The organism is Nocardiopsis sp. NRRL B-16309, assembly GCF_001279585.1.
GTDB lineage: Bacteria > Actinomycetota > Actinomycetes > Streptosporangiales > Streptosporangiaceae > Nocardiopsis.
The window spans coordinates 1-102056 of sequence record NZ_LGEC01000068.1 but is presented as its reverse complement, the minus strand read 5'-3'; the positions used below and the strand labels follow the sequence as shown (position 1 = coordinate 102056).

Annotated in this window: 102 protein-coding genes and 2 pseudogenes; 45 read left to right on the top strand and 59 right to left on the bottom strand. The window is 72.9% G+C overall.

Annotation, left to right across the window (positions count from 1 at the left end):
- Positions 1-346 precede the first annotated feature (346 nt).
- Together ADL05_RS12770 and ADL05_RS12765 are read right to left on the bottom strand one after the other, a co-directional pair.
- Positions 347-1204, bottom strand: coding sequence for an SDR family oxidoreductase (locus ADL05_RS12770; protein WP_053617141.1), 858 nt, complete (start codon positions 1202-1204; stop codon positions 347-349).
- A gap of 278 nt (positions 1205-1482) precedes the next feature.
- Positions 1483-2265 (bottom strand): thioesterase family protein, encoded by a 783-nt coding sequence (locus tag ADL05_RS12765; protein ID WP_053617140.1) that lies wholly within the window; start codon positions 2263-2265, stop codon positions 1483-1485.
- Between the two features lie 227 nt (positions 2266-2492).
- Between ADL05_RS12765 and ADL05_RS12760 the strand changes: the two genes are divergently transcribed.
- Complete coding sequence (locus tag ADL05_RS12760; RefSeq protein ID WP_053617139.1) at positions 2493-2879, top strand: SgcJ/EcaC family oxidoreductase; 387 nt, start codon at positions 2493-2495, stop codon at positions 2877-2879.
- 143 nt (positions 2880-3022) lie between these two features.
- Entirely contained in the window at positions 3023-3430 is a 408-nt protein-coding gene (locus ADL05_RS12755) for a helix-turn-helix domain-containing protein (protein ID WP_053617138.1), read from the top strand.
- 93 nt (positions 3431-3523) lie between these two features.
- On the opposite strand, the gene ADL05_RS12750 is transcribed toward ADL05_RS12755, so the two are convergent.
- On the bottom strand, positions 3524-4672 hold the full coding sequence (locus ADL05_RS12750) for a CPBP family intramembrane glutamic endopeptidase (RefSeq protein ID WP_082376350.1): 1149 nt from the start codon (positions 4670-4672) through the stop codon (positions 3524-3526).
- Between the two features lie 878 nt (positions 4673-5550).
- On the opposite strand from ADL05_RS12750, the gene ADL05_RS12740 reads away from it, so the two are divergent.
- Genes ADL05_RS12740 through ADL05_RS12720 form a run of 5 tightly spaced genes read left to right on the top strand, consistent with a single transcriptional unit; the run spans position 5551 to position 10036 of the window.
- Complete coding sequence (locus tag ADL05_RS12740) at positions 5551-6729, top strand: ABC transporter substrate-binding protein (RefSeq protein WP_053617136.1); 1179 nt, start codon at positions 5551-5553, stop codon at positions 6727-6729.
- A 1-nt stretch (position 6730) separates the two neighbouring features.
- A complete protein-coding gene (locus tag ADL05_RS12735; RefSeq protein WP_053617135.1) occupies positions 6731-7504 on the top strand; it encodes an ABC transporter ATP-binding protein in 774 nt (257 codons plus the stop codon).
- Positions 7501-8163: an ABC transporter ATP-binding protein gene (locus ADL05_RS12730; protein WP_053617134.1), complete on the top strand. Its 663-nt coding sequence runs from the start codon at positions 7501-7503 to the stop codon at positions 8161-8163. Before ADL05_RS12735 ends, ADL05_RS12730 begins: the two co-directional genes overlap by 4 nt.
- On the top strand, positions 8160-9023 hold the full coding sequence (locus ADL05_RS12725; protein ID WP_053617133.1) for a branched-chain amino acid ABC transporter permease: 864 nt from the start codon (positions 8160-8162) through the stop codon (positions 9021-9023). Before ADL05_RS12730 ends, ADL05_RS12725 begins: the two co-directional genes overlap by 4 nt.
- A complete protein-coding gene (locus tag ADL05_RS12720) occupies positions 9020-10036 on the top strand; it encodes a branched-chain amino acid ABC transporter permease (RefSeq protein WP_053617132.1) in 1017 nt (338 codons plus the stop codon). The genes ADL05_RS12725 and ADL05_RS12720 overlap by 4 nt, the downstream gene beginning before the upstream one ends.
- Positions 10037-10201: 165 nt before the next feature.
- Here ADL05_RS12720 and ADL05_RS12715 read toward each other — a convergent pair whose 3' ends face one another.
- Positions 10202-11074, bottom strand: coding sequence for a PaaX family transcriptional regulator C-terminal domain-containing protein (locus ADL05_RS12715; RefSeq protein WP_082376349.1), 873 nt, complete (start codon positions 11072-11074; stop codon positions 10202-10204).
- 150 nt (positions 11075-11224) lie between these two features.
- Between ADL05_RS12715 and ADL05_RS12710 the strand changes: the two genes are divergently transcribed.
- The 5 genes from ADL05_RS12710 to ADL05_RS12690 all read left to right on the top strand — a co-directional run bounded on the left by ADL05_RS12710 (position 11225) and on the right by ADL05_RS12690 (position 16435).
- Positions 11225-12166, top strand: a complete 942-nt coding sequence (locus ADL05_RS12710) for an SDR family NAD(P)-dependent oxidoreductase (RefSeq protein WP_053617131.1) — start codon at positions 11225-11227, stop codon at positions 12164-12166.
- A complete protein-coding gene (locus tag ADL05_RS12705; RefSeq protein WP_197285782.1) occupies positions 12166-13065 on the top strand; it encodes an amidohydrolase family protein in 900 nt (299 codons plus the stop codon). Before ADL05_RS12710 ends, ADL05_RS12705 begins: the two co-directional genes overlap by 1 nt.
- 2 nt (positions 13066-13067) lie before the next feature.
- On the top strand, positions 13068-14711 hold the full coding sequence (locus ADL05_RS12700) for a long-chain fatty acid--CoA ligase (protein WP_053617130.1): 1644 nt from the start codon (positions 13068-13070) through the stop codon (positions 14709-14711).
- 20 nt (positions 14712-14731) lie between these two features.
- Complete coding sequence (locus ADL05_RS12695) at positions 14732-15187, top strand: MaoC family dehydratase (protein ID WP_053617129.1); 456 nt, start codon at positions 14732-14734, stop codon at positions 15185-15187.
- 237 nt (positions 15188-15424) lie between these two features.
- Positions 15425-16435, top strand: a complete 1011-nt coding sequence (locus ADL05_RS12690; RefSeq protein WP_053617128.1) for a DUF1109 domain-containing protein — start codon at positions 15425-15427, stop codon at positions 16433-16435.
- Between the two features lie 117 nt (positions 16436-16552).
- Here ADL05_RS12690 and ADL05_RS12685 read toward each other — a convergent pair whose 3' ends face one another.
- The 8 genes and pseudogenes from ADL05_RS12685 to ADL05_RS12665 all read right to left on the bottom strand — a co-directional run bounded on the left by ADL05_RS12685 (position 16553) and on the right by ADL05_RS12665 (position 22018).
- Entirely contained in the window at positions 16553-17107 is a 555-nt protein-coding gene (locus ADL05_RS12685; RefSeq protein ID WP_053617127.1) for a S26 family signal peptidase, read from the bottom strand.
- Positions 17107-17655, bottom strand: a complete 549-nt coding sequence (locus tag ADL05_RS31760; RefSeq protein ID WP_231640723.1) for an ATP-binding cassette domain-containing protein — start codon at positions 17653-17655, stop codon at positions 17107-17109. Before ADL05_RS31760 ends, ADL05_RS12685 begins: the two co-directional genes overlap by 1 nt.
- Before the next feature lies 1 nt (position 17656).
- Positions 17657-19021 carry an ABC transporter ATP-binding protein gene (locus ADL05_RS12680; protein WP_231640722.1) on the bottom strand — a complete coding sequence of 455 codons (1365 nt, stop codon included), beginning with the start codon at positions 19019-19021 and terminating at the stop codon, positions 17657-17659.
- Positions 19014-19568, bottom strand: a complete 555-nt coding sequence (locus ADL05_RS12675) for a redoxin family protein (protein WP_053617126.1) — start codon at positions 19566-19568, stop codon at positions 19014-19016. Before ADL05_RS12675 ends, ADL05_RS12680 begins: the two co-directional genes overlap by 8 nt.
- A 157-nt stretch (positions 19569-19725) precedes the next feature.
- A pseudogene (locus ADL05_RS32435) lies at positions 19726-20121 on the bottom strand (MauE/DoxX family redox-associated membrane protein); the annotation flags it as partial.
- A 51-nt stretch (positions 20122-20172) separates the two neighbouring features.
- A complete protein-coding gene (locus ADL05_RS30530; RefSeq protein WP_156365829.1) occupies positions 20173-20349 on the bottom strand; it encodes a hypothetical protein in 177 nt (58 codons plus the stop codon).
- 213 nt (positions 20350-20562) lie between these two features.
- On the bottom strand, positions 20563-20733 hold the full coding sequence (locus ADL05_RS30525; RefSeq protein ID WP_156365828.1) for a hypothetical protein: 171 nt from the start codon (positions 20731-20733) through the stop codon (positions 20563-20565).
- A 253-nt stretch (positions 20734-20986) separates the two neighbouring features.
- On the bottom strand, positions 20987-22018 hold the full coding sequence (locus tag ADL05_RS12665) for a LacI family DNA-binding transcriptional regulator (protein ID WP_053617124.1): 1032 nt from the start codon (positions 22016-22018) through the stop codon (positions 20987-20989).
- A gap of 189 nt (positions 22019-22207) precedes the next feature.
- On the opposite strand from ADL05_RS12665, the gene ADL05_RS12660 reads away from it, so the two are divergent.
- The 5 genes from ADL05_RS12660 to ADL05_RS12640 all read left to right on the top strand — a co-directional run bounded on the left by ADL05_RS12660 (position 22208) and on the right by ADL05_RS12640 (position 27475).
- Positions 22208-22990: a TIM barrel protein gene (locus ADL05_RS12660; RefSeq protein WP_053617123.1), complete on the top strand. Its 783-nt coding sequence runs from the start codon at positions 22208-22210 to the stop codon at positions 22988-22990.
- A gap of 55 nt (positions 22991-23045) precedes the next feature.
- Positions 23046-24107, top strand: coding sequence for a Gfo/Idh/MocA family oxidoreductase (locus tag ADL05_RS12655; protein ID WP_053617122.1), 1062 nt, complete (start codon positions 23046-23048; stop codon positions 24105-24107).
- A 150-nt stretch (positions 24108-24257) separates the two neighbouring features.
- On the top strand, positions 24258-24920 hold the full coding sequence (locus ADL05_RS12650; RefSeq protein ID WP_053617121.1) for an AIM24 family protein: 663 nt from the start codon (positions 24258-24260) through the stop codon (positions 24918-24920).
- Between the two features lie 129 nt (positions 24921-25049).
- Positions 25050-25994: a universal stress protein gene (locus ADL05_RS12645; protein WP_053617120.1), complete on the top strand. Its 945-nt coding sequence runs from the start codon at positions 25050-25052 to the stop codon at positions 25992-25994.
- Positions 25995-26209: 215 nt separating this feature from the next.
- Positions 26210-27475, top strand: a complete 1266-nt coding sequence (locus tag ADL05_RS12640) for a hemolysin family protein (RefSeq protein WP_053617119.1) — start codon at positions 26210-26212, stop codon at positions 27473-27475.
- 256 nt (positions 27476-27731) lie between these two features.
- On the opposite strand, the gene ADL05_RS12635 is transcribed toward ADL05_RS12640, so the two are convergent.
- Positions 27732-28616: a bile acid:sodium symporter family protein gene (locus ADL05_RS12635; RefSeq protein WP_053617152.1), complete on the bottom strand. Its 885-nt coding sequence runs from the start codon at positions 28614-28616 to the stop codon at positions 27732-27734.
- Between the two features lie 494 nt (positions 28617-29110).
- Positions 29111-30304, bottom strand: a complete 1194-nt coding sequence (locus ADL05_RS12630; protein WP_053617118.1) for a CdaR family transcriptional regulator — start codon at positions 30302-30304, stop codon at positions 29111-29113.
- A gap of 178 nt (positions 30305-30482) precedes the next feature.
- On the opposite strand from ADL05_RS12630, the gene ADL05_RS12625 reads away from it, so the two are divergent.
- On the top strand, positions 30483-31970 hold the full coding sequence (locus ADL05_RS12625; RefSeq protein WP_053617117.1) for a long-chain fatty acid--CoA ligase: 1488 nt from the start codon (positions 30483-30485) through the stop codon (positions 31968-31970).
- 134 nt (positions 31971-32104) lie between these two features.
- Entirely contained in the window at positions 32105-33364 is a 1260-nt protein-coding gene (locus ADL05_RS12620; RefSeq protein ID WP_053617116.1) for a DUF2716 domain-containing protein, read from the top strand.
- 146 nt (positions 33365-33510) lie between these two features.
- On the opposite strand, the gene ADL05_RS30520 is transcribed toward ADL05_RS12620, so the two are convergent.
- Positions 33511-33654 carry a hypothetical protein gene (locus ADL05_RS30520; protein ID WP_156365827.1) on the bottom strand — a complete coding sequence of 48 codons (144 nt, stop codon included), beginning with the start codon at positions 33652-33654 and terminating at the stop codon, positions 33511-33513.
- A gap of 138 nt (positions 33655-33792) precedes the next feature.
- Positions 33793-34368, bottom strand: coding sequence for an ABATE domain-containing protein (locus ADL05_RS12615; RefSeq protein ID WP_053617115.1), 576 nt, complete (start codon positions 34366-34368; stop codon positions 33793-33795).
- Positions 34369-34470: 102 nt separating this feature from the next.
- On the opposite strand from ADL05_RS12615, the gene ADL05_RS12610 reads away from it, so the two are divergent.
- Together ADL05_RS12610 and ADL05_RS12605 are read left to right on the top strand one after the other, a co-directional pair.
- Entirely contained in the window at positions 34471-35637 is a 1167-nt protein-coding gene (locus ADL05_RS12610) for an epoxide hydrolase family protein (RefSeq protein WP_053617114.1), read from the top strand.
- A 212-nt stretch (positions 35638-35849) separates the two neighbouring features.
- The gene (locus tag ADL05_RS12605; RefSeq protein ID WP_082376346.1) at positions 35850-37124 is read left to right on the top strand and encodes a DUF3500 domain-containing protein; all 1275 of its coding nucleotides are present in this window, start codon (positions 35850-35852) and stop codon (positions 37122-37124) included.
- Between the two features lie 207 nt (positions 37125-37331).
- Here the strand turns inward: ADL05_RS12605 and ADL05_RS12600 are convergent, their stop codons facing one another.
- The gene (locus tag ADL05_RS12600) at positions 37332-38801 is read right to left on the bottom strand and encodes a glycoside hydrolase family 43 protein (RefSeq protein ID WP_053617113.1); all 1470 of its coding nucleotides are present in this window, start codon (positions 38799-38801) and stop codon (positions 37332-37334) included.
- Between the two features lie 151 nt (positions 38802-38952).
- Here ADL05_RS12600 and ADL05_RS12595 point away from each other — a divergent pair, with 151 nt between their 5' ends.
- Positions 38953-40083 carry a hypothetical protein gene (locus tag ADL05_RS12595; protein WP_053617112.1) on the top strand — a complete coding sequence of 377 codons (1131 nt, stop codon included), beginning with the start codon at positions 38953-38955 and terminating at the stop codon, positions 40081-40083.
- A 13-nt stretch (positions 40084-40096) separates the two neighbouring features.
- On the opposite strand, the gene ADL05_RS12590 is transcribed toward ADL05_RS12595, so the two are convergent.
- Both ADL05_RS12590 and ADL05_RS12585 read right to left on the bottom strand, forming a co-directional pair.
- Positions 40097-40261, bottom strand: a complete 165-nt coding sequence (locus tag ADL05_RS12590) for a hypothetical protein (protein WP_197285779.1) — start codon at positions 40259-40261, stop codon at positions 40097-40099.
- A 281-nt stretch (positions 40262-40542) separates the two neighbouring features.
- On the bottom strand, positions 40543-41304 hold the full coding sequence (locus ADL05_RS12585; protein WP_053617111.1) for a MerR family transcriptional regulator: 762 nt from the start codon (positions 41302-41304) through the stop codon (positions 40543-40545).
- A 214-nt stretch (positions 41305-41518) separates the two neighbouring features.
- Between ADL05_RS12585 and ADL05_RS12580 the strand changes: the two genes are divergently transcribed.
- The 4 genes from ADL05_RS12580 (at position 41519) to ADL05_RS31120 (ending at position 44714) form a co-directional block, all read left to right on the top strand.
- A complete protein-coding gene (locus ADL05_RS12580) occupies positions 41519-42172 on the top strand; it encodes a hypothetical protein (protein WP_053617110.1) in 654 nt (217 codons plus the stop codon).
- A gap of 41 nt (positions 42173-42213) precedes the next feature.
- Positions 42214-42831, top strand: a complete 618-nt coding sequence (locus ADL05_RS12575) for a stage II sporulation protein M (protein ID WP_053617150.1) — start codon at positions 42214-42216, stop codon at positions 42829-42831.
- Positions 42832-43086: 255 nt separating this feature from the next.
- Positions 43087-44559, top strand: coding sequence for a PEP/pyruvate-binding domain-containing protein (locus ADL05_RS12570; RefSeq protein ID WP_053617109.1), 1473 nt, complete (start codon positions 43087-43089; stop codon positions 44557-44559).
- The gene (locus ADL05_RS31120; RefSeq protein ID WP_231640721.1) at positions 44556-44714 is read left to right on the top strand and encodes a PEP-utilizing enzyme; all 159 of its coding nucleotides are present in this window, start codon (positions 44556-44558) and stop codon (positions 44712-44714) included. Before ADL05_RS12570 ends, ADL05_RS31120 begins: the two co-directional genes overlap by 4 nt.
- 142 nt (positions 44715-44856) lie before the next feature.
- Here the strand turns inward: ADL05_RS31120 and ADL05_RS12565 are convergent, their stop codons facing one another.
- Complete coding sequence (locus ADL05_RS12565; protein WP_053617149.1) at positions 44857-45474, bottom strand: TetR/AcrR family transcriptional regulator; 618 nt, start codon at positions 45472-45474, stop codon at positions 44857-44859.
- Between the two features lie 81 nt (positions 45475-45555).
- Between ADL05_RS12565 and ADL05_RS12560 the strand changes: the two genes are divergently transcribed.
- The 4 genes from ADL05_RS12560 (at position 45556) to ADL05_RS12545 (ending at position 48395) form a co-directional block, all read left to right on the top strand.
- Entirely contained in the window at positions 45556-46305 is a 750-nt protein-coding gene (locus ADL05_RS12560) for an SDR family NAD(P)-dependent oxidoreductase (RefSeq protein WP_053617148.1), read from the top strand.
- Between the two features lie 328 nt (positions 46306-46633).
- Entirely contained in the window at positions 46634-46846 is a 213-nt protein-coding gene (locus tag ADL05_RS12555; protein WP_053617108.1) for a hypothetical protein, read from the top strand.
- 92 nt (positions 46847-46938) lie between these two features.
- Positions 46939-47505, top strand: coding sequence for a MauE/DoxX family redox-associated membrane protein (locus ADL05_RS12550; protein WP_053617107.1), 567 nt, complete (start codon positions 46939-46941; stop codon positions 47503-47505).
- 275 nt (positions 47506-47780) lie between these two features.
- Positions 47781-48395 carry a hypothetical protein gene (locus tag ADL05_RS12545; protein WP_053617106.1) on the top strand — a complete coding sequence of 205 codons (615 nt, stop codon included), beginning with the start codon at positions 47781-47783 and terminating at the stop codon, positions 48393-48395.
- Here the strand turns inward: ADL05_RS12545 and ADL05_RS12540 are convergent.
- The 8 genes from ADL05_RS12540 to ADL05_RS12510 form a co-directional block, all read right to left on the bottom strand.
- Positions 48392-48886 (bottom strand): S26 family signal peptidase, encoded by a 495-nt coding sequence (locus ADL05_RS12540; RefSeq protein ID WP_197285777.1) that lies wholly within the window; start codon positions 48884-48886, stop codon positions 48392-48394. The two genes, ADL05_RS12545 and ADL05_RS12540, sit on opposite strands and share 4 nt — an antisense overlap.
- A gap of 2 nt (positions 48887-48888) precedes the next feature.
- On the bottom strand, positions 48889-49434 hold the full coding sequence (locus ADL05_RS31755; RefSeq protein WP_231640720.1) for an ATP-binding cassette domain-containing protein: 546 nt from the start codon (positions 49432-49434) through the stop codon (positions 48889-48891).
- A gap of 1 nt (position 49435) precedes the next feature.
- The gene (locus tag ADL05_RS12535; protein ID WP_231640719.1) at positions 49436-50803 is read right to left on the bottom strand and encodes an ABC transporter ATP-binding protein; all 1368 of its coding nucleotides are present in this window, start codon (positions 50801-50803) and stop codon (positions 49436-49438) included.
- Positions 50796-51341 (bottom strand): redoxin family protein, encoded by a 546-nt coding sequence (locus ADL05_RS12530; RefSeq protein ID WP_053617104.1) that lies wholly within the window; start codon positions 51339-51341, stop codon positions 50796-50798. Before ADL05_RS12530 ends, ADL05_RS12535 begins: the two co-directional genes overlap by 8 nt.
- Positions 51342-51749: 408 nt before the next feature.
- The gene (locus ADL05_RS12525; protein ID WP_231640718.1) at positions 51750-52565 is read right to left on the bottom strand and encodes a SigB/SigF/SigG family RNA polymerase sigma factor; all 816 of its coding nucleotides are present in this window, start codon (positions 52563-52565) and stop codon (positions 51750-51752) included.
- Positions 52566-53009: 444 nt separating this feature from the next.
- On the bottom strand, positions 53010-53537 hold the full coding sequence (locus ADL05_RS12520) for a hypothetical protein (RefSeq protein WP_053617102.1): 528 nt from the start codon (positions 53535-53537) through the stop codon (positions 53010-53012).
- A gap of 65 nt (positions 53538-53602) precedes the next feature.
- Positions 53603-53884, bottom strand: coding sequence for a hypothetical protein (locus tag ADL05_RS12515; protein WP_053617101.1), 282 nt, complete (start codon positions 53882-53884; stop codon positions 53603-53605).
- 35 nt (positions 53885-53919) lie between these two features.
- Positions 53920-54699 carry a cupin domain-containing protein gene (locus ADL05_RS12510; RefSeq protein WP_197285776.1) on the bottom strand — a complete coding sequence of 260 codons (780 nt, stop codon included), beginning with the start codon at positions 54697-54699 and terminating at the stop codon, positions 53920-53922.
- A gap of 204 nt (positions 54700-54903) precedes the next feature.
- On the opposite strand from ADL05_RS12510, the gene ADL05_RS12505 reads away from it, so the two are divergent.
- The 3 genes from ADL05_RS12505 (at position 54904) to ADL05_RS12495 (ending at position 57279) form a co-directional block, all read left to right on the top strand.
- Entirely contained in the window at positions 54904-56253 is a 1350-nt protein-coding gene (locus ADL05_RS12505) for an FAD-dependent oxidoreductase (RefSeq protein ID WP_053617099.1), read from the top strand.
- A 28-nt stretch (positions 56254-56281) separates the two neighbouring features.
- Positions 56282-56503 carry a hypothetical protein gene (locus ADL05_RS12500; protein WP_053617098.1) on the top strand — a complete coding sequence of 74 codons (222 nt, stop codon included), beginning with the start codon at positions 56282-56284 and terminating at the stop codon, positions 56501-56503.
- A gap of 227 nt (positions 56504-56730) precedes the next feature.
- A complete protein-coding gene (locus ADL05_RS12495; protein WP_156365826.1) occupies positions 56731-57279 on the top strand; it encodes a hypothetical protein in 549 nt (182 codons plus the stop codon).
- 201 nt (positions 57280-57480) lie between these two features.
- Here ADL05_RS12495 and ADL05_RS12490 read toward each other — a convergent pair whose 3' ends face one another.
- Complete coding sequence (locus ADL05_RS12490) at positions 57481-58329, bottom strand: SDR family NAD(P)-dependent oxidoreductase (protein WP_053617096.1); 849 nt, start codon at positions 58327-58329, stop codon at positions 57481-57483.
- 259 nt (positions 58330-58588) lie between these two features.
- Between ADL05_RS12490 and ADL05_RS32130 the strand changes: the two are divergent.
- Positions 58589-58771, top strand: a pseudogene (locus ADL05_RS32130) (helix-turn-helix domain-containing protein); the annotation flags it as partial.
- Positions 58772-59294: 523 nt separating this feature from the next.
- Here ADL05_RS32130 and ADL05_RS12480 read toward each other — a convergent pair.
- From ADL05_RS12480 to ADL05_RS12455, 6 genes are all read right to left on the bottom strand, one after another.
- Entirely contained in the window at positions 59295-60026 is a 732-nt protein-coding gene (locus ADL05_RS12480) for a GntR family transcriptional regulator (protein WP_053617094.1), read from the bottom strand.
- A gap of 77 nt (positions 60027-60103) precedes the next feature.
- A complete protein-coding gene (locus ADL05_RS12475) occupies positions 60104-61498 on the bottom strand; it encodes an MFS transporter (RefSeq protein ID WP_053617093.1) in 1395 nt (464 codons plus the stop codon).
- Between the two features lie 22 nt (positions 61499-61520).
- The gene (locus ADL05_RS12470) at positions 61521-62192 is read right to left on the bottom strand and encodes an RraA family protein (RefSeq protein WP_156365825.1); all 672 of its coding nucleotides are present in this window, start codon (positions 62190-62192) and stop codon (positions 61521-61523) included.
- 62 nt (positions 62193-62254) lie between these two features.
- On the bottom strand, positions 62255-62596 hold the full coding sequence (locus ADL05_RS12465; RefSeq protein ID WP_053617091.1) for a DUF4387 domain-containing protein: 342 nt from the start codon (positions 62594-62596) through the stop codon (positions 62255-62257).
- Complete coding sequence (locus ADL05_RS12460; protein ID WP_197285775.1) at positions 62589-63965, bottom strand: acyclic terpene utilization AtuA family protein; 1377 nt, start codon at positions 63963-63965, stop codon at positions 62589-62591. The genes ADL05_RS12465 and ADL05_RS12460 overlap by 8 nt, the downstream gene beginning before the upstream one ends.
- A 133-nt stretch (positions 63966-64098) precedes the next feature.
- Entirely contained in the window at positions 64099-65394 is a 1296-nt protein-coding gene (locus ADL05_RS12455; RefSeq protein ID WP_053617090.1) for an MFS transporter, read from the bottom strand.
- A 1192-nt stretch (positions 65395-66586) separates the two neighbouring features.
- On the opposite strand from ADL05_RS12455, the gene ADL05_RS12450 reads away from it, so the two are divergent.
- On the top strand, positions 66587-67810 hold the full coding sequence (locus ADL05_RS12450; RefSeq protein ID WP_053617089.1) for an acyltransferase: 1224 nt from the start codon (positions 66587-66589) through the stop codon (positions 67808-67810).
- Positions 67811-67818: 8 nt separating this feature from the next.
- Here the strand turns inward: ADL05_RS12450 and ADL05_RS12445 are convergent, their stop codons facing one another.
- The 3 genes from ADL05_RS12445 to ADL05_RS12435 are packed head-to-tail and all read right to left on the bottom strand — an operon-like array spanning position 67819 to position 70378.
- Positions 67819-68295 (bottom strand): hypothetical protein, encoded by a 477-nt coding sequence (locus ADL05_RS12445; protein WP_053617088.1) that lies wholly within the window; start codon positions 68293-68295, stop codon positions 67819-67821.
- A complete protein-coding gene (locus ADL05_RS12440) occupies positions 68292-69707 on the bottom strand; it encodes a HAMP domain-containing sensor histidine kinase (protein ID WP_053617087.1) in 1416 nt (471 codons plus the stop codon). Before ADL05_RS12440 ends, ADL05_RS12445 begins: the two co-directional genes overlap by 4 nt.
- A complete protein-coding gene (locus ADL05_RS12435; RefSeq protein WP_053617086.1) occupies positions 69704-70378 on the bottom strand; it encodes a response regulator transcription factor in 675 nt (224 codons plus the stop codon). Before ADL05_RS12435 ends, ADL05_RS12440 begins: the two co-directional genes overlap by 4 nt.
- Before the next feature lie 112 nt (positions 70379-70490).
- On the opposite strand from ADL05_RS12435, the gene ADL05_RS12430 reads away from it, so the two are divergent.
- Positions 70491-71258, top strand: a complete 768-nt coding sequence (locus ADL05_RS12430; protein WP_156365824.1) for an SGNH/GDSL hydrolase family protein — start codon at positions 70491-70493, stop codon at positions 71256-71258.
- 181 nt (positions 71259-71439) lie between these two features.
- On the top strand, positions 71440-73770 hold the full coding sequence (locus ADL05_RS12425; protein ID WP_053617084.1) for an excinuclease ABC subunit UvrA: 2331 nt from the start codon (positions 71440-71442) through the stop codon (positions 73768-73770).
- 93 nt (positions 73771-73863) lie between these two features.
- On the opposite strand, the gene ADL05_RS12420 is transcribed toward ADL05_RS12425, so the two are convergent.
- Positions 73864-75171, bottom strand: coding sequence for a DUF4041 domain-containing protein (locus ADL05_RS12420; protein WP_231640717.1), 1308 nt, complete (start codon positions 75169-75171; stop codon positions 73864-73866).
- A gap of 622 nt (positions 75172-75793) precedes the next feature.
- Here ADL05_RS12420 and ADL05_RS12415 point away from each other — a divergent pair.
- Together ADL05_RS12415 and ADL05_RS30515 are read left to right on the top strand one after the other, a co-directional pair.
- Positions 75794-76468: a pentapeptide repeat-containing protein gene (locus tag ADL05_RS12415; protein ID WP_053617083.1), complete on the top strand. Its 675-nt coding sequence runs from the start codon at positions 75794-75796 to the stop codon at positions 76466-76468.
- A gap of 202 nt (positions 76469-76670) precedes the next feature.
- On the top strand, positions 76671-76841 hold the full coding sequence (locus tag ADL05_RS30515; protein WP_156365823.1) for a hypothetical protein: 171 nt from the start codon (positions 76671-76673) through the stop codon (positions 76839-76841).
- A gap of 154 nt (positions 76842-76995) precedes the next feature.
- On the opposite strand, the gene ADL05_RS12410 is transcribed toward ADL05_RS30515, so the two are convergent.
- The 3 genes from ADL05_RS12410 to ADL05_RS12400 form a co-directional block, all read right to left on the bottom strand.
- Complete coding sequence (locus ADL05_RS12410) at positions 76996-77349, bottom strand: hypothetical protein (RefSeq protein ID WP_053617082.1); 354 nt, start codon at positions 77347-77349, stop codon at positions 76996-76998.
- A 149-nt stretch (positions 77350-77498) separates the two neighbouring features.
- Entirely contained in the window at positions 77499-78005 is a 507-nt protein-coding gene (locus ADL05_RS12405; RefSeq protein ID WP_053617081.1) for a hypothetical protein, read from the bottom strand.
- 278 nt (positions 78006-78283) lie between these two features.
- Complete coding sequence (locus ADL05_RS12400) at positions 78284-79357, bottom strand: alkene reductase (protein WP_053617080.1); 1074 nt, start codon at positions 79355-79357, stop codon at positions 78284-78286.
- 127 nt (positions 79358-79484) lie between these two features.
- On the opposite strand from ADL05_RS12400, the gene ADL05_RS12395 reads away from it, so the two are divergent.
- Positions 79485-79862, top strand: a complete 378-nt coding sequence (locus tag ADL05_RS12395; RefSeq protein WP_053617079.1) for a MerR family transcriptional regulator — start codon at positions 79485-79487, stop codon at positions 79860-79862.
- A 76-nt stretch (positions 79863-79938) separates the two neighbouring features.
- Here ADL05_RS12395 and ADL05_RS12390 read toward each other — a convergent pair whose 3' ends face one another.
- The 4 genes from ADL05_RS12390 to ADL05_RS12375 form a co-directional block, all read right to left on the bottom strand.
- Entirely contained in the window at positions 79939-80301 is a 363-nt protein-coding gene (locus tag ADL05_RS12390; RefSeq protein WP_053617078.1) for a hypothetical protein, read from the bottom strand.
- A gap of 113 nt (positions 80302-80414) precedes the next feature.
- On the bottom strand, positions 80415-81059 hold the full coding sequence (locus ADL05_RS12385; protein WP_053617077.1) for a vitamin K epoxide reductase family protein: 645 nt from the start codon (positions 81057-81059) through the stop codon (positions 80415-80417).
- Positions 81056-81760, bottom strand: coding sequence for a thioredoxin domain-containing protein (locus ADL05_RS12380; RefSeq protein WP_053617076.1), 705 nt, complete (start codon positions 81758-81760; stop codon positions 81056-81058). The genes ADL05_RS12385 and ADL05_RS12380 overlap by 4 nt, the downstream gene beginning before the upstream one ends.
- 132 nt (positions 81761-81892) lie before the next feature.
- Entirely contained in the window at positions 81893-82366 is a 474-nt protein-coding gene (locus ADL05_RS12375) for a hypothetical protein (RefSeq protein ID WP_053617075.1), read from the bottom strand.
- A gap of 200 nt (positions 82367-82566) precedes the next feature.
- Here ADL05_RS12375 and ADL05_RS12370 point away from each other — a divergent pair, with 200 nt between their 5' ends.
- On the top strand, positions 82567-82989 hold the full coding sequence (locus tag ADL05_RS12370) for a hypothetical protein (protein ID WP_156365822.1): 423 nt from the start codon (positions 82567-82569) through the stop codon (positions 82987-82989).
- Between the two features lie 333 nt (positions 82990-83322).
- Positions 83323-84600 carry an Ig-like domain-containing protein gene (locus tag ADL05_RS12365; protein ID WP_053617073.1) on the top strand — a complete coding sequence of 426 codons (1278 nt, stop codon included), beginning with the start codon at positions 83323-83325 and terminating at the stop codon, positions 84598-84600.
- Positions 84601-84667: 67 nt separating this feature from the next.
- On the opposite strand, the gene ADL05_RS12360 is transcribed toward ADL05_RS12365, so the two are convergent.
- Positions 84668-85771: a trans-acting enoyl reductase family protein gene (locus tag ADL05_RS12360; RefSeq protein ID WP_053617072.1), complete on the bottom strand. Its 1104-nt coding sequence runs from the start codon at positions 85769-85771 to the stop codon at positions 84668-84670.
- A gap of 173 nt (positions 85772-85944) precedes the next feature.
- Positions 85945-86616 carry a triacylglycerol lipase gene (locus ADL05_RS12355; protein ID WP_053617071.1) on the bottom strand — a complete coding sequence of 224 codons (672 nt, stop codon included), beginning with the start codon at positions 86614-86616 and terminating at the stop codon, positions 85945-85947.
- A 114-nt stretch (positions 86617-86730) separates the two neighbouring features.
- On the opposite strand from ADL05_RS12355, the gene ADL05_RS12350 reads away from it, so the two are divergent.
- Positions 86731-89517: an AAA family ATPase gene (locus ADL05_RS12350; RefSeq protein WP_053617070.1), complete on the top strand. Its 2787-nt coding sequence runs from the start codon at positions 86731-86733 to the stop codon at positions 89515-89517.
- A gap of 117 nt (positions 89518-89634) precedes the next feature.
- Here the strand turns inward: ADL05_RS12350 and ADL05_RS12345 are convergent, their stop codons facing one another.
- The 9 genes from ADL05_RS12345 to ADL05_RS12305 all read right to left on the bottom strand — a co-directional run bounded on the left by ADL05_RS12345 (position 89635) and on the right by ADL05_RS12305 (position 98387).
- Complete coding sequence (locus ADL05_RS12345) at positions 89635-90510, bottom strand: class I SAM-dependent methyltransferase (RefSeq protein ID WP_197285774.1); 876 nt, start codon at positions 90508-90510, stop codon at positions 89635-89637.
- Positions 90511-90820: 310 nt separating this feature from the next.
- On the bottom strand, positions 90821-91504 hold the full coding sequence (gene ligK, locus ADL05_RS12340) for a 4-carboxy-4-hydroxy-2-oxoadipate aldolase/oxaloacetate decarboxylase (protein ID WP_053617069.1): 684 nt from the start codon (positions 91502-91504) through the stop codon (positions 90821-90823).
- Positions 91505-91544: 40 nt separating this feature from the next.
- Positions 91545-92561, bottom strand: coding sequence for an amidohydrolase family protein (locus tag ADL05_RS12335; protein WP_053617068.1), 1017 nt, complete (start codon positions 92559-92561; stop codon positions 91545-91547).
- The gene (locus ADL05_RS12330; protein WP_053617067.1) at positions 92558-93742 is read right to left on the bottom strand and encodes a 4-oxalomesaconate tautomerase; all 1185 of its coding nucleotides are present in this window, start codon (positions 93740-93742) and stop codon (positions 92558-92560) included. The genes ADL05_RS12335 and ADL05_RS12330 overlap by 4 nt, the downstream gene beginning before the upstream one ends.
- 33 nt (positions 93743-93775) lie before the next feature.
- Positions 93776-94801, bottom strand: a complete 1026-nt coding sequence (locus tag ADL05_RS12325) for an ABC transporter substrate-binding protein (RefSeq protein ID WP_082376342.1) — start codon at positions 94799-94801, stop codon at positions 93776-93778.
- 172 nt (positions 94802-94973) lie between these two features.
- Positions 94974-95828: an ABC transporter permease gene (locus ADL05_RS12320; protein WP_082376340.1), complete on the bottom strand. Its 855-nt coding sequence runs from the start codon at positions 95826-95828 to the stop codon at positions 94974-94976.
- A complete protein-coding gene (locus ADL05_RS12315; protein ID WP_053617066.1) occupies positions 95828-96592 on the bottom strand; it encodes an ABC transporter ATP-binding protein in 765 nt (254 codons plus the stop codon). The genes ADL05_RS12320 and ADL05_RS12315 overlap by 1 nt, the downstream gene beginning before the upstream one ends.
- Entirely contained in the window at positions 96589-97557 is a 969-nt protein-coding gene (locus tag ADL05_RS12310; protein ID WP_053617065.1) for a DUF6282 family protein, read from the bottom strand. The genes ADL05_RS12315 and ADL05_RS12310 overlap by 4 nt, the downstream gene beginning before the upstream one ends.
- A 134-nt stretch (positions 97558-97691) precedes the next feature.
- Positions 97692-98387 carry a GntR family transcriptional regulator gene (locus tag ADL05_RS12305; RefSeq protein ID WP_231640715.1) on the bottom strand — a complete coding sequence of 232 codons (696 nt, stop codon included), beginning with the start codon at positions 98385-98387 and terminating at the stop codon, positions 97692-97694.
- 64 nt (positions 98388-98451) lie between these two features.
- Here ADL05_RS12305 and ADL05_RS12300 point away from each other — a divergent pair, with 64 nt between their 5' ends.
- The gene (locus tag ADL05_RS12300; RefSeq protein ID WP_053617064.1) at positions 98452-99216 is read left to right on the top strand and encodes an NAD(P)-dependent oxidoreductase; all 765 of its coding nucleotides are present in this window, start codon (positions 98452-98454) and stop codon (positions 99214-99216) included.
- A gap of 96 nt (positions 99217-99312) precedes the next feature.
- Here the strand turns inward: ADL05_RS12300 and ADL05_RS12295 are convergent, their stop codons facing one another.
- Complete coding sequence (locus tag ADL05_RS12295; RefSeq protein WP_053617063.1) at positions 99313-100497, bottom strand: NAD(P)/FAD-dependent oxidoreductase; 1185 nt, start codon at positions 100495-100497, stop codon at positions 99313-99315.
- Positions 100494-100811, bottom strand: a complete 318-nt coding sequence (locus ADL05_RS12290; RefSeq protein ID WP_053617062.1) for a bifunctional 3-phenylpropionate/cinnamic acid dioxygenase ferredoxin subunit — start codon at positions 100809-100811, stop codon at positions 100494-100496. The genes ADL05_RS12295 and ADL05_RS12290 overlap by 4 nt, the downstream gene beginning before the upstream one ends.
- Before the next feature lie 133 nt (positions 100812-100944).
- On the opposite strand from ADL05_RS12290, the gene ADL05_RS12285 reads away from it, so the two are divergent.
- Entirely contained in the window at positions 100945-101730 is a 786-nt protein-coding gene (locus tag ADL05_RS12285; RefSeq protein WP_053617061.1) for an IclR family transcriptional regulator, read from the top strand.
- Positions 101731-102056 lie beyond the last annotated feature (326 nt).

Below are 102056 nucleotides of genomic sequence, written 5' to 3'. Positions count from 1 at the left end.
AAGACCGGAAGACCGGAAGACCGGAAGACCGGAAGACCGGAAGACCGGAAGACCGGAAGACCGGAAGACCGGAAGACCGGAAGACCGGAAGACCGGAAGGCCGACAGGACCGGAAGGCCCAAAGGACGGGAAGGCCCACCCGACCAGAGGGCCGACGGTGAGCCCGCAGCACCGACCTGCTCGCGGAGGGCTCACAAGACCGGCGGGCGAGCCCGCAGCGCCGTCCGACTCACACGACCGCCCGGCCCACACGACCGCCCGGCTCGCGGAACCGTCCGGCTCACCTGAGCCGTCGTCGTCGGTGGCGGGACGGGTCCGGCTCCACCGCGGAGCCGGACCCGGCGGATCACACCAGGGTCCTGAGCGTCTCGACCAAGGGGGTCGTCGGGCGCCCGATGAGGCGGGAGAGCTCACCGGTGGTCGCGGCCAGCTCGCCTTCGCGCGTGCCGGTGTCCAGGCCGACGACGAAGCGCGCGGTGCCCTCGTCCAGCCCCACGCCGGTGAGGACGGCCTCGTGCTCCTCGGGGGTCACGTTGGTGACGGTGACCGCGCGGCCCAGGGCCTCGCCCATCGCGGCGGCGAGCTCGCCGAAGTCCCACGCGGTGTCACCGGACAGCTCGTGGACCGCGTTGGCGTGCGCGGCGGGGTCGCGCAGCACCGCGGCGGCGGCCGCCGCGTAGTCGGATCGCGAGGCGCTGGCCACCCGCCCCGCTCCGGCGCTGGTGAGGACGGTGCCGGTCTCGCGCGCCTGGTGCAGTTGCTGCTCGTAGTTCTCGCTGTACCAGCCGTTGCGCAGGAACGTGTAGGTCAGGCCGGAGCCGAGGATGATCTCCTCCGTGGCCTTGTGCTCCGGCGCCAGGATCAGGGTGGTCTCGGCGGCGTTGAGCACGCTGGTGTAGACGATGTGGCCCACGCCGGCGTCCTTGGCCGCCTCGACGGCGTTGCGGTGCTGGTCCACGCGCTGACCGACCTCGCTGCCCGAGACCAGGAGGACGGTGTCGGCGCCCTCGAAGGCGGCCTTGAGCGAGGCGGGGTCCCCGAAGTCGGCACGCGCCGTCGAGACGCCCTTGGCGGACAGGTCGGCCAGCTTGGCGGTGTCGCGCCCGGTGGCGGTGATCTGGTCGGCGGGCAGCCCGCCGGCCAGGAGGTCCTCGACGACGAGGCGGCCCAGGTGGCCGGTGGCACCGGTGATGACGACGGACATGCGCGGGTCCTTTCGGTGTGGGCCGGGGCGTTCCCGGCCGCTGTGTGGTGCCAACCTGACCGCTCATCCGCACATTCCAAAGTTCTTGTACCCACTTTTTTGTTAGTACCCCCCCGGCGCGGCGAACGCCGGGCGCGGGCGCGCCGAGCACAGCCGTGGGTTCGACGCGTGCGACGCGGAGAACGCGGGAGACCCGGGCAACGCCGGGGTCATGTTCGGGCAGGAGGCATGGAAGGCGCGGTCGCCGCAGGAGAGCGCGCGGGCGACGGCCGCGGGGATCAGCGCCGACGCACGAGCAGGGGCTGGGCGACGTCGCCGAGGCGGCCCCCGGCGTCGGACAGGGTCGCCCGGGTGAGCCCGAGACCGTCGTCGGACAGCTCGGTGCCGCAGTCCATGTAGGTCCAGTCGCCCTCGGGGTGACGCAGCAGGGTGGCGGACATGGTGGGCGGGATGGACAGCCACTCGTCCATCGGCAGGACCGCCGACAGTCCGTTGGCGGAGTCGGCGACGATCAGCGCGCGGTCCACTCCGGTGAGCTTCTCCCCCGCCACCAGGGGGATGCGCACTCGCGTCCACACCTGGGCGGCGCCGGAGTCGGTGAAGCCGCCCCGCACGAAGCGCCACTCGATGGCCTGGCCGTACCCCCAGTCCGCGCGTCCGGCGAAGAGATCCGTCCCGGCGGGCGCGGGCAGGGGCGGCGGCGCGACCGGCTCACCGCGCACCGGCGGCATGGGCCCGGTGGCGATGTGCCAGGCACGGGCGGTCACCGCGGTGCGCCCGTCGATGACCATGTCGGCCTGGGTGAGGTGGACCTGGCGGCCGGGCCGCAGCGTGGTGAGCTCCACCCGCGCGGGCAGGCGCGGGATGGGCGCGAGGAAGTCCACGGAGATCCGCCCGAGGCGCAGGCCGGGTCCGACGGCCTGGTCGATCACGTGGCCGAGCAGGGCCGAGGGCGGGCCGCCGTGCTGGGCACGGCTGTCCCACGGGCTCTCGGTGGCCGCGGTGGGTTCGTAGGTGTGGTCGTCGAGGGGCAGGTAGAACGCTTCGGGCCCGGTTCCCATGCTGCGGCCTCCTTGGGAGACGAGTGCGCCAGGTGCCCCGCGCCCGGGCCCGGCGGACTCGTGTCTATGACAGTCGTTATAAGCCGAGGGCCACGCTATCCCACCACCCGCCGCGCTCACGCTCCGGGCCTCGCCACGCCGACGAGGACGCCCCACCGCGTGCCCGTGCGGGCGGTCACACGACCGGGACTTGACCTCAATCTTGCTTGAGGTACCAGAGTGGCCCCATGGACACCGCGGACATCAAGGCCATCGAAGAGGTCGTCGCCACCGTCGAGCGCACCCAGCGCGCCAGGGACGCCGAGGGGTTCCTCGCGCTCTTCCACCCCGATTCCCTCTGGACGACCGCCCACGGAAGGGTGCTGATCGGCTTCGACGCGATCGCCGAGTTCACCCGCGCGGTGCTGCCGACGGCGCGATGGGAGGGCGAGGTGACCTACGAGGCGGTGCACACGCGGTTCCTGCGGCCCGACGTGGCGGCCGTCAAGGTCCGGCAGGTCTACCACTCGCCGGAGGGAGACTCCGAGGGTTCCCCGCTCTACGTCATGACGAAGCAGAAGGACGGCCGGTGGCTGCTGCACGCCTGCCAGAACACCGAGGTGCGGACCGACTAGCCTGTGGCCCCATGAGCGGCCCCGTGCGGCGACCGCCAGCGCACATCCGACGGCGTCGCTTTGCGCGGGGTCGATGCCGTCCGTGGGCGATCACGTGGTTTCACGGGCAGAAGTCTCTTGATCAGGACAGGTATCGTCGAGGGATGACGACACCGTCCTCCTCGACGCCGTTCGACTCCTCCGAGCTCCTGACCGTCGGCGGACAGGTCCTGTCCGAGAACTGCCCGTCCCGGCGCCTGCTGGGCGACATCACCAGCAAGTGGGGCGTCCTCGTCCTGGTCTCCCTCTCCGAGGGCCCCCGGCGCTGGAGCGAACTCCTGCGCGGCATCGGCGGCATCAGCGAGAAGATGCTCGCCCAGACCCTGCGCACCCTGGAGGCCGACCGCCTCGTGCTGCGCGACGCCCGGCCCGTGGTGCCGCCATACGTGGTCTACAGCCTCACCGACAGCGGCGAGCAGGTCACCCAGCTCCTGCTGCCGCTGCTGGACTGGGCGCAGACCCACGCCATCGCCGAGGTCAGCGCCTCGGCCGACACCGCGTCCACCCGCTGAGCCCGGTCCCCGACGCCGCGGGCGAGCCCGCCCCGCCCCACTGAGGAACGCGGCGGGCCCCTGCGCGGCACCTCTCGTTCCGGGCGTCCGATGTCACCGGGCTTCCTGCTCCTGGTGGGGACCGGTCCCGTGCGGCCCGGCGGGGGTGAGGGCCGGGCCGCTCTCGCGAGTGCGCCACCACACGACGGCCGTGACCGCGATGAGGAGGGCGCACGGGACCAGCATGAGCGCCGATCCGACGCCGACCGACCGGTCGATCCAGGCCGCCGGGTCCGAGCGCAGGAGGACGACGGTGAGGAAGGCGATCGTGTTGTTCACCGCGTGGATCACGACCGCGGTCTCCAGCCCGCCGGTACGCCACGTGATGAGGGCCAGGGTGACACCGAACGTGAAGTAGTAGACGTTGAGCCACGGGTCGGCCGCGAAGTGGATCACCATGAAGAGCAGGCTCGACACCACGACGCCGACGACCAGTGCCGCGCGCGGGCCGCGTCCCCAGCTCGCGGCGACCCGGAAGGCGAGACCGCGCAGCCCGTACTCCTCACCGGCCGACTGCAGCGGCACCACGACGAGGATGACCACGAACATGGCGAGCAGGTCGGCGACCCGCCAGGACACCTCCTCGACCGGGGTGAAGGCGGTGAAGGCGGTCATGTAGACGGCCCAGACCGGGAAGATCAGCAGGAACGCCCGACCGAACACCTCGGGCCGGAAGAGCGACCTCACCGAATGCAGCGAGGCCGCCCGCACGCCGTAGAGCCACCGCTGGATGAGCATGCTCCAGGGGAGCAGCAGAGCGAGCGCGATGAGGTTCAGGCCCATGGCCACGGGGGTGAGCTCGGTGCCGCCCGTCAGCAGGCTGTCCCTGCCGAGCAGCGTGTCGATGACCGCGGCGAGGAGGGTCAGGACGATGCTGAACAGGAACATCCCGCCCACCAGGAGCGCGAGCGCGGCGATCCCGCGCCAGATCCGGCGCTTCTCGTCGGCGAGCACCAGGTGGTAGGGCACACCCGGCGGAACCGGGCGCGGGCCGCGACGTCGCGGCGGCGGGGCCGTGGCCCCGGGCGGCACGTACTGGCCGGACGGCGCGGGCGGCGGGTACGGGCCGACCTGCTCGGACCGTCCGGCCGGTCCCTGCGGCGCGCCCGCGGGCACCGCGCCGGGGCCGGGGGCCGCGGGAGGCGGCCCGTCGGTCGGAGGTGGGGTCGGCCTCGGTGGGCGGTTCTCGTCGTAGGGGTTCATGTCCTCAACGCTAGCCAGACCCGCGGCCCCGCAGGAGTGCCGGTTCACACGGGTTCGCACTGCGGTCCTCACGCCCCGGAGATGACAGATGTCATGCACCGACGGGCCTCCGGGAGTCCCCACCTCGCCCGGCGCGGACGGCGGCCGTGCCCCCTGCGCTGATCGGCGACCCCGCTACGACGAGGCCGGGCGCACCACACGGTGGCGGAGGTAGACGACCCCGGAGCCGAAGGCGCGGTTCTCGACCAGTTCGAGGTCCACCCTCGGCCCGTTCCGGGCAAAGAACGGAACGCCGCCGCCCAGCAGGACCGGGTGGACCTGGCCCGGTACTCGTCGATCAGGTCCGAGGCGGCCGCCGCCGCGGCGAGGGTCGCGCCGCCGATCGCGATGTCGCCCTCCCCCGGCTCGGCGCGCAGGCGCTCGATCTCCTCCGCCAGGCCCCGGAGGCCAGGCGGGCACGGCCCCGCACCGTCGACAGCGTGGTGGAGAACACCACCTTCGGGAGCGCCCTCCAGAGCGCGGCGAATTCGAGGGTCGGGTAGTCGAGCGACGGGTTCCGGTGCTCGGCCGACCGGGGCTCGTTCAGGTCGGTGGGGACGCTACCACCCGGGCCGCCCCGATCGGCGCGGGCGCCGGTCACGGCGGTCCTCCGCTCGTCCGGGTCCGGCACGCTGCGTACTGCTCCTATCACATGGCGCCGCACGATCCAAGTTGTGCAACTTGTTGACTGACGTCATGGATCTGCATAAGTTGGGGCCCCTGGTGATCTTCGTCACCGCAAGTTCGGCCCGGGGCGCCATCCGTCCCACGACCGATCCCCCGCGCCTCCATCCCTATAGGCGCATCTCCACACCCCCCAATTCACAGGAGCACCCCCCGTGCGCAGGTTTCTCTCATTAATCACCATCCTCGCCGTCTCGGCCACCGCGTGCGGTGGCGGCGGTGGCGACGACACCGACGAGGCCGTACGCGTCGGCTACATCACGCCCCTGACCGGCGGCTACTCGGCCTTGGGCACCGACAACGAACTGGCCGTCGAACTCGCGGTCGCCCAGGTCAACGCCGACGGCGGTGTCCTGGGACGGCAGATCGAGCTCATCACCCGCGACGACCAGAGCGAACCCGACCAGGCGGTCCTGGCCTTCAACGACATCCAGTCCCAGGATCCGGTCGCCGTGATCGGCTCGGCCGTCTCCGACAGCGCCATGGCCACCATCCCCGCCGTCGAGCGCGCCGGGGTCCCCTACATCTCCCCCACCCCCGCCGACGAACAGCTCGACCCGCTGCGCGACGAGGTCTTCGTCGTCCCTGCCACCGCCGCCGCCTACGCCGAGCGCGCGATGCAGTACTTCCAGGCGGAGGGGCTGACCGAGGTGTCCGTGGCCTACTCGGCCACCACCTACGCCGTCGCCGGCTTCCTGGCGACCGAGGAACTCGCCGACGAGTACGGCATCGACATCGTGGCGGTCAACGAGTACCAGCAGGACACCACCGACTTCGGCCACGTGTTCAGCGAAGTCGACTCCGTCGACCCCCAGGCCCTGCTGTTCTGGGGCACCGGCCCGCCCGCGGTGACCTTCGCCCAGCAGTACGAGTCCGTGGAGGCCGACGTCCCCCTGGTCATGACCGGCGCCCAGGCCAGCCACCTGTGGCTGGAGCCCGCCGGTGACGCCGCCGAGGGCGTCACCGTGCTCAGCTCCATCGGCGTGGTCGGCGACCACCTGCCCGAGGGCGAGCAGAAGCAGGTCATCGACGAGGTGTCGGCCGCCTTCTCCGAGGAGCACGGCTACGCCCCGCCCCAGTTCGCCCTGGACGGCTACAGCGCCGTGCAGCTGCTGGTCGCGGCGATCGAGAACGCCGGCTCCACCGAGCACGCCGACATCCTGGCGGCCCTGGAGGAGCTCACGCTGGTCACCCCCAACGGCACCTACGCCTACTCCGACTCCGACCACGCCGGGATCACCACCGAGGCGATCTCGGTCAACACCGTCGAGGACGGCGCATTCGTACCCGTGCCCTGGGCGGTCGAGCAGCTCGACGCCGCGTACGGGGGCTGAGGTGGCCGAACTCCAGATCACCGGGCTCAGCCGCTCCTTCGGCGGGGTGCACGCCGTCCAGGACGTCGACCTCACCGTCGCCGACGGCGAGACCCGCGGCATCATCGGCCCCAACGGGGCGGGCAAGTCCACCCTGTTCAACCTCATCAGCGGGCACCTGCGCCCGGACCGGGGCGGCGTCAGCCTGGACGGGCGCCCCCTGGACCGGCTCCCGGCCCACCGGCGGGCCCGGCGCGGCGTGGCGATCGTCTTCCAGGCCGCCCGGATCTTCCCCGGGATGACCGTGCTGGAGAACGTCATGGTCGGGGCGCACCTGCGCGCGAGCGCCGGGTTCACCGCCGCCGTGCTGCGCCTGCCCGCCCACCGGGCCGCCGAACGGCGGATCCGGGAGCTGGCCCTGGACTCGCTGGACCGCGTGGGCCTGTCCGACCGCGCCGAGGATCCAGCGGCGTCCCTGCCCATCGGCCTGCAGCGCGCCATGCAGCTCGCCCGCGCCCTGTGCGCGGATCCCGCGCTGCTGCTGCTGGACGAACCGGCCTCCGGGCTGCGCGCCCCCGAGCGCGAACGGCTGGCGTCGATCGTGGAGGAGCTGCACGAGGACGGCCAGACGACCCTGCTCATCGAGCACGACGTCGCGTTCGTCTCCAGGCTGTCCGACCGCGTCACCGTGCTGGACCTGGGCCGGGTCATCGCCGAGGGCACGCCGGAGCAGGTGCGCGACGACCCGGCGGTGGTCTCGGCCTACCTCGGCACGGGGGAAGGGGCCGCCGCGTGATCACCGTGGAGGAGCTGGTCGTGCGCTACGGCTCGGCCACCGCCCTGGACGGGGTCGACCTGGAGGTCGGCGCCGGGGAGATGGTCGCACTGGTCGGGCCGAACGGCGCGGGCAAGTCCACCCTCGTCGACACGCTGTCGGGGGTGGTGCGCCCCGCCTCGGGGCGGGTGTCCACCGAGGGCCGGTTCGCGCACGTGCCCGAGGGGCGGCAGCTGTTCGGCGACCTGTCGGTCGAGGACAACCTGCGCCTGGGCGCGTGGAAGGTGCGCGACCGCGACCCCCGGCACGTCTACGGGGTGCTGCCGGACCTGGAGGGGCTGCGCGGGCGCCGCGCGGGCGCCCTCTCCGGCGGCCAGCAGCAGATGGTGGCCGTCGGCCGGGCACTGATGGCCCGGCCGGACGTGCTCGCCGTGGACGAGTTGTCCCTGGGCCTGGCGCCCAAGATCGTCGACGACCTGGTGCGCCACCTGGTCCGTCTGAACCGTGAGGAGGGGATGGCCGTGCTGCTCATCGAGCAGAACGCCCGGTTGGCGTTCGAGGTGTGCTCGCGGGCCTACGTCCTGGAGGCCGGCCGGGTCGTCACCGCCGGAGCGTGCGACGAGCTGGCCCGCGGGTCCGCGGTGGCCCGCGCCTACCTGGGCGGCGGGGTGGCGCCATGATCGCGCTGCTCGCGCACATCGTCAGCGGACTGGCCATCGGGTGCGGGTTCGCGCTGGTGGGCAGCGGTCTGGTGGCCGTGTACCGGGTGACCGGGGTGGTCAACTTCGCCCAGGGCATGTTCGCGGTGGTCGGCGGGCTCTGCGCGTCGGCGTTCCTGGGCGCCGGGATCTGGCACGGCGCCGCCGAACTGCTGGCGGTGGCCGTCGCGGCCGCGGTGGGGGCGGTGACCGGGCTGTTGGCGCTGGGCCGGCCCGGCACCGCGCCGATGACCGCCCTGATCGTGACGCTGGCGGTCGGGTTCCTGGCCTACGCCGTCCTCGTGGCGGTGTTCGGCGACACCCCGCGCTCCACGCCGGGGCTGCCGGGGATGACGTCGCTGCTGGGCGTGCCGGTGCGCCGCCACCATCTGCTGGTCATCGGGGTCACCGCGGTGGTGTTCCTGGCGCTGTGGCTGTTCCTGACCCGCACCTACCTGGGCAAGGCGCTCACCGCGTGCGCGTCCAACCCCTACGCGGCCCGGGTGACGGGGATCCCGGTGGCGCGGATGGCCCAGTTCGCGTTCGTGCTGGCGGGTGTGCTGGGCGGTGTCGCCGGGGTCCTGGTGGCGCCGTTGCGGCCGATGTCGTTCGACTCCGACGTGACGCTGATCGTGCACGGGTTCGCCGCGGCGGTGCTGGGCGGGCTGACCCGGCCGATGGTCGCGCTGGCCGGGGGCGTGCTGCTCGGGGTGGTGGAGGCGCTGGTGGCCGGGTACGGCAACGCGGCCTACCAGACCACGGTCGCCCTCGTGGTGATGCTCGCGGTGATGATCTGGCACGCGGCACGCCGGCCCTCGCTCCACCAGGAGGTGACGGTATGAGGTCCGCGGGTGTGTGGGCGGTCCTGGCCGTGGCCGCGGCCACGCTGGCGCTGCCCCTGGTGCTGGACAGCGGCGGCCTGGCCGTCTACGTGCAGGTGGCGGTGTCGGCGAGCGTGGTGGTGGGGATCTCCCTGCTGATGGGCTACGCCGGGCAGGTGTCGCTGGGCCAGGCGGTGTTCTTCGCCACGGGCGGGTACACGGCGGCGCTGGTGTCGCAGGCGGGCCTGCCCACCCTGGCGGGGCTGCTGGCCGCGCCGGTGGTGGCGGCGCTGTGCGCCCTGGTGCTGGGGCTGCCGCTGCTGCGGCTGCGCGGCCACCACCTGGCCTTCGCCACGATCGCCGTGCACCTGATCTTCCTGGCCGTGGTGGCCCAGACGGACGCGCTGGGCGGCAGTACCGGGCTCCAGGGGATCCCGCTGCTGTCCCTGGGGCCGGTGGAGGTGTCCACGAACCAGGGCTACGCGTACGTGGCCTGGGCCGTGCTGGCGGTGGTGGTGGTCGTGGCCCGCAACATCGTGCGCTCGCGGCCGGGCCGCGCGCTGCGGGCGCTGGCCACGAGCGAGACCGCGGCGGCCTCCTCGGGGATCCCGGTGGGCCGGTACAAGCTCACGGTGTTCGCGGTCTCGGCGGCCTTCGCGGGGGCCGCGGGCGGGGTGTTCGCGTTCTACATCGGCTTCCTGTCGCCGGGGATGTTCCCGGTGTCGATGTCGATCACCTACGTGGTGATGGCGGTGGTCGGCGGTCTGGGCTCGGTGTGGGGCGCGGTGGCCGGCACCGCGCTGGTGACGGTCCTGGTGCACTACCTGGGCGTGCTCGGCACGCTGGGCGGCATGCCGGACTACGCGCCCTCGGTGCTCACCTACGCGGTCTACGGACTGGTGCTGGTGCTGACGGTGCTGTTCCTGCCGCACGGGGTGCTGCCGTCGCTGGCCGACTGGTGGCGGCGGCGGTCGGGCGCCCGCGAGGGGCGGGACCGTGCCGGGGAGGAGGAGCGCGAGGCCGCACCGGCCTGAGGCGGGGGAGGCGGGGCCCGGCACCGCTCCCGTGCCGATCGCGTGCTGGGCCCGTCCCCCGTCGTCGGGGCACGTGCCGGCGCCGATCGGGTGCGGGTCGTGTTCGCGGGCCCGGATCCTGGGCCCGCTCCGGCGCCGGTTCCGGACCGGCACCGGAGCGGTTCCTCAGTCGGCCGGGAGGGTGTCCACGACCTCCTCGACGATCCGGGTCGCGGCCTCCCCGTAGCGCCGGTGCAGGTCGAAGACCAGCTCCTGCGCGGGTACCGCGGGCCAGGGGTCGGGCAGGTAGGCCAGCGGCAGGCGCGGGTCGGTGCGGATCAGCCGCATCCACTCCGAGGTGAGCAGCAGCAGCCGGGCCAGGTCGTCGGGCGCCTCGGGGGCGGGGTCGTCGGTGTCCCAGCGGTCCAGGAAGCGCCGGTACCCCTCGGCCAGGTCGTCGACGTCGTAGGCCTCGTTGACGAGCTGGGCGGCCTGGGTGGGCGCGCCCAGGCGGGCGTGGAAGACGTGGACGTGGTCGGTGAGGCCGAGTTCGTCGACGAAGGCGGTGGTGTCCACGACCGTCGGCGCGATCCACAGTCCGCTGCGCAGGGGGCCGAAACCGGCCCAGGACAGGCGTGTGCGCAGGTCGTGCCGCTGGCGCTGCCAGGACTCCGGCAGTGAGAAGGACAGCAGCGTCCACATGCCGTCCTCGTCGAGGTTGACCACCCCGGCGTCCCAGATGCGCTGGTCGCCGTCGGTGAGCACGTCGACGGCGCGGGGCGTGAGGCCGAAGTAGACGCGCCTCCCGCTGCGCCTGCGGTCGAGCATGCCCCGCTGGGCCATCCGGCTCAGGGTGGAGCGCACGGCCTGTTCGGACACCCCAAGGCGGGCGAAGACGTCGATGAAGGACCCGGAGAAGACCCGCAGGTCCCGGCCCAGGACGAAGCGGCCGAGGAAGGCGAGCATGAGCGACTGCGGCCGTGGCCGTACCGCGCCCGCCGTCCCGGTGTCCGCCGCCTCCTCGGCCTCGGGTTCCCGCTCGACGATGTGTCCTGTCATCCCGCCCCCTCGCTGATCAGCGTAACGGGCGCCGGAGTGCGCCCACCGCACACATTCATCTTATGCATTTTCTTGACCGCCGTCATCATTTCGCATAACTTCGTGGCACTCGCCCAGAGCGGCGCACCCCCTGGAGAACGGAGACAACCGATGGACCTCAGCGGACAGTCGGCCCTGGTGACCGGGGCGGGCCGCGGCCTCGGCCGCGCCTACGCCCTCGAACTCGCCCGCCGCGGCGCCTCCGTCGTCGTCAACGACGCGGACGCCGACGCCGCCACCGCCGTGGCCGAGGAGATCACCGGGGCCGGCGGTACCGCCGTCGCGCACGCCGCCCCCGTGGGCCCCGCCGAGACCGCGCGGGCGCTGGTGGACACGGCCGTGCAGCGGTTCGGCCGCCTCGACGTGCTCGTCGCCAACGCCGGCGTCCTGCGCGACTGCGTGCTGTGGAAGATGTCGGACGAGGACTTCGACACCGTGATCGACGTCCACCTGCGCGGCGCCTTCACCTGCGCCCGCGCCGCCGTCACGCACATGCGCGAGCGCGGGGAGGGCGGGCGGCTCATCATGGTCGCCTCCCCCGCCGGTCAGCGCGGCAACTTCGGCCAGACCAACTACGCCGCCGCCAAGGCGGGCATCGCCGCGATGGTGCGCACCTGGTCGATGGAGTGCGCCCGGGCCGGGATCACCGTCAACGCCGTCGTCCCGGTGGCCGCCACCGCGATGACCGCGACCATCCCCGCGTTCGCCGAGCACGTGGCCGCCGCCCAGGACGAGGGCGTCCCGCTGCCCGGGTGGATGCGCCAGGCCGAGGGCTTCGGCACGCCCGAGGACTGCGCCGGGCTGGTCGCCTACCTCGCCTCCGCCGAGTCCGCGCACGTCACCGGGCAGTGCGTGGGCGTGGGCGGCGACAGGCTGTCCCTGTGGGCGCACCCGCAGGAGGTGTCCGTGGCCTACCGCGACGGCGGCTGGAGCGCGGAGGACATCGGCGCCGTGTGGGCCACGACGCTGGGCCGCGACGAGCAGAGCGTGGGCATCCCGGCTCCCGCCGCGCCCGCCGGGTCCGCGCCGGCCGCGCCCGGGAAGGACGCCTGATGGGCGGCGCGAGCGGCATCGACCTGGACCGCGTCACCGCGATCGACGTGCACACCCACGCCGAGGTCTCCGCCAGGGGCGGCGACGCGATCGGCGAGGACCTGCACGCGGCCTCCGGCGACTACTTCAAGATCGAGGGCGAGCGCCGGCCCACGCTCGACCAGATCGCCGCGCACTACCGCGAGCGCGGTATGGCGTGCGTGGTCTTCCCCGTGGACACCGAGTCCGCGACCGGGCTGCCCGCGGTCCCCAACGAGGAGGTCGCCGAGGCCGCCCTGGCCCACCCGGACGTCCTCATCCCCTTCGCCAGCGTCGACCCGGCCAAGGGCGCCCTGGGCGCCCGACAGGTCCGGCGCCTGGTGGAGGAGTACGGGGTCAAGGGGTTCAAGTTCCACCCCTCGCTGCAGGAGTTCTTCCCCAACGACCGCTCCGCCTACCGGGTCTACGAGGCGATCCGCGAGAGCGGGGCCATCGCGCTGTTCCACACCGGCCAGACCGGGATCGGCGCGGGCGTCCCCGGTGGCGGCGGCATCCGGCTGAAGTACTCCAACCCCCTGCACGTGGACGACGTGGCCGCGGACTTCCCCGGCATGCCGATCATCCTCGCCCACCCCTCCTTCCCCTGGCAGGAGGAGGCCCTGTCCGTCGCGGTCCACAAACCCGAGGTGCACATCGACCTGTCGGGGTGGTCACCGAAGTACTTCCCGCCGATCCTGGTGCAGTACGCCAACACCCTGCTCCAGGACAAGGTCCTCTTCGGCTCCGACTACCCGGTCATCTCGCCCGACCGGTGGCTGGCGTCCTTCGACAAGCTCGACATCAAGCCCGAGGTCAGGCCCAAGATCCTCAAGGACAACGCCGCACGCCTGCTCGGGCTCACCCCCCACCCCGAGGAGTAGCCATGCTCAACGAAGGCCTGGGATCGTGGTCCGCCCGCCGGGCGCGCACCTCGCCCGAACGCGTGGCCGTCGTCCACGAGGGCGCCGCCCTCACCTACGCCGCGCTCCACGCACGTGTGCTGCGCCTGGCCTGGGCGCTGCGGGACCTGGGCGTACGGACCGGCGACCGGGTCGCCTACCTGGGCGGGAACCACCCCGCTCTGCTGGAGGCCCTGCTGGCCTGCGGCACGGTGGGAGCGGTCTTCGTGCCCCTGAACACCCGCCTGGCCACCCCCGAACTGGACGCGATCGTGCGGGACTGCGCCCCCGTGCTGCTGGTCCACGGCGGCGACCACGCCGGGCCCGCGGCCGAACTGCACGCGGCGGGCGCCGTCCCGCACCTGGTCGCCGTCCCGGGCGGCGGGCAGGGTGGCGGGCAGGCAGCCGGGAAGGATCGCGGGAGGCCCGGCGGGGGCGGGAACGGCTCCGCGGGATCCGGCGGCGGCCGCGGCGAGGCGGCCTCCGCGGTCGCGCCGACCCCGACGGCGTCCGCGGCCTCAACCTCGGCCTACGAGGAGCTGATCGCCGCCCACGAGCCCGAGCCCCTCGACGCCCCCGTGGGACTCGACGACGTCTGCATGATCATGTACACGTCCGGGACCACCGGGCGGCCCAAGGGCGCGATGCTCACCCACGGCAACATCACGTGGAACTGCGTCAACGTGCTCCTGGACGTGGACATCACCGCCGACGAGGTCACCCTGGTCACGGCACCGATGTTCCACACCGCCGCGCTGAACATGACCTGCCTGCCCACCCTGCTCAAGGGCGCGCGCGTGGTCATCGCGCCCCGGTTCGACCCGGACCTGACCTTCGACCTCATCGAGTCCGAGCGTGTGACCTGGATGTTCGGCGTCCCGGCCATGTTCAACGCCCTCTCCTCCGCGCCCCGGTGGGCCGAGGCCGACCTGTCCTCGATCCGCATCCTCGAAGCGGGCGGGGCGCCGGTCCCGGACACCACCATCGCCACCTACCAGAAGCGCGGGCTGACGTTCCTCCAGGGCTACGGCATGACCGAGACCTCGCCGGGCGTACTGTTCCTGGGCGCGGCCGACGCCGTGCGCAAGGCCGGTTCGGCGGGCCGGCCCAGCTTCTTCACCGACGCGCGGGTCGTGCGCCCCGACCTGACGCCCGCCGACCCGCACGAAGCCGGGGAGATCGTCGTCCGCGGCCCCAACGTCATGCTCGGCTACTGGGGGCGCGGTGCCGGCACCCCCTCCTCGCACACCACCGACGGCTGGTTCCGCACCGGCGACGTCGCGGTCACCGACGAGGACGGCTACGTCCGGATCGTCGACCGGGTCAAGGACATGTACATCTCCGGCGGGGAGAACGTGTACCCGGCCGAGGTCGAGAACGTCCTGCACGAGCATCCGGACGTCGCCGACTGCGCCGTGATCGGCGTCCCCGACGACCGGTGGGGCGAGGTCGGCCACGCCGTCGTCGTCCTGGCGGAACGGGCCGAGGCCACCGCCGACGACCTCGCCGAGCACTGCCGTCACCACCTGGCGGGCTACAAGGCCCCCAAGTCCTTCGCCTTCACCGAGGCGCTGCCCCGCAACGCCTCCGGCAAGCTCCTCAAGCAGCGCCTGCGCCCCACCCTCTGAACCGAACGGGAGTACCACCCATGCCCATCACCGTGAACGGACTCGACGAACTGCGCGCCGCCGCCGGCCGGGACCTCGGCCACAGTTCGTGGCTGGACATCGACCAGAAGCGCGTCAACCTCTTCGCCGACGCCACCGACGACCACCAGTGGATCCACGTCGATCCCGAGCGGGCGGAGGACGGGCCCTTCGGCGGCCCCATCGCCCACGGCTACCTCACCCTGTCGCTGGTGATCCCGCTGTTCAGCGAGCTGCTCGTGATGGAGGGCATCTCCGTCTCGATCAACTACGGCCTCAACAAGGTGCGCTTCATCTCGCCCGTCCCGGTCGGCTCGCGCATCCGCATGGCCGCCACCCTGGCCGAGGTCACCGACGTGCGCGGGGGCGTCCAGTGCGTCGTCGACGCCACGGTCGAGATCGAGGGCCGGGACAAGCCCGCCGTCGTGGGCCAGGCCGTGTTCCGCTACCTCGCCTGACGCCTGTTCCGAGCCGCGGCCGTGCGACGGCCGCGGCTCCCCCCATGCCCCCGCCCCCGCCGACGACGAGCAGCGATGCGACGGAGGCGGGTCCGGCCGCGGTGGCGCCGGAGGCGGCCGCCCGCTGTGACACGGCCGCCGCCCGTCGTGTCGGCCCGGCAGGCGATGGCGGCGCCGGGCCGGTCGTGGTTGGGTGGAACGCGTTCCACGCCGCCCCCACCGAAAGGCTCCGGGCCCATGAGCTCCCTCGCCCCCGAACCACCCGCGCCACCGTCCCGGGCCGTTCACCTGCTCTGGCTGGTCCTGCTCGGCGTGCCCTGCGCCCTGTCCGCCTGTGGCGTTCTGCTCTTCCTCGGCGTGGACTCCCTGCCGACGCAGGCCCTGGGGCTGCCGCGACCGCTCTGGGTGCTCGCGGCGGCGTTGGTGTGGTCGGCGTCAGGGGCCGCGCTGCTCTGGGTGCTGTCCCAGTGCGAGGCGCCCCGGCCCAGCGCCTCGCTCGCCGTCCTGACCCTGGCGGGGGCGGTGGGCGGGCTCCTGCCCGCCATGATGGTGTCGAGCGGGACGCCGCCGGGCATGCTCTGGCCGGCCGGCGCCCTGGTGTGGGTACTGATCATCTCGGGGTGCGCGGCGGTCACGCTGGCCGCCTCGCCCGTGAGCGGGCCGTGGTGGGTGGTGGGGCTGGTCAGCGCCCTGTTCCTGGGCGGCGCGAGCATCGTGAGCCCGGCGGATCCGGAGGGCGGGCCCGTGACCGTGAGCGCGATCGAGGCGGACTACGCGGCCTACCCGCACGACGTCGTCGTGATCGGCGACACCGACGACTGGCGTCCGTTCGAGGCGCAGGTGTACTCGGGCGAGTTCACCGTCACCTATGACGGACCGGTGCACGTCGTCGTGCGGAGCGGTCCCGACACGGCCACCATGGGCGGCGGGCCCGACCCCCTGCGGTCGCCGTGCAACGACATCGACTCCTTGTGCGAGGAATCGGCCGACGGCGCCTACGTGCTGCCCGTGAACGGCCCGTCGCCGTACGCGTACGGCTCCCTGCCCACGGACCGGATCCGCACGGAGGTGGCCCCCGGCCTCCTCGTGGAGGTGATCCTCGGACGCACCAGCGAGATCCGCCCCGACCCGGAGGAACTCGTCGAAGAGGTGAAGGACCTGGACCTGCGGGTGGCCGAACCGGAGGACCTGAACGCCATCGCCCGGGGCGTGTACGAATGGAACCGGCCCGAGCCCCTGTCCGACTGACGGGCACGACTGACCGGCTGGGCGGGGCGACCGCGTCGCGGCGGCCGCCCGCTGTGACGCGGCCGGACTCGAAAGGCCTCCCGGTGCGCGCCCCCTGCCCACCCGCGGCCCGATCCGTCAGGAACCCGCCCCCGGGTGACCGGCCGGCCCGGCCCCACGGCCCTGGCCGTCGTCCGCCGCCGCGGGGGCCGCGGGCGCCGCGCGCGAGACGGACATCCGCCTGAGGACGGTCCCCAGCACACGGTCGTCCGGAACGGGACCCCACACCCGCGAGTCCGTGCTGTGGCCGGTGTTGTCCCCCAGGACCACCAGCCGTCCGGGCGGCACCGTGCGACCGCTTCCGTCCTCCCCTGCGCTCCCCCCGGGCACGGCGTCGGGAACCCGGTCCCCGGGCAGGGCCGCCACACGCTTGACCACCCAGGGCGGCACCGTGCCCATCAACAGGAGGAGGTCCGGCAGGGCGTCGGTGTCCGGCTGGCCGAGCACGACGACGTCGCCCACGCGCAGCCGCGCGGCGGGGACCCGGCGCACGAGCAGGCGGTCGCCGTGCCGGAACGTGGGCTCCATGCTGTGTCCGACCACCTCCACCGCCACCCGGGTGCGGTTGAGCCACAGCAGCACGCAGGCCGGGACCGCCACCGCGATTCCGGCGGCCACGAGGACCGGCGCCATCACGACCGCGCCACCTCCTCGACCGCCTCGGCCCGGGGCTGGTACCCCCGGGCCTGGAGCCCGAACAGGCGGGCGTAGACGCCCTCAGCGGCGATGAGTTCGTCGTGGGTCCCGGTCTCCACCACCGCGCCCTCGTCCAGGACCGCGATGCGTTCGGCCTCGCGTACCGTGCCGAGCCGGTGGGAGATGAGCAGGCTGGTCCGGCCGCGCCGGTGGGCGCGCAGCCCCGTGTGGATCTCGTGCTCGGCCTCGGCGTCCAGCCCCGAGCTGGGCTCGTCCAGGATGAGCAGGTCCCGCCGTCCGCGCAGGTAGGCGCGGGCCAGCGCCAGGCGCTGCCACTGCCCGCCGGACAGGGGCACACCGCTCTGGTCGCCCCCGTCTCCGTCCTTGTCGCCGCCGGGCATGTCGAAGAACATCCGGGACAGCAGGGTGTCGTAGCCGCGCGGCAGGTCCGCGATGACCGGGTGCGCACCGGCGCGTTCGGCGGCGGCGCGGACGAGTTCCCGCCGGTCCTCGTCGTCGGTGCCGGCGCCGGTGAGGACGTCCACGTCACCGAGCGAGCCCGATGTTCTCGGCCGCCGTCAGGTCGTACTCCATGTAGTCCTGGAACACCGCGCCGATCCGGCGGCGCAGCTCGGCCGGATCCATGTCCCTCAGATCCACCCCGTCCCACAGCACGGCCCCGCGCTCGGGGTCATACATCCGGCACAGCAGCTTCACCAGCGTGCTCTTGCCCGCCCCGTTGCGCCCCACCAGCCCCAGCGAGCCGCCGTGCGGGATCACCAGGTTCACGTCGCGCAGCGTCCACGGGTGCTCGGGCGAGTAGCGGAACCACACCCCCCGGAACTCGATGCCCCGGCGCAGCGCGGGGACGTCACGGGGGCGCTCGGGAACCGTGAGGTCGGCCTCCGAGCCCACGACCTTGAGGTAGTGGTCGAACATCAGCAGCTGGTGGTGGGCCATGGCCACCTCCCGCACCAGTTGGACGAGCGCGTTCTGCACGCCGGAGACCGCGGCGACGAACAGCGTCAGGTCGCCGGGGGTGAGCCGCCCCTGGACCGCGGCCAGGACCGCCCAGACGAGCCCGCCGCCGGCGATCGTGGCGGAGAGGATGCCCAGGAGCGTCTGGGAGGTGAGTTCCCGCTGGTCCATGCGGCGCCGCTGGGCGTTGGACTCGACGCGTTCCCGGTACATCCGGTCGCGCAGGTAGGGACCGACGCCGAAGAGCCGCAGCTCCTTGGCGGCCTGCACGTTGGACAGCAGGTCCCGGAAGAAGAACTCGCGCCGCTCCACCGGGCCGATCCGCCACATCATCGCCGCGCGGGCGCGGGACAGCCGCAGTTCCACGGCCAGGGCGGGCACGGCCGCGGCCAGCACGAACAGGGCCATCCAGGGGCTGATCACCAGCAGCGACCCGAGGAATCCGACGATCGTGACGACCCCGCCGGCGAGTGAGAAGACCGCCGCCACGACCTGGCTCGGGCTGTCGCCGCCCGACTGCTGGGCCAGCCGCAGCCGGTCCAGGAACGCGGGGTTCTCGAAGCGGGACAGCCCGGCGAAGCGCTCGGCCGCGGCGAACAGGCGGTCCTGGGAGAGCAGCCCGACCCGGCGGGCGGTCTCGGCGGTGATGTACTGGACCGCGAAGGGGGCCAGTGCCGCGACGACTCCGGCGGCGGCCAGCCCCAGTCCCAGTGACAGCAGCGTTCCGGTGGAGTCCCCGGTCACCAGCAGGTCCAGGATCAGCTTGGTCTGCCAGGCGATGACCACCGGGACCGCGGCCTGGATCAGCACCAGCAGACCGTGGGTGACGGGCAGGTACCACCCGGTCTGCCAGGCCAGGGCCAGCGCGGCGCCCGCCCCGCGGACGGTCGTGCGCACGCCTCCGGACGCCCGTTCGGCCGTCGGCTCAGACACCGGCCAGGACCTCCACGTCCGAGACGCTGTATCCGCTCGCCAGGACGCGTCCGGCCGCGTCGATCCGGGCCAGGGCGGGGAAGCCGTTCACGCCCAGCGCCGCGGACGCGTCGCCGCCGTGCGCCTCCTGGACCACGCGTGCGACGGGGGTGAGCGCGGCGACCTCCTCCGCCGACTCCTCGGCGTCGCCCACGACGACGGCGAGCACGCGGTCCCGTCCGCCGGGGAAGGACGCGGCCAACTCGGTGAACAGCGGCATCTGCTCGGCGCAGGCGGAGCAGCCCGGGGAGAAGACGCCGACGAGGGTCTCCCCTCCCAGCGTTCCACGGCTCACCGCGGCGCCGTCGGTCGTCCGGGCGGAGAAGTCGCCGACCTCCTCACCGGCCGGAAGCATGATCTGGACTGGTGCGCCGGAGGCCGAGGAACGCAGCTCCCCGATGAGTGCGGTGTGCTCCTTCAGCCGCCGGATCACGCCGACGGTGAGCAGGAGGTTGAGCAGGCACAGCGCTCCGACGAGGACGGACAGTACGGCGACGAAGACGGTCATGGGGGGTGGCACTCCTCGGGACGAGAGGGGAGAACAGGAGCACGATGTCGTCGGTCAGGACGACGAGGAGCCCGCCGAAGGCGCCGACCGCGGCGGAGGCCGCGACGGCACCGGGTTCGGGGAGCGGAACGGACGCGAGGGCGGGCACGAGCCCGGCCACGGCGGTGGCGAGCAGGACGAGGTTGCGGACCAGGTGCACCGGGCGCAGCGGAACGTCGGAGGCCCCGAAGCACCGGCAGGCGACGCGCTCGTCGGCGCGCAGGACCCTGGCCACGGCGGCGCTGAACGCCGCGAGCAGCAGGGCCGCGCTGGCGAGCCCCGCCCAGGACCACCCGGGAACGAGGAGCAGAGGCACCGTTCCGGCCTCCGCCACCACCAGCGCGGCGGCGAGCCGCCGGGATGCGGGAGCGCTCCCAAGCGCCCACCGGGGGGCCAGCCGGCGCACAGCGGTCACGAAACCGTCGAACGCCGCGCGTCCGCGGACCTTGCTGACCGCGGACACGCAGAACACGAGGGCCAGCAGGACCTGGCACGAGATCTGGACGTGGGACATCGGTGGCACCCCGGTGGGACGGGCCCCGGGCAGGGGCTGTTCAGCTACGGGTCAGCAGGGCCGGAAGTACGTGCAGGAGATCGGGGTGCTGCCGGGCGGGTCGCAGCAGTAGCGACGGATGCAGGGGGAAGTGATGGGGGCGTACTCGTACCAGCAGTACGGATTGGCGGTGGCCCTGGCCTTGGGGACGACGGCGGCGAGAAGCCGGTCGCCTAGTGAGCCGAACATGGGGGGTTCCCTTCCGATCAGGGGAGGCCGTGGCCGACCGGGACGATCCGACGGCCCATGGCACTCCGTGTCCGGTCCGCGCCGGTGGTGGCGGACCCGGCCGCCGGTGACTCCCGGCGGCCGTCGGCCACGCTAGGGAGGGCGGCTACATGTGGGATACATGCGCGATACACGCGCAGGTCGTGACGGGTGTTCCCACGGGGTCGAGATCGGTCAGCAGTAGTGCACCGACCAGTTGCCGCACGAGTAGGTGGTGTTGACGCAGCAGGTCCGGCAGACCAGGCGGCCGTCGTGGTTGGCGCGCTCCTTGTAGCAGAAGCCGGCGCTCGCCTCGGTCTTGGGGACGACGAGGGAGAGCAGGCGGTCGCTGAGCGATCCGAGCATGGCGGGTTCCTTGTCTCTCTGCGTGAGCGGAGCGGTGCTCCGAGCCGTCCACCGCGTGTGGCGGCTGCCCGCCACGCTAGGAGGCACGCCTACACAGGGGATACAGGACCGATACACACGCTGCTCACCGCCGTGGGACCGCCCGGTCCGGGCGTTCATCGGGAACCGCGCCGGTCAGTCCAGGAACGCCAGGGCGTTCTCCAGGCGCCCCGACAGGTCACGCTCCGCCCCGCGGAGCCGCGCTCGTCGACCGTCAGGAGCCGTCGCGCGGCGGGGCCGTGGTCCCGCGGACGACGAGGCGGGGCGCGACGACCGTCTCGCCCGGTGTCTCCTCCCCCTCCAGGCGGGCGATGGCCCGGCCGACCGCCAGGTCCGCCAGGCGCGCCGCGTCCTGGGCGACCGTCGTGAGGTCGATGTGGGCCAGCCGGGCCAGGCGGCTGTCGTCGAAGCCGACGACCGAGACCTCGTCCGGCACCCGCACGCCGGCCCGGAGGAGGACGTCCAGGATCCCCGAGGCGCAGTCGTCGTTGAAGGCGAGGACGGCGGTGGGCGGCGGGCCGTCGGCGAGGAGCCCGCGAGCCGCGCGGGCCCCGTCCTCCTCCCCCGTGCCGGCCGCCACGACGCGGGCACGCTCGGCCAGCCCGTGGCGGCGCAGGGCCGTGCGGTAGCCGCGCCGCCGGTCCGCGGCGCCGGGCGCCCGACCGCCGTCGACGTGGACGATGTCGCGGTGGCCCAGACCGACCAGGTGGTCCACCGCCCGGCGCGCCCCCTCGTCGTCGGCCGTGCGCACAACCTCCACCCCCGCCACGGCCGGCCTCAGCCTCCGGGCGACGGACACCACGGGCAGCCCCGCCGAAAGCTCGGCCAGGCGGGCGGCCGGGGCCTGCGGGCCGAGCAGGATCAGGGCCTCGCAGCGGTCGTCGAGCAGCGACTGCGCCGCGCGTTCCTCGCCCCGTCCGGCGGCCACCGCGCTCAGCGCGAGCTGGTATCCGGCCGGCTCGGCGACGGCGTACAGGCCCTCGACCAGGTCGGCGTGGAAGGGCTGCTGGAGGCCGAACTGCACGCCGAGCAGGCGGGACCGGTGGCTGCGCAGGAGCCGGGCCCGCGTGTCCGGACGGTAGCCGATCTCCCGGGCGGCCCGCAGGACCCGCTCGCGTGTGGCCTCCCCCGCGCCCTTGGCCCCGCGCATGACGATGGACACCAGGGCCGTGGACACCTCGGCGCGCGCCGCGACGTCGGCGAGGGTCGGGCGCCTCCCGCGGGGGCCCGGCGTCGTCGGTGGCACGGCTGGCCCTCCTCGTCGGCGTCGACTGCTGCTGCTGCTGCTGCCCGATGATCGTAGGCCACTCCCGGCGGAGGCCCGTCACTCGACTATAACGTTCTAGTTTTGCCCGGGAACCCCTTGACGCCCGCGGGCGGCTGCCGGTCTACTGACGCCAGGTAACTAGAACGTTCTAGCGCAAAGGCGGAAGAGATGCGCACACTGGCGGCCTGCGCCGAGATGCTGTTTTTGGACCGGCCGGTCCAGGACCGCGCACGGCGCATCCACAACCTCGGCTTCGAGGTGGAGATCTGGGACTGGACGCGGCACGACCTGGACGCGCTGGCGCGCACCGGAGCCGTGTTCTCCTCGATGACCGGCTACATCCGGGGCACCCTGACCGATCCGGACGGCGCGGCCGAACTGCTGCTCACCGCCGAGGATTCCGTCCGGGCCGCCGAACGCCTGGGCTGCCCCCGGCTGAACCTGCACGGCACCGGCCTGGACGACCGGGGCCTGCCGGTGCGCCCGGTCGACGGGGCGGCGACCGGCCCCATGTGGATCGCCGCCCACCGCACGCTCACCCGGCTCGCCGAACTCGGCGCGCGGGCGGGGGTCACCTTCACCCTGGAGAACCTCAACACCGCCGTGGACCACCCCGGCGTGCCCTTCGCCAGGGCCGAGGACACGCTGTCGCTGGTCGCGGCGGTCGACCACCCGGGGCTGCGGATGAACCTCGACCTCTACCACGCGCAGATCGGCGGGGGGAACCTCATCGAACTCCTGCGCCGGGCGCACGGCCAGGGCCTGATCGGCGAGGTCCAGGTCGCCGACGTCCCCGGCCGCCAGGAGCCCGGAACGGGGGAGATCGCCTATCCGGCCATCGCCCGCGCACTCGCCGACCTCGGCTACGAGGGCACGGTCGCCCTGGAGGCCTGGGCCTCGACCGACGGAGAGCTCGCACTGGAACGCTTCCGGGCCGCCTTCACCCCGTGACCACGGACCCGCGGCCGCACTGACACCACCATCACCACGACACACGGAGAACGCCATGAGTCCCCACGACACCGGCCACGGCGCGGTCGCGTCCACCACCGCGCCTCCCCTGGCCGTCGGCCTCGTGGGCGCCGGACGGATGGGCGCCTTCCACGCCCGCACGCTCGCCCAGCGCCTGCCCGGGGTCCGGCTCGCCGCCGTCGCCGACCCCACTCCGGGGACGGCCCGCGCCCTGGCCGACGATCTCGGCTGCCCCACGGCCCTGACCGACATCGACCGGCTCCTCGCCGACCCGGGCATCGACGCGGTCGTGATCGCCTCCCCCGCGCGAACCCACGCCGACCTGGTCGTGGCCGCCGCCCGCGCGGGCACACCGGTCTACTGCGAGAAGCCGATGGCGCTCACCCTCGCCGACGCGGACCGCGCCATCGGTGCCGCCCGGGAGGCGGGTGTGCAGCTCCAGGTCGGCTTCAACCGGCGCTTCGACGCGGGCTTTCGCGCGGCCCGCGACCGGATCGACGCAGGGGCGGTCGGCACGCCGCAGATCCTGCGCTCGCTCACCCGGGACCCGCGGCTGGCCGACCCGGCCCGGATCCCGCCGTGGACGATCTTCCTGGAGACGCTCATCCACGACTTCGACACCCTGCGCTTCCTCAATCCGGGGGCCGAGCCGGTCGAGGTCTCCGCCATGGCCGACGCGCTGGTCCGCCCGGACTTCCGGGACCGCGGACTGCTCGACACCGCGGTGGTCACCATCCGGTTCGACAACGGGGCCCTGGCGACCGCCGAGGCCAGCTTCCAGGCCGTCTACGGCTACGACGTCCGCGGCGAGGTCTTCGGCTCGGGCGGCATGGTGACGATGGGCGACGCGCGCCGCACCCATCTGACCTCCTACGGCCCCGACGGGATCCGCGCCGACTGCGTCACCTACGACCAGGACCTCTTCCACGACGCCTACGTGGCCGAGCTGAGGGACTTCACCGACAGCGTTCGCGCCGGCCGGGCCGCGGCCGTCGGCGGCGCGGACGCGCGCGCCGCCCTGGCCGTCGCCCTCGCCGCCGTCCGTTCGGTCACGACCGCACGCCCGGTCCGGCTCGACGAGCTCGAAGGCCCGTGACCGGAGCGGGAACCGGCGGCACGCGGCGGGTCGGGCCCCGGAGCCCCGGCCCGCCGTGCGGGCGGCAGGGCGACCGGATTGGAAGCCTATCGCCTGACTTGTCCGGCGAGTCGCGTGCCACCGACCACCCGGAAACGGCAGGATCGGTGCATGCGCAGCGAACTCTTCGACCGGGCCCGCGAGAACAGCCGGCCCGGCATGACCCTCCAGAACGACAAGATGCTCCGCGTGGGCCTCGACGGCGAGGTGCTCGCCCGCCAGGGATCGATGGTCGCCTACCAGGGCGAGATCGACTTCTCCTACGAGGGCGCGGGCGGCATCGGCCGGTTCCTCAAGAAGTCCTTCAGCGGCGAGGGCCTGCCGCTGATGCGCGTCACCGGCCGCGGCGACGTGTTCCTGGCCAAGGACGCCTGGGACATCCACCTGATCGACCTGGAGGAGGACGCCCTCACCGTCAACGGCGCCAACGTGCTCGCCTTCGAGACCGGTCTGACCTGGGACATCCGGCGGGTCGAAGGCGCCGGGATGATGTCGGGAGGCCTGTTCAACACGGTCTTCAGCGGGCGGGGACGCGTGGCGGTCGCCTGCCACGGTTCGCCGGTGCTGCTCAACGTCGACCAGCCGACCTTCGTCGACACCGACGCCGCGGTCGCCTGGTCCGGCTCACTGCGCGCCGGTGTGCGGCGGACCATGAAGGCCGGGGCGCTCGTCGGCCGCGGCAGTGGCGAGGCGGTCCAGCTCTCCTTCGAGGGCCAGGGCTTCGTCCTCGTGCAGGCCTCCGAAGGCGCCCCCGCGCCCGCCCCGCAGGGCTGAGCCGCCCCCGGGCCCACGGCCTTCTCGGGCCGGCCGTGAGCCGCCTGGTCGCCGCGTACCGGGTTTAGCCCGGCGGCTACACGGAAGACCAGGAGTAAGGCACAGGATTCAGCGCCCCGAGGAGCCGCGATGGGCGAGGACGCGCCCGACCCGCCGAAGGTGCTGGTGGGGGTCGACGGGTCATCCACAGCACACGAGGCGCTGGTCTGGGCAGCGGCGGAGGCCGACCGGCGCGCCGTGCCCCTGGTCGTGGTGTACGCGCTGTCCGTGCCGCTGGCGCGAGCGGGCGACACCGAGGTCCTGCGCCTGGCCCCGTCCGACGCGGCGGTCGCGCACGGCGAGCTGGTGCTCGCCGACGCGGCCGAACACGTGCGTACGCATCGGCTGACCGATCAGGTCGAGACGAGCCTGGCCTTGGAGAAACCCGCGGTCGCGCTGATGCGCAGGTCCGGACCGGCGGACGTGATCGTCGTCGGTTCGCGCGGGCTGGGCGCCCTGGGCTCCGCCTTCCTCGGATCGACGAGCGTGCGACTGGCCGCTCGGGCCGCCTGCCCGGTGGTCGTGGTCCACGGCACGTCCGACGCCGGTGCCCGCGCCGAGCCGCGGCGGATCGTGGTGGGCGTGGACGGCTCCGAGTGCTCCCAGCGGGCACTGGCGTTCGCCCTGGAACAGGCCTCCGGAGGCGCGGGCGCCTCGCTGGTGGTGGTGAACAGCATGGAGACGCCCACTCCCTTCGCCTCGCAGTCCCTGGTCACCATGAGCGGACAGGCACCGGACCGGTGGCCGGAACACCTGTCGAAGGGCCTGGTCACGGACATGATCGAGCAGGTCGGAGCGGACACCGCCGACAACGTCGACGTCAGCGTCGTCTGTACACGGCAGCACCCGGCCGACGCACTGCTGACCGAGGGCGCCGAAGCCGACCTGGTGGTGCTCGGCTCCCGTGGCCGGGGCGGCCTGCGCGGCCTCTTCCTCGGATCGGTGAGCCAGAGCGTGCTCCACCGGGCCCGCGTCCCCGTCGCCGTCATTCCGCACCACAGCGTCCGCGAGGCGGACTCCGCCGACCAGGAATGACCACCGGAGCGGGGCCGGCCGCGACAGGCACGGAGGTCCACGCGCCGGACCGGCCGCACGGCCTCCCCTGAGCCCGGAGCCCGCGCCACGAGGCGCGCCCGGCGCCGTCGGGCACCCGTGAACGCCACCTGGGGCGGGACTGTGGGAGGCTCTGGTGTCACGGCCCGCACCGGGGTCGCCCACGACCACTCCAGCATCGAAAGACGGCAGCAGTTATGGAAAGCTACGGGGTTCAGCTCGGCCTCGTCTTCGTCCTCGTTCTCGTCAACGCCCTGTTCGCGGGCAGCGAGATCGCCCTGATCACTCTCAGGGAAGGGCAGATCAAGCAGCTCGCCGCACGCGGACCGGGCGGTCGGGCGGTGGCTCGTCTGGCGCAGGACCCCAACCGCTTCCTGGCCACCATCCAGATCGGGATCACCCTCGCGGGCTTCCTCGCCTCAGCCACCGCCGCCGTCTCCCTGGCCCAACCGCTCGTCGGACCGATGAGCTTCCTCGGCTCCGCCGCCGCCCCCGTGTCGATCGTCCTGGTCACCGTGGTCCTGACCTTCGTCACACTGGTCTTCGGCGAGTTGGCGCCCAAGCGCATCGCCATGCAGCGGGCCGAGACCTGGGCGGTGATGGTCTCCCGGCCGCTGAACCTGCTCGCGACGCTCTCCCGCCCCGTGGTGTGGCTGCTGAGCATCTCGACCAACCTGGTGGTGCGCCTGACGGGCGGCGACCCCTCCGCGGCCAAGGAGGAGATCAGCGAGGAGGAGCTGCGCGACATGCTCGCCACCCAGCGGGGCATGACCCGCGAGCAGCGCACCATCATCTCCGGAGCCTTCGAGATCGACGACCGGCGCCTGCGCCAGGTCGTCGTCCCCCGCGGCGAGGTCTTCACCATCCCCTCCCGCACACCCGCGGACCAGGCGGCGCAGATGCTCGCCGAGCAGGGCCACTCGCGGGCGCCGGTGGTGGACGACGACGACCTCGACGACGTGCTCGGCGTCGTGCACTGGTCCGATCTGGTCCGTGGTGAGGGCAGCACCCGGGAACTCGCCCGCGAACCGCTGCTCCTGCCCGACTCCCTGGTCGTGTCGCTCGCGCTGCGCCGCATGATCGCCGAACACCAGCAGCTGGGCGTGGTCGTCAACGAGATGGGCGGGGTCGACGGGATCGTGAGCCTGGAGGACCTGCTGGAGGAGATCGTCGGCGAGATCTACGACGAGACCGACTCCGACGTCCGTACCGTGTCCCACAACGAGGACGGATCGCTCACCCTGCCCGGGACCTACCCGGTGCACGACCTGCCCGACATCGACGTCCACCTCAGCGACGTTCCCGAGGGCGACTACGTCACCATCGCCGGTCTGATCATCGCCGTCCTGGGCCACATCCCCCAGGAGGCCGGGGAAGAGGTGGAACTCGACTCGTGGCGGGCCAGGGTCGACCAGGCCAACGGGCGCACCATCACCCAGGTGACCCTGTTTCCCCCGGAGTAGTACCCGGCCGCTCCGGTGGAGCCGCCGAGACGGTGCCATGGCCACCGGGACGTGAGACGCGCGCCCGCCCCGCTCGGCTGGACGAACGCCACGGCGCCCCCTGACGCACCGGTGTCCGGGGAGCGCCGTGCTCCCCGGACACCGGCTGCCCTCCTGGTGCGCGCGGACGCCCTCGTCACGGCCGGGGCCTCAGGGGCCGCGGGGGCGGCAGATCAGCCGGGGCGGACCATGAGCCGGGAGCCATCGGAGGGACCGGTCAGCCGACTTCGGCCACCCGGCTGTTCGCGGCCCGTCCCGCTCTGGCCAGCAGGTAGGCCGCGACCGAGGCGGGCAGGTACATCAGCACGCCGTAGACCGCCGCGGGCAGCGCCAGGGCCTCGTCGCCGAGCACGGAGACCGCCACGGCGATCGCCAGCGTCGCGTTGTGGATGCCGATCTCCATCGCGGAGGCGGTGGCGTCGCCGCGCGTCACCCCGAACAGGCGGGGCACGAGGTAGCCGACGCCCAGGCTCAGCACCGACAGGAGCAGGGCGGCCGGGCCCAGCGTGGTGATGTTGTCGCGCAGGACGTCGAACTGCGAGACGACGGCGGCCAGGATGACCAGGGCGAGCACCACCGTGGAGCCGATCTTGACCGTCTTGCCCATGCCCTGGGCCCAGCCCGGGAACCGGCCGCGCACCGCCATGCCGATGGCGACCGGGACGAGCACGATCGCGAACACCTGGAGCACCTTGGCGAACTGCAGCCCGATGGAGGCGTCGTCGCCGAGGAAGTACGTGATGGACAGGCCGACCACGATCGGCAGCGTGAAGACGGACAGCACCGAGTTCACGGCGGTGAGCGTGATGTTGAGCGCCACGTTGCCGCGGGCCAGGTAGCTGAAGAGGTTGGCCGAGGAGCCGCCGGGCGAGGCGACCAGGAGCATCATGCCGACCGCCAGCACACCGCTCAGTCCGAAGACCTGGACCAGTCCCAGACAGATCAGCGGCAGGACGACGATCTGACAGACCAGCGAGATGAGGGCGGCCTTCGGGAACCGGACCACCCGGCCGAAGTCGCCCGCGGTCAGCGACAGGCCGAGGCCGAACATGACCAGGCCCAGGGCCAGCGGGAGGCCCAGGGTGAAGAGGGGGGAACTCATGTGTACTCCTTGGTGGTCCTGGATCGCGCGGGCGCTCCGCACGGTGCTTCGCGTGGAGCTGCGGGCGAGGCCAGGGAGACCGGGGCTTCGGCCGTCCGGTGCGGGGAAGGCGTCGGGCACGCCGACGGGGTCGTGGGCCGACCCCGTGGTGTCGGGGCGCATCCGGCACGGGACGGAGGCGGTCGGCGGTGAGCGGGTCCCGGAGCGGACGAGGTCGTCGCCCGCCCCGTGGCCGGTTCCCTCCATGGTCGGGGGCCCGACACGAAGCGGCAATGTTCCCGTTGCATGAACCTGGGCGGCCGGTGTTGTGCACATGCCCAACGAGCGGTGGAGTGCGCGAACGCGCGACGGGGTGCGTACCGCAGTGCCCACGCGGCGCACGGTGCACCGCCACCGGTTTCGGCAGGGAGCGCGACGGACGTCGGAGGGTCAGATCGGGGGTGCGGCGGACCGCCGCAGGCGTCCACGCGGCGCGCGGGGCACCGCCACGGGCGTCAGCGGGGCAGGCCGGTGGCGCGTAGCGCCAGCGCCCAGCCGAGGCGGGCCTCACCGGACTCCACGGGCCGGCCGGTGAGCTCGGCGACGCGGGCGAGGCGGTTCAGCACCGTGTTGCGGTGGCAGTAGATCCGTTCGGCCGTCCGGGCGACCGAGCAGCCCTCGTCCAGCCACACGCGCAGGGTGCGCAGCAGGACGGAGCGTTCGGGACCGGAGGCCAGGACCCCGGACAGGTACCGGGCGACCATGAGGTCGGCGATCTCCGGGTCCCCGGCCAGGCACGCCTCCGCCAGGCGCGCGTCGAGGCACGCGACCTCCCCCGTGCCCGGCGCCAGCGTGCGCAGGGCGCGCTCGGCCAGGCGCAGGGCCGTGTCGGCCGCCGCCGGTTCCTCGAACACCGGGGAGACGCCGGCGGTACCGACCTCCGCCTCGCGCAGCACGTCCGCCAGCGCGCCCGGTTCGGCGGTCCCGAGGCGGACCAGACCGGCGTACCGCTGCGCCCAGGGGCGCCAGAACGACCACATCCCCGCGTCGAGCAGCGCCGGGCCGGGGTTGGGCGGCGCCGCCGGGTTCTCGCCGAGGTCGATCACCACCAGGGCGTACCGGTCGCGTGCGGGCAGGCCGAGGGCCTCGGTCGCGGCCGACATCACCACCGGATCCCGGCCGCGGCCTTCGAGCAGGGCCGCGAAGAGGGCGCCGCGCCGCGAGTCCTGGTGGCGCAGCAGTTCGAGCTGGGTCAGCCGGTAGGCGTCGGCCATCACGGTCGAGAAGCGGTCGACGATCTCCCACAGCGCGCCCGCCACCTCCAGGCCCGCGTCCTGCTCGGCCGGCACCGCGCCGCGCAGCAGATCGGCCATGGCCTGCCACAGCACCCGGCCGCCGCGCCGGTAGGCGAGCAGCACGGTGTCCAGCGGCATGCCCTGCTCCGCCCGGCGCCGCCCGGTCTCGGTGGCGGCGGCCTCGATGTCACCGGCGCTCGCCGGGATCCCGCCGAACGCCTGTAGGGACAGGAGCACGTTGTGCCGGCAGACGGCGTGCAGATCGGCGACCGGGACCGGACTGCCGGAGGCGTAGGCCGGGCTGTGCTCGCAGATGTCGGCGACCACGCGGCGGGTGAGCCCCTCGACGTCCGCGAGCAGCGTTCGTGCCAGTCGGCCGCGCAGCGCGCGTCCGGTTCCTTCGCCCTCGGTCATGCGGCCACGTTAGGCGTCCGCACAGCGCGGAGGGAAGCCCGGTGCCCGTACTTGGCCGTACGCCCAGTCGGGACGGGCGCATGGTGGGCATCCGCCCATGGCCGACGGCCGGGGCGCTGTCGGATGCTGGCGGAGTCCACCGTTCCCGGGCCCCGCCCACCTCACTCCTGGAGGCGCCGTGCAGTTGAGCGTCGCGACCATCCTGCGGGACTCCGCAGCCCGCTACCCCGACCGGACCGCGGTCGTCGAAGACGGGGTGCGCATCGGCTACGCCGCGCTGTGGCGCCAGGTGCTGGGCTTCGCCGCGGTGCTGCGGGGGCGCGGCGTCGGTCCGGGCGACCGCGTCGCCGTGCTGCTGCCCAACACCGCCGACTTCCCGCGCGCCTACTACGCCGTGCTGGCGGCCGGCGGGACCGTCGTTCCGGTGCACGCGCTGCTGGTCGAGGAGGAGGTCGAGTACGTCCTGCGCCACAGCGGCTGCGTGGCCGTGGTCAGCGGCGGCCCGCTGCGGACGGTGGCCGACGCCGCCGCCGCGCGGGTCGGGGTCGAGGTGCTGGAGGTGGGCACCGGGGACGATCCGCTGCCGTACGCCGAGCCCCGGCAGCCGGAGGACACCGCGGCGATCCTCTACACCAGCGGCACCACCGGCAGGCCGAAGGGCGCCCGGCTCACCCACCTCAACCTGGTCATGAACGCCACCGTCTGCGCCCAGGACCTGCTCGGGCTCACCGGCGACGACGTGGTGCTGGGCTGCCTGCCCCTGTTCCACAGCTACGGCCAGTCCTGCGCCATGAACACCACCCTGCGGGCCGGAGCGACCCTGGTCCTGACCCCGCGCTTCACCGGCCCGGGCGCGCTGGAGCTGATGGCCGAGGAGGGGGTCACCGTGTTCATGGGCGTGCCGACCATGTACCACGCGCTCACCGAGGCCGCGGACGCCGGTGCGCGGCCTCTTCCCACCACGTTGCGGGCCGCCGTCTCCGGTGGTGCGGCGCTGCCCGTGGCGCTGCTGGAGCGTTTCGAGACCGCCTTCGACACCACGGTCCTGGAGGGCTACGGGCTCACCGAGACCTCCCCCGCGGCGACCTTCAACCAGCACACCACCGGCCGCCGCCCCGGCACGGTCGGCCACCCCGTGTGGGGCGTGGAGGTGGCGATCGCCGACGCCGGCGAGGAGAAGCGGATCGCGCTGCTGCCGGACGGCGAGGTGGGCGAGGTGGTGGTGCGCGGCCACAATGTCTTCGCGGGCTACCTCGACGACCCCGTGGCCACGGCCGCCGCCGTCGTCGACGGCTGGTTCCGGACCGGCGACCTCGGCGTCCGGGACGCCGACGGCTTCCTCGGCATCGTCGACCGCAAGAAGGACCTCATCATCCGCGGCGGCTTCAACGTCTACCCGCGCGAGGTGGAGGAGGTGCTGGCCCGGCATCCGGCCATCGCCCAGGTCTCCGTGGTCGGGCTCCCGGACGAGGCCCGCGGCGAGGAGATCTGCGCCGCCGTGGTGCTGCGGCCGGGCGCGGCGGCCACCCCCGAGGAGATCGCCGACTGGGCGCGGGAGCGGCTCGGCCGGCACAAGTACCCGCGTGTGGTCCGGCTGCTCACCGAGCTGCCGCTCGGCCCCAGCGGCAAGATCCTCAAACGCGAACTCCGGGAGGCCTGCGCGTGACCTCCCACGGCCGCCCGGAGGCCCCGGGTCCGCGTTCTGCGGCGTGACCCGCGCCCCCACCGGTCACGCCTCGGCCTGTCACGATGGAGCGTTCCGCCTCCAGCAGCGACACGGCACCGAACGGGAGCACGACCATGGACGCCCGCGATCTGCTGGCCGACTACGACGCGCACCTGCGCGCCCACGTCCCCGAGCCGCCGCCGGTCGGAGCGGTCGTGCAGCGCGACGGGCCGCTGGTGAGCGTCCACTACGGCACCCACGCGGTGGTCGATCACGCCGACACCACCGGAGCTGACGTGACCGGCCTCGTCCGGCGCCGGCAGGAGGAGGCCCACAGGAGGTCCGAACCGGTCGAGTGGCGTGTCCACTCGCACGACAGTCAGGGCCTTGCCGGGGCTCTGCGCGCGGCCGGGTTCGCGCCCGGCTGGGAGCGCTCGGTGCTGGTCGCCCCGCTGGGCGCCGTCCCCGACGTGGCTCCGCCGCCGCACCACACCCTTCTCACCGGGCGTGACCACGGCGACGACCAGGCCGCGCTTCTGGCCGAGGAGAGCGCACCGCACCGACGCCCGCTCTCCGAGATGCGGGCGGACGGGACCCAGTTAGAGGAACTCGATCTGAAGCTGGTCCGGGACGGCACCGTCAGGGCGGTTGCCTGGTTCCACCTCCTCAAGGGAACCCCGTTCGTCGCGGTGGAGGGGATGACCTCTCCCTGGCCCGCTCTGCTCAGCGCCATGACGGAGTGGACCCGGCCGACCCTGCCCCGCATCTGGGGATGGTGCGGCGCCGGAACCCGATTCGTCGTGGCCGAGGCCGACGGTGACCTGCGACGGATGTACCTCGGTGCGGGTTTCCAGGAGGTGACGACCGTCCGCTCCCACCACTGGTCCCCGCCGGGCGCCCCGGCCACGGAACGGCCGGTACGGCAGCTCTTCTCCGAACCCGAGTACGACGACCTCTGGGACCGCTTCTACGAAAGGTTCTCCTTCGCGCCCAGTGTCAAGGTCCACCCGGGCATCCGTGAACCCGAGGCATCGGCCACCTGGTTCCTGGACGGCCCCGGGCCCGCATTGGATCAGGTCATCGTCCCCGCACTGCTCACACTCGCCCGCACCGGAGAGTCCCTGTACTGGCTGGACTGGAACCACGTGGGCTTCCGCTTCGATCCGCGCCGCGTCGGCGGCCCCGGCCGCCCCGACGTGCCGGGCCAGGTCTTCCCCGACGGGGACTACTACGTCTACACGACTCCCGACCTGCGGCTGGGAACGTTCGGACACCCTTGGGAGAACACGTTGTGCGTGTTCGGCCGGGACCTGCTCGACCGAGTCGAGGACGGCGTCACCGCGCTTTTGGGAGAACCCGCACGGAGGGGCGGCCGGAACACGCGACGCGTGTGAACCTTCGGCTCCGACTCCCGAGAGCGGAGACCAACGGCCTGCCCCCCGGGGCTGGGCTTCGCGGGACTCCCGCGCCGACGAAGCGGTGCGCCCCCGACCGCGCCGGGCATGGGCGCGAGGGGCGCGATCGTGTGGTCGCCCCGGCCTCAGCCGTGGTCGGGGGCCATCGAGACGACGACATTTCCGACCTTGGTGCGGCTCCGCTCGACGTGGGCGATCGCCTCCAGCGTCCGCTCGAACGGGGACGTCCGGTCGATGACCCGGGCGGAGCGGCCCGCCGTCGTCGCCACCGTGGCGCCCAGGTGCTCGGCGAGCTTGCGGAGGCGGTCGCCGAGGACGGCCGGTCCGATGTGCCGGTGGAAGCCATCGGCCCGTGGACGACAACGGGAGTTCCGGGATCGGCCGCCGTGGACGTGTCGACGCGGCGATCACTCCGCCGATGCGCGCTTCCTGCGCTGGTTGGCGTGGAAGCGCGCCTTCTTCTGGCGGTTCCCGCACGTGTTCATGTCGCACCACTTGCGGGTGCGGCTCCGGCTCGTGTCGAAGAAGGCGGCTCGGCAGGTCGGTGATGCGCACAGGGCCAGCCTTCCGTCCCGCTCGCCCGCGATGACGCTGATCGCGTCGGCGGCGATCACGCTGAGAGCGTCCTCCAAGGCGGAAGCCGAGCCGAGCCGCCACCGCCGCCGGCCCTCGGGCGTCAGGACCGCCGCGGCCCGCCCCTGGGCGCTGCGGTCGTTGATGACGTGGACGGCGGCGGCCGGGAGGGCGTCCTGGACCGCGGCCGCCGTCGCGGCGGCGTGGACCGACTCCCTCAGCTCCCGCGCGAGGTCGAGCTGGGCGGTGGTGCAGGAGTCCACGTCGAGGCCGTGCACCGCCAGCCAGTCGATCAGTCGCTGCGGCGTGGGAATGCGCTCCACGGCGTCGCCGCGACGCTCCGTCAGAGTCGCCGTGAAGCTGGTCGCCAGCACGCTGCCGAGGCGGAATTCGGGGAACTCAGTGCGCATGGAACCACCATAGCCGGTTGCGCTCGGATATGGCGGCCTGCTAGAACCGTCTTAGCCGGTTCGCGTTGATCATGGCCGGTTCCGCGATGGCCAGGAGGTCCCATGTCCCGTCCGACCGTGCACGCGTTCGAGGCCCACGCACCCGACGCCGACCTCGACGATCTGCGCGCGCGACTGGCCGCGGCGCGGCTACCGGAGGCGGAGACCGTCCATGGCGCCGATCCCGGCCCCCGCCGATGGGACCAGGGCGTTCCGCTCGCCGACCTCGTCGAGGTCGTGGACTACTGGCGTACCGGCTACGACTGGCGGGCGTTCGAGGAGGGCCTGAACCGCATCGGCCAGTTCCGCACGACCATCGACGGCCTGGGCATCCACTTCCTGCACCGCCGATCCGCGCGCGCGGACGCCACTCCGCTGATCGTGACGCACGGCTGGCCGGGCAGCATCGCCGAGTTCACCGACGTCGTGGACGAACTGGCCGATCCCGAGGACGCGGACGCCCCGGCGTTCCACGTCGTGGCCCCCTCGCTGCCGGGCTTCGGCTACAGCGACAAGCCGGCCGCCACCGGGTGGGGAGTGGAGAGGATCGCGGCCGCGTGGGTGGAACTCATGGGAAGGCTCGGGTACGGCCGGTTCCTGGCCCACGGCGGCGACTGGGGAAGCAACGTCACCACGGTTCTGGGCGGCAGGTTCCCGGCGCACGTTCTCGGCATCCACACAGCGGTGGGGCACGCGCCGCCCGGGTTGAGCACGGACGTGCTCACGCCGGTCGAGCGCGCGTGGGCCGAGGAGACCCGCGACTTCTGGAGTCGGCGCGCGGCGTACGCGAAGCAGCAGGCGACCCGGCCGCAGACCATCGGCTACGCGCTCGTCGACTCGCCGGTCGGGCTGCTCGCCTGGATCCTCGACAAGTTCGCCGAGTGGTCGGACACCGAGGACAGCCCGTTCGAGACGATCTCCAGAGACCGGATCCTCGACAACGTCACCCTGTACTGGCTGACGCGGACCGGAGCGTCGTCGGCGCGGATCTACCACGAGAGCCACGACTCGCTCGATCCCGAACTGCGGGTCGACGTGCCGTCCGCGATCACGACCTATCCCCGCGACATCGAGAAGTACCCGCGTGTCTGGGCGCAGGAGCGGTACCGCCGGATCGTCCGATGGAGGGCGCCCGAATCCGGGGGGCACTTCCCGTCGCTGGAGGTCCCCGCGTTCTTCGTCGAGGACCTGCGGGAGGGCCTGGCCGCGGTGCTGGCCGCCCATCGGTGAACGCGGCCCGGCGTCCGATCACCCCGCGGACGGACGGGTTCGACAGCGCTCCAGGCGCCCCGCGGAACCTCCCGGACGGCATCCGTGTCCGGAGGACGACCAGGCCGACGGTCACGACACCCGACGACCGGACCCGCCCGCCGACGCCATTCCTACACCGCTCTCACCCTGTACACGGGAAACACCAAGACTCCTTCCCTACCTTCGTCCTCATGACGAACAGCAACGATCAGGACAACGTGCGCGCCCGGCACCGACCGACACGCAAGAGGACCGTGGGCATCGCGGCGGCCCTGCTGATGGCGGCCCTCGTGTTCACCGGGTGCGCCGCCACGGGCACCAGCGCCTCGGGGGCGTCCACCACCACGTCGTCGGCGTCGGAGTCCGCGACGACGGCGGAGGCCTCCGAGTCCACGACCAGCGAGGAGACGATCACCGGCACCGCCGCCGCGGCCGAGGACTTCATGGCGACGCTGTCGGACGAACAGCGTGAACAGCTGCTCCACGCCTACGACGACGAGTCCAAGACCACGTCGTGGTCGAACTTCCCGGTCACCTTCGTCGACCGGGCCGGGCTGAACCTCGACGACCTGGACGACGAGCAGCGGGCCGCGGCCATGCGGGTCCTCGAAGCGCTGTTGAGCGAGGAGGGGTACGAGACCGCCACCGGCATCATGGGCGGTGACGAGTTCCTCCTGGAGAACAGCTCCAGCACCGAGGACTCCCTTGGCCAGTACTACATCGCCTTCTTCGGCGACCCGTCCGACTCCGGCGCGTGGCAGGTCCAGTTCGGCGGCCACCACCTCGGGCTGAACGCCACGCTGGACGGCACCGACGACTCGATCACGTTCGCGCCCACGCACCTGGGCCTCCAGCCCGCCGTCTACACCGACGAGGAGGGCGACGAGGTCGAGCCGCTCTCGGGCATGTACGAGTCGGCCTTCGCCTTCTACGACAGCCTGACCGACGAACAGCGGGCCGAGCTGTACCAGGGATCGGACGTCGCGAACCTCACCTGCGCGCCCGGCGGCACCTGCGACTACCCGACGGGGACCGGCCTCGCCGGCGCGGACCTGACCGACGAGCAGAAGCAGCTGCTGCTCGACGTGATCGCCAACTGGGTGGGGCTGTCGGACGAGGAGACCACGGCCGAGGCGCTGGCCGAGGTCGAGGCGACACTCGACGAGACCTATGTGAACTGGTCGGGAGCGACCGAGTACGACATGTCCGAGGGCGACGGCGTCTACTTCCAGATCTCCGGGCCGAACGCCTACATCGAGTTCTCCAACCAGCAGGGGTCGGCGGGCGCCGACGTGGACGGGTACACCACGTCGGGGTGGGGGCACATCCACACCATCTACCGCGACCCGAGCAACGACTACGCCAACAGCGTCACGCAGCAGGAGGCGTCCGGCATGAACGGCGGCCCCGGCGCGGGCGGGGCTCCCTCCGGCGGCCAGGAAGGCAGCCCGCCCGGGGACGGCTGACCCGCGGCGAGCCGCACCGGTGACAGGCGTGCCCGTCGACCCGACCGCACCGCGGTGCGCGACGGTCGGCGGGCACGCCGCCGTCGTCGTCGGGGCGGACAGCGGGCACGCCGCCGCCGTCCGGGGCGGGTGCCGTCCGCTCCCAGCCCCTCCCCCGCCCCGCGCCGCTCCGGCGAGGTGCACCGGCGGGCCGTCCGATACGCCGGGTCAGTCCGCGCCCCGGTACTCGACGAAACGCACACCGATCTCCCCCGAGGCGCAGCTCACCCCGACCATGCGACCGGTGAACCCACCGGCGACCTCGGTCGACAGGTAACGCCCGTCCAGCCGGGCCAGCTCGGTGGTTCCCCGCGGGGTACGGACCGCGGCGACGATCACGTCCGGACCCCGTTCACGGCTGTACTGGGGCGCCGTCGGCTCGACCACCCGCAGTTCCAGCACCGTGTCCGCGGACGCCGGGGCCTCCCCGAGCACGGTGGTGAGCGGCCCGGCGCGCGCGACGGCGCGTATCCGCCCACCGTCGACCTCCAGGGCGACCCGGTGACCGGGATCGATACGGATCTCCAGGGCGCCCGCGCCCCCGTCCGCGTCGATTCCGGCCCGGACGACCACGGTCCTGTGCTCCTGGCGGCGGCCGACGAACACCCGCCCGGTTCCGCCAGAGGCCATCCGCCACCGGTCCCGCGACCACCGCAGCACCTGGTCGGGGAAGACACCGGCACCGACCCAGTCCGGGCCCAGGGCCCCCTCGCCCAGGGCCGCCCGCACCGGCGGCCGTGCCCGCGGTTCGACCGGTCCCGCGACCACGGGCCATCCGTCCCGCCAGACCACGTCGGCGGCGAACGTCTCCCGTCCCAGCACGTGCCACCCCGGGAAGGAACCCGAGGGACGCACGCCCAGGAACACCATCGCCCAGGATCCGTCGAGCCGTTCGACCAGGTCGGCATGGCCGGTGTTCTGGACCGGCTCCGGCGTGCCCCTGGCGGTCAGCAGGGGAGGGTGCGGACAGGCCTCGAACGGGCCCGTCGGCGAGGGCCCGCGGGCGATGGTCACGGCGTGCCCGGGACCCGTTCCGCCCTCGGCGACCATCAGGTACCACCACCGCCCGACCCGGTAGAGGTGCGGCCCCTCCGGATCCCTGCCTCCGGTGCCGCTCCACAGCGGGCGCGGTTCGGACCGCAGCCCGCCAGTGGCCGGGTCAAGGACGGCCTGGAAAATTCCATCGTCCGACCAGGTGAGAAGGCATCTGCCGTCCTCGTCCCACGCGAGGTCCGGGTCGATCCCGCCCGCGCCGCGGATCCGGACCGGGTCGGACCACGGGCCGGTGGGGTCGGTCGCCGTCATCAGCAGGTGGCCGGGGCCGTCGGAGACGTTGGTCGTCACCAGGAAGAAGGTGCCGTCGTGGTGGCGCAGGGTCGGGGCGTAGACGCCCGCGGACGGCGCGGCGCCGGTGAGCGCCAGCTGCGCGGGCCGGTCCATCACCGAACCGATCCGCTCCCAGGTCACGAGGTCGCGGGAGCGGAACAGCGGGACCCCCGGCGCGTACTCGAAACTCGAACACGCCAGGTAGAACACGTCGTCGACCCGGCAGACCGTGGGGTCCGGGTGGAAGCCGCCGAGAACGGGGCGCGTCGGCAGGACGCCGTCCGTGGGGGGAACTGCCTCAGGATCGGTCACCCCACGAGTGTGGCACGCCCGCCGCCGACTCCGCCTGCCGTGCCGACTTCCGGCCCGCCCTCAGAACTCGAAGGCCCTGGCGGCCGGAAACCGTTTACCGCAGGGTGGCGTCTCATCCCCGTACGAGCCGCCCCGGACGGAGACCGCACCCATGGCCACCCCCTCGCCCGCGCCCTTGCCGCCCACCCTGGCGCAGTCGCTCGCCCTCCTCTGGGGAGAGGTCCCGCGCCGCCCCGGAACCCTCTTCGCGGTCACGACGGTGCCGATCCTCCTGGGTTGGCTCGCGGTCGCCGCGGTCCGGGCGGCCCTGTTGTCCTCCGGCCGATGGGAGAACGGGACGATCACCTTCGGCTCCTGGCTCGATCTGGTTCCGGGTCAGGGGTTCCTGGCCGTGCTCGCCTTCAGCGGGATGCCCGTCGCCTACGCCCTCGCCGCCGTCCTCGTCATCCCCCACCGGGTCGGCCCCCGCACACGTCCGGTCGCCCTCCGCGCGGCTCTGGCCGTGGTCGGGGGCCGCTGGCCCCTCCTCGTCGGCTGGTGGTTCCTCATCGGCTTCTTCGCCGTCCTGTTCATCTCCGGATACTCCTTGTTCTGGACGGAGCAGGTCTGGACAGGAGTGTCCGATGAGGAGGAGTTCCTCGACCTGCTGCTGGCGGTGGCGGGTCTCCTCGTCCTGCCCGTCGCCCTGGCCCTGGGCTTCCCCTTGATCCCGGTCGCCCTGATCGAGGCCCGTCCCCTGGCGAACCGGGAAGCCACGTATCGCGCGAGGGAACTGTCCTCCGGCCGCCGGTTCGCGGAGTTCGGTTGCTTCCTCCTGGCGGTCGGCCTGCTCGTGTTCCCGAGCGCGGTCGCGGCCCGCGTCGCCGACCTCCCGGCGGACACCGTCGACGGCATCGCCCTCGGGATGGTGACGCAGGGGCTCCTCCTCGGGCTGGTCGCCCCGTTCGCCGTGGTGACGCTGCTCGCGCCGCTCCTGCTCCCGGGCGGGGACGCCCTGCGGGTGAGCGGGGATCTGCGGAAGGCCAGGCCCGGAGAGAGCCGTCACGTGGCCACGGGAGCGTTCGCGGCCGTCGTCCTCGTCGCGTCACCGCTGGCGGGCGGCTATCTGACGTGGACCGTGCTGACCGGAGTTCCCGTGGTCTCGACCCTCCCGACGCGCGAGTTGCCGGGGCGGATCGAGCCGTTGTCAGACGGTTCGGGGTACGCGGGCATCGGCTCGGACGGGGACGGGGGCTCGGGCCACACGGACACCGGCACGGACCCGCTCGTCCTGTCCGCCTGACGCGGGCCGAGGGTCAGGGTCGGGCGGCCAGCGCCTCGACCTCGAACAGCACGTCGGGCGCGGCCAGGCTCGCGACACCGATGAGGGTCTGCACCGGCGGATTCGTGCCCCACGCCTCCCGCACGGCCCCCGTGATCGGTCCGAGCTTGCTGACGTCGTGGTCCCGGGCCCCGCTCATGCCCGCGAATACCGCGTAGCAACCCGACGACGTTCCCGTCGATCTGTCGTCGACCGCTCCAGGCGTCGAACATGCGCGAGACGTCATCGAAGTTCAGCGCGATCTCGTCGGTCACCACTCCGTGTCGGTCCACCCACGCGGCCTGCTCCGAGGGATCGGCGGCGACCACCGCCAGTGCGTCGACGAGCGGGTGCCGCCGGGTGGCGGGTGCGTTGCCGTCCATCCACTCATGGTGGCGGACACGCCGATGCCGCGCCACGGGCTCCGCGTCCGCCGCTCCGTCATCCTCCCCGTTCCGAGTCGGTGCGCTCGGCCGTGTCCGCGGCCGGGGCCTCCTCGGCCAGGAAGTCGGTCAACCGCTTGAGGACACGCAACTGTGCCGGGTTGTAGAGCTGCACCATCGCCTCGGCCATCGTCTGCGCGGCGTGCTTCGGGCCGCGTGGCGCGTCCGCCGCGAGGTCGGCCGCCCGCGGCCTCCTCTCGCGGGTCCTGACGACGACGGGCCACATGCGCGCGGCGAGGTGCTCGATCGCGGCCTCGTCCGCGTCGGGGGGAAGGGCCTCGAACTCCTCCTCCGTCTCGTCGCCCTCGCTGATCAGCTCACGGAACTCCTCCATGGACTCCTCACTGAGCACGCTGGAGTAGACCATCAGCAGGGACCGCTGCCGGTCGGAGAGGTCGCGGGAGACGGGGGCGAAGGCCGGTGGAACGTACGCCGGAGCGCGATGGCGCAGGATGACGGCCAGTTCGGCCCGCACACGGTTGAGCCGGTCGACCGTCGCCGCCAGCTCCGCGTCCAGCACCCGGATCGCCTCGTCCGGGTCCTCGTCCGCCCGCCCCATCGCCGCCACCTCCGACAGCGGCACTCCCAGGTCGCTCAAGCGCTTGATCTGCAGCAGTCGGACCAGGTGGGGGACCTCGTACTGCTTGTACCCGTTGGCCGTCCGCTCCGGCACGTCCAGCACCCCGATCTGGTGGTAGTACCGGACGGCCTTGACCGTCGTCCCGGCGAGTTCGGCGACCTGCTGAGTACTCCACGCCACGCGATGCGTCCTTCCGCCCTTGACCGCACGTGGTCCCGCCCACGCACGGGACCAGTCCACACCCTGCCCCGGGGGCACGGTCAAGCGGTGGCGCCGGGCCGGTCAGGCGCTTGACTCTGCCCCGAGGGCAGCCTTTGGAATGGCGGTCAGCGCCGGCCGCGGACCTGTTCCGGCTCGGCGCCGACCACCTTCCCCACCGGACACGGAGCCCTCAGTGAAGGATCGCAAGCAGCGCGCGGCCGCGCGGCGGATCAGGAGCGGGAACGGTCGTCCACTGAAGCCCTTCCGCTCGTGGCAGCCGCTCTCCCGCGCCCTGTTCCGCCTGGCCCTGACGCACGACGACGGACGCCGGGCGGTCTACGCCGTCGACGTCCCCTACTGGCAGCAGATCCTGACCGAGGACGGCAGGGGCAGGGCCCATCTCTACCTCGACGGCAGGCACCACTTCCGGTCCGCGCTCCCGGCGGCCTTCCCCGTGCCGGGAGGAGTGATCGAGGTGGACGCTACGGCCTTCGGGCTCAAGCGCTGCCACTACGTGACCGATGGAGGAGCCGAGCACCGACTCGTCCCGGACGAGCGCTCGGCCGAGGGGCGCCGGGCCCGCCTCGAACGCGATCACCCGGCGCTGAGCCGCTGGATCGGTGTGCTGTCGTTGCTCCTGCTCCTCGTTCCGATCCTTCTCGTCGTCCCGCAGATCGTCGAGGCGGTCTCGCACGTGCCCCCGCTGGCGGAGCGCTTCGGCACCTTCACCTCGCCCGTCGGCCTGCCGCTGTGGCTCAACACGGCGCTCGGGCTCTGCGCGTCGACGGCCAGCGTGGAGCGCGCCACACGCCTGCGCTGGAACGCGCTGCTCGACGGCAACAGTTGACCGGCCACCGCACCACCCGTCCCGACCACGGAGAGACCAGCATGCGCCACCTTCGCCAGCCGTTCCGGATCATCCGCGCGCACCTGCGCGCCTACCTCGTGATGAACGCGCTCATCTACGCCCTGTTCCTCACCGGCATGGGAGCGGCACTGCTCTTCCCCGAACTGAACGCCGCCCACCTCGCCGCCCAGCAGGAGGACGGGACAGCCGATCTGGTGGTGTCGCTGCTCGACGACGTCTGGCTGTTCAGCCTGACGATCCTCGCTGTCAACGTACTGACGGTCGCCGTGCTGACGATCCTGCTGCCATCGATGATCGTGCCCTTCCTCGGCATCGCCGTCTTCCTGTACCGGGCGTTCGGCTTCGGTGTGGCCCTTGCTCCGGTCGACGAGACCACGGCGCTGATCCTGATCCCGCACTCCCTGACGATCCTCATCGAGTTCCAGGCCTACGCCCTGGTCATGCTCGCCGCCTACGTCCTCGGAAGGGCGTGGCTGCGGCCCGGCACGGTCGGCGCGCCCAGCCGGCGGCAGGGGTACCTGCGCGGGCTGGGTCAGGCCGCGTGGCTGGGCCTGCCCGCACTGGTGCTGTTCGTCGTCGGTGCGGTCTACGAGGCCTTCGAGATCATCTACCTCGTTCCCCCGCTGCTGGCGAGGTGACGACGGCGCGCCGTGAGGAGACGGTGCCGCACCGGTCGGAGGCCGAGTGGGTCGCGGCCGGAATCGGGGGCCGTACCAGGCGCGGCCTGGTGTGATTCCTGCTCGCGGGCGGGACGCGGGGAAGGGTTTCCGGTCGCCTCCTGCCACTTTCACTTTATAGCAGATTCCCGCCTCTCATGAGAAATCGAAACGTGCTGCATACTGCTGCTTCGCGAACCGAATCGGTGAATGATGGGGGCAACGGAATTGCGCTATGTGATCGATTTCGCGCATATCGACGCGGCGAATGTCGCAGAGGTCGGCGGAAAGGGTGCGGCGCTGGGAGAACTCGCGCGGATCGACGGTGTCCGCGTGCCGAACGGCTTCTGTGTCACGACGGACGCCTTCCGCCGGATGGTCGGCGCGGTGCCGCCGATCGGCGCCCTCCTGGACCGGCTCGCGCGCGTGGCGGCGGAGGACCGCGCCGCGATCCGTGCCCTGAGCGCCGAGGTCCGCCGCGCCGTCGAGGACGTCGCGGTGCACGACGCCCTCGCGGCGCAGGTCGGCGAAGCGCTCACCCGGCTCGGGGCGGACGGCGCCTGCGCGGTGCGCTCCAGCGCGACCGCCGAGGACCTGCCGACGGCCTCCTTCGCAGGCCAGCAGGACTCGTACCTGAACGTCACGGGGCCGGACGCGGTCCTGCGGCACGTGCGGCTGTGCTGGGCGTCGCTGTTCACCGAGCGGGCGGTCACCTATCGCGTCCGCAACGGCTTCGACCACCGCGGGATCGGCATGGCCGTGGTCGTCCAGCGGATGGTGTTCCCGGACGCGGCCGGGACCATGTTCACCGCCGACCCGGTGACCTCGAACCGCGGGACCGTCACCGTGGAGGCCGGTTGGGGGCTCGGCGAGGCACTCGTCTCCGGCCGGGTCTGCGGCGACGTCTACACGGTGCGCGACGGCCGGGTCGTCTCCACGGCGATCGCCGACAAGACCCTGGTCGCGCTGGCCTCGCCCGGGGGCGGCGTCCAGGAGGCACCGGTCGAGCCCGAGCTCCGGACGCGGCCGGCCCTGACAGCGGCGCAGGCCGTGCGGCTGGCGCGTCTGGGACGGAGCGTCGAAGCGCACTTCGGCCGACCGCAGGACATCGAGTGGTGCCGGGTCGGCGACGACTTCCACGTCGTCCAGAGCCGGCCGATCACCACCCTCTTTCCGATCCCCCCGTCCGAGGACGGGGAGAACCACGTCTACGTCTCCGTGGGCCACCAGCAGATGATGACCGACGCGATGAAACCGCTGGGGCTCTCCTTCTGGCAGATGACGACCCCGCGCCGGATGCACGAGGCGGGCGGGCGGCTGTTCGTCGACGTCGCGCCCCTCCTGGCGACGTCCGCGGGCCGCGCGGGCCTCATGGAGGCCCTGGGCGGCTCCGACCCGCTCCTCGGGGACGCGATGCGGACCGTCCTCGACCGTGACGGCTTCGTCCGCACGGACGACGACGCGCCGGGAACACCGGACGCCTCCACCTCCCCACCGACCGGTACCGCGCCCGCCGGTGAGCCGCCCGCCGGTACCGCGCCAGCCGCCCCGCCCGCCCCGGTCGACGCCGACCCCGCCCTCGTCCACGAGCTGATCCGGGCCGGAGAGGCGTCCGTCGCCACCCTGCGGAGCCGGATCCGGGACCTGTCCGGCCCGCCTACACCGACCCCAGCTGGACCCCGCTGTTCGTCACCGTCGCCGGCCTGGTGACGGAGGTGGGCGGGCTCGTGACGCACGGGGCGGTGATCGCCCGGGAGTACGGCCTGCCCGCCGTCGTGGGTGTGGAGCAGGCCACCCGCAGGATCCGGGACGGCCAGCGCGTCCGCGTGCACGGCACCGACGGCTACGTCGAGATCCTCGGCTGAACCGCCGCCTCGGGCCCCGGGACCGCCGGAAGGCGGTGCCGGGGCCCGCCGTACGGAACCGGGTGCTCCCGTCCGGTGTGCGGGCCGCCGGGAGGTCGGCGGCCCGGTTCGAGCGCGCCTCGGCGAGCCGTCCTGGCGGTCGTCACCCACCGGTGGCCGGTGGCCAGTTGCGCAGGACGGTGTCGGCCACCTGCTGGAGGTCGTCGCGGGCGACGCCGCTCGCCGCCTGGACGGAGATGCCGTAGACGAGGGACGTGACGTACCGGGAGAGCCGGTCCGGGTCGGTTCCGGGCGGCAGGTCGCCCTCGGCCACGGCGCGCCGGAACCGGTCGGCGACACGCGACCCGGCGTCGTTGCGCCAGGCGATCAGCACGTCGCGGGCCCGGTGCCCCGGGTCACCGGTGGCCAGGGCGCCCTGGACACCCAGGCACCCCGCCGGGCAGCCGGGGCGGGTGGTGGCCCGGACCGCGCCGTTGAGGAGGCCGGCGGCCACGGCGCGGGCGGTCGGTTCCTCCAGAGCCCTGGCCACGTAGCCGCCCGGCCCCTCGCTGTAGCGGTCGAGGGCCCTGCGGAACAGCTCCTCCTTGTTGCCGAAGGCCGCGTACATGCTCGTGCGGGTGATGCCCATGGCCCGCGTCAGGTCGGTGAGGGTGGCGCCCTCGTAGCCCTGCCGCCAGAAGACGACCAGCGCTCGTTCGAGGGCCTCCTCGGCGTCGAATCCCCTGGGCCGACCCGCCCGCGCCTTCCGTCCGTCGTCCATGCGGACCAGCATACCAATTCTGTACCGTACGATACTCAATGAGTATCGAACCGATCGGTACAGAATGAGGAAGGCATGGACATGGGGCAGTTCGAAGGAAGGACCGCCGTGGTCACCGGCGGAAGCACCGGCATCGGCCTGGCGACCGCCCGGCGGTTGGCGGAGGAGGGCGCGCACGTGTTCGTCAGCGGCCGGCGCAAGGCCGAGCTGGACGCGGCCGTCGAGACCATCGGCCCCGCGGCGACCGGCGTCCAGGGCGACATCGCGGACCCCGCCGACCTGGACCGGCTGTTCACCGCGGTCCGCGAGCACGGGCGGGGACTCGACGTGCTGTTCGCGAACGCCGCCGTCGCCTCGTTCGCGACGCTGGAGCACGTCACCGAGGAGCACCTCGACCAGATCCTCGGGATCAACGTCCGGGGCACGCTCTACACCGTGCAGAAGGCGCTGCCGCTGCTGAACGAGGGCGCCTCGGTGGTGCTGACCGGATCGACCACCGGTGTCACCGGCGACGAGGCGTTCGGCGTCTACGCGGCGTCCAAGGCGGCCGTCCGCTCGTTCACCCGCACCTGGGCGAACGAGCTCAAGGGCCGGGGCATCCGGGTCAACAGCGTCGCCCCCGGCCCCGTCGACACCCCCGGGCTCACCGGCCTCGCCCCCGAGGAGATCGGGGCGGCCGACTTCACGGCCCACCTCGCCGGGACGGTCCCGCTGGGCCGGTTGGGCCGCCCGGAGGAGGTCGCCGAGGCGGTGCTCTTCCTCGCCTCACCGCGGAGCAGCTTCGTCACCGGCGCCGAACTCGCCGTCGACGGCGGCGCCAACCAGATCTGAGCCGGAAAGCGAGCGGAAACGAGGCAGGGGCCGGGGCCGCCACGGGGCCCCGGCCCCTGCGCGACAGGAAGGTCTTCGGGGGCACACCGTGACGACCGGCCGCGACGCGACCGGCGCCCGGCCCGCGACCCACCGCCCACATCGACCTGGTCCGGATCGCCCGGCGGAGCAAGGTCTCCGCAAGGAACGTTCATGGTCGTCCTGACACGGTGTTCCGACACCGCACAGCGGTCGGACACCGGCCCGGGCCGGATGACGGAGTGTTCGCGCCGTCGGCGCTCCGGGACCCGTCCGATCGTTCCCGGCGACACCAGAGATGGAGTTCCCCATGGACACCAGCCCCCTCGCCCGCCTCGGCGACCGGATCCTGGAGCGCCTCGCTCCGAAGGCCGCCGCCGCGGCGGCCCGGTGCTACTACCAGTACCGGTGCGTCTACCGCACGTCCACCTGCGTCAACCGGGAGTCCCGGCAGCGCCGTCGGGTCTGCCACGACAGCGGCGAGATCTACTACGGCTCCTGGGTGACCGTCGGCTGCTGCTGACCCGCCCACCGACCCGCCTCTCCCCCGCGGCACCGCGGCGGTAGCGGGGACACGTCCGCCGCCGTCATGCCGCCGCGAAGGGATCCGGCCCGTTGCTCACCATCACCGCCTTCTTCCTCCAGGCGGCGGTCGCCGGGGTCTTCCTCGCGTCCGGCCTGTCCAAGGTCCGCGGCGGGGACCACCAGGAAACCTGGTCGGTCCTCGCCGCGCGCCTGCCCCTGGGCCGCTTCCCCGTCCGCGCCGCGTCCCACACCCACATCGGCACCGAGATCGCGGTCGGCGCCGCCCTGCTCGCCGGAGCGTGGGCGCGGATCCCCGCCCTGGCCGCGGCCACCCTGCTGCTGGCCGCGTTCACCCTGCTGGCCCTGTACTCGGCGCGCGCCGACCACGCCGTTCCCTGCTCCTGTTTCGGCACGTCCCGGGCCGATCTGGGATGGCCCCACGTGTGGCGCAACCTGGCCCTGACCGGCCTGTCGGGGACCGGGCTGGTCTGCGCGGTCGCGGTCGGGTCGGAGCTGCCCGCCTCGTTCGCGGGGGCGGCCCTGGCCGTGGCCGGCGCGCTCGCGGTCACCGCCGTGACCTCCTTCTTCGACGACCTGGTCGAGCTCTTCCGCCCTCTCCCGGCGAGCGCTCCGCGCGGGCGGCCGTCCCGTCGGTAGCGGTCGGCGCCCGGCCGCCGCCCTGTCACCGGCGGTCACCCGCGACTGACACAATGCCAGCCATGTCCTTCCCCTCCCCTCCCCCACACGAGCCCGCCCAGAACGCTGGGCCCGGGCAGCCGGGACCGGCTCCCCAGCCCGCCACCGGCGCCCCGCAGCCGCAGCCGCAGCCGCAGAACGCCGACGCGCGGTACCACGCGTACGCCCCCCATCCGCACGCACAGGCTCCGTATCCGCAGCCGCACTTTCCGTACCCGCACGTCCCTCCCCGGCCCGTGCCCGTCATCGACGGGAAGGAACTGCGCCCCCGCGCACGCTGGTACTGGGTCGGCGGGCTCACCATCCTGGTCGGTACGCTGACCGCCGGCCTCGTCTTCCTCGGCCTCCTCTTCTCCGCGACCGCGGAGCCGGAGTTGATCGCCGAGTTCCAGGGCGGCGACAGCGCCACCTTCCAGGTCGATGAGGGGCAGGAAGGCCACTGGGGCCTGTACGTCGAGGGCGACGCCAACCGCTACGCGTGCGAACTCGACACACCCTCGGGCCCCGGGAGCGGGAACGACAACCTGGACACGGCGCCGTTCTCCTACAGCGGCATGGCCTACGACAGCTGGCGGCTCACCGCCGAGCTGTCCACACCCGAACCCGGTGAGTACGTCCTGCGCTGCGACGACGTCCACCCGGGCACCTACGGGATCGGCACCCTCGAACAGGTCGCGTCCGCCGAGACCAAGCTCATCACCGGTACCCTGGTCCTGGTCATCCTCGGGCCGCTGAGCGTCATCGCCGGTGTGGCCACCCTCATCGTCACCGGCGTCCGGCGCTCCTCGGACCGCGCCCGGCTGGTGCGGGAGCGGATGCGGACCGCCGCCTCGCCGCAGTCCACTCCCTAGCTGCGAGCGGGGACGCCGTGCTCCTCCCGACCGGGTCGGGGCGCGATCCGGCGCACGACGAGCCCGCGCACGCCGTCGACGCGGACCGGCCCCCACACCCGTGAGTCGACGCTCTGGTCGGCGTTGTCGCCGAGCAGGACCATCGACGCCGACGGAACCGTGGTGCCGCCGTCCTGCGCGGCGACGGCGTCGGGCATCGGGTCCCCCGGCAGGGCGGCCACGCGCTTGACCACCATGGCGGGCCGCACGGACCCGGGTGGCGGGCGGTCGTCGTCGTGCAGGGGTCCGCCGAAGACGATCACGTCGCCCACGCGCAGAGCCTCGGCCCGGCCTCGGCGCACGAGGACCCGGTCGCCGTCCCTGAACGCCGGGGCCATGCTCTCCCCGATCACGTCCACCACCAGCCACGTGCGCCGCAGCCACAGCAGCCCGGCCCCGCCCGCCACCGCCAGGGCGGTCGCGCCGGACAGCACCACGAAGGTCGCCGACACCGTCACCCCTCCCCCGCCTGGACCGGGACGGCCTCCTCGGAGTCCTGGTAGCCGCGCGCCTGGATTCTGTACAGGTGGGCGTACAGGCCGTCCTCCGCGAGGAGCTGGTCGTGGCCGCCCACCTCCGTCACCCGGCCCGCGTCCAGGACCGCGATCCGGTCCGCCTCGCGTACCGTGCCGAGCCGGTGGGAGATGAGCAGGCTCGTGCGACCCCGCCGGTGGGCGCGCAGCCCCGTGTGGATCTCGTGCTCGGCCTCGGCGTCCAGACCGGAGCTGGGCTCGTCCAGGATGAGCAGGTCCCGCTGCCCGCGCAGGTAGGCGCGGGCCAGCGCCAGGCGCTGCCACTGCCCGCCGGACAGGGGCACACCGAGCTGTGCGTCGTCCTCCTCGTCGGAGACGTCGAAGAACATGCGCGTCAGCAGGGTGTCGTAGCCGCGCGGCAGGCTCTCGACGATGGGGGCGGCGCCGGCGTTCTCGGCCGCGGCGCGGACCAGGTCCCGCCCGCCGTCGGAGTCCGACGCGGGGGCGGCGCCGGTGAGGACGTCCACGTCACCGAGCCCGATGGAGCCCGATGTTCTCGGCCGCCGTCAGGTCGTACTCCATGTAGTCCTGGAACACCGCGCCGATCCGGCGGCGCAGCTCGGCCGGATCCATGTCCCTCAGGTCCACCCCGTCCCACAGGACCGCCCCGCGGTCGGGATCGTACATCCGGCACAGCAGCTTCACGAACGTGCTCTTGCCCGCCCCGTTGCGCCCCACCAGCCCCAGCGACTCCCCGTGCGGGATCACCAGATCGACGTCGCGCAGGACCCAGGGATGTTCGGGCGAGTAGCGGAACCACACCCCCCGGAACTCGATGCCCTTGCGCAGCGCCGGGACCGGCCGGGGACGCGCCGGGACGGGGAGGTCGGGTCCGGTGCCGACGACCTTGAGGTAGTGGTCGAACATCAGGAGCTGGTTGTGGGCGAAGGTGATGTCCTGCACCAGTTGGGTGAGAGCCCCCTGCACCCCGCCCACGGCGGCGACGAACAGGGTCAGGTCGCCCACCGTGAGCCTGCCCTCCACCGCGGCAAGGACGGCCCACACCAGTCCGCCGCCCGCCACCACGGCGGACAGGACCCCCAGGAGGGTCTGCGCCGACAGCCCCCGCTGGTCCATCCGCCGGTTCTGGGCGTTGGACTCGCGCCGGTCGTCTGCCATCCGCCCGCGCAGATAGGGCCCGGCCCCGAACAGTCGGACCTCCTTGGCGGCCTGCACGTTGGACAGCAGGTCGCGGAAGAAGAACTCTCGCCGCTCGACGGGCCCCAGGTTCCACGCCATCCCGGCCCGCGCTCTGGACAGGCGCAGCTCCACGAAGAGTGCGGGCAGGGCGGCGATGAGCACCACCAGCGCCATCACCGGGCTGATCACCAGCAGGGAGACCAGGAACCCGCCGATGGTCACGAGGGCGCCGATCACGGAGAAGACCGACGAGGTCACACTGGTGGGCGTCTCGCCGCCCGACTGGTGCGCCAGCCGGATCCGGTCCAGGAACGCGGGGTCCTCGAAGCGGGCGAGTCCGGTGAACCGCTCCACCGCCGAGAACAGGCGGTCCTGGGAGAGCAGGCCGACGCGTCGGGACATCTCGTCGACGATGTACCGGGACGCGAACGGGGCCACGGTCGCCACGAGCCCGGTGGCGGCCAGGCCCAGGCCGAGGCCGAGCACGTACCCGGCGGCGGGCTCGCCCGTGATGGCGTCGAGGACCGACTTCGTCAGCCACGCGGCCACGACCGGCGACACGGCCTGGATCAGGGTGAGCAGGGCGAAGGCGACCGGCAGGTACCACCCCGTGCTCCACGCCAGGGCCAGGGCCGCGGCCACACCGCGCAGCGACGTCCGGACTCCGGCGGCCCCGGGCTCGGCCGACTCAGACATCGGCCGTGTCCTCCAGGTCCCGAACCTCGACTCCGCTGGCCAGGACACGGCCGTCGGCGTCCACGCGGGCGATGGCCGGGAAGGCCTGCACCCCCAGGGCCCGGGCCAGGGGACCGTCGTCGGCCTCGTGGACCACGCGGGCGACGGGTGTCAGCCGCTCGATCTCACCGGCCGACTCCTCCGGCCCGCCGACGACGAGGGCCAGGACCCCGTCCCTGCCCCCGGGGGTGTTCTTCGCCAGGTCCACGAAGTGGGGCATCTGCTGTTCACAGCCGTGACAGCCCGGGGAGAAGACGCCGATCAGGGTCTGTCCGGCCAGGCCGTCACGGGTGAGCACCGTGCCGTCCACCGCCTCGGCGGAGTAGTCCCCGACCCGCGCACCGGCGGGGAGCATGGCATCGGGGAAGGCCTCCGCTCCGCCGGCGTCGCCGATGAGCGCGGTGTGCTCCCTCAACCGCCGGATCACGGCGACGGTGAGCAGGAGGTTGAGCAGGCACAGTCCGGTGAGGAGGACGACGGCGACGGTGAGGACGGTCATGGGGGTGGGCACTCCTCGGGGTGGTGGACGGGGCCGAGGCGGGAGGCCGTCCGTGGGAGGGAACGGCAGGACCGCGCCGTGCACGCTACGGAGGCCGCCTTGCCGGGATCTTGCACGGACCTTGGGTGCGGGGTCCGTTCCAGCACCCTGTTCCACTCCGAGGCGGCGTGTCGGTGCCTGAACGCCGACGGGAGGAGCCGGCCCGCCGGGCCCGGCCCGCAGAACCAGGTGGACACCTCACCTGCCCGAACGGGTAGAGGAGCGTTTCCCCGACATGCCTACCGGGGCCGGTGTGCGCCCGGCGTGCGGCCGGCTCGGCCCGTCGCGGCCAGTGCGGTCCGCCGTTCGACCGGGCGGCGCGGGCCGGTGCGTCGTGATTCGTGCCGTGTCATCGGACGGCCGCCTCCCTCAGGCCGGGCTCCCGGACGAGGGCTCCGTGCCCACCTCGTCGCGCAGCCGCTCCAGGACCGCTCGGAGCATCCGGGACACGTGCATCTGGGAGTAGCCGAGACGGGCCGCGATCTCCTGCTGGGTGCGCTCGTCGAAGAAGCGCAGTCGGAGGAGGTCGCGTTCGCGCTCGGAGAGGCGGGCCAGGGCCGGTCGGAGCGACTCGCGCTCGATCACCAGTCGCAGCCGGTCGTCCTCGTCCCCGAGTTGGTCCTCCAACGGGGTGTGGCCGTCGCCCTGGGGGTCGGCGGAGCCCGGCGCGTCCAGCGACAGGGACCGATAGGCGCCCGAGACCTGCACGAGTTCGCTCGTCTCCGCCTCGGACAGGTCCATTCTCGCGGCGAGTTCGGCGATCGTCGGAGTGCGGGCGTGCTCCTGTTCGAATTCACCGACGGAACGCCGCAGGCGCGCGCGGTTCTCCTGGTGCCGTCTCGGCACCCTGAGGGCCCAGGTGTGGTCGCGGAAATGGCGTTTGACCTCACCGGTGACGGTGGGCAGCAGATAGGAGACGAAGGATCCGCCGCGGTCGGGATCGAACCCGGCGATGGCCTTGACCAGTCCGACCATGGCGGTCTGGCACAGATCGTCCAGGGGTTCACCCCGGCCTCCGTAACGGCGCGCGATCTTGCCGACCAGCGGCTCGTAGAGCTTGACGATCCGTTCGCGCAGCTCCGTGGCCCACGGATCATCCTCGGACAACCGCGCGAGTTCGGACAGGAGTTCCTCCGCCGAGGCGTCCGGCGCCGTCTCCGGAGTCCGCGGCCCGGGAACCGTCACGATCTGGTCGGGTGAAACGCGGGATGAACGTGCTTCGTTGCTGGTAACGGACAACAGAGGACCCCCGTGCTCTGTCGCGTGCACTCATTCGCGGATGTGATCAGGGCGTTCACGGCGAACGCGCATTCTGTGGCAGCCGCCACACCATCCGATATAGCGATATACGCTCACAGCGCCCATGAATCAGGAACACTTACCAAAACACCTGATGATTGGCAATAGAGGGACTTGGCCCACTTCATTCCGTCACCGACGCTACCACGGCGGCACAAGCCGCCTTCCCCCGATCCGACACGAAGTACAACGTTTACTTCTCCTTTCCAAGGCAATGAATATTCCTCGCCCGGAATCGGATTGTCAGAAAGCGCGCGTGCTCGCGGCGGGACGTCCTCTCCGTCCGCCGGTGCGCCGCGCAGGGCGCGTGCCCACCGCCGCCCGGCCGCGTCAGGACGAAGGCCGTCCCGCTCGCTCCGGGTGGATCGGCGCGTCCCCGACCGCCGCCAGCAGTTCGATGGGGAACTCCCGGTCCTGCTGCCCCACGGTCAGGGAGACCCATCGGCCCGCGTCCGGCCGCCGCCACAGGAGCATGGTGCTGCTCACCATGCACAGCCCGCTGATCGGTTCAGGGACCGGCTCCTGCTCCCCTGGTTCCCGGAGACCGAAGGGGTCGACGAGCGGCTGCTCGTCCAGCGCGCTGTGCGGGTACGGGGTCAGATCGATCGGTTCGGGCTCACCCCACCGCGCCGTGAGCACCGCCGCGAGTCCCCGCAAGGCGGCGTCGATCTCCGCCTCGGCCGCCTCGACGGCCTCCTCGTCGGCGTCGTCCCAGAAGTCCCGGCTCGCCCGTAGGACGCGCACGTGGAAGCCCGGGCCGCTGCGCCGGTCCTCCGAGGTCTCCTCCACCGGGGGGAAGGGGAGGGCGAGAAGGTCGAGCAGGTCGTCGACCTCGGCTTCCCCCTCCTGCGTCGTCACGGCAGGAGACTAGCAAGCCGGGGCGGACCGCGGATCACCGCGGCGCGGGAGCGCGCCGCCGGCCGTCACGGGTCGCGGTCGCCGCGGTCGCTGGCGTCTCCGGGGTCGCCGGGGCCGTCCGTGGACCGCGGGCTGGTACCGGACATGAGCCAGGGCCGGAAGAGCCGCGTCATGAACGGCATCACGACATAGGTCTGCAGGGTGACCAGCACGACGGTGAGGATGAGCGTGACGATCGGGACCGGCAACTCGGACACCACGGGTCCCAGGAGCCACAGCAACAGAGTGATGATCGGATAGACCGACAGCCAGCTGACCACGGCCGTCTTGTATCGGGGCGGACGCATCCCGCCACCCTTCCACGGTCGCGCTGCGCGAGCGGTCACAGGCCCGCCGCCCGCACCCGCCGGGGCGGCCCGTCGACCACGACCAGGCCCAGATCCGGGTTGGTCCGGATGCCGCCCATCATCACCGACGGGTCGATGAGTCCCTCCGTGTGCACGGAGTCGTCGGTCGACACACCGGTGGCGTCGAAGAACGGCTCGAAGACGTCGGAGGTGAGCAGTCCGAGCATCCGCGTGCTGTGCGCGGCGATCGCGAAACTGTGCACGGTTCCGGCCGGCGCGTGCAGGAAGTCCCCGGAGGTCAGCAGGAGTTCCTGTCCGTTGACCCACAGCCAGATCCGCCCGGACACGCACACGAAGTTCTCCGTGTGCAGGCGGTGGAAGTGGCGGATGACGTAGGGCTGGGGCGCGGCGAGCGTGCTGACCGAGAAGTAGCGGCCGCCGGTGTTGCGGCCCCGCGCGGAGAAGGCGTTGTGGGCGTCCGGCCAGCCGCGCCGGTCCCCGGTCCGTGAGCGGAGGAAGTAGGCCTCCTCCTCGGGCGGCGTGTCGTCCCGGACGTCCTGGGCGTCCACGCGCGCCAGCTCGTGCTCCCTCGTCCCCGGCAGCAGCTCGGCGGAGGCCTCGGCGGGCGTGTACACGTGCCGCTCGACGGTCTCCCGTGACTCCGTCAGGGCGTCCAGGGCGCCGCTGGAGGCGGAGAAGAACAGGAGCCGGGACATGTGGCCGAGCATCCGGTAGACGACCGGGGTACCCGGGGGAACGTGGACGGAGTCACCGCGAACCAGGACGCGGCTGCGCCCCGGGAGCCAGAACTGCACACAGCCCTCGAACACCCGCGCCCGTGCTTCACCCGGCCACTCTCACGAACCTGTCCGCGGCTGCCCGGGGCGGGGGTCCGGGCACCCGGCCACCGCGCCGCGGGCCCCGTCGATTCCCTACGGCCCGACCGGGCCGCCGGAAGGAACCTCACCCGTCCGTGAAGCGTTCTCCTTCCTGACGGACTCAGAGGAGTGGGGATCAGGGTGACCGAGCGGACCGATGTCGTGGTCGTGGGTGCGGGTGTGTCCGGGCTGGCCGCGGCGCGGCGACTGCATGAGGGAGGCCTGCGAGTCCTGGTGCTGGAGGGCCACGGCGAACCGGGCGGCCGCGCCGCGCTGATGCCCGCCTCGGAACCGGACGGCCTCCCGGCGGGCAACATGTACCTGCCGCCGGGCGCACGCGCGCTCCTGGACCTGGCCGCCGAACTCGACGTGCCGGTCGAACCCGTGCTGCACGACGCCGCCCTCCAGGACCTGCGGGTCGACGACGACGGCGACGTCCACCACAGCGAGGACAACGTGCCGTTGGGGACCTCGTGGTGGACCCGCCTGCGCAACGAGTGGATCTTCGCCGGGTTCGCGCGGCTGAGCAGGAACGTGGACCTCGCCGAGCCATGGCGCTCGGCCGAGGCCCAGGAACTCGACCAGCGCACGGTGCGCTCCTGGCTGCGCTCGTACACCTCCGACACCCGGCTTCTCGGACTGGTGGAGGAGGCCCTGACCCTCGACGCGGGGCTGCCCGCCGACCGCATCAGCCTGCTCTGGCTGCTGGCCCACATCGGCCCCGATCTGCCCGACGTGGACGACTTCCTGCGCCTGGACCCCGCGCTCCTGGTCGAGCGGCTGGCCGCGCCCATCGCCGGATGCCTGCGTACGGGCCGGCACGTCGAACGGGTCGAGCAGGACGAGCAGGGCGTACGGGTGGGCGGCCCCTGGGGCGAGGTCGCCGCGGACCGGGCGGTGCTGGCCCTGTCCCCCGCCGACGCCGCGCACATCGCGTTCTCCCCGGCCCTGCCGCCCGAACGCGAGGGCCTGCAGCGCGAGTGGCCGCATTCGGAGATCATCCGCACCGAGCTGGTGTACTGGCGACCGTTCTGGCGCAAGTTCGGCCTGTCCGGCGGGGTGCACTTCGACGACGGCGTGCCCGCCTGGACGCTCGACGACAGCCCGACCGACGCGGACGAGGGGCGCCTGGTCGCGCACACCTACATGTTCGACGAGAGCGACCCCCTCGGAGCCGACCGGCGGATCACCGGCGCGCCCGACCGCCACCGCGCCCTGCTCCTGGAGAACCTGCGGGTGGCGCTGGGCCCGCTGGCCGACGACCCGATCGCTTTCACGCAGTCGGCCGCGGGTCCGGACACCTACAGCCGCGCCTACCAGTCGCCCACGCCGCCCGGTTTCCTGACCCGGTACGGGTCCTGGTTGCGCCGACCCGTGGGGCGCGTGCACTGGGCCGCCGCCGAGACCGGGGCCTTTCCGGGCAACGGCGCCCTCGACGGTGCCGTGACCAGCGGCCACCGCGCCGCCGACGACATCCTGGGCGGAGCCTGAGCCGGGGCCCTCGAACCGTCCGACCGCGGTGGTCACAGCCGGGCGGCGGTCGCGATCAGCCCGGCGAGCGCGAGGGAGCGGCGTCCTCATCAACGCCGCCTGCCCGGGCCTGGTCGCGACCGACTTCACCGGCTTCCAGGGCCCGCGCACGCCAGAACAGGGCGCCGCCACGGCGATCCGGCTCGCCACACTGCCCGACGACGGCCCGAGCGGCGGGTTCTTCGAGGACGAGGGCGTCATTCCCTGGTGACGTCCGGCCGGTCGGGTCCCGGGGCCGGGTGACGGGGGGCACAGGCGGTCTCCACGAACTCGTCACCGGATACCCGGAACCGAAGCAGGCTCCCCCGTGTCAGAGCAAGGGGACAGTTCCCGTGTCCCTTCCCCGACTCCACTCCCCCGTGTCCCCGGAGTGGCGGATCCGACCGACTCTCACCTTGGAAAACTCTGATCATGAGCCGTAACCTCACCCTCGCCCCCATGAGCGGTACCGTTCTCGCGCGGGCGACCGCCGGCGTCGCCTCCCTCGTCCTCGCGGCGACTCTGACCTCCTGTTCCTTCTCCCTGGGCGAGTTGGAGCCCGTCGGCGGGGAGACCTCCGCCCCGGCAGAGGAGGCCCCGGCCGAGGAGACCGACACCGCCGAGCAGGACACGGAGACCGGAACCACCGAGGACGCGGCAGAGGAGCCCGCGGACACCGCGGACTCCCAGAACGTGCTTCCCATGCCCGCGTCCGAGGCCCTGACCTGGGGCAGCGACAACTACTGGCTCAGCGGGACCGGAGACGCGCTCTACCGGCTGGACTGGACGCCCTCGTCCGACATGACCCTGGAGCTCACCCACTCCGGCAGCAGCAACTTCATCATCGTGACCTACGGCGCGGACGAGACCCGCTACGCGAGCATCGTCAACGAGATCGGCGCCTACGAGGGCAGTGTCACGCTCGGGGACCTGCCGCTGCTCGACGGTGCCGAAGCGGTCGACTACCTCCACATCCAGGCCGACGGCCCCTGGACCATCGGCCGCTGACCCACGGCCCCGCGCCGCTGGACCCGTCCACCGCACGGACGCGTCCAGCGGCGCGACCTGCACGGACGCTCGTAGCCGTCGTCCTCGCCCGAATGACCCTGGCAGAAAAGGAGCTCGAGGACCGCGGGAAGACCGTTGAGGAGCACACCACCGCGGCTGCGGGGCGAGGCCACCGCCGCGGGAATCCACACGAGACGGGCTCTACTGAGCTCTTCTCTGGAACCTCGCGCACTCTCTCCCGGCCTTGGTGCCCCCGTCGACCAGGATGTCGGTCCCGGTCAGATAACCGGGTGCTTCGCTCGCGCAGAAGGCGAGAACAGCCGCCACCTCTTCGGGCCTGCCGAATCGCTTGATCGCCGCCGACTTCACCAGCTCGCCGGCGCCGTGGTTCTCCTCCAGGCGGCCCATCTCGGTATCGAAGCTCCCAGGAGAGACGGAAACGACCCGCGCTCCCCGCTCCCCGAACTCGGCCGCGAGGAAACGGCTGTACCAGTGGACGAAGTTCTTGCTGATGGCGTAGGCCAGTCCGGGTTGGAGTCTCCGGCCGACGACCCTCGCGCGACGGACGATCGCCTTCTCGAAGTCGCCGGGTCGATCCTCGGCATGGCGGAAGGCACGAAGCGGGACGAGGAGCTTGGGGATGCTGTGTCCGGCGGTTGACGCCACATTGACCAGTGCGTCGCCGTCCGCGGCCCGCGCGAGGAAGACCCTCGCGATGTTGACGGTGCCCGTTGCGTTGATGCGAGCGATGCGTTCGGCCGTACCCATGTGCGGACTGATGCCGGCGGCGTGGACTACTGCCCGAACGTGACTTCCTTCAGACTCCGCGTGCTGGAACAGCCGCTCGACGGATGCCTTGTCGGTGATGTCGCAGACCACGCCGACCGCTTCGACTCCGGCCACGGCCAGCTCGCCCACCGCGTCATCGAGGCGCGTCCGGTCGAGGTCTGCCAGCACGATGCGGTGGTCCTGACCCATGAGCCTTGCCGTTGCCAGCCCCATGCCGCCGGTTCCCCCGGTGATGATCGCGGTGGGGTGTGCAGTCGACATACGTGACCCTCTTCGTTGAGGTCGGAGCTTCGGGAAAAGTGTCTCGAACTCGAGTTCAAGCGGTGGCGGAGGCGCCCGCGACCAGGACACCGGAGGGGCCTCACGCGTCCTCCAGTGGCCTCATGCGGAAGGTGTCCTTCCGCTTGTGAGTGACGCTATCAAAACGGAGGCCTCCCGTCCACTTTTTCGGAATGATATCGTCCGGTTCCATGGGCGCTGGGAGGACGGACGCCCAGGCGACGAGGAGGAGGGGGACGGCATGACGGCCGAGCCACAGCCACTGCGGGCCGACGCGCGGCGCAACCGCGACCAGATCATCGCCACCGCCAAGACACTGCTCGCCCAGCGGGGGCTGGAGGACGTGCCGATGGAGGAACTCGCGCGCCAGGCCGGAGTCGGTGTCGGAACCCTCTACCGGCGCTTCCCCGACCGCGACACACTGATCCGCGCGGTCACCCTGGACAGCTTCTCCGCACTGCTCGCCCGGGCACGGCAGGCCCTCGACGAGGGCGGCCTGGGATGGGAGACCTTCGTCCGCGCACTGAGCGGCTCGCCCGAGATGCGGTTCACCCTGCGGTTGACGGTGTTCTCACCGGAGGCCGGACGGACCGTCTGGAGCGACCCCCGGCTCGTCGAGGTCCGGGGCAAGGTCACCGCCGTGTTGGACGAGCTGGTCCGCCTGGGGCAGGAGGCGGGCACGCTCCGCGCCGACGTGGGCACGGGCGACGTGGTGCTCCTGGCCGCGCTCGTGATCATCGGCCTGCAGTCCACCGACCAGTCGATGACCGACGCCGATGCTGGCCCTGGGCCTGGACGGACTCCGGGCCGCCTCGGGCCGCCCCCTGCCGGACGAACCCCTCTCCAGCCAGGACCTCGAACCCCGCCCCTGACACGCGCTGGCAAGGCCGGCCCCCAGCGGGCGGTTCAGGTTCGCGGCGCCCGCGTGGCGAGCGGCGAGGACGCCCTCACTCCGCGTGGGGGGCGTCGTTCGCGGTCGGTCGGCGGCCGACGAGTCCGGCGCGGGCGTCCTCCATCACGATCCGCTCGGCCGACTCCGCGTCGCGGTCGCGCAGTGCGCGGACGAGCATCCGGTGGTAGCTGTAGCGGTCCAGCGCGGACCGGTCGCCGGCGGAGATGTGCTCGCGGAGGCGTGCCCGCCGCTCGGCCTGGGAGAACACGCGCGTCTGCTCCAGGAGCCCCACCAGGACCGGGTTGTGGGCGCAGGAGTTCACCGTGTCGTTGAACTCCTGCATGGTGTCGAAGAGGGTGCTCAGGTGCCGGTCGATGGGCCGGTCCTCGCTGTTGCGCTGCTGGATGACGATGAGGAGGTCGTCGGCCTCGTCCAGGATGGCGTCGAGGCGGTCGATCTGGTCGTCGGTGGCGTGGCGGGCGGCGAAGCGCGCGACCAGGCCGCGGAGGGCGACCTCGACCTCGGCCAGCTCCTGGACCGCGGAGTCCTCCATTGCGGCGACGACGACCGTGCGGGGGCCGGTGCGGTCGAGCAGCCGTTCGGTCTCCAGCCTGCGGATCGCCTCGCGTACGGGGGTCGGGCTCACCGACAGCCGCTCGGCGAGCCCGCGCTCGGTGATCTTCTCACCGGGTTTGAGCTCTCCGGCCCTGATGGCGTCGCGCACCGCCCGGTACGTGCGTTCGGCGAGCGTCTCGGTCGTCATGGTGCGCAACTGCCTGCCGTTCATGGCTCGACGATACCTGACAGCATAGCCGTATGCGTTTCCTGGCGGTCTTGCGATAGCAACGCTCCTGCCCGGCCGAGTCACTCTCGCGGTGGGCGGGACAGGCGCCGAAGCGCCGGATCGAGCACGGTGAGCAGCAGCGCCGCCCCGGCGAGGGCGGCGATGGTCCACCCGATGGCGTGCAGGCCGCCGTCGCTGGGCGCCGGCCCGAAGACCGGACCGATGATCCCCGAGGCGGCGATCGCCGCGACCTGGATCGCCGTGCGCGAGAGGCCGGCGACTGATCCCATCCGGCCCTCGGGCGCCTGTCCGTACACCGCGACCTGGTTGGACACCGCCGTCAGGCCCTGCGGGGGTCCGAAGAGCGCGATGACGGCCAGCAGGACCCACATCGGCGCGGCGGCCGTGGTGACCGTCAGGAACAGCCCGCCGACGACGAGGACGGACGCCGCGACGATCAACGGGACGCGGACACCGCGGCTGCGGGAGACGAGGGCCGCGGCCGCGCCCGCCAGGACGACCGCGGGCAGTTGCATCCATCCCGCCGCGTCGGCCGTGTACCCCGCGGCGGACTGCAGCCAGGGCGTGATCCCGTAGATGACGAGGTACGTGCACAGGTACACCAGGAACAGCCGCGCGTAGGTGCGCACGAGCGCCGGGTGGGCGGCGAGCATGCGCACGTCCAGGAACGGCCGGGGATGGCGCCTCTCCCAGACGTAGAGCGCCACCGCCCCGACCACGGCGACGAGGAGGAGCCAGAGCCGGTCCGTCCCCGCGTCGAGGGCGAACAGGAGCGCGGCCCCGATCGCGACCGCGAACACGACGAGGCCGGGCAGGTCGGGCCCGCCCGGCCCTCGCTCCTCCGCTGCGGGGCCTGTCTGCGCGTCGCGGGTCCGGTCGGAGGGCAGTCCCACCAGCGCGCACGCCATCGCGACCACCGCGTAGGGGGCGTTGACGACGAAGATCGCCTGCCAGCCGAACCCCTCCACGAGGACGCCGCCCAGGACCGGGCCGACCGCGGCACTGACCAGGCCCGAGACGGAGACCGCCGCGAACAGCCCGCGGGGCGCCTCCCGCCCCGCCCGCGCGGACTGGTTCCTGATCGCCGCCATCACCGCCGGGTAGGCCGCCGACGTGCCGATCCCGATCATGACGCGCGAGGCGAGCGCCCCGGCGAAGGCCGGGAACGCGAGCGGAACGAGCCCCGCGATCGCGGCGACGGCCATCCCCGCGACGTAGATCCGCCGGGGCCCGTACCGGTCGACGAGTCCGCCCATGGCCGGCTGGGCGACCGCGCTGGCGAGGTAGAGCCCGGCCACCAGCAGGATGACGTCCGCCGGGGACGTGCCGGTCGCCCGTGCGATCGGCACGAGCGCGACCGCGATCATGGTCGTGTTGACGGAGTTCAGCGCCGGACCGAGGAGTACGGGCAGGGCGAAGCGCGGGCCGAAGCCGTCCGCGGGAGAGGGGCTCATGTGGGTGTCGGCCGCGGTCGGCTCAGTGCCGCACGCGTCGGAGGGCCAGCAGCCCTTCGTGCGTGAAGTCCGCCGACCGCGCCCAGGCCACGATCTCCTGTTCCTCCGCGCGGACCTCCTCGGCCAGGCCGGGCAGGGCACCGGCGGCGCCCGGCGGGATCCTGAGGACGCCGTGCCCGTCGCCGTGCAGCAGGTCGCCCGGCGCCACGTCGAGTCCGGCGACGCGGACGGGGCCTCCGACGCCGGTCAGCCGCATGTGGGCGCGGGCGACGCACAGCCCCGACGCGTGTACGGCGTAGCCCGTGCCGCGCAGGTCCGGCTCGTCCCGCACGCGCCCGTTGGTCACGAAACCGGCGATGCCCAGTGCCGACAGGAGGGTGCCGTTGACCTCGCCGAGGAACGCCCCGGCGCCCGGGACCTCGTCGAGGTCCTGGACGACCACGACGACCGGCCCCTCGACGGCGAGGATCGCGCGGTGCAGTTCCGCCACGGGCACGGCGTCGTCTCCGGGTTCGCGGGCCCGCATGGTGGCGGTGACGGCGGTTCCCACCATCGTCGCGCCGACGACGCGGTGGATCGAACCGTCCGTGTACCCCTGCCCGTCGGCACCGGACTCCGTGCGGCGCAGGGCGTTGCTCAGTGCGGGCGTGTCCCAGCGCGCGAGCGCCGTGAGATCGGATTCGGTGGGTTGCATGGTGGCTTCCTCGGGTTCGCGGGTGTCGGGGTGGAAGGTCCCGGTGCGGGACCGCGCGGTCCTCAACCGGTGGCGGCGTCGCGGGTGCCGGCGGCGGGCGGTACCAGCGCGGCGAGCGGGACGTGGTGCTGGCCCGAGTGGACGTCGCGGTCGCGGAACCCTCCCTGCGGGACGATCCGCGGGAAGGAGATCTTCACGACGTTCAACGCGGGGATGCGGAAGAAGCGGACCTGCTCGGCGGGGGCGCCGTACAGCCGCGCGACCACGTCCTCGTTGAGGAAGTTCTCGTCGGCGGCGGCCGCGTAGCCGGCCTCGTCGCGCATGAACAGTTCCAGGGTGGTCCAGAACGGGCCGGCGTTCTTGGAGCGCACCTCCAGGGCGAGGTCGCCCAGGGTCTCAGACATCGGCGGTGGCCTTTCGGTACTCGGTGCGGAACGGGGCGGTGGGGTCGTCGGTGTCCACGACGTGGTTGAGGACGAACTCGTAGGCCGCGCCGCGCTCGGTCTCGGCGGGCGAGAACGGGAAGGCGGTGCTCGGCAGGTAGGCCATGTCCGCGGTCGGCAGGTGCAGCATCAGCGGGTTGGCGACCTTGGCGATCGCGGTGGCGGTGGCCTGGTCGCTCGCGTGGACCAGCAGCATCACCCCCACCTCACGGGCGGGGCCGGTGGCCGGGTCGCGGTCCTGGAGGACGGCGTTGTGGCCGTAGAGCCGGATGTCCACGGCGTACTCGTCCGGGTCCAGTCGCAGCGTCCTGCTCACCCACTCGCCGAGGATCCGGTGCAGGAGGGCCGCCCAGTCCTCGATGTCGGCCAGGATGTGGGGGTCCCGGATCGCGGTGAACGACATCGTCTCGTAGCCGCTGATCCGCGCGCCCTCCAGCTTGACCGTGTACTGCGGCGCGGGTTCGAACCTGGAGCCCTCCACGCGCACGATCCGGTCGTCGAGGGCCCGGTAGGTCGCCTCGGTGACGTCGATCGTGCCCGCGGGCTCACGCATCCGGAAGGGGTCGGCGGTCTCGTAGAGCATGTGCGCCGCCACCGAGGTGGGAGTGCAGGACACGGCCGGGTCGAGCGGTTCGATGGTGAAGCCGTCGTGGTCGATGGTGGCGAGTACCCCGCCGCCGCGCGGATCGGTCGTGCACTGTCCGCCGCACTCGACGATCTTCGCCGCGTGCCAGCTGGGACCGGCGGGCATGCCGCGCATCAGCGGGACGGCGGCGGCGACCGCGGTGTCGGTGGCGCGTCCGGCCAGGACGACGTCGGCTCCACCCCGCAGCGCCGCCTCGATCGGCTCGTGCCCCATCATCGCGACGATGTGGGTGCAGCTCTCCAGGGTGGCCGCCTCCAGGGCACCGGCCGGCGGCAGCGGGTGGACCGCTCCGGCACGCAGGTCCTCCACCAGCGAGGACGCCGTCTGCTCGGCGTAGATGGCGGCGACGGTCAGGTCCAGCCCTTCGGAGGCCAGGACGTCCCGCGTGATGTCGGCGACCCAGTCGACGCCGGCGTCGGTGCCGCTCGTACCGCAGGAGCCGACGATGAGCGGGATGCGGGCACCGCTCGCGGCCGTGAGGAGGATGCGCAGGTCGTGTTCGACCTGGGCGCGGGTGGTCTTGGGTGTGGCCGATCCGAGGTAGTGGGGACCCGAGTCGGTGGAGCCGCCGTCGACGGCGATGGCGTCCGCGCCCAGAGCGACGCCGCGCTCGATCGTCTCTGGCGGAAATCCGGCGCCGAGCATGCCGGACGGAACGAGGATCCGCACCGAAGTGTCGTTCACCTGGTACTCCTTTGGTTGGGTGGGACGCGGGTCTGGTCGGGTGGGAAGGAAATCGTCTGTTGGCGGCGGCCACGGCCCCGCCCCCGCCGGGGCACACCGAGGGGTGCGGTGGTGTCGGGACCGGCGTCGGCGCTCACAGCGCCCGTGCCGTCTCGGCCCGGCGCTGGAGTGCGAGCGCCCGCAGCACCACGAGGACCGCGAGAGCGGCGAGCAGCGCGGCGTCGGCCAGCATGAAGCGCCATCCGGTGACCTCGACCATGGCGCCGACCAGGGCCGGGCCGATGAAGCCGCCGCCCATCCAGCCGACCGTGTAGAGGCCGGTGTAGGTACCGAACGCGCGCGCCGACGGCGCCAGGTTCCACAGGATCACCGCCCCGTTGACCAGGAAGCCCGCGGCGCCGATCGCGGCCACGCACAGGGCGACGACGGCGGCGGCCGGGGAGTCGCCGATCGCGCCGAGCGTGAGGGAGACGGCGAACACCCCCATGCCCAGGGCCATCACCCGCAGCCGCCCGATGCGCTCGGACAGCAGCGCCACGGGGAACGCGGCCAGGATGAACGCCACTCCGCTGGGCAGGGTGAGCCCGCCGGCACTGCCGCGCGAGAGCCCCAGCGCCTCCATCCCGTAGGGCGTCACCAGTGACCGCGACGCGGCCCACGCGCAGCCGAACAGCAGGATGGCGACCATGACGAGCAGGCGCTCCCGACGGGGGTCGCGGACGATGTCGGTGAGCAGCGCGCGCACGGTCGTGGCCGGGGTATCCGGGTCCCGGCCCGAGGCCGCGGCGGCGGCCATGGACGCGTCCTCGGCCGCGACCTCCCGGTAGGCGGGCGAGCTGTTGTCGCGCACCTTCAGCACCAGCACGACGGCCGAGACGAGCATCAGCAGGGCGGGCACGGAGAAGGACAGCACCGGGAAGGAGTCGACGAGGAAGAGGCTGATGAGCGCCGACACGACGATGGTCAGGCTGCTGGCCGCCTTCACGGCGGCGTTGGCCCTGCTGCGCCGCTCCGGACGGATGAAGTCGGGCAGCAGCGACTCGGCGATCGGCTTGAAGCTGTTGCACACCAGGGCGTAGCAGAACATCAGGGCGACCAGCACGGGAAGGGACGAGGCCAGCGGGATCACGGCGAACAGCAGCGCGGCGACGGGCATGCCCACGGCCAGGTAGGGGATGCGCCTGCCCCACCGGGTGCGCGTGTTGTCCGAGCGGTTGCCGATCCAGGGCTGGATGAAGATGCCCAGCAGGTTGTCCATGCCCATCAGCGCGCCGATGAGCGCGGCGCTGGCCACGTACTCGCCGAGCAGCGGCGGCACCTGCGCGTCGTAGAAGTTCCACGTCGACTCCTGCGCGAAGACCGCGAGGACGACGAAGAAGGTGATCCTGCGTCCTGACACCCGGTCCGCGTCGGGATCCAATGCCGTCATCAGCGACCTTCCTCTCCTGCGGTCGCCGGACTGTGACGCCGCTCACGCGTACGTTAGTTTGCTATAGCAAAACTGTCAAAGGTCGCTTAATGACTTTGCAATACGGAAGCGTCCAGCGATCGCATTGATGGGGTGCCGCCGTACACCTCGCTGGAGAGTGGGAGGCGGTCGAAGGGACGGTGATCGAAGACGCGCGTGGAGAACTCGCTGACCTGCGTCGATGAAACCAAGGTGGCCGATCGCCCTGGACTCCGGCGGTGATCGGCCCGGCGTCGCGGTGCCCAGCCACCGGCGTCGCGGGTCGGCCTCGGCGCCGTGTCGGCCGCACGCCGCGCCGGGAGCGGCACTGACGTCGGCCACGTCCACGATCGAAGGACCCGCCGGACGCGGGATCAGACGGGGTGGCATGGGAACGCCGAACCGCCGCGGGCGGGGCGCGCGGAACCGGCCGGGTGGCAGGCGATGAGGCAGGAGAGGAGAGCCGGCGCAGGCGCCCGACGATCACGGCCCCGGAAAACCTCTTCCCGAAGGCGCCGGAAAACTACAGTGGCCAAAGTAGACATGCCTGCCTCATGCTGCTACATTTCCTGTCGTAGCCACAGAGATCCACGGCTGGACCACCGGATACGCCGGTGGAACGCAGGACGGCTCGACGGTGTGCACGTGCGTCAAGACACCGGGAGCCGGTAGGACCGCAGTACAGCAGTTCGGCAGGACCGGCCTCCCGCTCGGACAGGGGATGCCGTGGCAGGACGCGGTAGGGCTCGACCGGCGCACGGTTGTACGGCGCCGGGAGCCGGTAGGACCGCAGTCGGAGCAGGACACGAAGTGAGATCGAGAGGAGTAGATGCCATCAGGATCGCCCGGGCGCGGAACGTTCCGCTCGGGTACCGCAGGACCCTGATTCGGAAGAAGGAGGTCCACGGTCACACAACCGCGATCCCCGCGCTCCCGTCCCAGATCGACCTCGGGAAGCGGATGACCGGCCTCGGCCGGTAGGTGGTATTGAACTCTCGGGCCCCGGCGCCGCATGGCGCCGGGGCCCTCGGCGTGTGTGCGGGAGAAGCCCGGGCACCGCCCCTCCTCCCCTCCCCCGGGCCGCGAGCGCCCCAGGTCCGGGACCCCGCCCTGCGACGGAACCGGGACATCGCGGTGACGGCCCCCGGACGCGCCCCCGGCAGGCTCGGGGGACATGAGACCAGACCCTTCGGCCACCGTCGGCCCGGCCGCCCCGAAGCGCGGCCGGCACCTGTCCGCCCTGGACGGCCTGCGGGGCGTCGCGATCATCGGCGTCCTGCTCTTCCACACCGGGCACCTGGACGGCGGGTTCCTCGGCGTGGACCTGTTCTTCGTCCTGTCCGGGTACCTGATCACCGGCCTGCTCCTCCGCGAGATCGAGGCGACCGGCCGGGTCTGCCTCCTCGCCTTCTGGGGGCGCCGCCTGCGCCGCCTGCTCCCCGCGCTCGCGCTGATGCTCGTCGGCGTCACGCTGCTGGTCAGAGCCGTGGGCTCCCCCGGCCTGGTGCGCAGCACGCTCGCGGACGGGCCCTGGGTCCAGGCCAACCTCGTCAACTGGCACCTGCTGGCCCGGTCGGCCGGGTACTGGGACCGGTTCGGCGCCGACCGGGTGTTCGGGCACCTGTGGAGCATCGCCGTGGAGGAGCAGTTCTACCTGCTCTGGCCGCTGCTCCTGGCCCTGGTCGCGCTGCGCGGTCCGCGGGCGGGCACCCGGGCCGCGGTGCTCGCCGCCGCCCTGGCGGCCGCGTCCCTGCTGGTCACGGCCCTTCTGGTCGACCCCGCCGACCCGACGCGCGTCTACACCGGGACCGACACGCGAGCCTTCTCGCTGCTGCTGGGCGCGCTGGCCGCCACCCCCTCGGTGCGCCATCTCTCGGCCCGCCTGGTGGAGCGCTCCGCGGGGGCCGCGACGGCCACGAGCGCCCTCGCGGCGGCCGTGGTCACCGCGCTGTGGCTCCTCGCCGACGGAACGGCCTCCTCCTGGCTGTACCCGGGCGGACTGTTCGCGCACGCCCTGGCCTGCGCGGTGCTCATCAGCCTGACCGCGCACAGCCCGCGGGGGCCGGTGGCGCGGGCCCTGTCCTGGGAGCCGCTGCGGTGGACGGGGCTGATCTCCTACAGCCTCTACCTGTGGCACTGGCCGGTCATCGTGCTGCTCTCGCCCGAGGCGACCGGGCTGACCGGGTGGTGGTGGACGTCCGTGGTCTGCGCGGTGTCGATCGGACTGGCGGCGGCCTCGACCCACCTGGTCGAGAACCCGATCCGCTTCCGCGCCGGCTGGGCCACGGGACGCGCGGGCGCCCTCGCCTTCGCCGCGGTCATGGTCGGCCTGGCCCTCCTGTGGATCGCCGTCCCCGCGCCGCCCGCGCCCTCGGTGGACGTCGGCGCCCTGGACTGAGACCCGGTTCAGTGCTCCACGGGGCAGGTACGGATCCCGTCCGACTCGGGGGTGGGCAGGGTCAGCCCGACCCGCACCCCGGTGTCGGGCGAGCCGCCCGACTGCACGTGCGCCGCCAGCGCGGTGCACACGATCTGGTCGATGCCCGCGGGGCTGACCTCGTCGGCGGAGAGCGGTGCCATCAGCTCGATCACGTCCTCCCGCACGGTCACCGTCATGCGCTGGGGGCCGTTGGATTCGATCCCCGTGCGCAGGTCCGAGCCGCCCGGCCCGGCCAGCAGGAGGGACATCGCCTCGGGGATCGTGCCCAGCCGTCCGGTGTCGCGCAGCTGGGGCCGGAGGTCCCCCTGGTCGTCGAGGAAGTACAGCGTGACCCCCGGTGCCACGCCCGTGGGGGCCGGGCCGCCCTCGACCACCTCCGATGCGGGGCTCCCGCATCCCATGGCCAGGACGAGCACCGGCACCGCGGCCCACACGCGCCTCATCGTTCCTCCTCCTGCTCGGGAAGCACGAGGTCGAACCGCGCGCCGGACCCGGTGTCGGCCGCGGTGACGTCGCCCCCGTGCAGACGGGCGTTCTCCCGCGCCAGGCCCAGGCCCAGCCCGCTGCCCGGCGTGCGGGTGCGCGACCGGTCCGCCTTGTAGAAGCGGTCGAACACGTGTGGGAGCACCTCTTCGCCGAGCCCTGGCCCGGCATCGGTGACGGTGACGCGCACACCGCCGGGGAGCGGGTGCACGGAGACGCGCACCGGCGGCGCCCCGTGCCGCAGCGCGTTGCCGACCAGGTTGGCCACGATGAGGTCCAGCCTGCGGCGGTCCAGGCGCAGCACGACCCGTTCCGGTGCCTCCAGCTCGACCCGGTCCGCCCAGCCCCGCAGCCGGAGGCAGGCCCGGACCGTGTCGGCCACGTCCACCTCCTCGACGTGCAGCCTGGCGGTTCCGGCGTCGAAGCGGGACACCTCCATCAGGTCCTCCACCAGTCTGATCAGGCGGTGGGTCTCACTGATCGCCATCTGCGCGGACTCGCGGGCGTCGCCGTGCACGCCCTCGGTCGAGGACTCCAGCACCTCCACCACGGCCGCGAGCGTGCTGAGGGGCGTGCGCAGCTCATGGGAGACGTCCGCGACGAACCGGCGGGCGTCGGCCCGCATCCGTTCCTTCATCGCCATGGAGTCCTGCAGCGAGGCCGCCATCTCGTTGACGGCGACGGTCAGTTCGGCGAGTTCGTCGGCGCCCTGGGGCTCCGAACGGGCGTCGAGGTCGCCCGAGGCCAGCCGCCCGGCCGTGTCGCGCAGGTCTCGGACCGGCCGCAGGACGCCGCGCGCGGCCAGCAGCGCCAGGAGAGCCGACAGGGGCAGGGCCGCCGTCGCCGTGGTGAACGCGGCCAGGGTGAGCCCGTCGACCTCGCGCTCCACGTCGGCGAGGTCGCGCAGGGCGTAGACCTCGATCCCGGAGGGAGAACGCGTCCCGTCCAGGGCGGTGGTCACGACCGGGGTCCCGACCAGGAGCCAGGACCGGTCGTCCCGCGTGATCCGCTGGGCGACCACCTCGTCCCCGTGCCGCACGGCCTCGCGGATCTCGCCGGTGACCAGGCCGGTGTCGAAGGCGCCGGCCGAGGCCAGGTCCCCGAAGGTGACCAGGGCCTCGCCTCCGACGGCCTGGTCCAGACGGTCGAGCGCCTCCTGGTCCGGCGGATAGGTCAGGTGCGGCGCGGCGGCCTCGACCTGCGCGGCCACGGTGTCGGTGATCCGCTGCTGGTGCGAGGAGACCAGCGCCGCGCTCGCCGCGTTGGCGCTCGCCCAGGCCGACGCGGCGGCGCCCAGAACCGTGACCAGGACGAACGCGGCCAGAAGCCGGGCGCGGAGTCCGCGGGGGCGCGGCCATCGAGGCTTTCTCATACCGGCCCGAACCGGTAGCCGAACCCGCGCACCGTCTGGACGTACCGGGGAGCCCCGGCGGAGGACTCGATCTTGGCCCGCAGCCGCTGCACGCAGTTGTCGACCAGTCGCGAGTCACCGAGGTAGTCGTGCTCCCACACCTCCTCCAGGAGCCGCTGACGGCTGAACACCCGGCCCGGGGACCGGGACAGGACCAGGAGCAGGCGCAGTTCGGTGGGGGTGAGCGAGACCGGTTCGCCGCGCAGGGAGACCGTCAGAGCGGTGGTGTCGATCGACAGGTCGCCGTGGACCCGCGCCCCGCCGGCCTCACCGGAACTGCGGCGCAGCACGGCGCGCACGCGTGCGTCGAGCACGGTGGGCTGCGCGGGCTTGACCACGTAGTCGTCCGCGCCCGCCGCCAGCCCGCCGACGATGTCGAAGTCGTCGCCGAGCGCCGTCAGGATGATCACCGGTGTGTCGCCGACGGCCCTGATGCGGCGGCACACCTCGAACCCGCCCATGCCGGGCAGCATGACGTCGAGCACGACCAGGTCCGGCGGGGCGGACCGGAAGACCTCCAGGCCCTCCTCGCCGGTGTCGGCCGTGCGCACGCCGTGCCCGTGCCTGGACAGCGCGAGTTCGAGCCCCCGCCGCACCATGGGGTCGTCTTCGATCAGGAGGAGTCGTGCCACCCGCCCAGTATCGGCCACCGGACCACGGGAATCCGTGGTCCGCGGACGACCGGGACACGACTGCGACACGGCGGCTGACCGGCCGGGACACGGGCACGCGAGCGTGGACGCCATGAACAACGCACTGCGCACTCTCACCGCCGTCGGCCCCCTGGTCCTGCTGACCGCCGCCTGTTCTGGCACGCCCGCGGACACCTCCGACCCCGCCGAGCCGACCGCCCCCACCACTTCGACCGCACCGATCTCCTCCGTCCTCCTCGTCGGCGACTCCATCGCGGTGGGCCAGTCCCTGCCGCTGGCGGCCGCGTTCGAGCAGAGCACGGTCGCCTTCGAGTCGATCGCCGCGGAGGGGGGCGGCAACGTCGTCGGACCGTTCTCCGAGGAGCAGTGGGAGACTCTTCCCGACCAGATCGAGTCCGCCTCCCCCGACGTGGTGCTCTACCAGATCACCACCTACGACTGGGGCACGCGCGCGGAGCAGGAGGAGGGCTACGAGCGGCTCGTGGACACCGTGGCGGACGTGGGCGCCGAGCTGGTCGTCCTCACGGCGCCGCCGATCGTCCCCGACGACTTCTACGAGCCGCACATGGACGACCTCGAACGCGCGCCCGAGGTCGCCCGCGACGTCGCCCAGGAATCCGGGGACCGCGCCACGGTGCTCGACGCGTCCGACGTGTGGGGCGGGGAGTACGCCCAGGAGCGGGAGGGCATGGCCGACCGCCACCCCGACGGCATCCACACCTGCCCCCAGGGGGCGGCGCGGTTCACCCGCTGGCTGCTCGACGAACTGGCCGAGCTCCACCCCGGCTTCACCCCGCCCGCGCCCGAGACGTGGGCGGAGGGGGACTGGGCCGCCGACGAGCACTTCTCCGCCTGCTGAGCGACGGCGGTCGCGGGCCCGTGGAGGGGTTCCGGGTGACGGGGTTCCGGAGCGCGTGGGCCCGGGGCGCGGGTCCCCGCTTCCGGCCGTGGTGTGCCGTGCGCGGGTGTGGGCCGTGGTGTGCCGCACACGGACCGCCCCTGGGTCCGTTCCGGGGCCGTCACCGGGTCATGCTGGTCCTATGGACCACCACGACGACCGCATCCGGGTGCGCGGCGCCCGCATCCACAACCTCCGGAACGTGGACACCGAGCTGCCACGCGACGCACTGGTCGCCTTCACAGGGGTCTCCGGGTCCGGGAAGTCCTCCCTGGCCTTCGGGACCCTGTACGCCGAGTCCCAGCACCGGTACCTGGAGTCGGTGGCACCGTACGCGCGGCGCCTGCTCCAGCAGCTTCCGGCCCCGGACGTGGACGACGTCACCGGGATGCCGCCGGCCGTGGCCCTCGCCCAGCCCCGCACCGCGCCCTCGGTGCGTTCCACCGTGGGCACGCTCACCACGCTCTCCAACACGCTGCGCATGCTCTTCTCCCGGGCGGGCACCTATCCGCCCGGGGCGGAGCACCTGGACTCCGACTCCTTCTCCCCCAACACCGTGGCCGGTGCCTGCCCCGTCTGCCACGGGGAGGGGGTCGAACACGAGGTCACCGAGGAGTCGCTGGTGCCCGACCCGGGGCTGAGCATCGCCGAGGGGGCCGTCGCCTCCTGGCCCGGGGCCTGGCAGGGCAAGAACCTGCGCGACATCCTCGACACCCTCGGCCACGACATCCGCCGGCCCTGGCGGGACCTGCCCCAGGCCGAGCGCGACTGGATCCTGTTCACCGAGGAGCAGCCGGTGGTGACGGTCCACCCGGTCCGCGAGGCGGGCCGGGTCCACCGCCCCTACCAGGGAAAGTACAGCAGCGCCCGCAGGCTCGTCCTCAAGGCCTACGCGTCCTCCGCCAGCGAGGCGCGGCGGCGCAGGGCGGCCGCGTTCATGGTCGACCGGACCTGCCACGAGTGCGGCGGCCGGCGGCTGCGGCAGGAGGCGCTGCGGGTCACCTTCGCCAGGCACACCATCGCGGAACTGGCGGCGCTGCCCCTGACCGAACTCGTCGCCCTGCTGCGCCCCTGGCGGGAGGACACGGGGGCGGCGGGCGCGCTGGTCGGCGAGATCACGGCGCGGGTCGAGGTCCTGGCGGAGCTCGGTCTGGGCTACCTGAGCGTGTCCCGACCGGCACCGACCCTGTCCACCGGGGAGTTCCAGCGGATCCGGCTGGCCACCCAGCTGGGCACGGGGCTCTTCGGGGTGGTCTACGTCCTGGACGAGCCCTCCGCGGGCCTGCACCCGGCCGACTGCGAGGCACTGGCCGGGATCCTCCGGCGCCTGCGCGACGGGGGCAACACGGTGTGCTTCGTCGAGCACGACCTGGACCTGGTGCGCGGCGCGGACTGGATCGTCGACGTCGGACCGGAGGCGGGCGAGCACGGCGGGCGCGTGCTGTACAGCGGCCCGGTGCCCGGCCTGCGCGAGGTCCCGGAGTCGGTGACCCGCCGCTACCTGTTCCACGACGGCCTCCCCGAGCGCGGCGCCCACTCCCCCAGCGGGCGCCTGGAGCTGCGCGGCGCCACCCGCAACAACCTGCGCGGCCTGGACATCGACCTCCCCCTCGGCGTGTTCACCACCGTCACCGGGGTGTCGGGGTCGGGCAAGTCCTCCCTCCTGGCGGAGATCGCGGACCGGGCCGCGGACCGCGGCCGGGTGGTGTGGGTCAGCCAGCAGCCCATCGGGCGGACCCCGCGCTCCAACCTGGCGACCTACACCGGGCTCTTCGACACGGTGCGCAAGCTCTTCGCGGCGACCGAGGAGGCGCGCTCGCTCGGCTACGGGCCCGGACGGTTCTCCTTCAACGTCGTGGGCGGCCGATGCCCGACCTGCGAGGGCGAGGGTTTCGTGTCGGTGGAGCTGCTGTTCCTGCCCACCACCTACGCCCCCTGTCCCGCCTGCGGCGGCTCGCGGTACACGGACGACACCCTGCGGGTGCGGTACCGGGGGCGCACGGTCGCGGACGTCCTGGCGATGTCGGTCGAGGAGGCGGCGGGATTCTTCACCGAGGAGCCGTCCGTGCGGCGCTCGCTGGAGACCCTCGTCGGCGTGGGACTGGGCTACCTGCGCCTGGGCCAGCCCGCCACGGAGCTGTCCGGCGGCGAGGCCCAGCGGATCAAACTCGCCACCGAACTCCAGCGCCGGCGGGTCGCCGACACGGTCTACCTGCTCGACGAGCCCACCACCGGCCTGCACCCGCATGACACCGACGTGCTCCTGAACCGGTTGCGCGACCTCGTCGGCGCGGGCGCCACCGTGGTGGCGGCCGAGCACGACATGCGTGTGGTGGCCACCGCCGACCACGTCGTCGACCTGGGCCCGGGCGGTGGTTCGGACGGCGGCCGGATCGTCGCGCGGGGCACGCCCGCCCAGGTCGCGGCGGCACCGGGCAGCCGGACCGGCGCCTACCTGAAGGGGCTGCTGTGAGCCGCGCATCGGAGCGCCCGCCGTTCGTGACACCCGCCCAAGCGTCCGCGCCCGGCGGGCGGACCGGGCTCTCGTGCTCTTGCCGCCGAAGAGTCAGTTCTCGTTCTGGCTGGCCCGCCATTCCAGTGCCTCGGGCATCTCGCGGTACTCCAGCAGGTGTTGGCCGGAGATCCGGGCGAGGAGGTCGCGCACGTCGGCCGGACTGGCGTGGAAGAACTCCCGTCGCAGATTGATCCGGTTGACCCGACGCTTCTCCAATTCGCTGTGGAGACGTGACTCCAGCCCCACGGCGTCCTCACTGAAGATGAGGGCGTGCACGTCGAAACGGAAGGGAACGGAGGCATCACCCAGTTCGCGTACGCGATCCATGGGATCCAACCGCCGCGTCATGCCGATCTTCACCATGTCCTCGCCGAAGGCGCCGATATTGGAGATCACGTAGACGTACCCGGCGCGGATCTTGGCCTCGCGGTCGTTGACGCCCTTGATCGCCTCCTCGGCCTCGGCGATCTTCTCGCGCATCTGGGCGGCTCCGGCCTCGTCACCCCTGGCTTCGAGTTTGGCCAGCGCGGACCTGTAGTGGGACTGCTCCTTGAGCAACCGCGCCTTCTCCCGCTCGAACTCGCGCTGGGCCTTCTCCTCCTCCCTCTGGCGCTCCCGCTCCTCGCGGACGCGCTCCTTCTCCTCCTCCACCTTGGCCAGGTGGTCCGCCGTCAGCTGCAGTTCGTACAACCGCTGGTGGTGGTAGGCGTCCCCGATGCGGATGTGCATCGTCTTTCCCAGCCTCGCGATGGTCTCGCGGGTCTTTCCGAGTCGGTCCGTGGCCGAGGCGAGCTTGTAGGGCTTCATCGAGCGGACCAGGCTGTCGGCCTCGGCGTTGTAGGCACGCAGCATGAGCTTGGAGAAGTCTCGGACCATCGCGCGTCCCTGCGCCAGCGAACCGTTGACCTGCCAGTCGGTCGCTGCGAGGACGGCGTTGTCGTTGCGCACCATCCCCTTCAGGGTGTCCTTCAACGTCTTCAGCTGGGCTTTGTAGGCGACCGCGTCGGCCAACGGGTGCTGGTACTCATAGACGCCTGCTTCCTGCAGAAGCGCTGTCTCCTCCGTCTCCACGATCCCGGCTCGGGCCCGGACCGCTTCCGACCGCACGCGTTCCAGTTCGATTTCGGCGCGGCTGATCTCCGACCGCCACCGGACGTGCGTCTCCTGTGCCCTCTGCTCCTCCTGGGTCTGCCGCTCCCGCAGGGTCTCGGTCGCGGTCGCGATCTCCAGGGCTTCCATCCCCTGCAGGCGCGCCACCCACTCGCGCAGACGCGCGTTCTCCGACTCCAGTTCCTCCATGCGCTTCTTCTTGCCGAACAGGCCCGACCCGGATGTCGCCGGGACCGGAGCGGGCGGCAATCCCGCGGACCCTGGAGGCTCGGTCGCGGCATGGGACGGCGCGGGCTCCGGCACGGGTTGGACCGGTATCCAGAACTGCCAGCCGGGTGGGGCCGGCGGCCAGGACGGATCCGGAGTCCATCCTGGTGGAGGTGTCCACCCCGCGGGGGCGGCAGGCCAGTTCGACGGAGGATGAAAACGGTATCCGGGGGCAGAAGTCATGGCCGCTTTTCAGATCAACGCACAGAAAGTGCGTATTGTCGCTTATGACTGAAATGGAGGAGTGGCGTTCGTCTCTGGAATTGTGACGTGAGCACAGAGAAAACGGATGACGTCCCACAATAACGTGATGAGAGCTTAACCCCCTCGGTGGCGGAGAAGGCGGCGAAGAGCGGGCCGCGGGGCCGGAGAAGCGTCGCCACGCCTGGGGCCGCCTTTCGGGGGCGGCCCGTGGTCGGCTCGCCGCACGGGCACGCCCGGGCGAGCACGCCTGGACGCGCCCAGACGGGTGGACCGGTCAGGACGTCCACGGGCGCGGTGGTAGGTTCCACTGGCCAGGAGACCGTGGTGCCGTCAGGTCCGAATCCGCCTCGCGCCCGTGTCCACCCGCGGCCCCTCGCGGGCCGCTTCCGGAAAGGATCCCGTGACCGGTCGCGCCAGGCCCACCGCCGTCCCCACCGCCGTCTCCGACCTGCCCTATGCCGATGACCTGCGCCCCTTCGACCAGGGGGACCTGCACGACGACCCCCACGAGGCCGTGCACTTCGACGGCGAGACGTTCGAGGGGGCCAACCTCACCGGCGCCCGGTTCATCGAGAGCGCCTTCACCGGCACGCGGTGGGACGGCGGTGTTCTGCGCCGGTGCAGGTTCACCGACGTGTGGCTGCACACGGTGCGCATGGCGGGCACCGACATCGCCGAATGCACCTGGCTCGACAGCTCCGTCGTGGCGAGCATGTTCGCCGGGACCGCGTCCTTCGACTGCGAGATCCAACGCGTGGTGTTCTCCTCGTGCAAGCTCAGCGGGGTCAACTTCCGGGCCTCGCGCATGGTCGACGTGGTCTTCGAGGACTGCGTGCTCACCGACGTGGACTTCGGCGGGGCCGCCCTCACACGCGTCACCTTCCCCGGCTCCAGCCTCCGCGGCCTGCACCTGGCCAAGGCGAAGCTGAACGAGGTCGACCTGCGCGGGGCGACCGAACTCGACCTGGTCTCGGGATTCGAGTCGCTGGGCGGAGCGGTCATCGGGCAGGCCCAACTGCTCGCCATAGCCCCCGCGCTCGCCGCCAACACGGGCATCACCGTCCGGGACGAGTGAGGACGACCACCCGGCGCGGGCGGAAGGACCTTCGGCGCGACCGGAGCGCGGAACCGGGTTCCACCGCACATTCGCCCCACCCCAGAAAATAACTCTCCGGAATCGCGTCATCGCTGTACGGAGTCACCGTCTCTCCACTGAACGGGGGCCGCGTGTCCGGCCTTCCGCCACTCACTGGTTCCGACCTGGAGGAGAGCTGCTCATGAGCCCGCGCCGTCGTGTACACCCGGCCGATGACCCGATTCCGGACGACCTCACACCGGAGGAGCGCAAGGCCGTGGCCGCGCAGGGGGAACGGCTGGGCCGACAGGAGATGGACGGGGTGCCGCCGCTGTTCGATGAGGACGACAACCGGCACGCCTTCGGCTCCTGACGTCCACGGCAGCCCCCGGGCGGGGTCCGTCGGCCCGGTGGCGCCGTACGCGCGGCCGGAACCGGCAGCCCCCGCCTGGGCGAGGAATCCGCCCCGCCGCCGGGCGCTCTCGGCCCCCGCCCGTCCCGTGTACGGGCGGCTCGGAGCCACCGCGTCAGGGCAGCAGGTCGTCCAGGGCCTGGGGCCAGGAGGTGAAGCGGACCGCCCTGTCGTCGAGGTAGGCGACGGCGGGCAGTTTGCGGTTGGTCACCAGCAGGACGCCGCGCTCGTTCCAGAACCTGCCCTCGTAGCCGGTGCGACAGGTGAAGCCCTGGCCGGTCAGCCAGGCGGCGACCGCGTCCACGTCGCGGCTCGTGTGGACGAACACGGCGTACTCGTCCATGAGGGCGCGCAGTCCCTCGATGGCACCGGGCATGGGGACGTCGTAGACCGTGCCGTCGTGCCAGCCCTTGGAGTAGGCGTGGATGACGCCGTCGAAGTCGACGGCGAGGGTGTTGGGTCGCGCCACGGCGTCCTCCGACGAGTAGGGGCGGACCTACCGGAGGCCCGGCTCGGCGCGCCCGCCTCCTGGGTGCGGTTCGTGTTCCTGACGCGCAGCGTACTGAAGCGCGGCCTCCGGAGGCCACGTCCGGCGCGCTCGGTCCCCGCGCGCTCGGTTCAGGGCCGCTCCGCCGAGCCCTGGGGCCGGTCCGCCCGGGCGCCCTCGTGGTGGTGTTCCTCCTTGCCGACGACCCTGTCGTGGAAGGTGCCGCCGGAGAAGTCGACGTGGTCGCCGCCGTACCCGTTGACCCCGCCCTGGATACGGCCCGCCTGGATGGCGATCCCCGAGACCCCGCCCTCGATGCGGTTGGACACGCCCTGCTGTGGACGGGCGCCGTCCAGTTCCCACAGGAGCGCGCGGAGCCGGTCGGCCGCCTCGGGGTCGGCCGCCAGCAGGCGGCGCAGTTTGGGCTTCCACTCCCCGGCCGCCTCGTCGGCCAGACGCGGCTGGGCGACCACCTCGTCGCGGGAGCGTTCCAGCTCGGCCGCCACCACGTGACCGGACCGACCGAACAGGGCCGCGAACCCGTCGAGCGCCACCCGCCAGACCGGGGTGTCGTCGGAGGCCATCGAGCGGACCAGGGTGGTGGTGGCCTGCTCCACCAGCGGGGAGGTCTCATCCATCGCGCCTGCACTGCTCCTCACACGACCGGGGGCGTGCGTCCCGTGGGGGCCGCACCTGGGTAAGACAGGCTAGCCGCTGCCCCCGTCCACCACGCGGGATCACGGTGAAAACCCCGCCCGCGACGGCCGTGGGCCCACGATCACGTGGCCGCGGTCCTGCTGCGGTCCTGACGCGGCCCCGCCGTGGGACGGTCCCGGCGGGGCCGCGCGCGGTTACGCGACCCCTCCGGAACCGGTTCGCTCACGTGCCTCGACGCGAAGGGCGCCCGGCCAGAGCGCTACGCACTGTGCTGGTAGGCGGAGTAGGTCAGGTAGCCCCGGTCGCCGCCCTGGTAGTACACGGCCTCGTCCACCGGGGCGATCGGCAGTCCTGCGCGCAGCCGCTCGACCAGGTCGGGGTTGGAGATGAAGGAGCGGCCGAAACTGATCAGGTCGGCGCCCTGCCCGAGCCAGTGGTCGGCGTCGTCCCGGCCGGCCTGCTTCGGGCCCATGGGGACCGTGGGATTCATGATGAGCGTGCCCGGCCAGACCCGGCGCAGCTCCAGGAGCAGGTCCTCGTCGGTGGTGGCTTCGAGGTGGACGTAGGCCAGGCCGATCCGGGCCAGCTCGGTGAGCAGCGCGGTGTACAGCTCGCGGACCTCGGTCTCTCGGACCCCCCAGAACTCCCCGCCCGGGGACAGGCGGATGCCCGTCCGGTCCGTGCCGACGGCGTCGACGGTGGCCGCAGCGGCCTCGACGGCGAAGCGGATCCTGTTGGCCACCGGGCCACCGTAGGAGTCCGTGCGCAGGTTGGCGTTGGAGGAGAGGAACTGGGAGATCATGTAGCCGTTGGCACCGTGCAGCTCCACTCCGTCGAATCCGGCGGCGGCGGCGCGGCGCGCGGCTCGGGCGTAGGACTCGGCGTGCTCGGGCACCTCGGCCTCCTCCAGCGCGCGCGGCGTCGGGGCGGGCTGGGGTCCGCTCGGGGTGAACACGTCTCCGTCGGCGGGCACGGCCGACGGGCCGACCGGCTGGAGACCGGTGGTGTCGGAGTGGGAGACCCGGCCGCCGTGCATGATCTGGGCGAAGATCCGTCCGCCGTTGGCGTGCACCGCGTCGGTCACCGGTGTCCAGGAGGCGACCTGCTCGTCGGTGTACAGCCCCGGTGTGCCCGGGTTGGACTGGCCCACCAGGCTCGGTTGCACCCCCTCGGACACGATCAGGCCCGCGGTCGCGCGCTGGGCGTAGTACGTCGCCATGGACGGGGTCGCCAGCCCGCCCGCGGCGGCGCGCACACGGGTCATCGGTGCCATGACCACCCGGTTGGGCAGGGTCAGGTTCCCGAGCTGGAAACGCTCGAACAAGCTCGTCACGTCAGGTCTCCTCCGTGGAAGGTGCGCCCGGTCCGGGCACGTCGGCTACGCTAAAACCTGACATTGGTGTGAGGGGCAAGCGGTGTGACGCAGGTCATCACCGCGGCCCGGGTCGGAGGGGGAAGCCGTGCGCATCGGAGAGCTCGCGACGCGGACGGGGGTGAGTGTCCGCTCCCTGCGCTACTACGAGGAGCAGGGCCTGCTCACCAGCACCCGCAGCCCCAGTGGGCAGCGGCACTTCACCGACGCCGATGTCGAGCGCGTCGCCTTCGTCCAGCGGTTGTACGCCGCGGGGTTGTCCAGCCGCACGATCACCGAGCTGCTGCCCTGCGTCGACGCACCGAGCGAGCACAACTCCGAGGCGGCGATGGAGCGCATGGAACAGGAGCGCGACCGGCTCACCGGACACATCGCCGAGCTGGTGCGCACGCGGGACGCGCTCGACGGCCTGATGGCCACGGCCCGGGCCTATCAGGAGTCCCTGCGCTCCGACGCCTCCGCCTGACGGCACCCGGGAGGGGCCCGGCGGAGCCATCGACGCGGTCGTCGCGGTGAGCGGGGCCGCTCACCGGCGACCCGCGTCACCCGGGGGCGTCCGGCCGGTCGCGGTGGTATTCGACCTTCTTGCCGGTCACCGGACCGTGGAAGGTACCGCCGGAGAAGTCGATGTGCTCCCGCACGGGGCCCGTCCCTCCCCCGGCCGCGGGGGTGGTCGCCCCGCCACCGTGGGCGGGGGTGGCGCGGTCGTCGGCGGCGGGTGGGTGGCGCACCGCCCACACCGTGACCGCCCCGGTGGCCACCGCTACGGCCAGGGAGGCGATCCCGGCCAGTTGGTTGAGTTCGTCGAGCCCCAGGTCCAGATCCGGCAGGAGCCGGGGCAGCGTCCAGGCCACCGCCAGCACGACCGTCACCGAACCCAGGATCCATGTCCACAGCCATCGCATGATGGCATTGTCCACCGTCCGGGCCGCCCCCGACAGGGGTGCGCCGCCCCCGCCCGGGGCCCACAAGCCGTCGGGCGGAGGTGGCGGCGCCGGTGCGGCCGGTGTCCGCGGCGCTACAGCAGGGCGGCCCAGGAGGCCCAGAACGCCTGGCCGACCAGGCCGATGACCACCAGTGCCCACACGGTGAGCACGACGGTGTGGTTGCGGGCCAGGACGTCCGTCGGACGCCGCAGCCGGGCGGCGACGGGCAGGTGCGCCGAGCGCAGGTTGTGCAGGGTGACGTACCAGAAGAGGGGGATCGTCACCGCCCACACGACCAGGCAGTACGGGCACAGCGCACCGATGCGGTACAGGCTCTGGAAGATCAGCCAGTGCACGAAGACCGCCCCGAACAGCACGCCCGCCTGGAGTCCGAGCCAGAACCAGCGCCGCAACCGCGCGCCCGCCAGGAGCGCGGCGCCGACCGTGGTGACCACGGCGAAGCACGCGACGCCGACGACCGGATTGGGGATCCCGAAGGCCTCGGCCTGCGGTGTGGCCATGACGGTGCCGCAGGAGAGCAACGGGTTGATGCTGCACGCGGGCACGTGTCCGGGGTCTGCCAGCACCCTGATCCGCTCCACCAGCAGGGCCGCCGCGGAGAGGAGACCGATGGCCCCGCCCGCGGTGAGCAGCCACGGCAGCGCCCGGCTGATGACGGCGACATCGGCTCCCGGAGGCGGGGCCCCGGCGTCGCCCGCGGTGGCGCGGGCGCTCATTCCGCCAGCTCCGCGTCGATCATGGACGCGAGTACCTCGTAGTCGGGCATGCTCGGGGCGAGGTGCCCGTTGACGAAGATCGTCGGGGTGCCCTGGACGCCGAGGGCGACGCCGTCCTCGAAGTCGGACGCCACCCGCTCCCGGGTCTCGGCGGACTCCATGGTCCGGACGAACTCGCCGGTGTCCAGGTCCAGGTCCTCGGCGAAGCCCACGAACACCTCGGCCCGCGACTCGCGGGACTCGCCCCACTCGGCCTGGGTCTCGTACATCCGGACGTACATCTCCTCCAGCGCGCCCTGCTGGGCGGCGGCCTCCACCGCCGCGGCCGCAGGCTCGGAGTTGGTGTGTCCGGGCAGGGGGAAGTAGCGGACGACCATGTTGATCCGGCCGTCGTAGTCCTCGCGGATCCGCTCCATGACGGGGAACTGGGCGCGGCAGGCCTCGCACTCGAAGTCGAGGAACTCCACGACCGTCACCGGGGACTCCTCGACACGGTCGAGGTAGCGGCTGTTCTCGCGGACGAGCAGTTCCGCGGGTGCGGTCGGCGGGGCGGGCGCGGCCGTGGGGTCCTGGCCGGCGGGCGCGGTGGGGGCGGACGGGGAGCCGGTGGCTCCGTCGCGGCCGTCGAGGGCCATGAGGAGTCCGGCTCCGATGACGGCGACCATGATCAGGCCGAGGGTGATACCGAGGTTCTTGCTCATGAGGACGTCCTGGGTTGGGGAGAGCGCGGTGCGGCGCTCGACAACGGTCAAGGAGGGGTGGCCTCGCCCGGTGGGCGGGCAGGGGGCCGCGCGTCCCGGCACGGGGTGCGGGGCGCGGCGGATGACCGTGTTCTAGACCCGTTGGACGCAGAGCAGTGTCAGCAGCCCGCTCCCGTGCGGGGCCGCTGGTGCGGACCGGTGGGGGCGGGGCGCCGGGCCGGGCCGTGGCGCCGACAGCAGCGCGAGGACGAGGACGGCCCCGAGCGCGAGGAAGAGGAACAGGGGCGGAGCGGTGGGCAGTCCGTGTCCCTCGGTCGCCTCGCACGCGTGCGTGAGGCCCTGCACGGGTGCGTCGGAGGGAACCGGCGCGGCCTCCTCCGCCGGGCAGTCGGCCGCCGACGCGGACGGGGCGACGGCAGCGGCGGCACCGGTGGAGACACCAGCCGCGGCACTGGTCGCGGCAGAGGTCGCCGTAGGGGGCGCGGTAGGGGTCGCGGCCTGTGGCGCGGCGCTGTGGCACAGGGCGCACAGGAAGCACAGGACCACCAGGAAGATCAGCGGCACCGCGATGGTGCGCTGACTCCGTGTGTGGGTGTGCCCGTCCATGCAAGGAACTGTAGCGGTGGCCTCGCGCGGCGCGGATCGGGTGGTGCACGAGCGCGACGACGCCGTTCGTGACCAACGCCGCACGCCCGCCCCGGCCCGCGCCGATCCGCCAGGAGGCGCGGGGATCTGCGGCGCGGTCGTCCTTCGACCCGACCACGGAGCGGACGGCGTCGCCGGACCCGTTGGGTAGGGTTCGTGCCGTGTCGGCGATGATCTGGAACCGGTGGTGGAGCCCCTGGGCAGGGGCCCTGCTGTTGTCGCTGCTGTTCGTCGCCCACCTCTTCTGCGCCGCCTGGGCCGTGGACGCCGCCTCGGCACCTCCGCGCGACGGGACGGCCGTCGGGGCCGGATCGGAGCCGGCCGGACTCAGCTCCGCCGCCGATCACGCTGACCGCACCGACAGCACCGACGAAGAGCACCATCTGTGCCCCTCGGACGTGAGCACGGGCGCCGACCAGCGCGGTTCCGGCCTCGCGGGAGCCGTGCTGACGGGTCTCGGCACCGGCACGGCCCTGCTGCGGACGCCTGTCGCCCGCGCGGTCCCGTGGCGGCCCTCGGCGACCGCGGCCGTTCCCTGGAGCGGGACGCGCCTGCTCATCTCCCTCTGCGTCCAGCGGGTCTGATCCGCCGACGCAGGCCGGTCCGGACCGGCCTGCGGTACACCGGGCACCGCCCCACCGCAGGGACGGCCTCCCGGCCGACCATCCGCCGGGCGTCGCCGCACCGCGGGGACGGCCTCCCGTTCGGCCAGGTGCCGGTCTCCGGATCTCCGGGCGCCGGACGCGGAGCCCTCGCGGCTCCCCGGCAGCGCCCGGCGCCTCCCGCCCCCACGACTTCGTCCGCCGTACCACCCGAACGGCACCACACCACCGCATTCCCCGCTATCCCGACTTCGTCCCGGGTATCACCGTGCTCCCGGAACAGAGGTCCCCGAACCGCAGACGGAGCATCCGATCATGCACACCACCCCTCCCGACCCGAAGAGACGCGTCGTCCTCGGCCTCCTCGCCTTCGGCCTGCTGGGCGCGACCTCGTGTTCGACGCCCCCGGCCGACCCCCCGGTGGAGAGCGAGGAACCCCGGGAGACCCCCGAGCCCGTCACCGTCCGCGTCACCCCGGAGGACGGCGCGTCCGACGTCCGCCCCGACCTGCCCGTCGTCGTCGAGGCCGAAGGGGGCACCCTCACCGAGGTGCGGGTCTCGACGGCGGGGTTCGAGGGCACCGGCGCCGACGAGATGACCGGGTCCCTCAACGAGGACGAGACCGAGTGGACCAGCGACTGGACACTGGTTCCCGGCGCCGACATCACGGTCACCGCCGCCGCCGAGTCCGACGATGGAGAGCGCACCGAGGTCACCCACGAGTTCTCGACCCTCGCCGCGACCCCGGGGCGGCGCCTGGAGCTGAAGTCGAACTTCCCGATCAGCGGCCAGACCGTCGGCGTGGGCATGCCCGTCATCGTCGAATTCGACCTGCCCGTACAGAACAAGGCAAGTGTGGAGTCGGCGTTGGAGGTGCTCTCCGACAAGCCGGTGCGGGGTGCCTGGAACTGGTTCGGCGACCGGACCGCGGTCTTCCGCCCGCAGGAGTACTGGGAGCCCGACCAGGACGTCAGCGTCAACCTGCGCCTGGCCGGCGTCCAGGCGAGTGACGGTGTCTACGGCATCGAGAACCACCGGCTCGACTTCACGGTCGGGCGGTCCCAGACCAGCACCATCGACAGCGACACCAAGCGCATGACCGTCGAGCGCGGCGGGGAGCAGGTCCAGGACTTCCCCACCAGCATCGGGCGGGCCGACGTCGAGCGCTACACCACCACCAGCGGCGTCCACCTCACCATGGAGAAGTACGAGAACCTGGTGATGGACTCCTCCACCGTCGGCGTCCCGGTCGACAGCCCGGAGGGCTACGAGATCGAGGTCCAGTACGCCGTCCGCTTCTCCGACAGCGGCGAGTTCACGCACGCCGCGCCGTGGAACGACCAGCTCGGCGAGGCCAACCTCAGCCACGGGTGCCCCAACCTGGCCACCGCGGACGCCCGGTGGTTCTACGAGAACTCGCTCATGGGCGATCCGCTGATCGTCACCGGGACCGACCGCGAACTCGACGTCGACAACGGTTGGGGCTACTGGCAGCGGTCCTGGGACGCGTGGCTGGCGGAGAGCGCCACCGGCGTCGCCGACGACACCGGCGAGCCCGGCACCCCGGGCTCCCCGCACGGAGAGTCCGACTAGCGAGCCAGGGACCGGCCGGGCCTCCGCCCCGGTCCGGACTCCGACCGCTGCGGCCCGGCCCTGCGGATCAGACCGGGCCGAGGCCGATCTCGGCGCAGGCGTCACGGAACGTGTCGAGGCCGAAGGCGTCGACGGGCCCGACGACCCCCGGTGTGGCGGTGTGGGTGGTGAGGCGCTGGGCGGCCCACGCCATGAGTTCGCCGGTGAGGGTGTACGGGTTGGGGCCCTCGACGTGGACTTCGGCGAGCGGCCTGCGGCCCGGGGCCCCGGTCGAGGCGACGGCGACGACGTGGCTGCGGGTCCGTGCGCGTGCGGTGGCGTCGGGTCCGCCGGGCGGGCCGCCGGAGAGCGGGCGGGTGAGCAGTGCGGTCAGCCCGCGGCCCCCGGGCAGCCGGGTCACGGCGCCGACGGCGGCCGACACCAGGGAGATCGGGCGGCTGAGCGCGGAGAACCAGCCGTTGTAGACGGTGATGTCGCTCAGCGCGGGGCAGGTGTCGGGCAGGAAGAGCACTTCGGTGCCGGAGACCAGGAAGGCGGACCGGCGACGGCCGCCGACGCTGAAGCCCCGGACGCGGGAGGCGGTGCGTTCCTCGACCAGCCGGTGGCGGTGCCGACGCGCGGACGGCAGGGTCAGGCCGTCGCGCATGGTGGCGCGGGTGCCCTGGCTCGTTCCGTTCCGGAGCGGGCCGGTGGCGAAGTAGCCGATGTCGAGAGCGCGGGCGGACTCGCCCGCTTCGAGGGCGGCGAGGGTTCCGGCGAGGACGCCGGGGACGTAGTCGTACCCGAAGGCGGGGAGCATCACCGACCCGGTCTCGCGGGCGCGCTGGTGGTGCCGGTCGCGCAGGGCGCGGACGAAGCCGACCTCACCGGTGGAGTCGACGTAGTGGGCGCCGATGTCGGCGGCGGCCCGCGCGACGTGGTGCCCGAGGCGCTCGAAGGGCCCGACAGTGGTGGCCAGGACGTCGCCGGGGCGCAGGTGCGCGCGCAAGGCTTCGGGACCGGCGGCGTCGACGACCGCGTGGTCGAGTCCGCCGGATCGGTCGGCGAGAGCGGCCACGGCGGCGGCGTCGCGTCCGGCCACGGTCGGTCGCACGCCGCGTCGCAGGAGGGCGTCGAGGACGAGGCCGCCCGTGTAGCCTGTGGCGCCGAGCAGGAGGATGCGGCCGGTCATGGGTTCGGTTCTCCTTCGTGGCCGCGCACGGGGGTGGCGGCGGGGGCGTCGGACCGTTCGGCGGCCTCCGGTGCGGCCGGCCCGCCATCGTAGGCCATGGCGCCCCGGGGAGGACTCCGGTGGGAGGGCCCCGGCGGTGGTACCGCCGGGGCCGCCGCCGCGACAGCCGCACGTCAGCCGAGTGTGCTGCGCACTCCGTCGATGACCTCGGAGTTCCACATCATGGAGATGTGCTCGACGCATCCGGTGCGGATGTTGTTCGCACCGTCCAGGGACGTGCTGTCGTACGGCGAGATGATGAGGTCGCAGGGCGAACGGAAGGTCGTGTACTCCACCGGGCCCGGCGTCGGGTCGCCGCTGTTGAGCTCGGCCAGGAAGTGCGAGCCGTGCCGCATCTCCGCGCACGGCGTGATGAGCGACGTGCACAGGTTCGCGACGTCGGTGCCGTTGTTGGGGCCGCCGATCGAGATCCACTGGTCGACCGTCCGGTCGCCGCCCATGTGCTTGATGTACCAGCGCGTGGACAGGCCGCCCATGGAGTGGGAGACCAGGTGGACCCGGTCGGCGCCGTGCTGGTCGCGGACGCCGTCGGCGTACGTGGACAGCCGGTCGGCGATGGTGCGGTTCGAGCGCAGCCAGTCGTAGGAGAACACGTGCAGCCGGTCCTCGGGGTAGCCCGACTCGGCCAGGCTCGCCCGCATGGTCGACCACTGTCCGCCCTTGCCGGCGAATCCGTGGACGAAGATGATCGGAGCGGGCTGGGAGGCGGCGGCCGGTACGGCCGTGGCCAGGGACAGGGACGCGGCGAGCGCGAGACCGCACAGGAGCGCGAACGAACGTTTCATGGTGACTCCGCAGGGGGTGGGGGAGCTCGAGTGTGTGCCCGGCGTCACACGGAGCGCATCGGCTGAATCGCCGGTCCCTTTACAGCTCTTTAACTCGCGGGTAACTTCTTTTCCGTGATCCGCGTGCCCCCGCCCACACGCGTCGCCCCCCTGTACGGGCGTGACCAGGAACTCGCCGCCACCCGCCACCTGCTGCGGGCCGCCCGCTCCGGCCGGAGCCGCATCCTGCTGGTCCGCGGCGCCCGCGGCTCGGGCAGGTCCGCGCTGCTCGCCCACACCCGCGCGCAGGCCCCCGACTTCACCGTGCTGGCCGCCCACGCCGCCCCCGAGGAGCGCCAGCTGGCCTTCGCCGGCCTGCACCAGCTCCTGCGCCCGGCCATGCCCTACCTGCCACGCCTCCCGGCCGCCCAACGCGACGCCCTCCACCGGTCACTGGAGTGCGGCCGCGCGGAACGGCCCTTCCTGCTGTCGGTGGCGGCCCTGGGACTCATCACCGAGATCGCCGCGGAGCACCCCGTGCTCATCTGCGTGGACGACGTCCACCTCATGGACGCGCCCTCCCGGGAGGTCCTCGCCTTCGCCGGACGGCGGCTCGCCGACGAGGGCGTGGCCGCCCTCCTGTCCGCCGAGGCGGGCGCCTACGAGGCGCCCGGCGGCGTCCCCGTCCTGGACCTGGAACCCCTGGACCGGGAGGGCACGGAACGGCTCCTCGACGCGGCGGCCGAGCCGGTTCCCCTGGCCAAGTCCGTCCGCGCCCAACTCGCCGTCCTGGCGCGGGGCAACCCCCGCGCCGCGCTCGAACTCCTGGCCGCGGCCGGTCCCGACGAGCGTTCGGGCGCGACCGACCTGGGCCGCCCGCCCCGCTCACGCGGCGCCCTCACCGACGCCTACGCCGCTTCGGCCCGTGGTCTGCCCGCCCCGGTCCGCCACCGGCTCCTGCTGCTGGCGGCCGCCCCCGCGACGCCCGCCCCGGTCCCGGCCGCGCGTTCCGGCTCCCCGCGGGAGGAGGGCGGTCCGCCCCCGTGGTGGGCGTCGGCCGCGGAGGCCGGGCTGGTCCGGCAGGACGCCGGGCGCGCCGTACTGGCCCATCCCCTGGTCGGCCCCGCCCTGTACCACGGCCTGCCCGCGGCGGAACGGCACGCCGCCCACCTGGCGCTGGCCCGGCGCTCCCCCGCCGACGCCGCCTGGCACCGCGCCGCCGCCCGCACCGCCCCGGACGAGTCCACCGCGGCGGACCTGTGCGCAGCCGCCCGGGAACGGATGGGACGGCGGGGGCACGCGCCCGCCTCGGTCCTGTTCGAGCGCGCCGCCGAGCTGTCGCCGGCCGCCGCCGCCCGCGCCATGCGCCTGGCCGAGTCGGCGCGCGCGGCCTGGCTGTCGGGCGACCACCCCCGCACCCTGCGGCTCCTGGACCGCGTCGGCGACGAACTCCCCGCCCTGGGCGAGGCCGCCGGACCCGTACGCGACCACGTGGAGCTCGTGCGCGCCGACATGGACCTGCGCTCGGGGGTGGCCATCGACGCCTTCCAGCGCCTGCGGACCTTCGCCGACCACGTGCCCCGCCGCGACAGCGCCCTGGCGCTGCGCGCGCTCCACCAGGCGGGCGAGGCCTGCTGCCTGTCCGGCGACCACACCCGCTACTTCGCCACCGCCGCGCGGGCGCTCGCCCTCCACGGGAGCGGCCGCCGGCCCCAGGACCGCCTCGTCCTCGACTACATGTCGGGCAAGGCCGCCCTCTTCCAGGGCCGGCACACCGAGGGCGTGACCGCCCTGCGCCGCGTGATGGCGGCGGCCGACCGCACCGAGGACCCCCAGCACCTCCTCCTGGGCGGCATCGCCGGGCTCCTGTGCGGCGACAACCTGGGGGCGTCCGCCCTCGCGGGGCGGGCGGCCGACCACGCACGGCGCTCCGGGGCGGACTCCCTCGTCCCACGGGCCCTGGAGTTCCGCACCTACGCCGAACTCTGGCTCGGCCGCCTCTCCCTCGCCCAGGCCTGCGCCGCCGAGGGTCTGCGGCTCGCCGAGGCCACCGGGCAGGACAACTGCGCCGGGCACCACCGCGCCGGGCTCGCCCTGCTGGCCGCGATCCACGGCGAGGAGGACGCCTGCCGGAACCGGGCGCGGGCGGCGCTGGCCCTGGCGGACTCCCACGACCTCGGCCTCCCCGCGGGACTCGCCTCCTGGGCCCTGGCCCTTCTCGACCTGGGCCTGGGCCGGGTGGACGAGGCCGCCTCGCGGCTGTCCTCCCTCCACCGCGCCGGGCCCGGCCGCGGCCACACGGCCGTGCACCTGCTGAGCACACCGCACCTGGTCGAGGCGACGATGCGCGGAGCCGCGACCGCACCCGGCCCCGAGCGGACCGAGGCCGTGCACTCGGCCGTCACCACGTTCGAGCGCTGGGCCGAGGCCACCGGCGCGTCCTCCGCCCGCGCGCTGGCGCTGCGCTGCCGGGCCCTGCTCGCTTCGGGGCGGGAGAGCACGGACCTGTTCGGCCGGGCGGTCGACCTGCACGCGTCGGGCTACTGCGACCTCGAACTGGCGCGGACACAGCTGTTGTTCGGCTCCCAGCTGCGGCGCGAACGCCACCCGGCCAGGGCGCGCGAGCACCTGACCGCGGCCCTGGAGTCCTTCGAGCTGCTGGGCGCGCGGCCGTGGGCCGACCAGGCGCGCGCCGAACTGCGCGCCACCCGCGGCAGGCCCGCCCGGCGGGAGCGCGATCCCGTCCGGCAGCTGAGCCCGCAGCAGCTGCAGATCGCCCGCCACGTCGCGACGGGATCGACCAACCGGGAGGTGGCGGCGCTGCTGTTCCTGAGCCCGCGCACGGTCGACCACCACCTGCGCAACATCTACGCCAAACTCGGCATCCGGTCGCGGGTGGAACTCGCCCGTATCGTCGGCTGAGCCGATCCTTCGACGCCACGTGAACGACGAAGGAGCCCAGGGGAAGAACGCGCCGCACCAGGTTCGATGAGGGCTCCATGGAAGGCGGCGGGTCCTGGCCGCCCGGACGGCCGGAGTTCAGTCCCGGCGCGCGGTGACCAGCCAGGCGGCCGATCCCACGCGCACGCCGTCGTCGGTGAGGTGGACGGCCAGGGCGTCACGCAGGGCGTCGAGGGCCTGCGTCCTGGTCGCGGGGTCGGCCTTGGACAGCAGCGCGCGCACCGGCCCCATCCGCGCCACGAAGTCCATCGCCTCGTCCATGTCACCGCCCAGGCTGACGGGTTCCCGGACGGACTCGACCACGACCCCGTCGAAACCGTTCGCCTCCAACAGGTCCCGGGACCGCCGCGGCTCGGCGAGCGAGTAGGGCCCGGGGCCGTCCATGTCCATCTCCGGCAGGTCGACGAAGCGCGCCAGGACCGAGCGCAGCGTGACGGTCCACTCGATGTCGTGCGGCCGCTGCCAGCACAGGAAGGCCAGCCGACCCCCGGGAGCCACGGCACGGGCGATGTTGGCGAAGGCCGCGGCCGGGTCGGCTAAGAACATGATGCCGAACCGGCTCATCGCGGCGTCGAAGGACGCTTCGGGGAAGGGGTGGACCTGGGCGTCGGCGCGCTCGAAGCGCACGTTGTCGAGTCCCTGCCGTTCGGCGCGCTGCCGCGCCCGGTCCAGCAGGGGCCCCGAGAGGTCGACGCCCCAGGCCTCACCGCCCGAGGCGGCCCGGGCCGCCTCGCACGTCGTCGCCCCCGCGCCGCAGCCGATGTCGAGCACCCGCTGTCCTGGCGCGGCCCCCGCCGCTTCCAGCAGGATCGGGGTGAACCGGGCGAGCATCGCGTCGAAGCGGTCGCTGTGCTCCGCCCAGTGGCGGCCGTCGTCGCCGTTCCACGCCTCGTCCTGTTCGGTGTTGGCCACGGCCGGGCCCGGTCCGTCCGCCTCGGGCGTCATGCGGGACATGGGCACCTCTCCAGTCGTGCGGCGTGAGGGGCGGGCGGCCTGCCCGGTTCCTCTGGGCTGCCACAGTACGTGGCGGCGGTCCGCGCCCGCCACGGCCATCGTGGGACGACCGCGCCCCGGGTCCGGTCCGCCCGTCGACCGGCCGACCCGACCACTCGGCCGCCTCCGGCCGCCCCGGCCGTCCCACCGCCTGCCTACCCGCGCGGCGGGCCCCTGTAGCCGGCCGTCGCCGAGACGGGGATCGTCCCGGGGGTGGAGCCGGCGGCGTCGGCCCCACCCCGGCGGTGCCCGCCCACGATGTGCGGGCCGATCAGTCCAGGTAGCGCAGGCCGGCCGAGGTCAGCTTCTCGCGCATGCCGTAGACGTCCAGGCCCAGCTCGCCGTTCTGGAACCGGGCGCGCTTGCCGTGCTCGTTCTCCTCGCGGAGCCGCGCGGCCTCGGCGACCCGCGGGGCGGTGTCGCGGGGCACCACGACCACGCCGTCGGCGTCGGCGACGACGACGTCGCCCGGGTGGACCAGGGCGTTGGCCACGGTGACCGGCACGTTGACCGAGCCCAGTGTCGCCTTCACCGTGCCCTTGGCGTTGATGGCGCGGCTGAAGACCGGGAAGTCCATCTCGCCGAGCTCGGCGGCGTCGCGGCAGCCGCCGTCGATGATCAGGCCCACGGCGCCCCGGGCCCTGAACGAGGTCGCCAGGAGCTCGCCGAAGAACCCGTCCTCGGACTCCGTCGTGCAGCCGGCCACGACGACGTCGCCCGGACGGATCTGTTCGGCGACCACGTGCAGCATCCAGTTGTCGCCGGGCTGGAGCAGGACGGTGACCGCGGTCCCGCACAGGCTGGCCCGCGGATAGACCGGACGGATGTAGGGCCGCAGCAGGCCGGTGCGCCCCTGTGCCTCGTGCACGGTGGCGACGCCGAAGCGGGACAGCTCCTCGACGGCCTCCGGCGCGGCGCGCTCGATGGAACGGTGGACGACTCCGAGCTCGGTCATGACTCTCCTCGTGCGTGGGTGGACGGGTACGGACCGGCCCTCATCGGCCCTGACTCCTCAGCCGCGCGTCGAGCCGCGGGTAGACGCGGCGGGCGTTGCCCTCGGTGATGGCATCGCGCGCGGTGTCGGTCAGGTCCGCGCGCCGCAGGTAGCGGCCGGTGTCGTCGAAGTGGTGGCCCGAACACGGGTCGATGTCGCGGACGGCGCCGATCATCTCCGAGGCGAAGAGGATGTTCTCGTGCGGGACGACGTCGAGCAGCAGGTCGATGCCCGGCTGGTGGTACACGCAGGTATCGAAGAACACGTTGCCGAGCACGTGCTTCTCCAGTTCGGGCCTGCCGAGGGCCATCGCCAGTCCGCGGAAGCGCCCCCAGTGGTAGGGCGCGGCCCCGCCTCCGTGGGGGATGACGAGCCGCAGGTCCGGGAAGTCGGCGAAGAGGTCGCCCTGGACCAGCTGCATGAACGCCGTGGTGTCGGCGTTGAGGTAGTGCGAGCCGGTGGTGTGGAAGGCGGGGTTGACGCTGGTGGAGACGTGCACCATCGCGGGGATGTCGTACTCGCACATCGCCTCGTAGATGGGATACCACGAGCGGTCGGTCAGCGGGGGCGAGTCCCACAGCCCTCCGGAGGGGTCCGGGTTGAGGTTGATCGCCACGGCGCCGAGTTCCTCGACGGCGCGCCGCAGTTCGGGCAGGCAGCCGGCCGGGTCGGCGCCCGGGGACTGCGGAAGCATCGCGGCGGGGGCGAAGCGCTCCGGGAAGAGTTCCGTCACGCGGGCGACGAGGTCGTTGCAGATCCGGGCCCAGCGGACGGAGGTGGCCTCGTCACCGATGTGGTGGGCCATGAAGGACGCCCGGGGCGAGAACACGGTCAGGTCGATTCCGCGCTGGTCCATGAGGGAGAGCTGGTTGCCCTCGATCGCCTCGCGCAACTCGTCGTCGCCGATGCGCGGCTCGTCGGGCTCGGGCCCGCCGTCGAGCGCGGCGATCTGGGCCTGGCGCCACTGGCCGAGAGCGTCGGGCGCGGTGGTGAAGTGCCCGTGGCAGTCGATGATCATCGGTTCGTTTCCTTCGTTGACGGGTTCCAGAGGCCCAGGGGGACATAGAGGTCGCCGGCCATGAGCGCTCGTGCGGTGCGTACGAGCGCGGAACGGGTGATACGGGCTGGGTCGCCGGGTTCCCAGCCGAGCCGGACGTCGAAGGCCCCGCTCGGGTGCTCGATGGAGAGCGTGGCCTCGGCCTGCCCGGTGGCCGTCGGGGCCGCCATCGCGTGCGCGACCGTTCCCGGCAGTACGCAGGCGGTGGCGGCGGTGACGGCGGCCAGGACGCCGATCGACTCGTGGGCCACGCGGGGGATGAAGCTGCGCGTGGCCACCGTGCCCCCGTGCCGCGGGGGCGAGATCAGCGTCATCTTCGGGTAGTTGCGGTCCGTGACGTCGCCCAGACCCATGAGCGTTCCGCAGGCCAGCCGCAGCGCCTCGACCCGGGAGCGCAGGGCGGGGTCCGCGGTGAGTTCGGCGGGGCTCTCCCGCCCGGTGGCGCCGAGCGCGGTGGCGGCGACGATGACGAGGGGCTGGCCGTTGTCGATGCAGGTGACTTCCACCGGCCCCGTGCCGGTGACCTCGACCGTGTCGCGCGGCCGGCCCGTCGGCAGCAGGGACCCGGCGATGGATCCGGCGGTGTCGAGGAACCCGATCGTCACCGGCGAGGAGGTACCGGGGGCGCCGTCGATGCGGGTCTCCCCCGCGTAGTCGACGCTGCGCGCGCCGCCGCCCCCGGGTGTGCGCACGGAGATCTCCGCGACCGCCCCCGTGTTGAGGGTGCGCACCCGCACGGTCGTGGTGTCCGCGGTGGGCACGATCATCCCGGTCTCGACGGCGAAGGGCACGACCGCGGCGAGCAGGTTGCCGCAGTTGGCGTCCATGTCCACCGAGTCGTCGTCGGGTCGCAGCTGGGCGAAGCGGAAGTCGAGATCGGCGCCGGACTCGGTGCTCGGGCCGACGATGCCCGCCTTGGACGTGAGCGGGTGTCCCCCGCCCAGCCCGTCGATCTGCAGCGGGTGGGGCGAACCGAGCGCCGCGGTGAGCACTCGGGCGAGCGTCCCGTCGTCGTCAGGCAGGTCCGCACGGGCGAAGAACGGCCCGCGGGAGGTCCCGCCCCGCATCAGGACTGAGGGGATCGCCAGCTGGTGTCCACGGACTCGCGCACGTGTCCCCGGTGGTGTCTGTGACGGTGTCATCGTCGTCCTCGTCTTCGTGCCGTCATGCGCGGTCTACTCCTGGACGTGGGACCAGACGAGTGACTCGTAGTCGGGTGCCTCGTCGATCAGCTGGGACTCCAGGTGGAAGTCCACCGCGGTACCGAAGGCGTCCCGCGACACCTGGGACGAGGAGGCGAACTCCTGCGGGAGGATCTCGTTGAGCGCCTCCACCGCCTCGGGGTCGGTGCCCTCGAGGTAGGTCGACAGCAGCTCCGCGCCGGCCTCCGGGTCGCTCTGGATGAACTCCAGCGCCCGGTCGATGGCCCGGTTGAAGGCCTCGACCTCCTCGCCCTTCTCCTCGATCACCCCGGAGGTGCTGAACAGCGCGCCGTGCAGGGAGCCGGACAGGTCGGGGACGTCGCCGCGCTGGGGCGAGATGTAGATGTCGCCGACCCCTTCCGCCTCGGCCATCTGGCCGGTCGGCTGGAAGAAGGCGAGGGCGTCCACCTGCCCCTCGGACAGGGCGCCGATGGCCGACGAGGGGACGGCGCCCAGGTTGACGAGTGTGGCGTCGGTCCTGGCGTCCAGGCCCACCTGCTCGAACAGGTAGACGACCAGCGCCTCGGTGCCGGATCCGGGCCCGGTGATCCCAATGTTCCTTCCCTCCAGGGCGCGGACCTTCTCCTCCAGGGAGGCGTCCGCCGCGGGCCCGTCGAAGTCCGAGGACGTCACGATGTCCACGTAGTAGTCGGTGACGAGCGAGCCGGTCACCTGCGTTTCCGGGTTGCTCTCCGCCAGGTTGAACGCGTCCGTGAGGACTCCCGCGCCGACGTCGATGGAGCCGGAGGTCAGGGCCGCCGCGAGCTTGGCGCCGGTGCCGAGCCGGGGCCGCTCGCCGAGTTCGACGCCCTCCTCGGTGAAGTAGCCCTCCTCCTCGGCGACGTAGAGCGGGAAGAACGCGACGGAGTCGCTGATCTGCCCCACGTTGAGGACGCCTGGCTCGGAGTCGGCGGTGTCGCCGGCGCAGCCGGTGGCGGCGAGGAGGCCCGCGGTCGTCGCGATCGCGACCGCCGTCCTGATGTGCGTGCTGAGTTTCATGGCGTGACTTTCGGTTTGGGTGAGGGGCCGTGGAGAGCCCACGGCCTTGGGGGATGAACCGCACGGGGCCCCCGGGACGCCGGGCACGGCGCTGCGGGCCGACGCGCTCCGGGACAGGGCACCGGAACGCCGGGCCGCCGCGGCACCGGGGCGCCGGGTCCGTGGAAGGCGCCTAGTCGAGTGGCTTCCAGCGGTTGGCGCGGGAGGCCAGAACGCCCACGAGGGTGTTGAGGACCATCGCCACTGCGGTCAGCACCACGACCGCGGCGAACACGCCCGCGGTGTTGAACTGCGCGGCGGAGTCGTTGATGAGGTAGCCCAGGCCGCGGTTGGAGGCGACGAGTTCACCGATCACCGCGCCGATGAGCGCGTAGGGAATGGAGACCTTCAGGCCCGTGATGAGCCCGGTCATGGAGGCCGGCAGCACCACCTTGATCGCGATGTCCCTGTTCGACCCGCCCATGAGCCGGACGGCGTCGACGAGGCCGCGGTCGACGTCGCGGACGCCGGCGGCGGTGTTGAGGAAGACCAGGAAGAACACGCTGACGGCCGCCAGGATGACCTTCATGTCGATGCCGATGCCGAACCACACGATGAACAGTGGGGCGAGCGCCACCTTCGGAATCGAGTACAGCGCCATCATCAGCGGCTCGAACACGTCGTAGACGAGGCGGATCGAGGCGAGCGCGTATCCGGCGAGGGCACCGGCGGCGGCGCCGATGACGTAGCCGAGGACCACTTCCTGGATGGTGATCCAGGTGTGCCTCCCCAGGGTGCCGTCCACGATCCAGGCGCTCAGCTGCTCCCACACGCTGACCGGGTCGGAGACGAACATGGGGTTGGCGGCCGTGTTGCCGGCGATCTGCCAGAGCAGGAGGAAGACCAGCACCACGCCCGCCCGCAGGCTCCACACGATGGTGGTGCGGCGGTTGCGGTACCACCAGCTGCGGCGGCGGGCCTCCTTGACGGGGCCGCTCGTGCTCAGGCCGGTGGGCGCGTCGGTGTCCGCGGACGACTCGGTCGTCATCACCGCGCTCCTTTCTTCAGCGCGGAGGCCAGGGTGGCGTGCAGTTCCACGAACCGCGGCCGCACCTTGGTCTCGTCGGGTTCGCGCGGTCGGTCGAGGTCGACCTGCTGGTCGAGCAGAATGGTGCCCAGCGGGCCCAGGACGACGACGCGGTCGCCGAGCATCAGGGCCTCCTCGATGTCGTGGGTGACGAAGACGATGGTGTGCCCGGTGGCCTTCCACAGTCGCGCCAGTTCGCGCTGGAGTTCGGCGCGCAGCTGCGCGTCCAGGGCGCCGAAGGGCTCGTCCATCAGGATGGTCTCCGCGCCGTTGGCGAGCATGCGCGCCAGGCTGGCGCGGCGCCGCATACCGCCGGAGAGCTCGCGCGGGTAGCTGTCGGCGAACTCGGCCAGACCGACCGTGGCGATGAGCTCGCGGGCCCTGGCCCCGCGCTCGGCCTTGTCGGTCCCGGCGATCTCCATGGGCATCTCGACGTTGCGCTGGACGCTGCGCCAGGGCATGAGCGTGTCGGTCTGGGTGAGGTAGCCGATGTCGGGGGTGGGACCGCTGTGCGGGCTGCCCCGGTGCAGCACCCGCCCCGAGGTCGGCTTGGAGAGCCCGGAGAGCAGGTTGAGCATGGTGGACTTGCCACAGCCGGACCGGCCCAGGATGGTGACGAAGGTGCCCTCTTCGATGCTGAGGTTGAAGTCGCGCAGGGCCACGGTGGCGACGTCGTCGCGCTGGAACTCCTTGGTGAGGTGTTCGACTTCCAGGACGATGCTCATGGGGTGGCCGCCCGTGCGTCGTGGTGGGCCTGCGGCGCCTCGGGCAGCGGGTCCGCTCCCGCGAGCCAGCGCGAATTGTGCACCACCATCAGGCGCACCTCCTCATCGGTGAAGCCGTGGTCGAGGAGGATGTCGGCGGCCAGCGCGAGTCCGTCCTCCACCGGTGGGTTGAAGGGCTGCCCCAGGTCGGAGCTGATGACGGAGGCCGCGGGGCCCGTCGCCCGGATGTTGTCCAACCACACCTGCCAGGAGACCTTGCCGGTCAGCGGGGTGGTCAGGCAGCGCTCCAGGTAGGCGCCGTGCGCGGCGAGCGACCTCTGGTTCTCCGCGGGGATGCGCTGCGAGGTGAACTCGGGGTGGGTGACCACGATCCGCCGGACGCCGCGCTCGCGTGCGAGCGCGACGACCTTCGCGGACTCGTCTCCGTGCAGGTGCCCGGTGGCCAGGGTCATGTCGTGCCTGGCGATGACGTCGATGACCTGGCGGGTCTCGGCCGTCACCCGCCCGTCCCCGTCGAGCACGTCGACGGCGGGGCTGGCGATGCCCGCGTCCCGCAGCTCCTGCTGGATCTGCGCCCACATGGGCGGCGTGGCGCCCTCGGGGGTCTCCTCCAGGCAGCTGCGCTGGTTGTCGCTGTCCACGGTCGGCAGCCAGACGAACTGGGCGCCGCCGCGTGCGGCGATCTCGACCGCGACGGGGTTGAGCCCGCCCACGGAGGCGTTGAGGGTGATGGCGCCGAGCACGTCGACGTCCGGGTGGACGCCACGGACGACCTCGGCGCGTTCGGTCGTGGGCGTGTAGTGGGACTTGAGCACGAAGCCCGCCATGCCGTGCCGGTGGAAGCGCGGGGCGAGTTCGAGGTCGCTCACCCTGCGCTTCATCACATCGGGAGCGATGTGGACGTGGATGTCGTAGGCGCCCCGGACGAGTTCGCGGGCGTGTGCGCTGGGTACCTGGTGTGTCAATGCCGCCCCTTTGCTAACAAGCTGGTGAGCAACATTGTTAACGATCTTGGTGACGACAGTCAATACCCAGGTCACATCCATGTGCGGCGCACGTCACCCGCGCCGCCCGGCGGCCGGACGCGGGCGCCGCCGGCTCACCCCTTCTTGGCGAAGTAGTCCCGCGTGGCCTCGTACACGCTGTTCAGGTGCGCCCGCATGGCCTCCGCGGCACGCTCGGGGTCCTTCGCGCAGACCGCCTCCACGATCTCCAGGTGTTCGGGCAGCGACGTGGTGGGTCGGTGCGGCTGCATGGCCAGCCGGATGCGGTACCTGACGTTCTGGGCGCGCAGGCGCTTGACGACGTCGGGCGCCACCTTCGCGCCGCTGATGTCCATCACCTCCTGGTGCAGATCCCGGTTGGCCTGCGCGTACGCCTCTCCGTCGCCCGCGTCCACCGCCGCTCTCATCACCTCGCCGATGGCACGCAGCCGCGCCACACCGCCCTCGTCGACGCGTTCGGCCGCGCGCGCCGCGCACAGCGACTCCAGGGCGGCGCGCACCTCCACGATCTCCAGCGCCTCGTCCAGGTCCACGGCCCGCACCCGGGCACCGCGGTTGCGGACCCGCTCCACCAGGCCCTCCACGGCGAGGGTCGCCAGGGCCGCGCGCACCGCGCCCCGGCTGGCGTCGAACATCTCGATGAGGTCCGTCTCCACGAGCCGCTGCTTGGGCGCGAACTCGCCGGCGACGATGGCCTGTCGAAGCCGTGACGTCACACGCTCGGCGTCGCTGGCGCCACGGCTCGTGTCCCGGCCCACTGCCTCCTGGGTCATGGTCTTCCTCTCGCTCATCTTGGTGTGCATTATTGTAAACAATGTTGTTCACATCAGGGTGGCACTCGCTACGGAGGGCGCGATGACCGTCATCACCATGATCGGCCTGGGCGAGGCCGGGCGACTCATCGGCGAGGGGCTGGCGCGGGCCGGCGCCCTGGTCCGGGGGTACGACCCCTTCGTCACGTTGTCCGACACGCCGATCGAGCAGCGTTCGGAGCCGGCCGACGCGCTCGCCGGCGCGGACGTCGTCATCAGCCTCGTCGGCCCGTCCGCGGCGGAGGAGGTCGCCGCGAAGGTCCTGCCGCTGCTGGACGCGTCGGCCGTCTACGCGGACCTGAACACCCTCTCCCCGGGTGAGAAGGGCGCGATCGGCGCGCTGGCCGCCGACGCGCGGGTGCGCTTCGCCGATGTGGCGGTCATGGCCCCCGTCCCGCGGGCGGGCAGCCGCACGCCGCTCCTGGCCGCCGGCAGCGGAGCCGGGGCCTTCGCCGAGGCGCTCTCGCCCCTGGGCACACCCGTGCGCGCGGTCTCCCAGGAGCCGGGTGACGCCGCGGCGCGCAAGCTGCTGCGCAGCGTGTTCATGAAGGGACTGGCGGCGCTCGTCATCGAATCGCTCGACGCGGCGAGCGCGGCCGGGGCCGAGGAGGAGATCCGCGACCAGATCGCCGCCGAGCTGGGCGGGAACGGCCCGGACCTGGTGGACCGGCTCGTGCGGGGCACCCGGGAGCATGCCGGGCGACGCGTACACGAGATGGAGGCGGCGGCGGCCTACCTGGACGAGCTCGGCGTGGAGCGCCCCGTCACCGAGGCCGCCCTGACGCACCTGCGCCGGTTGAGCGCCTGACGCCGCTCGGAGACGCGGAACGCCCCGGCACCGTGCGGGCCGGGGCTCTGGGGCACCTCCTCGGTGGGCGCCGCGCCCCGGGCGCGGCGCGGTCGGTCAGGCCGGGACCACGCGGGACGGCAGCAGGCGGCGCAGGCGGCCGAACTGCTTGGGGTTGTTCATCGCGAGCACGCCCACCGCGGCCCCCTCCCGGCGGTACTCCGCGACGAACCGGCGGTCGCTCGGCGAGCCGTCGACGACGGCGACCTCGTCGGCGTCCGCGGGGTGCCCGGCGACCTGGAGGCGGGTCCCGTACTGGTCGGACCAGAAGTAGCCGGACGGCCGGTACTCCTGGATCGTGGTGCCCGCCAGGAGGTTGCGCACGGCGGTGGCGGGCTGTTCGGAGGCGTTGGACCAGTGTTCGTGCCGCACCGGCCCGTCGGGGCCCTGGTAGCGGGCCACGTCTCCCACCGCCACGACGGAGGGGAACGCGGTGACGCATCCGGCGTCGCAGAGCACGCCGTTGTCGAGCGGGAGACCGGACCCGGCGAGCCACTCGGTGTTGGGGAGCATGCCGATACCGGCCACGACCACGTCGGCGGGCAGGTGAGTGCCGTCGTCGAGGACCACGCCGCTGACGCGCTTCCAGGGGCCGAAGCCGGTCGAGGTCAGGGACGCCACGCCCACGCCGGTGCGCAGGTCGGCTCCGTGGTCGGTGTGCAGGGCCGCGCAGTGGGCGCCCATGGTCGGGCCGAGGACGCGCGCGAGGGGGGTCGGTGCGGCCTCGACGACGGTCACGGGCAGTCCGAGGGTGCGGCAGGTCGAGGCGACCTCGGCGCCGATCCAGCCGGCCCCGATGACGACCACGCCCGCCGAGCTCTCGTCCAGGTCGGCGCGCAGGGCCGCCGCGTCGTCGAGCGTGCGCAGGGTGTGCACCCCCGCCAGGCCCTCCGCGGCGGGGAGCGGGCGGGCCCGGCCGCCGGTGGCGATGACGACGCCGTCGGCGACGATCTCCGTCCCGTCGGACAGCCGCACCGACCGCGTACCGGGGTCGAGGGAGTCGGCCCGGACCCCCAGGTGCCATTCCGCGCCCAGCCCGTCCAGGTCGGCCGCGTCGGCCAGCCGCAGGCCCTCCGCCGGGCACGTGCCCGTGAGATAGGCCTTCGACAGCGGCGGCCGGTCGTAGGGCTGGTGGGGCTCCTCGCCAATGACGGCGATCCGGCCGTCGAAACCCTGTGTCCTGAGTTCCTCGACGGCACGCAGTCCCGCGAGCGAGGCCCCGACGACGGCAACGGTTCTCATACGACTGCCTCCTGGTTCTGCGGGACCACGTGGATCACGCCGTCCTGGATGGTGACTTCGTGGGTCCGGACCGGCTTCTTGGCCGGGGCGCCGGTGGGCATGCCCGTGCGCAGGTCGAAGCTCGCGGCGTGGAGCGGGCACTCGACGAAGCACCCTTCGAGCCATCCCTCGGAGAGGGAGGCGTCCTGGTGGCTGCAGGTGTCGTCGATGGCGTAGATCTCGCCCCCGGCGTTGAAGACCGCGATCGGGACGTCGCCGGGGATACGGACCGCTTCACCGTCGGGCAGGTCTGCGACGGCACATACTGGAATCATCACGACCTCTGTTGCGCTACGCGGAACAACTTGTTTTATACGCAACATTATGATGGGCAGCACGGGGATGCGGCGTCAAGGAGTGCAGCGCCGGATTTTTCGATTTGTTGCGTCAATCGGTTACGGTTGCACCATGAGCAACTCGCAACACAGCACAGAACGCGAGCCCGCCCCCGTCCAGTCGGTGGACCGGGCCATCACCATCCTGGAACTCCTCGCCCGCACCGAGGCGGGGATCACCGAGATCGCCGCCGAGCTGGGCGTGCACAAGTCCACCGCGTCGCGGCTGGTGCACACGCTCAAGGCGCGACGGCTCGTGGAACAGCACGGAGAGCGCGGCCGGTTCAGCCTCGGCATGGGCATGATGCGGTTCACCGGCGCCGTCGCCGGCCAGCTCGACATCGTCCAGATCGGCAACCCGGTCTGCGAGGAACTGGCGGAGCGCCTCGGCGAGACGGTCAACGTCGCGGTCCTGGACGCGACGGACACCATCAACGTCAGCCAGGCGCGGGGCTCCTCGGCCGTGGCCGCGCAGAACTGGATCGGCCAGCGCACGCCGTCGCACGCCACGGCCAGCGGCAAGGCGCTGCTGGCCCTGGCCTCCCCCGAGGAGCTGGACGAACTGCTCGCGGGAGAGCTCGTGTCCTACACCCCGCGCACCATCACGGACGCGGAGGAGTTGCGCGAGGTCCTCAAGAAGACCGCCGAGGACGGCTACGCCACCTGCTTCGAGGAGCTGGAACCGGGCCTGCACGCGATCGCCGTTCCGGTGGTCGGCCCGGGCGACGACGCGGTCGCGGCGATCAGCGCGGCCGGCCCGGCGTACCGCCTGTCGAAGAAGCGGATCCCCGAGGTCGTGGAGGAGCTGCGCCGGGGCGCGCGGGACCTGGCCGACCGGATGGCCTACCTGAGCCGCTGACCGCGGGGCGGCGGCCTTTCGGCCGATCGCCTTGCGCCGTCGCTGATATATCAACAAGCGATTAATTGGCGATCAAGTCGCGCAGACTTCTCCGCCAGCTATTGACAGACCCATCGGTAGCCTCCAGTGTGGTCGAAATCGTGTTGTGCATCACGAACTTCGTTGCTTATTAAGCAACATAGGAAGGAAGTCCTCGTGACTCTCACTGCACCCCGAGGCCCGGTCACCGACCAGGCACTGGGCGAACTGGACCCCGAGGTGTCCGCGGCGGTGAACGCCGAACTGGCACGCCAACGCGACACCCTGGAAATGATCGCCTCCGAGAA

What these genes read in the sequence shown, in the direction of transcription:
- ADL05_RS12770 (WP_053617141.1), bottom strand. Translation starts at nt 1,204, where the DNA reads ATGTCCGTCGTCATCACCGGTGCCACCGGCCACCTGGGCCGCCTCGTC.
- ADL05_RS12765 (WP_053617140.1), bottom strand. Translation starts at nt 2,265, where the DNA reads ATGGGAACCGGGCCCGAAGCGTTCTACCTGCCCCTCGACGACCACACC.
- ADL05_RS12760 (WP_053617139.1), top strand. Translation starts at nt 2,493, where the DNA reads ATGGACACCGCGGACATCAAGGCCATCGAAGAGGTCGTCGCCACCGTC.
- ADL05_RS12755 (WP_053617138.1), top strand. Translation starts at nt 3,023, where the DNA reads ATGACGACACCGTCCTCCTCGACGCCGTTCGACTCCTCCGAGCTCCTG.
- ADL05_RS12750 (WP_082376350.1), bottom strand. Translation starts at nt 4,672, where the DNA reads ATGAACCCCTACGACGAGAACCGCCCACCGAGGCCGACCCCACCTCCG.
- ADL05_RS12725 (WP_053617133.1), top strand. Translation starts at nt 8,160, where the DNA reads ATGATCGCGCTGCTCGCGCACATCGTCAGCGGACTGGCCATCGGGTGC.
- ADL05_RS12720 (WP_053617132.1), top strand. Translation starts at nt 9,020, where the DNA reads ATGAGGTCCGCGGGTGTGTGGGCGGTCCTGGCCGTGGCCGCGGCCACG.
- ADL05_RS12715 (WP_082376349.1), bottom strand. Translation starts at nt 11,074, where the DNA reads ATGACAGGACACATCGTCGAGCGGGAACCCGAGGCCGAGGAGGCGGCG.
- ADL05_RS12710 (WP_053617131.1), top strand. Translation starts at nt 11,225, where the DNA reads ATGGACCTCAGCGGACAGTCGGCCCTGGTGACCGGGGCGGGCCGCGGC.
- ADL05_RS12705 (WP_197285782.1), top strand. Translation starts at nt 12,166, where the DNA reads ATGGGCGGCGCGAGCGGCATCGACCTGGACCGCGTCACCGCGATCGAC.
- ADL05_RS12700 (WP_053617130.1), top strand. Translation starts at nt 13,068, where the DNA reads ATGCTCAACGAAGGCCTGGGATCGTGGTCCGCCCGCCGGGCGCGCACC.
- ADL05_RS12695 (WP_053617129.1), top strand. Translation starts at nt 14,732, where the DNA reads ATGCCCATCACCGTGAACGGACTCGACGAACTGCGCGCCGCCGCCGGC.
- ADL05_RS12690 (WP_053617128.1), top strand. Translation starts at nt 15,425, where the DNA reads ATGAGCTCCCTCGCCCCCGAACCACCCGCGCCACCGTCCCGGGCCGTT.
- ADL05_RS12685 (WP_053617127.1), bottom strand. Translation starts at nt 17,107, where the DNA reads ATGGCGCCGGTCCTCGTGGCCGCCGGAATCGCGGTGGCGGTCCCGGCC.
- ADL05_RS12675 (WP_053617126.1), bottom strand. Translation starts at nt 19,568, where the DNA reads ATGACCGTCTTCGTCGCCGTACTGTCCGTCCTCGTCGGAGCGCTGTGC.
- ADL05_RS30530 (WP_156365829.1), bottom strand. Translation starts at nt 20,349, where the DNA reads ATGTTCGGCTCACTAGGCGACCGGCTTCTCGCCGCCGTCGTCCCCAAG.
- ADL05_RS30525 (WP_156365828.1), bottom strand. Translation starts at nt 20,733, where the DNA reads ATGCTCGGATCGCTCAGCGACCGCCTGCTCTCCCTCGTCGTCCCCAAG.
- ADL05_RS12660 (WP_053617123.1), top strand. Translation starts at nt 22,208, where the DNA reads ATGCGCACACTGGCGGCCTGCGCCGAGATGCTGTTTTTGGACCGGCCG.
- ADL05_RS12655 (WP_053617122.1), top strand. Translation starts at nt 23,046, where the DNA reads ATGAGTCCCCACGACACCGGCCACGGCGCGGTCGCGTCCACCACCGCG.
- ADL05_RS12650 (WP_053617121.1), top strand. Translation starts at nt 24,258, where the DNA reads ATGCGCAGCGAACTCTTCGACCGGGCCCGCGAGAACAGCCGGCCCGGC.
- ADL05_RS12645 (WP_053617120.1), top strand. Translation starts at nt 25,050, where the DNA reads ATGGGCGAGGACGCGCCCGACCCGCCGAAGGTGCTGGTGGGGGTCGAC.
- ADL05_RS12640 (WP_053617119.1), top strand. Translation starts at nt 26,210, where the DNA reads ATGGAAAGCTACGGGGTTCAGCTCGGCCTCGTCTTCGTCCTCGTTCTC.
- ADL05_RS12635 (WP_053617152.1), bottom strand. Translation starts at nt 28,616, where the DNA reads ATGAGTTCCCCCCTCTTCACCCTGGGCCTCCCGCTGGCCCTGGGCCTG.
- ADL05_RS12630 (WP_053617118.1), bottom strand. Translation starts at nt 30,304, where the DNA reads ATGACCGAGGGCGAAGGAACCGGACGCGCGCTGCGCGGCCGACTGGCA.
- ADL05_RS12620 (WP_053617116.1), top strand. Translation starts at nt 32,105, where the DNA reads ATGGACGCCCGCGATCTGCTGGCCGACTACGACGCGCACCTGCGCGCC.
- ADL05_RS12615 (WP_053617115.1), bottom strand. Translation starts at nt 34,368, where the DNA reads ATGCGCACTGAGTTCCCCGAATTCCGCCTCGGCAGCGTGCTGGCGACC.
- ADL05_RS12610 (WP_053617114.1), top strand. Translation starts at nt 34,471, where the DNA reads ATGTCCCGTCCGACCGTGCACGCGTTCGAGGCCCACGCACCCGACGCC.
- ADL05_RS12605 (WP_082376346.1), top strand. Translation starts at nt 35,850, where the DNA reads ATGACGAACAGCAACGATCAGGACAACGTGCGCGCCCGGCACCGACCG.
- ADL05_RS12595 (WP_053617112.1), top strand. Translation starts at nt 38,953, where the DNA reads ATGGCCACCCCCTCGCCCGCGCCCTTGCCGCCCACCCTGGCGCAGTCG.
- ADL05_RS12590 (WP_197285779.1), bottom strand. Translation starts at nt 40,261, where the DNA reads ATGAGCGGGGCCCGGGACCACGACGTCAGCAAGCTCGGACCGATCACG.
- ADL05_RS12575 (WP_053617150.1), top strand. Translation starts at nt 42,214, where the DNA reads ATGCGCCACCTTCGCCAGCCGTTCCGGATCATCCGCGCGCACCTGCGC.
- ADL05_RS12565 (WP_053617149.1), bottom strand. Translation starts at nt 45,474, where the DNA reads ATGGACGACGGACGGAAGGCGCGGGCGGGTCGGCCCAGGGGATTCGAC.
- ADL05_RS12560 (WP_053617148.1), top strand. Translation starts at nt 45,556, where the DNA reads ATGGGGCAGTTCGAAGGAAGGACCGCCGTGGTCACCGGCGGAAGCACC.
- ADL05_RS12555 (WP_053617108.1), top strand. Translation starts at nt 46,634, where the DNA reads ATGGACACCAGCCCCCTCGCCCGCCTCGGCGACCGGATCCTGGAGCGC.
- ADL05_RS12535 (WP_231640719.1), bottom strand. Translation starts at nt 50,803, where the DNA reads ATGTCTGAGTCGGCCGAGCCCGGGGCCGCCGGAGTCCGGACGTCGCTG.
- ADL05_RS12530 (WP_053617104.1), bottom strand. Translation starts at nt 51,341, where the DNA reads ATGACCGTCCTCACCGTCGCCGTCGTCCTCCTCACCGGACTGTGCCTG.
- ADL05_RS12515 (WP_053617101.1), bottom strand. Translation starts at nt 53,884, where the DNA reads ATGCGTCCGCCCCGATACAAGACGGCCGTGGTCAGCTGGCTGTCGGTC.
- ADL05_RS12495 (WP_156365826.1), top strand. Translation starts at nt 56,731, where the DNA reads ATGAGCGGTACCGTTCTCGCGCGGGCGACCGCCGGCGTCGCCTCCCTC.
- ADL05_RS12490 (WP_053617096.1), bottom strand. Translation starts at nt 58,329, where the DNA reads ATGTCGACTGCACACCCCACCGCGATCATCACCGGGGGAACCGGCGGC.
- ADL05_RS12480 (WP_053617094.1), bottom strand. Translation starts at nt 60,026, where the DNA reads ATGAACGGCAGGCAGTTGCGCACCATGACGACCGAGACGCTCGCCGAA.
- ADL05_RS12475 (WP_053617093.1), bottom strand. Translation starts at nt 61,498, where the DNA reads ATGAGCCCCTCTCCCGCGGACGGCTTCGGCCCGCGCTTCGCCCTGCCC.
- ADL05_RS12470 (WP_156365825.1), bottom strand. Translation starts at nt 62,192, where the DNA reads ATGCAACCCACCGAATCCGATCTCACGGCGCTCGCGCGCTGGGACACG.
- ADL05_RS12465 (WP_053617091.1), bottom strand. Translation starts at nt 62,596, where the DNA reads ATGTCTGAGACCCTGGGCGACCTCGCCCTGGAGGTGCGCTCCAAGAAC.
- ADL05_RS12455 (WP_053617090.1), bottom strand. Translation starts at nt 65,394, where the DNA reads ATGACGGCATTGGATCCCGACGCGGACCGGGTGTCAGGACGCAGGATC.
- ADL05_RS12450 (WP_053617089.1), top strand. Translation starts at nt 66,587, where the DNA reads ATGAGACCAGACCCTTCGGCCACCGTCGGCCCGGCCGCCCCGAAGCGC.
- ADL05_RS12445 (WP_053617088.1), bottom strand. Translation starts at nt 68,295, where the DNA reads ATGAGGCGCGTGTGGGCCGCGGTGCCGGTGCTCGTCCTGGCCATGGGA.
- ADL05_RS12440 (WP_053617087.1), bottom strand. Translation starts at nt 69,707, where the DNA reads ATGAGAAAGCCTCGATGGCCGCGCCCCCGCGGACTCCGCGCCCGGCTT.
- ADL05_RS12430 (WP_156365824.1), top strand. Translation starts at nt 70,491, where the DNA reads ATGAACAACGCACTGCGCACTCTCACCGCCGTCGGCCCCCTGGTCCTG.
- ADL05_RS12425 (WP_053617084.1), top strand. Translation starts at nt 71,440, where the DNA reads ATGGACCACCACGACGACCGCATCCGGGTGCGCGGCGCCCGCATCCAC.
- ADL05_RS30515 (WP_156365823.1), top strand. Translation starts at nt 76,671, where the DNA reads ATGAGCCCGCGCCGTCGTGTACACCCGGCCGATGACCCGATTCCGGAC.
- ADL05_RS12405 (WP_053617081.1), bottom strand. Translation starts at nt 78,005, where the DNA reads ATGGATGAGACCTCCCCGCTGGTGGAGCAGGCCACCACCACCCTGGTC.
- ADL05_RS12390 (WP_053617078.1), bottom strand. Translation starts at nt 80,301, where the DNA reads ATGCGATGGCTGTGGACATGGATCCTGGGTTCGGTGACGGTCGTGCTG.
- ADL05_RS12385 (WP_053617077.1), bottom strand. Translation starts at nt 81,059, where the DNA reads ATGAGCGCCCGCGCCACCGCGGGCGACGCCGGGGCCCCGCCTCCGGGA.
- ADL05_RS12380 (WP_053617076.1), bottom strand. Translation starts at nt 81,760, where the DNA reads ATGAGCAAGAACCTCGGTATCACCCTCGGCCTGATCATGGTCGCCGTC.
- ADL05_RS12375 (WP_053617075.1), bottom strand. Translation starts at nt 82,366, where the DNA reads ATGGACGGGCACACCCACACACGGAGTCAGCGCACCATCGCGGTGCCG.
- ADL05_RS12365 (WP_053617073.1), top strand. Translation starts at nt 83,323, where the DNA reads ATGCACACCACCCCTCCCGACCCGAAGAGACGCGTCGTCCTCGGCCTC.
- ADL05_RS12360 (WP_053617072.1), bottom strand. Translation starts at nt 85,771, where the DNA reads ATGACCGGCCGCATCCTCCTGCTCGGCGCCACAGGCTACACGGGCGGC.
- ADL05_RS12355 (WP_053617071.1), bottom strand. Translation starts at nt 86,616, where the DNA reads ATGAAACGTTCGTTCGCGCTCCTGTGCGGTCTCGCGCTCGCCGCGTCC.
- ADL05_RS12345 (WP_197285774.1), bottom strand. Translation starts at nt 90,510, where the DNA reads ATGTCCCGCATGACGCCCGAGGCGGACGGACCGGGCCCGGCCGTGGCC.
- ligK (WP_053617069.1), bottom strand. Translation starts at nt 91,504, where the DNA reads ATGACCGAGCTCGGAGTCGTCCACCGTTCCATCGAGCGCGCCGCGCCG.
- ADL05_RS12335 (WP_053617068.1), bottom strand. Translation starts at nt 92,561, where the DNA reads ATGATCATCGACTGCCACGGGCACTTCACCACCGCGCCCGACGCTCTC.
- ADL05_RS12330 (WP_053617067.1), bottom strand. Translation starts at nt 93,742, where the DNA reads ATGACACCGTCACAGACACCACCGGGGACACGTGCGCGAGTCCGTGGA.
- ADL05_RS12325 (WP_082376342.1), bottom strand. Translation starts at nt 94,801, where the DNA reads ATGAAACTCAGCACGCACATCAGGACGGCGGTCGCGATCGCGACGACC.
- ADL05_RS12320 (WP_082376340.1), bottom strand. Translation starts at nt 95,828, where the DNA reads ATGACGACCGAGTCGTCCGCGGACACCGACGCGCCCACCGGCCTGAGC.
- ADL05_RS12315 (WP_053617066.1), bottom strand. Translation starts at nt 96,592, where the DNA reads ATGAGCATCGTCCTGGAAGTCGAACACCTCACCAAGGAGTTCCAGCGC.
- ADL05_RS12305 (WP_231640715.1), bottom strand. Translation starts at nt 98,387, where the DNA reads ATGAGCGAGAGGAAGACCATGACCCAGGAGGCAGTGGGCCGGGACACG.
- ADL05_RS12300 (WP_053617064.1), top strand. Translation starts at nt 98,452, where the DNA reads ATGACCGTCATCACCATGATCGGCCTGGGCGAGGCCGGGCGACTCATC.
- ADL05_RS12295 (WP_053617063.1), bottom strand. Translation starts at nt 100,497, where the DNA reads ATGAGAACCGTTGCCGTCGTCGGGGCCTCGCTCGCGGGACTGCGTGCC.
- ADL05_RS12290 (WP_053617062.1), bottom strand. Translation starts at nt 100,811, where the DNA reads ATGATTCCAGTATGTGCCGTCGCAGACCTGCCCGACGGTGAAGCGGTC.
- ADL05_RS12285 (WP_053617061.1), top strand. Translation starts at nt 100,945, where the DNA reads ATGAGCAACTCGCAACACAGCACAGAACGCGAGCCCGCCCCCGTCCAG.